The following is a 115,343-nucleotide window of genomic DNA, read 5'->3' on the forward strand; positions in this document are numbered from 1 at the left end:
TCATCGAGAAGATCCGCACCTTCATCGACGGCTGGAACGACCGCTGCCACCCCTTCACGTGGACCAAGACCGCCGAAGAGATCCTGCCCCACGCCACGCGTCAACGAACTTCAGACGCGCGACACTAGGACGACCTCTAGGCTCGCCCGATGTCCCTCGTCGCCCGGTGGCGGCTCGCCGACGCGCGCCACCCGGCCGCGGTCGAGCAGGCCCGGCGCCGGATCGCCGAGGTCGATGACAGCGTCCGGGCCTGGGTCACGCTCGTCGAGGCGGAGGGCTCCGGCGAGGGGCCCCTGGCCGGTGTGCCGGTCGGGATCAAGGACATCGTCGACGTCGCGGGAGTCCCCACCCGGTGCGGCTCGCGGGCCCTGGCCGACGCCCCGCCGGCGGCAGGAGACGCCGCCGTCGTCCGCCTGCTGCGGGCGGCGGGCGCCGTCGTCGTCGGCAAGACCGTGACCACCGAGTTCGCCTACTTCGACCCCGGCCCCACCCGCAACCCGCACGACCCCGCGCGCACGCCGGGCGGCTCGTCGAGCGGGTCGGCGGCGGCGGTCGCCGCCGGCATGGTGCCGCTGGCCGTGGGCACGCAGACCGCGGGTTCGGTGGTGCGGCCGGCGTCGTACTGCGGGGTCGCGGCGCTCGCCGTGGCGCGCGGGGACCTGCCGACGGCCGGGGTCAACCCGCTCGCGCCGGGTCTCGACACGCTGGGCCTGTTCGCCGCGTCCGTGGCCGACGTCGCCGGCGCCCGGGCCGCGCTCGACGGCCGTGACGCGGCCCCGGAGCCCCCCGCGCCGCCCCGCCTGCTGACCTGGGACGGGACCGAGGTCGCCGACGTCTCCCCGCCGATGCGCGCCGCCCACGACGCCGCGGTGGCCGGGACCCGGGCCGCCGGCGCCGACGTCGGGCCCCTCGGGCTGGACCTGCGCGCGGCCGCCGCGGACCACCGCACGATCATGGCCGCCGAGGCCGCGGTCACCGTGCCGGACCTGCCCGGGCACGGCGCGAACCTCACCGCGCTGGTGGCGGAGGGTCGCGCGGTCCCGGCGGACGCGCTCGCCGCGGCGCGCGAGCGCTCGGCGGCGACGCGGTCCGCGGTGCTGGCGGCGCTGGAGCGGGCCGACGCGGTGCTGGCCCCCGGCGCGCCCGGCGTGGCCCCGGAGGGCCTCGACAGCACCGGCGACCCCGTGCTCAGCCGCCCGTTCCACGTCCTCGGCCTGCCCGCGCTGGCCGTCCCCGGGGCCCGGGACGCGGCCGGGCTGCCGCTGGGCCTGCAGCTCGTCGGCCACCCCGACCGCGAGGAGGCCCTGCTCGCCGCCGGCTGCTGGCTCGAGCGCCTCCTCCGTGCGTGATCTCCTGCGCCATAGCGCAGAAGATCACGCACATAGGGGTCTCACGACCCGTGTACCGGCTTGCGCGGCACGGGAAGCTGGAGCCGTGGCGGACGGGGAGGGGCAGGGGGCGGCCGCAGGGCGAACCGGGCCCTCGACCGGGACGTCGACCGCGCGCTCGACCGCGCCCTCGACCGCGCCCTCGACCGGGCCCTCGACCGGGCCCTCGACCGGGCCCTCGACCAGGCCCCGCACCGCGCTGGACACCGAGTTCCAGGCCGAGTTCGAGGACGATCTCGAGCACCACCACCTGTGGCACCGCGAGGGCGAGCGCCACCACTTCGGCGGCGACTCCCCGCTGCTCCCGCCCCGCCTGGCGCCCTGGGTGCGCTACGTGCCCCGTGCCCACCCCGCGGGCGTCGTGCTCGGCACCGCGTTCGGGCTCATCTCGCTGACCCCCTCGCTCATCCCGCGCGACTACCTCTTCCAGGGCCTCGCGACGGGCGTCTCGGGTGCGCTGGGCTACGCCCTCGGTGTCGGGATCGCGTGGCTGCTCGGACGCACCGCCCGCTGGACCACCCTCACCGACCGCATCCGCGCCGTGCAGCCCGTCTGGCTCACGCCGGGCGCGTGGCTCGTGCTCGTCCTCACCGCGACGGCCGCGCTGCTCGGCATCCTGCTCGCCGGCGCGCAGTGGCAGCGCCAGGTCGCGGGCCTCATGGGCCTCGCCCAACCCACCACCGACGGCTGGCTGCGCGCCGGGCCCGTGGCGCTGGTGGTGGCCGGGGTGCTCATCGGCTTCGGCCGCGGCGTGCGGTGGCTCGGGGCGAAGGTCGGCGAGCTGTTGCGCCTCCGCGCCCACGTCCCGCGCCGGATCGCCGCGGTCGCCGGGACGGTGCTCGCGCTCGTCCTGGTCGTGGTGGTGGTCGACACGGTCGTGCTCCGGGGCGGGCTGCGCGTCGCCGACTCCGTCTTCCGCGCCACCAACGACCAGCCCTACCCCGGCCTCACCGCCCCGACCTCGCCCCTGCGTTCGGGTTCGCCCGCCAGCCTCGTGCGCTGGGAGAAGATCGGGCGGGAGGGTCAGGCGTTCGTCACGGGCGGGCGCCCGCTCGGCACGCTGGCGGCGGCGTCGGGCCGCCCGCCGACGGCGCCGATCCGCGCCTACGTGGGCCTGCTCGCCGCGCCCGGGCCCGCCGAGCGCGCGGCCCTGGCCGTCGCCGAGCTCGAGCGCACCGGCGCCTTCGACCGCGCCGTCCTCGCGGTCGTCACCACCACCGGCACCGGGTGGATCGACGCCCCGACGGCCGACTCGTTGGAGATGGTGTGGGGCGGGGACACGGCGATCGTCGCCACCCAGTACTCCTACCTGCCGAGCTGGCTGTCGTTCGTCGTCGACCGCACGCGCGCCCAGGCCGAGGGCCGTGCGTTGTTCGACGCGGTGCACGCCCGGGTCGAGGCGATGCCCCCGGACCGCCGCCCGCGGCTGTTCGCGTTCGGCGAGAGCCTCGGCTCCCAGGGCTCGGAGGCCGCGTTCTCGGGCCTCGAGGACGCGCGGGACCGCACGGACGGCGTCCTGTGGGTGGGCCCGCCGAACTCGAACCGGCTGCACACCGCGCTCACGGAACGCCGCGACCCCGGCTCGCGGGCCATCCGCCCGGTGGTCGACGGGGGCCGCGAGGTCCGCTTCGGATCGACCGCCCAGGACCTCGCCCGGCCCCCCGGACCGTGGTCTCCGCCACGTGTCGTCTACCTGCAGCACGCCTCGGACCCGGTGGTCTGGTGGTCCCCGTCGCTGCTGTGGCACCGCCCCGACTGGCTCGCCGAACCGTCCGGTCCCGACGTCTCGCCGACCATGGACTGGTACCCGGTCGTGACGTTCTGGCAGGTCACCATCGACCTGACCAACTCGCTGTCGGTGCCCGACGGGCACGGGCACGTCTACCGGAGCGCAGTGCTGGACGGTTGGCTCGCACTGGGTACACCACCGGGGTGGACCGATGCGGACACCACACGGGCGGCAGGCATGCTGGGAGTGTGACCGCTCCCCACACGGTGACGACCTCGCGCCCCGGGGGCGAGGACACCGCCGAGGCGAGGCCGACGCACTGGCAGCGCCTCGCGCCGCCCCTGGTCGTCGCGGTGGTGCTCCTGGTGTGGAGCAACCTGGTGCTCCCGGCGCTGCCCGCCGACGCCGTGCTCAAGGCGCTGTTCAACGTCGGCGGCGTCGCCGCGATGATCACCGTCGCCCGCCTGCTCGGCGTCACCTGGGCCGACCTGGGCATCGGGCGCGGGACGTGGGCCGCCGGCCTGCGCTGGGGTGGCGCGGCGATCGGCGTCGCGGTGCTCGGCTACGGCGCCGTCCTGGCCGTCGCCCCCGAGCTGCTCGAGAACCCCCAGCTCGCGGGCGCGTCCCCGGGCTCACTGCTGCTGCGCGGGCTCGTGCTCATCCCCCTGGGTACCGTGCTCGCCGAGGAGCTCGCGTTCCGCGGCGTCCTGCACGGTCACTCGGCGCGGGCGCTGCCGGTCCGGGCGGCGCTGGGCGTCAGCGCCGTCGCGTTCGGGCTCTGGCACCTCTCGGTCGCCCTCGGCCCGTCGGCGGTGCCGCTGCCCCCGGCGCTGCACTGGACCTCGGTGCTCCTCGTCCTGGCCGTCACCGTCGTCGGCGGCCTGGCGCTGGGCTGGCTGCGCCACCGCACGGGCTCCGTGCTCGCCCCGATCGGCCTGCACCTCGGCACCAACGCCGTCGGCCTCGTGGCCGCGGGAGTCGCCCTCGCCCACTGATCCCCGCAGGGGACAATGCGGCGGTGACCGTGGTCGACAACGCCGTCTACGTCGGCGGGGAGCGCGACAGCGAGCCCGATTCGCTCGACTCCACCCTCGAGCTGCTGCGCGAGCGCGACGGCGAGGGCGGCTTCGCCTGGATCGGCCTGCTGCGCCCCGACCAGACCGAGATCGACCTGCTGGCCCGCGAGCTCTCGCTGCCCGCGCTCGCCGTGGAGGACGCGGTGCACGCCCACCAGCGGCCCAAGCTCGAGCGGTACGACGACGTCGAGTTCGTGGTGCTGCGGCCCGCCTGGTACGTCGACGAGGACGAGGACGTGCAGGTCGGCGAGATCCACCTGTTCCTCGGCCACGACTTCGTCGTCACGGTGCGGCACGCCGAGACCCCGGAGCTGGCCTCGGTCCGCGCGCGGCTCGAGGACGATCCCGCCCTGCTCGCGCTCGGCCCGCGTGCCGTGCTCTACGCCGTGCTCGACCGCGTCGTCGACGACTACCGCCCCGTCGTGCGGGGCCTGCGCCACGACATCGACCAGATCGAGACTCAGGTCTTCGGCGGCGACCCGAGCGTCTCGCGACGCATCTACCAGCTCTCGCGCGAGGTCATCGAGCTGCAGCGGTCGGTGGACCCGCTGCGCGAGGTCCTCGAGGGCCTGCTCGCCGAGACCGCCGACGACCTCGACCGCGTCGGGCTGCACCGCGGGCTGCGTGACGTCGCCGACCACCAGGCGCAGACCTCGGAGTCCGCCGACAACTTCCGCCAGCTGCTGGGCAACATCCTGCAGGTCAACGCGGCGCTGGTGGGGCAGCGGCAGAACGAGGAGATGCGCCGGCTCACGGAGACGAGCCTGGCCCAGGGCGAGGAGGTCAAGAAGATCTCGTCGTGGGCGGCGATCCTGTTCACCCCGTCGCTGATCGGGGCGATCTACGGCATGAACTTCGAGTACATGCCCGAGCTCGCGTGGACGCTCGGCTACCCCTTCGCGCTGGGCCTGATGGTGCTGGTCTCGCTGACGCTCTTCCTGGTGTTCCGCCGCCGCGGGTGGCTGTGAGCGGGCGGGCCCGCGCGTTCGGGGCCGCGGCCGACGACTACGACCGGCTGCGGCCCGCACCCGCCCCGGAGGCGCTGGGGTGGCTCCTGCCGTCGCCGGACGTCACGATGCTCGACCTGGGCGCGGGGACGGGGCTGCTGTCCCGCGCGTTGGCCGCCGAGGGCGTCACCGACGTCGTCGCCGTCGAGCCCGACGACCTGATGCGCGCGGTGCTCGCGGCCCGCGGGCCCGGCGTGCGGGCGCTCGCGGGGACCGCGGAGGAGATCCCGCTGCCGGACCGGTCGGTCGACGCCGTGCTCGTGGCCTCGGCGTGGCACTGGTTCGACCACGAGCGGGCCACGGCGGAGGTCGCGCGGGTGCTGCGTCCCGGCGGGGTCCTGGGCCTCCTGTGGAGCGCCGCCGACCCCGGTGTCGGGTGGATCGCGGAGCTCGGCCGCGTCGGGCGGGTCGAGGCCCCGCGGTCGGCGCCGACGATGACCGGGGAGTTCACGGTGGAGCTGCCCGCGGGTGCGCCGTTCGGCCCGGGGGAGTCGCGGACCTTCCGGCGCTCGACGTGGATGGCGGCCGAGGACGTCGTGGCCATGGTCGGCACCTACTCGAGCGTGCTGACCCTGCCCGCCGACGCGCAGGCGGAGGTGCGGCGACGGGCGCGCGAGCACGTCGAGCAGCAGGTCGGCACCGACCCGGTGCTCGTGCCGTTCGTGACCGCGGCGTGGCGCACGGTCCGCGAGTGACCGATCGCCCCTCGACTTCCGGGGTGAGGCGAGGTTAGCCTCGCCTCACTGAGCGAGGAGGTCGGCGATGACGCTGCGACTGCCCACGGGCGAGGTGACGGTGCTGCTCGGCGAGCAGATCGTGCGCCGGCGGCTCATGGACATGCTCGACGACACGTCGGGGACGTCGGAGGGCACGCCTGTGGCCGTCCGCCGGGTGCGTGCGGACGCGGCGGACGGCGTCGCCGCGCGGCGCCGCCGCCTCGAGGACGCCGGCCGTGACGATCGCGCCGCGATCGTGCTCGTGGACCGGGTCACCGACGGGCTGGACGCCCACGGACGGCGAGCCGTCCTGGGCGCGCTCGCGACGGTGGCCGCGCGGGGTGCCGCGGTGCTGGTGGACGACGACGACTGCGTCGCCGCCCTCGCCCTGGCCGACGGCACGCTGCGCGCCGACCCGGTGCGCGGGATCGTGCTCGAGCCCGCCACCGCGGTCCCGCTGCTCGAGGAGCTCTACCGCGCCTCGTAGGTGAGGCAGTCGGCGACGTCCTTGCCCGGCCCGACCTCCACCGAGGGGGCGGTGCACTCGAGCTTGTCGTTGTACTTGCACTCCGAGCGGTGGCAGGCGCCGACGACGCCGCCCGCGTCCACGCCGCCGCGGAACGAGATCTCCACGAAGGTGCCGCACTTGGCGTTGTCGCCGGCGACCGTGATCGCGCCGGCGTGGCAGGACGAGCTCTCGTTGTAGGCGCACGAGGTCACCGAACAGCTCCGGACCGAGGGCAGGCTCTGCATCGAGGTCATGGCGGAGATGGTGGCGGCGCCGCATGGGCTGCTGCCAGCCAGCGAAGGCTCTCCTGACCAGGCTGTCCGGGGGCCCGGCGGTGGGCGACCTGGGTCGATCCGGGGCGGTACCGCGCCAAACGGACCCTGCTGTGGCGCGGATCACAACCCGCCTCCCCCGTTCGGGCCTCGCGGGCTCAGGGTGGCCTGCCCTCACTCGCCGCCCTCTTCCCACGAGGCGCCGGGCACGCCACGGTGGACTGGATCACACCACCACCGTCGAGGGAGCGCCCCCGGTGACCGAGACCGTCCCCCAGCCCACCACCCACGTCGGACGGAGCCTGCCGCGCCGCGAGGACGCGGCACTGATCACCGGACGCGGCACCTGGACCGACGACATCGCCCCGCTGGGCACCGTGCACCTCGCCCTGGTGCGCAGTCCCGTCGCCCACGCGCGGGTCACCGGCGTCGACACGTCGGCCGCCCGCGAGCACGACGGCGTGGTCGCGGTGCTCACCGGCGCCGACCTCGCGGGCGAGTTCGTCGCCGGTATCCCCACCGGCTGGCCCGTCACCGAGGACATCCTCGTCCCCGATCACCAGCCCCTGGCCCGCGACGAGGTCAACCACGTCGGCGACGCCGTGGCGGTCGTGGTGGCCACCGGCGCGGCGGCGGCCCGCGACGCCGCTGAGCTGGTCGTGGTCGACTACGACGAGCTGCCCGCGGTGGTGGACGTCGAGGCCGCCCTGGAGCCGGGCGCGCCGCTGGTGCACGAGCAGTTCGGCACCAACCACTGCTACACCTGGCCCCTGGCGGTGGGCGACGTGGACGCGGCGCTCGCCGAGGCCGACGTCGTGGTCGAGGGCCGCTACGTCCAGCAGCGGGTGCTGGCCTCGCCGATGGAGCCGCGCGCCGTGGTCGTCACGCCGGACGCGGTCGGTGGCGGGTTCACGATCCACACCTCGACCCAGGTGCCGCACTTCGTCCGCGACATCCTCGCCGCGATCTGCGGCATCTCCGACACCAAGCTGCGCGTCGTCGCCCCCGACGTCGGCGGCGGCTTCGGCGCGAAGCTCAACGTGTACGCCGAGGAGGCCCTGGCGCTGGTCCTCGCGCGGCGGCTGCGCCGGCCGGTGAAGTGGACCGAGACCCGCTCGGAGCACCACCTCGCGACGACGCACGGGCGCGGGCAGGTCCAGCACATGACGGTCGGCGCCACGCGTGACGGGCGGATCGTCGGCATGAAGGTGCGGCTCGTCGCCGACATGGGTGCCTACCTGCAGCTGCTCACGCCGGGCATCGCGGTGTTCGGCGCGTTCACCTACTGCGGGCTCTACGACTTCGGCGCCTACGACTTCGAGTGCCGGGGCGTCTTCACCAACCTCACGCCCACCGACGCCTACCGCGGCGCCGGGCGCTCGGAGGCGGCGTACGCCCACGAGCGGGTGCTCGACGACCTGGCCCGCGCGCTGCAGATGGACCCCGCCGAGCTGCGGCTGCGCAACCTGCACCCGCCGTTCTCCGAGCCGCGCACGGTCCCGTCGGGCGTCCAGTACGACTCCGGCGACTACGAGCGCGCGATGCGCCGGGCCCTCGAGCTCGTCGGCTACGACGACCTGCGCGCCGAGCAGACGCGGCGCCGCGCCGCCGGTGACCCCGTCGAGCTCGGCATCGGGATCGGCAACTTCACCGAGTCCGGCGGGCTCTCGCCGTCCAAGGTGGCCGCCGGCGTGCGGCTGCAGAGCGGCGGCTGGGAGGCGGCGACGGTGCGGATGACGACGGCGGGGCGGGCCGAGGTCGTCACCGGGACCAGCCCCCACGGCCAGGGCCACGAGACGGCGTGGGCGCAGATCGCCGCGGACAGCCTGGGCATCGACCCGGCCGACGTCGAGGTGTTCCACTCCGACACGATGATCGCCCCGTTCGGCCGCGACACCTACGGCTCGCGCAGCCTGGCCGTCGGTGGGACCGCGGTGTACGGGGCCGCCGAGAAGGTGGTGGCCAAGGCCCGGCTGATCGCCGCCCACCTCCTCGAGGCCGCCGAGTCCGACCTGCAGTTCGTCGACGGCGTGTTCTCGGTGGCGGGCACGTCGGGGCCGTCGGTGACCATCCAGGAGGTCGCGGGCGCCGCGTCGCTCGCCGCGAACCTCCCCGACGGCATGGAGCCGAACCTCACCGCCGACCACCACTTCGACCCGCCGAACTTCACCTGGCCGTTCGGCACGCACATCGCCGTGGTCGAGGTCGACACCGAGACCGGGCGGACCACGATCCGGCGGTTCGTCGCCGTCGACGACTGCGGGCGCATCGTCAACCCGCAGATCGTCGACGGGCAGCTGCACGGCGGGATCGCCCAGGGCATCGCGCAGGCGCTCTACGAGCACGCGACGTTCGACGAGGCGGGCCAGCCGACGGCGGCGACGCTGGCGGACTACGCGGTGCCCGCCGCGAGCGACCTGCCCGCCTTCGACCTCGACCAGACCGTCACCCCGTCGCCCACCAACCCGCTGGGCGCCAAGGGGATCGGCGAGTCGGGGGCGATCGGCAGCTCGCCGGCGGTGGTGAACGCGGCGATCGACGCGCTCGCCGCGCGCGGGGTCACCGCGCTGGACATGCCCCTGACCCCGCAGCGGGTGTGGCGCGCGCTGCAGGGAGAGGCGCCGGTCCCGACCATCGTCAGCTGAGCGCAAGGTGACGGCGATAACACCGATGCTCGCGGTGAGCGACGGACGGGACGAGGACGCGCCCGCGTCCCGCTCCCCGATGAGAGGACCATCCGTTGACGATGATCCGCCGCACCACCGCGGTCGCCGTGCTCGCCGTGGGCGCCATGGCCCCGCTGTCCGGGTCCGCGTTCGCCGCTGACCAGTACAACTGCTCCGACTTCGACACCCAGGAGGCCGCTCAGGAGGTCTACGAGCAGGACACGACCGACCCGAACGGTCTCGACCGCGACGACGACGGCGTCGCCTGCGAGAACAACCCGCGTTCGGGAGGTGGGGACTCCGACGAGTCCGACGACTCCGGTCAGGTCTCGCACGTGCCGAACGGCGGCGCCGACACCGGCGGCGGCTCGACCGCGGCCGGGGGCGGCGACGCGGCGCTGCTCGCCGGCGGCGGCGCGGTGCTCGCCGCCCTGGGTCTCGGCGGCTGGTCGGTCGCGCGCGGCCGGGCGCGCCAGGAGGTCTGAGGCCGCCGTGCCGCCGGTGCCGCCCCCTCCGCCCCCGCGCCCCGCGCGCGCCGGGGGCGGGCGGCACCGTGCCGCGGGCGGGGCCGGGCGACCGCCCCGGGCCGCTGCGCCGCGGGCCACGACCCCTGCGCCGGCCGCGAACCCCGCGACACCCACGACGGCCCCGAGCGGACGGGTCGCCCCCCGCCCGTCCGGGGTCGCGGCGCTGTGGCTGGGCGCCCTCGGGCTGACGCTCGTCGCGCACGGTGTGGGCACCCCCCCGTCCCCGCCGACGCCGGCCGTGGCCGCCGGTGTCACCGCGGCCGACGCCACCGGCTCGGCCGGCGCCGGCTCGGTGCCCGGCGCCGGATCGGTGCGACCCCTGCCGGCCTCGCCACCCGTGCGGCTGGACGTCCCCGCGGCGGGGGTGCACAGCGACCTGATGAACCTGGGGCTGCGGGCGGACGGAACCGTGGAGGTCCCGCCGCACGGGGATCGCGAGGCGTCCCGGGCCGGCTGGTACCGGCACTCGCCGACCCCGGGCGAGCGGGGGCCGGCCGTGCTTCTCGGTCACGTCGACTCGGCGGAGGACGGGCCCGCCGTGTTCTTCGAGCTCGGCGGCCTGCGCCCGGGCGACACCGCCACCGTGTGGCGCGCGGACGGGCGCGGTGCGGTCTTCCGGGTGACGGGCGTGGCGGTGCACCCGAAGGACCGCTTCCCGACCGAGGACGTCTACGGCGACACGCCGGGCGCCGAACTGCGTCTCATCACGTGCGGCGGCGTGTTCGACCCGGAGTCGGGCAGCTACACCGACAACGTCGTCGTGGACGCCGTCCTGATCGCGGTCGACGAGCCCTCTGGACCCGCCGTCGCGGACGCGCCAAGGTGATCCCCATGACGGCGACCGAGGAGTCCGAGGACACCGAGACCCGGTACGACTTCGGCGGCGACGAGTTCGTCTACGTCGAGCTGTCGGCGGCGATGAGCCTGCCGGTGCACTTCCGGTCGCTGGCGATCACGCGCCGGCTCGGCGAGGAGGCCATCGCGGGCGTCGAGGAGATCTGCCCGTCGAACGCGTCCTACATGGTGCGGGTGGACCCGGACCGGCTGCACCCGCGTGACCTCGTCCGGGAGCTGCAGCGCATCGAGTCCGAGGTCGGCGACCTCTCCGACGACCTCACCGTCGCCACGCGCATCGTCGACGTCCCGATCATGCTCAACGACCCGTGGACCCACGAGGTCCTGATGAAGTTCCGCGACCGCCACCAGGACCCCACCGGCACCGACCTCGACTACGGGGCCCGGATCAACGGCTACGACTCGACCGAGGCGTTCATCGACGCGCTCGCCGCGTCGCCGTACCTGGTGACGATGATGGGGTTCGTCCCCGGCCTGCCCTGGTGCTTCCAGCTGGTGCCGCGCGAGCGGCAGGTCGAGGTGCCCAAGTACGTCCGCCCGCGCACCGAGACCCCGGAGAGGGCCTTCGGGTTCGGCGGCGCGTTCGCCGTGATCTACCCGGTGAAGGGGGCGGGCGGCTACCAGCTCTTCGGCTCGGCGCCCGCGCCGATCTTCGACGGGGAGCAGCGCCTGCCCGACTTCGCCGAGAACGACTCGGTGGTGTTCTTCAAGCACGGCGACGTGATCAACTATCGGCGCGTCGACCGGGACGAGTACGACGACGTCCGCGCCCAGGTGGACGCGGGCACGTGGCGGTACTCGTACCGCGAGCTGGAGTTCTCGCCGAGCCGTTTCCTCGCCGACCCGGACGGCACCAACGCGTCGATGAAGGAGGTGCTGTACGGATGAGCGTGATCGTCAAGGATCCCGGACTCGAGACCACCGTCCAGGACACCGGGCGGCTCGGCTACTACAGCATCGGCTTCCCGCCCTCGGGCGCGCTGGACTCGTTCGCCTACCACGTCGGCAACGCCCTGGTCGGCAACGAGCCCGGCGCCGCGGCCCTGGAGGCGGTCTACCTCGGCCCGACGCTGGAGTTCACCCAGGACACCGTGATCGCGGTGACGGGCGCGGAGATCCCCGCGTTCATCGACGGCGAGGAGATCCCGATCTGGGAGTCCGTGGCGGTGTCCTCGGGCTCCGTGCTGTCGTTCGGGCAGCTCCGCGCCGGCGCCCGGCCGTACGTCGCGGTGGCCGGCGGGATCGACGTGCCGCTCTACTACGGCAGCCGCTCGACCTACACGCTGGTGGGCATCGGCGGGTTCGAGGGGCGCGCGCTGCGGGCCGGCGACGAGCTGGCGATCGGCTCCGAGGCCCGCGACCCGAGGGCGGGCCGGCGCGTCGACCCCGGCGACGTCCCCGAACACCCGGCCACCGCCGAGGTGCATCTCCTCGTGGGTCTGCACAGCTACCGGCTCACGCCGGAGAGCCTGGAGCGGTTCACCGGCACCGACTGGAAGGTCACCCCGGACGCCAACCGCGTCGGTTACCGCTTCCGCGGTGCCGAGCTGGAGTTCGTGCCGCGCGAGCAGCCCTTCGGCGCCGGCAGCGACCCCGCCAACGTCACCGACTGCGGCTACCCGGTCGGGTCGGTGCAGGTCCCGGGCGGGGTCGAGCCGATCGTGCTGCTGCAGGACGCCGTGACCGGGGGCGGCTACGCCACGCTCGGCACCGTCGTCAGTGTCGACCGCGCCAAGCTCGCCCAGACCAAGACGGGCGACAAGGTCCGGTTCGTGCCCGTCGACCTCGACGGCGCCCTCGCCGTGCGGCAGGAACGTCTCGCCGCGCTCGACCGCATCCGTTCCGCGCTCGCCTGACCCGGAGGTTCACCGTCGTGGGCAGCCACACCATCACGTCCCGGACGCCCGGCGTCTTCTACCACCGGCCCTCGCCCGACGCGGAGCCCTACGTGACGCAGGGGGCCTCGGTGTCCGAGGGCGACACGGTGGGCCTGGTCGAGGTCATGAAGACGTTCCACGAGGTCAAGGCGGACGCGGCCGGCACCGTCTCCAAGATCCTCGTCGAGAACGAGGACGAGGTGACGATCGGCCAGGACCTGGTCGAGCTGGAGACGTGACGCTCAACGGTGTCCTCGTCGCCAACCGCGGCGAGATCGCGCTGCGGGTCGTGCGGGCCTGCCGGGAGCTGGGCATCCGGGCGGTCGCCGTGTACTCCGACGCCGACGCGTCCGCCGCGCACGTGCGGATGGCCGACGACGCCGTGCACCTCGGCAGGTCGGCGGCGTCGAAGAGCTACCTCGACGAGGACAAGGTCGTCGAGGCCGCGCGGTCGGCGGGTGTCGACGCGATCCACCCGGGCTACGGCTTCCTCTCCGAGCGCCCGTCGTTCGCGAAGGCCGTGGAGTCCGCGGGGCTGACCTTCGTCGGCCCGCCCTCGTCGGTGATCGCGACGATGGGGGACAAGGCGGCGGCACGGGCGCTGGCCCGGCGGGCGGGCGTGCCGGTGGTGCCGGGCAGCGACGAGGTCGGGTCGGTCGACGAGGCGCTGGCCGCGGCCGAGGAGGTCGGCTACCCGGTCCTCATCAAGGCCTCCGCGGGCGGCGGGGGGCGGGGCATCCGACCGGCCGGGTCGGCGGACGAGCTGCGCACCGTCGTCGCCGAGGCGCAGCGGGAGGCGGCGTCGGCGTTCGGGTCGTCCGCGGTGTACCTCGAACGGGCGCTGCAGGGGCCCCGGCACGTCGAGGTGCAGGTACTCGCCGACACCCACGGGTCGGTGGTGCACTGCTTCGAGCGCGAGTGCTCGCTGCAGCGGCGGCGGCAGAAGATCCTGGAGGAGGCGCCGGCGCCGGGGCTCGACGACCGCCTGCGCGAGTCGCTGTGCTCGGCCGCCGTGGACCTGGCGCGGGAGGTCTCCTACGTCGGCGCGGGCACCGTGGAGTTCCTCGTCGAGGGTGAGGAGTTCTATTTCATCGAGATGAACACCCGCATCCAGGTCGAGCACCCGATCACCGAGTGGATCACCGGGCTCGACCTCGTCGCCGAGCAGCTGCGCATCGCCGGCGGGGCGCCGCTGTCGGTGGCCCAGGACGACGTGACCCGGCGCGGGGCGTCGATCGAGTTCCGCGTCAATGCCGAGGACCCCGACCAGGACTTCCTGCCCTCGCCCGGCACCGTGGAGGCCCTCGAGCTGCCCGGCGGCCCGGGCGTCCGCGTCGACACCGCCCTGATGGCCGGCGACGTCGTGCCGCCGTTCTACGACTCGCTCGTCGCCAAGCTCGCGGTGTGGGCGCCGACCCGGGACCAGGCCCTGGCCCGGGGCCGGCGGGCGCTCGCGGAGTACCGCGTCGACGGCCTGCCGACCACCATCGGCCTGCATCGCCGCCTGCTCGACCACCCCGCGGTCGTCGACGGCACCTACGACATCACGACGCTGGAGACCTGGCTGGCGGGCGGGACCTGACGCAACGAACGCGCTGTTCGCTGCTTCCAGGCGCCCGAACTCCCCGTTCGCGCGAGTGCTCGGCGTCCGCGGAGGGTGTTCGATCGGGGCGCATGACGCGGCCGCTCGGGGTGGGGCTCCCTCCGCTGGAGACCCGGCGTGACGTCGTGGTCCACCTCGCGCAGCGGGCCGAGCAGCTGGGCTACGACACGTTCTCCGTGGCCGAGGCCTGGGGGTGGGACGCGGGGATCGTGCTGGCCGAGATCGCGGCACGGACGACGCGCATCCGGCTGGGCACCGGGGTGATCAACACCTGGGGTCGCAGCGCCGGCACCCTCGCGATGATGGCCGCGACCCTCGACGCGGCGAGCGCCGGCCGCTTCACCCTCGGCCTGGGAGCGGGCAGCCCGGCGCTGGCCGAGGGCCTGCACGACGTCTGGTTCGCCGACCCGCTGGCCCACCTCGCCGACCGCACCCGGCAGGTCCGCCGGCTCCTGCGCGGCGAGCGCCTCGAGGCGACGACGGGCCACAAGGGCCTTCGCCTCGGCATCCCGCCGTGCCCGGGTCTGCCGATCCACCTGGCCGCCCTCGGCCCGCGCTCGGTGCGGCTCGCGGGCGAGCTGGCCGACGGCTGGGACCCGTTCCTGCTCCCGGTGTCCGCGTTCGCGGACGTCCGCGACGAGCTGCGAGCCGCGGCCCGCGCGGCCGGCCGAGACACCACCCCGACCGTCTGCCCGGCGATTCCGACGGCCGTCGCGCAGGACCCGGACACCGCCCGGTCCGTGGCGTCGTGGTGGGTGGGCTTCTACCTCACCGCCATGGGCCCGCTGTACCCGCGCACGCTGCGGCGCCTCGGCCTGGGTGGCGCGGTCGACGAGGTCGTGGCCGCCAACCCCACCGCGCGCACCACCGACGTGCCGGCGAGCGCGGACGTCCTGCTGGACGAGCTGACGATCCGCGGCGACGCCGGGCACGCGCGGGCGGCGCTCGACCGCTGGTACGCCGCCGGCGCGGAGTGTCCGGCGATCGTCCTGCCGCCCGGCCGCGACGTCGAGGAGCTCGAGTTCGTCCTCGAGACGCTGGCCCCTCAGCCCCGCAACAGCTGAGCCGCGGTCACCCGCTCGACCCCGAGATCGTCGAGGCGGCGCACCAGTGCCTCGCAGATCTCGACCGCGTTGGGTCGGTCGCCGTGCAGGCAGATGGTGTCGACCTCGACGTCGAGGTGCTTGCCCGTCGTGGAGGTGACGTGCCCGTCGAGCAGGTCGACGGCCTGCTGGGCGACGGCATCGGGGTCCTTCGCCTTCGGCTCGGGCTCGACGATGATGTGCCCCTCGTCGGTGTACTCGAGGTCGGCGAAGCCCTCGCGCGCCACCGTCGCGCCCAGCGAGCGGGCGAGGTCGGCGGTCGGCCCCGCGAGCCAGAAGATCATCAGGTCGGGGTCGAGGCGCAGGACGGCCTCGGTGATCGCCGTCGTGATGTCCGGGTCGGTCAGCGCCATGCCGTAGAGCGCGCCGTGCGGCTTGACGTGCACGACCTCCGCGCCCTCCGCGCGCGCCGTCGCCTGCAGCGCGCCGGTCTGGTACAGCACGAGCTGCGCGGCCTCGTCGGGGCGCAGCGCCATCCGCCGCCGGCCGAAGCCGACGAGGTCGGGCAGCCCGGGGTGGGCGCCGATCGCGGTGTTGGTGGCGACGGCGGTGCGCACCGAGTCGCGCATGGTGACCGGGTCGCTGGCGTGGTAGCCGCACGCGACGTTCACCGAGGTCACGTGGGTCATCAGCTCGCTGTCGTGCCCGAGCTTCCAGCGCCCCAGGCTCTCGCCGGCGTCGGCGTTGAGATCGATCCGGGTCGGCACGGTGTCCTCCTCAGGCGCCCGGCGCGGCGGGCACCGGGGCGTCGACGGGCAGGGAGTCGAGGCCCGCGCGGATGGCCTCGGCGAGCAGGCCGAGCTCGTCGGTGGTCACCGTCAGCGGCGGTGACACCGCGACGCCCTTGCCGAGCCCGCGGACGAGCACGCCCGCCTTGCGCGCCCCCCGCAGCAGCGCGTTCGGCGCGTCGGGGACGCCGTCGAGCACGTCCTGCTCCAGCTCGACCGCGGCCAGCAGGCCGAAGCCGGCCCGGACCTCGTGGACGTAGGGGTGCTGCAGGAGCGGGGCGAGCGCCTCGAACAGCGGTGTCTCCAGCTCCTCGCCGCGGGGGATGAGGTTCTCCCGCTCGTACACGTCGAGGGTCGCCAGCCCGGCCGCGCAGCAGGTGGGGTGGCCGGAGTAGGTCGGGCCGTGGCGCAGGGTGCGCTCACCCGGCGTGGTCCACCACGGTGCGGCGACCTCGCCGGAGACGACGACCCCGCCGAGCGGGAGGTAGCCGCTGGTCACGCCCTTGGCAAAGGTGATCATGTCGGGCCGGACGCCGAAGCGCTCGATGCCGAACCACCTGCCCAGGCGCCCGAACCCCGCGATCACCGCGTCGATGATCAGCAGCACGCCGTGGCGCCGGCACAGCTCGGCGATGCCCTCGATGTAGCCCTCGGTGGGCAGGTGCACCCCGCCCGCGCCGGTGACGGGCTCGACGACGAACGCCGCGATCCGCTCCGGGCCGACCTCGGCGAACACCTTCTCGACGCCGTCGAGGTCGTGCAGCGGCGCCACCGTGTTCTCCCCGGCGAGCACGCCCCAGCCCTCGCGGTTGGGCGGGATGCCGGTGATCGAGGTCCCGTAGCCGTGGGTGCCGTGGTAGCCGGTCTCGCGCGAGACGACGTGGACGCGCTGGTGCTCGCCGCGCGCCTGCCAGTAGCCGCGGGCCATCTTGACCGCGGTGTCGATCGCGTCCGCGCCACCCGAGCCGAAGAAGATGCGGGCGTCGTCCACGGGGGCGAGCGCGGCGAGACGGTCGGCCAGCTCGAGCGCGGGGCGGTTGGCGATGTCGGCGAAGCACGAGTACGCCTCGAGCTTGCTCATCTGCGTCATCGCCGCCTGGACGATCTCCTGCCGCCCGTGCCCCGCGTTCGCGTACCAGAGGCTCGCGCAGCCGTCGAGGTACCGCCGCCCCTCCTCGTCGTAGACCCAGACGCCCTCGGCGCGGTCGACGACGAACTCGTTGCCGTCCACCGCCGCCATGTCGGAGAACGGATGCCACAGCCGCGTGTTCATGGTCGTGATTCTCCGGGTCTACCGCCCCGTACGGGAGGGGTCGGGCCGATCGGTGCTGCGGGTTGCTCCGGATGTTGTCACGCGCAGTTCCTCCGGATCGAGACGTCGTCGGCGCCGCAGCGCAGCGGCGAAGGGCGCTCACGGAGAGTCGCCGGGCGACGACGAGGCGTGCGAGTGGACACGCGGTCCGCGGCGCCGTCAGGGCAAGATCGCTCCCACGGCTCCTCCCGCCCGACCCAGTCGGGTCGCCGGAGCACCGGGAGCGATCAATCCGCGGGTCGGGCCTGGACGACCGGCCCGCACGTGGATGTCGTCGACGGCGGCGCGCGGAGGGCGGGCCACCACGCGACGGCGACGTCCGCGCAGGTCGGCGGCACCGCGAGCACGCCCCGACGAGGGGTTCGAGCGCGGTGTGGCTCACCGTGAGCAGGTCGTCGAGGTCCACGCTCGTCCTCGTGCGCCCGCCGGCGAGCTCCTCCGCGACGATCACGCCGTGTCCCCCCGCCCCCCGACGGGGAACCCGGCGCGCATGACACGGGCCGACGCGCTGACCACGGGCACCGAGACCGCCGACGCGGTGGTCGTCGGCGCGGGGCACAACGGGCTGGTCGCGGCCAACCTGCTCGCCGATCAGGGCTGGTCGGTGCGGGTGCTCGAGGCGTCGGACGGGCCCGGCGGCGCGACGCGCACCGAGGAGATCACCGCCCCCGGGTACCTCAGCGACCTCGGCAGCGCGTTCCACCCCATGGGCATCGCCTCGCCCGTCCTCCAGGGGCTGGACCTGGGGAGCTACGGGCTCGAGTGGAGCCACCCCCACGAGCCGCTCGCCCACGTCACCTCCGACGACCGGGGCGTGCTGCTCTCCCGCGACGTCGACGTCACCGCGGCGTCGGTCGAGCGCTTCGGCGCGGGCGACGGGGACGTCTGGCGCCGGCTCGCCGACGAGTGGCAGCGGCTGGCCGACCCGCTGATGCACGCGTTCCTCGGCCCGTTCCCGCCGGTCAAGGAGGCCGCGCGCACGTTGCGGACCCTGGGCGGGCCCGACGCGCTGCGCCTCGCGCGCCGGATGCTCCTGCCCGCGGTGCGCTTCGGCACCGAGGAGTTCCGCGGCGAGGGCGCGCGCCTCCTGATCGCCGGCAACGCCCTGCACACCGACCTCAACGTCACGCAGACCGCGAGCACGGCGTTCGGCTGGCTGCTCTCGATGCTGGCCCAGGACGTCGGCTTCCCCGTGCCGGCCGGCGGGTCCGGGATGATCGCCGAGTCGCTCGCGGCCCGGCTGCGGGCCCGCGGCGGGACCGTGGAGTGCGACCGGCCCGTGACCCGCGTCCTCGTCGAGAGCGGGCGGGCGACAGGCGTCATCGACGCCGCCGGGGGCGTGGTCCGCGCGCGCCGCGCGGTGCTGGCCGACGTCCCCGCGCCCCTGCTGCTGCGCGACCTCGTCGGCATCGAGCACCTCCCCGCCCGCCTGGTCGACGACCTCGCGCGCTTCCAGTGGGACGACGCCATCCTCAAGGTCGACTGGGCGCTGTCGGGGCCGATCCCGTGGACCGCGCCCGAGCCGCGCGCGGCGGGGACGGTGCACCTGGGCGGCGACATCGCCGACCTCGTCGACTTCGGTGCCGATCTCGACGCCGGCCGCATGCCGCGCAACCCGTTCATGCTGCTCGGGCAGATGACGCTGGCCGACCCGCGCCGCTCACCGCCGGGCACCGAGTCGGTGTGGGCCTACACCCACCTGCCGCACGACCGCGAGCACACCGACGCCGAGCTCGACGAGCAGGTGCGGCGGATGACCGCGCTGATCGAGCGCCACGCCCCCGGCTTCGAGGGGCGGGTCGTCGCGCGCCGGGTCTCCCGCCCGCGCGACCTCCAGGCCCACGACCCCTCGCTCGTGCGGGGCGCGCTCATGGCGGGGACCGCGCAGCTCCACCAGATGCTCGTCTTCCGGCCGACGCCGGGCCTCGGGCGTCCGGACACCCCCGTCGACGGTCTGTTCTTCTCCGGCGCCACCGCTCACCCGGCCGGTGCGGTGCACGGCGCACCCGGGGCCAACGCGGCGCGGGCGGCGCTGGCGCGGGCCGGGCGTCTGGGGCGGGTGTACGCCGCCGGCATCCGCGCCGGGCACCGCCTCGTCTACGGCGCGGCCGACGAGCGGGGCAGGGTCCTCGCCGGCAGGTAGTCACCGATCAGCTCGCGGTGCCACCAGGCGCCGGTCTCACGGCGCTCGGCGCGCGTCGTGAAGCGGTAGCGGTAGAGCCGCGCCCGCACCCACGCCGGACGGTCGCCGTCGAACGGGTCGTGGCGCAGCAGGCGCAGGGTGGGGCGGTCGGCCTCGAGCAGCCGGTCGAGCAGGGTCGGCAACCAGGTCCGGGCCATCCGCGGCGCCAGCGGCGCGAACCACATCAGCCAGTCGAGGCGCCGGTGGTACGGCGCGGTCTGGGGTGGGCGGCGGTAGGGGTCGCCGGGCTTGGAGCGGAACTCGTACTCGCGCCACACGGCCGTGTCGGGGGAGTCGCCGCCGTCCGGGTCGTCGGTGCCCTCGAGGACCACCTCGTCGCGTTCCCGCGTCACCGAGCCGAACGCGCCGTAGCTGTTGCCCAGGTGCACCGGCGTGATGCCCGCGTTCATCTTCTGGCCCGGGCTGAGCATGTTCGCCACCGGCCAGAACGACAGCGCGACCATCAGGACGGTCACCGCCAGCACGACCGCGGCGAACCACGGTGGCAACGGCGCAGGCTCGGGCAGCGGGAGCGGCAGGAGCCACCGCAGGTGGGGATCGTCGATCGCCGCGAAGGCGAGGGTGATCGTCAGGAGGTTCAGCCACGCGAAGTTGCCACTGCCGACGAGCCACCCCTGCGTGACGATCACGACGACCGCGGCGCCGGTCGCGACCGGCTGGGGCGCGAAGAGCAGGAACGGCACGACGAGCTGGGTGACGTGGTTCGCGAGGACCTCGACGCGATGGAGCGGGCGGGGCAGGTGGTGGAACCACCAGCTCGTCGGGCTCGGCAGCGGCTGGGTCTCATGGTGGTACTCGAGGCAGGTCAGGTCGCGCCAGCAGCGGTCGCCGCGCAGCTTGATCAGGCCCGCCCCGAACTCGACGCGGAAGAGCAGCCAGACGAGCAGCCAGAGGATCGGCGCGGGCGGGGTGACGTCGGCCGGCCCCAGGAAGGTGACGAGGAAGCCGGCCTCGAGCAGGAGCGACTCCCAGCCGAAGCCGTACCAGACCTGGCCGACGTTGACGATCGACAGGTAGAGGACCCAGAGCAGGGCCCAGAGCGCGATGCCGGCGCCCAGCGGGAGGACGTCGGTGGCGCCGGCGAGGGCGGCGACGGCGAGGACCAGGCCCGTGGCCGCCACGACCCGGAAGACCGTGTCGGAGTAGCGAAGGTGGAACAGGCTCGGGTGGCGGCGGAACGTCGTGCGGGCGAGGAAGCGGGGGATCGGGGTGAGGCCCCGCTCGCCGAGCAGGGGGCGGAACTGCGCCAGCGCGACCGTGAACGCGATGACGTAGACCAGCGCGACGAGGTGCTGCACGACCCAGCGCGCCAGCGCGTAGTCGGGCGCCGCGAGCAGATCGAGCACGGACCTCACCTCCTCGACGGTGAAGGGAGTGTTACCCGCTCGACCGCCCGGCCGATGCTCCTCGCCCGGCCGCGGCCGGCATGGCCGTCGGCCGGTCCTGCGGGGCGACGTGGTGCTGGGCCGAACGGGGAACGCTCATCACTCGATCGAGGACACCACGGCCGGGCGGGGCACGCCTTCCGTAGCCGGACTTCGGACATTTTTCCTCGGACGAGTGAACGCGCGGGGGCTGCGCCGCGTCCCACGGACGGTGCCCGACCACACGCCGGCGCCGTCCATCCGCAAGTCCGGACCCCCGGGCCCGGACCACCAGGTGGTTTCCGCAGCCGCCCCCCGTATCGAGGAGGCGCATGACCGGCATCGATGCCGTCACGTTCTCGCGAGCGCGTCACCGACGTGCCCCGTCGCCCATCCCCCGGCCGCGTCCCGCCGAGACGACCGTCACCGAGCCCGTGCCCCTGACGCGATCCCGTCGCATGGAGCACGTCTTCGAACGCTCCGCCGACGCCGTACCGCAGGCCGTGGCCCTCGATCACGACGGTGTCGGGACGACCTACGGGCAGCTGGAGGCTCGGGCCAACCAGCTCGCCCACCGCCTGCGCCGCGAGGATGTCGCGACCGGCTCCCGCGTCGCCATCCTGCTCGAGCGCTCGCCGCTGACCTATGTCGCGCTGCTGGGCGTGCTGAAGGCGGGGGCGGCGTTCGTCCCGATCGACCCCGAGGCGCCCGCCGACCGCATCGCCTACATCGCCGACGACGCCGCCGTCGACCTCGTCGTCACGAGCAGCGACCTCGCCGCGTCCCTGACCGCCACGACCTGCCCGGTCCTCGAGCTCGACACCCGGCGGGCGGAGATCGACGCCGCTCCGACGACGCGCCCGGTCGCCGCGTACGGCGCCCACTCCGACCCGCCCGCGTACGTGATCTACACCTCGGGGTCGAGCGGGCGCCCGAAGGGCGTGGAGGTCGCCCAGTCGAGCATCGTCAACTTCCTCGACGTTGTCCCCGACGTCTACGACGTCCGCCCGGACGACCGGGTGTACCAGGGCATGACGATCTCGTTCGACTTCTCGATCGAGGAGATCTGGCCGACGTTCGCCCGCGGGGCGACGCTCGTGATCGGCCCGAACGACTCGCGACGCCTCGGCGGCGAGCTCGCCGACTTCCTCGAGCAGGCCCGGGTCAGCGTCCTCTACTGCGTGCCGACCCTGCTCGCCACGCTGCCGCGCGACCTGCCGGGCCTGCGCAGCGTCCTGGTGGGCGGCGAGGCCTGCCCCGCGGAGCTCGTCGAGCGCTGGAGCCGCCCCGGGCGGCGGATGCTCAACACGTACGGTCCGACCGAGGCCACCGTCACCGCCACCTGGTGCGAGCTGCTCCCGGGCCGGCCGGTGACCATCGGTCGGGCGCTGCCGACGTACACGATCGTCCTGCTCGACGAGCACCGCGCGCCGGTGCCCCACGGGGCCGTGGGTGAGATCTGCATCGGTGGCCCCGGCGTCGCGCGGGGTTACGTGGGGCTGCCGGAGAAGACCGCCGATCGCTTCGTGGTCCACCCGCTCGCCCCCGACGGCGGGCGGCTCTACCGCACCGGTGACCTCGGGCGCCTCACCGACGAGGGCGAGATCGAGTACCGGGGCCGGGCCGACGCCGAGGTCAAGGTCCGCGGCCACCGCGTCGACCTCGGCGAGATCGAGAGCGTGCTGCTCACCGACCCCGCCGTGGGCGCGGCCGTGGTGACCCTCGTCGAGGCGACGGGCTCACTCGCGGCCTTCGTCGTCCCGCCCCACGGCGCGGGCCCGCCGGACGACGCCGAGCTGGCCGCGCGGCTGCACGGCGTGCTGCACGAGCGCCTGCCGGAGTACATGGTCCCCTCGACGCTCGACGTCCTCGTCGAGCTCCCGACCATGCCCAGCGGCAAGGTCGACCGCACGAGGCTGCCCGAGCCCTCGGGACGCCGGCTCGTCGCGGCCGCCGGCCCGGTGGTGGAGGCCGAGGGCGGGCTCGAGGAGCGCCTGCGCACGGTGTGGGCCGAGGTGTTCGGCCTGCGCGTCGCGGAGGTCTCGGTGACCGCCGACTTCTTCACCGACCTGGGTGGGCACTCCCTGCTCGCCGCGACGGCCGTGACCCGCATGCGGGAACGCGACGCGGGCGGCGGGGCGGGTGGGAGTGTGGCGGTGCGCGACCTCTACGCGCACCCCAGCGTCCGCGCCCTCGCCGCCCACCTGGCGCGGGAGGCCGAGGCGCCGCGCGTGGAGGCCCCGCCCCGCCCGCAGCCCGCGCGGCACACCGACCGGCAGGTGGCGCGGGCGGGCCTCGCGCAGGCGGCGCTCGTCTACGGCTTCCTGCTCGCCGTGACCCTGCCGGTGTCGTTCGTCTACACCCGCAACGACGGCTCCGTGTCGATCGGGGTGCTGCTCCAGCTCATGGGCGCCGTGGTCGCCACCTACCTCGGCACCCGGTGGGTCCTGCCGCTGCTCGTCCGCCCGCTCACGGCGGGCATCCGTCCCGGGCGCTACCGGCTCTGGGGCGTCACGTACGTGCGGCTGTGGTTCGCCGACCTGCTCCTGGGCGCGAGCCCGCTGCCGGTGCTGTCCGGGTCGATGGCGGCCGGCCCCTACCTGCGGCTGCTCGGCGCGGACGTCGGCGACCGCACGACGATCGCGACGAGCACGATCTCGATGCCCCGCCTCGTGCGCCTCGGCGACGACGGCGCCGTCGGCTACGGGGTGCACGTCCGCCCGTGGGAGGTGCGCGACGGGACGGTGACCGTCGGCACGGTCACCGTCGGGAGGGACGCCTACGTCGGCGCCAACGCCGTGCTCGGGCCGGGGAGCTCCGTCGGCGACGAGGCGGCGCTGGGCGAGCAGTCGGTGCTCGACGAAGGCGAGGTGGTCCCCGACGGCCACGGCCGCGCCGGCTCCCCGCCCCGGGCGGTCACCGCGCTCGCCCCGGCGGTCGAGGAGATGCTCGCCGCCCCGCCGGCGCCGGGCTGGCGCTGGTACCACGTGCTCGCGACCGCCGCCGGCGTCGTCGGCCTGGAGGCCGCGGCCGTGGCGATGGTCCTGCCCGCGGTCGGCGTGGTCTGGGCGGCCCTGCTGACCTGGGGCGTCCTCGCCGGCCTGGCCGCGACCCTGCTCGCCGGCCCGGTGTTCGTCGTGACGGTCTGCGTGGTCGTCGCGACCGGCAAGCGGCTCGTGCTCCCGCGGCTCCCGCCGGGAATCCACCCCGTGCGGTCCGGTCTCGGCATCCGGAAATGGATCGCCGACACGCTGTTCGAGTTCAGCCTGGCGTTCACGAACGCGCTCTACGCGACGCTGTACACCGTGCCGTGGCTGCGCCTGCTCGGCGCCCGCGTCGGACGGGGCTCGGAGGTGTCCACCGCCGCGCACCTCGATCCCGACCTGCTGGTCCTCGGCCGCGAGAGCTTCGTCGCCGACATGGCGACCGTCGGCAGCGCGTCCTTCGCCCACGGCCGGATCGCCCTCGCCGCGACCGAGATCGGCGCCCGGTCATTCGTCGGCAACGCCGCCTTCGTTCCGGCGGGCACCCGCACCGGCGAGGGCTCGCTGCTCGGTGTGCAGACCGTGCCGCCGCCCGGGGGCGTCCCGCAGGACAGCTCCTGGCTGGGGTCCCCGGCGATCCACCTTCCCCGGCGCCAGGACAGCGGCGACTTCGACGAGGCCTCGACGTTCCGCCCCGAGCGCCGCGTCGTGCGCCAGCGCCTCGCGATCGAGTTCGCCCGCGCGACCCTGCCCGCCTCGGTGATCGCCGTGAGCGTCTACCTCTACCTCCTGGCGCTCTCCGCACTGGCGCAGGGCCGCACGCTGCCCGAGGTGGCGTTCGGCGCACCGCTGCTCGCCCTGGCCGCGGCGCTGCTCGTCGTGCTCTACGTCGCCGCCGTCAAACGGCACGTCGTCGGCGTGTACCGGCCGCGGGTCGAGCCGCTGTGGAGCCCGTACGTGCGCCGCACCGAGTTCGTCACCGGTCTCTACGAGGCGGCCGCGGTCCCGGTGCTGCTCGGCCTGCTCGTCGGCACCCCGGCCCTGCCCCCGATGTTGCGCCTGATGGGCGCGCGGATCGGCCGGCGCGCGTGGATCGGCACGACGTACCTCACCGAGTTCGACCTCGTCGAGGTCGGCGACGACGCCTGCGTCGGCACGGCCGTGTCGTTGCAGACCCACCTGTTCGAGGACCGGGTGATGAAGATGTCGTCGCTGCGCGTCGGCGACGGCGCGAGCGTCGGCACGCGCTCGGTCGTGCTCTACGACGCCGTGGTCGGCGAGGGCGTCGCCCTCGCCCCGCTCTCCCTGCTCATGAAGGGCGAGGAGCTGCCCGCCGGCAGCGACTGGCGCGGCATCCCCGCCCAGGGCGCCACCCCCGCCCTCGCCACCCGCTGATCTCCACCAGCCCCCGCTCCCCGAGGGAGACCTGTGCTCACCACGCACCTGCTGGTGTCGGACGCCCGGCACTTCCGCATCGACTACGTGATCAACCCCTACATGGACACCGCCGACCAGCCCGACCCGTCGGCCGCCGCCGCGGAGCACGAGGCGCTCGTCGACGCCCACGTGCGCGCCGCGCGGACCGTCGAGCGCATGCCCACCGTCGCCGAGCACCCCGACATGGTCTACACCGCCAACGGCGCGGTCGTCGTCGACGGCGTCGCCGTGCTCGGCGACCCGCCCCCGCCCCGCCGCGGCGAGATCCCCCACCACCGGCGGGCCCTCGGCGCGTTGGGGTTGCAGGTGCTCGACGCCCCGTTCCCGTTCAGCGGGCAGGGCGACGCCCTGGCCTGCGGCGACCTGCTGCTCGCCGGGCACGGGCGCCGCACCGACCCGCGCATGCTCCCCTTCCTCGCCGAGCACCTGGAGCGGGAGGTGGTGCCGCTGCGCACCGCCGGTCCCGAGTGGTACGACCTGGACCTTGCGGTGGGCGTCCTCGACGCGGCGACGGTGGCATGGTTCCCCGACGCGCTCGACGGGCCCAGCCGTCGCCGTCTGGACTGCATGGCCGGCCTCGCAGGCGTCGACCTCGTCGAGGTGTCCCGCGCCGAGGCCGAGGCGTTCGCGCTCAACCTCGTCAGCGACGGCCGGACGGTCACGATGACCACCGGCGCGCCCCGGCTGGCCGACCGGCTGCGGGACCGCGGCTACACGGTGGACGAGGTCGCCACCGACCAGCTGCGCAAGGGTGGCGGTGGCGTCCGGTGCACCGCGCTGACCCTGGACGGCGTGCCGGGGGAGACGACCGACCCGGCGGCCGACGTCGACGCGGTCGCCCGGCCCGACCTCGACGCGGTCCTGGCGGCGGGCTCGCGGTGACCGGATCCGTCCCCCGGCGCTCCTCGAACGGACACGGCCCCGACGGTCCGACCGTCGTCCTGCCGCGTCCGTCGCCCCGACCCCAGCCCCCTCCCGCACCCCGCCCGCGCTCGGCGCCCCCGCCGAGTCGGCCCGCACCCCGACGCCACTCCGGCCCGGAACGGCGCAGCCTCGTGCGGCTCGACACGGTCGCCGACTCCCGCCGGCCGGACCCGGCGCCGCCCGCTCCCGCGACCGAGCCGGCCGACAGGGCAGCGAGCGCGCCGGGCGGCGAGGCGGCTCGGCCCCGCTCCCGCAGCGCCGGGCTGGACGCCGCGCGCGGGGTGGCGCTGGCCGGAATGGTCGCGGTCCACTCGCTGGTCGTGGTCGACGCGGTCGGGAACCCGACCGTCGTGGGCCAGATCGCCCAGGGTCGCTCGGCGGCCCTGTTCGCGGTGCTGGCCGGCGTCGGGATCGCGTTCATGACCGGCCGCCGACCGGTCCGGGGCGTCGCGGCCGGCGCCTCCGCCGCGACCACGCTGCTCACCCGGGCGCTCCTGCTCGGTGCGCTCGGACTGGCCCTCGGCGGCCTCGAGGCCGAGGTCGCGGCCGTGATCCTTCCGTACTACGCGGCGCTGTTCGTGCTCGCGGTGCCCCTGGTGTTCCTCGGGCGCTGGACACTGCTCGCGCTCGGGGTGGTCGGCGCGGGAGCGATCCCCGTCGCCAGCCACGTCCTGCGCGGGCTGGTGCCGCCGCCGGCGCTCCAGAACGTGACCCTCGGCTCGTTCGTCGCCGATCCCCCTGCCGTGCTCCTCGAGCTCGCCGTCACCGGGTACTACCCCGCCGTGTCGTGGTTGCCCTACCTGTGCGTCGGGATGGCGGTCGGGCGGATGCGCCTGTCGTCGGCGCGGGTCGCCGGCGGCCTGATCGTCGGCGGGACGGCCGCGGCGGCCGCGGCCTGGGTGGGCTCCTGGCTCGCGCTCCAGCGCTTCGGCGGGCTCGCCGCACTGCAGGCGGACGCGGCGTCCCGGGGCCTGTCGCCGGCGGCGCTGGACGCCGCCCTGACCGTCGGGCCCGACGGCACCACCCCGGCCACGTCGTGGTGGTGGCTGGCCAGCGTCGCCCCGCACTCCTCGACCCCGCCGGACCTCGTCCACACCGCCGGTGTGGCCCTGGCGCTGCTCGGGTCGATGCTGCTGCTCGACCACCTCACCCGACCGGTCCCGCGGGCGGCCGTCGCGCTGCTCCGGGGCCCGCTCGCGGCCGTCGGCGGCCTGGCGCTGACCCTCTACACCGCGCACATCCTGTTCGTCGGGTCCCCCTGGGACGGGTTCACGCCGGTGACCGGCTACGTCGTCCAGGCCGTCGTCGGCGTGCTGTTCGCCCTCGGCTGGCGGGCCACGGCCGGGCGTGGGCCGATCGAGTCGGTCGTCACCGTGTTCTCCCGGGGCGCCGCCCGCGCCGTCGGCCGACGCGTGACCGGACGGGGCCCGGCGTGACCGGTGTGCCGCGCCGCCGAGCGGGGCGGCGCGTCGCCGCCCTGGTCGGGGCCCTGCTCCTGCTGGCCCTCGCCGCCTGCGGGTCGGAGGGCCCGCCGCCGCGCCCCGACGAGGGCGCGTGGGATCGGCGGCCGGTCGTGGACCTCGCGTTCGACGTCCCGTCCGACCTCGAGACCGTGACCGGGCGGGAGACCGTCGCGTTCACCCCCGACCTGGCGGTGTGCGAGCTGGTGTTCCGGGCCTGGCCCAACTCGCCCTCCCCGGCGCGGCAGGGCAACTCGCTCACCGTCACGGGAGCGAGCGTGGACGGCCGGCCGGTGGCTCCCGTGGTCCGCCGGGCCGGGGCGGCCGAGAACGCTCCGGGCACGCTCGTCGAGCTCCCGCTCCCCGCGTGCGTCCCGGCCGGCACGACGGTGCGCGCCGAGCTCGCGTTCACGCTGCGCCTCGGCGAGGACGCCGACGAGCGCCTGGGGACCTCGCCCTCCACCCGCACCGCGTGGTGGGGCAGCGGCTACCCGCTGCTCGCATGGGTCCGGGGCGAGGGCTGGGCGCGGGAGGACGCGGTCGACATCGCCGGTGAGACCGCGACCAGCGAGGACTTCCGACTGGCGTCGCTGCGGGTCACGACCCCCAACGGTGTCGAGGTCGCCGGCACCGGGCAGCCGGCCGGCGCCGAGCCCGGGCCGCGCCCCGGCACGACCACCCACCGCTTCACCGCGGAGGCCGTGCGCGACGTCGCCGTCGCTGTCGGGCGCTACCAGGTGCTCGAGCGTGACCTCGGCGGGACGCGGCTGCACCTCTTCACCCCGGTCGACGGCACTCGGGTGCCGCCCGAGCAGTGGGCGGACATCGTCGCGACCGCGACCGAGCGCCTCGTGGAACGGTTCGGGCCGTTCCCCTACCCCGACCTGTGGGTGGCCGTCGCGCCCGCCCAGTCGTCGGGCATCGAGTTCCCCACCGCGCTGCAGTTCGGCGACACCGGCGAGGACGCCCTGCCCGCCCTGGCCACCCACGAGCTGGCCCACCAGTGGTTCTACGGGCTGGTCGGCAACAACCAGGCCCGCGACCCGTGGATCGACGAGGCGTTCGCGACCTACGCCGAGGAGCTGATCGCCGGGGACGGCGACGGCCCGCAGGACGTCCCCGACCGCCTCGACGGGGACCTCGGGGAGAGCATGGCGTTCTGGGGTGAGCGCAGCTTCGGCGCCTACTACCGCGGCGTCTACCAGCAGGGGGCGGCGGCGCTGCTCGCGGCGCGCGAGGACGCCGGGCCGGAGCGGTTCGACGCCGCCGTGCGCGACTACCTCGCGGCGAACGCCCACCAGGTCGTGTCGCCCGCCGAGGTGGCGGCGGCCTTCCGCGACCTGCCCGAGGTGACCGACCGGCTCCGTGACGCGGGGGCGCTCCCGGCCCGCTGAGCCGGTTGGCCGGATCAGGCCAGCGCTGCGGCGACGATGGCGTCGGCGTCGAGGTGGTGGTGCGCCCAGGCGTCGGCGAGGTCGGAGGAGCGGCCGAAGTCGGTGACGCCGAGATGGGAGGCGCGCACCGAGTGGACGCCGGCGAGGAAGGCCAGCGTGTGGGGGTGGCCGTCGAGGACCGTCACCAGGCGCGCCGCCCGGTCGGCGGGGAAGGCCGCGTCGAGGATCCAGGTCGGGTGCTCGGCGTCGGCGCCCGTCGCGCCGGAGCGGGCGCGCAGCGCGCGGAAGAGGCGGTCGGGGCTCGTGACCACGACGACGTCGGCGTCCACGCCCAGCTCGCCGAGTCGCTCGGCCGCGGCCAGGGCCTGGCCGACCAGCGGGCCCATGACCGCGATCGTCACCGCGGGTGTGCGGGGCGCGCGGCGCAGCAGGTAGGCGCCGGCGGTGACCTCGCGGCGGCGCCGGGCCCGGGCGGCGGGGTCGGTGGGCACGGCGGCGAGGCTCTGGTCGACGGGCACGGTCGACAGGCGCAGGTAGGTCGACGAGCCGCCGGGACGCCCGAGCCGGGAGAGCCCGTCGAGCAGGCACCAGCCCACCTCGACGCCGAACGCCGGCTCGAAGGCGACGCAGCCGGGCTGCTCGAGGCCGATCGAGGGCGTGGTGATCGACTGGTGCGCGCCGCCCTCCGGCGCCAGCGACACCCCCGAGGGCGTCCCGACGAGGATCGACTGCCCGCCCGCGTACATCCCGAACGCCCACGGCTCCAGCGCCCGGGCGACGAACGGGTCGTAGAGCACCCCGATCGGCAGCAGCGGCTCGCCCCACCGCGACCACGTCGCGCCCAGCTCGCCGATCAGGCCGACGAGGTTGGTCTCGGCGATGCCCAGCTCGATGTGCTGGCCGCTGGGCAGCTCGTGCCAGTGCAGGATCGTCTCGGCGTCGTCGGCGAACCAGTCGCGGCGCTCGTGGGGCGACCACGAGCCGACCTTGTTCAGCCAGCCGCCCAGGTTGGTCGACGAGGTGACGTCCGGGCTCACCGTGACGACGCGGCGGGCGGCCTCGGGCGCCGAGCGGGTCAGGTCGAGCAGCGCTCGGCCCAACGCCTGCTGCGTGTGGCCGGTGCCGGTGGGGGTGCGCTCGAGGTCGTCGGGGACGGCCGGCGGCGACGCGGGCGGCGCCGGCGAGCGGCGCAGGCGGGCGGCGGTGGAGCGGCACAGCTCGGCGGCCGTCGAGTCGGCGGGCAGCGGGGCCCAGGGGTCGTCGAGGTCGGCGCCCAGGCCCGTGGCCAGGGCGCGCATCTGCGTCTCGGTGAGCAGCGACGAGTGGTTCTGCGGGTGGCCCTGCGTCGCGAGCCCGTAGCCCTTGACGGTGTAGGCGAAGATCACCGTCGGCCGGCTGTCGTCGATGGCGTCGTAGGCGTCGGCCAGCGCGCCCAGGTCGTGCCCACCGAGGTTGCGGATCGCCGCGTGCACCGCGCCGTCGTCGACCTCGCGCAGGAGCGCGGCGATCGCGTCGGCGTCGGGCCCGTCGCCCGGCAGGCGCTCGCGCAGCTGCAGCGGGGTGCAGCGCAGCAGCCGCTGGTACTCGGGGTTGGTCATCTCGTCGATGCGCCGGCGCAGGGCGTCGCCGCCGGGCTTGGCGTACAGCTCGGCGAGCAGCCGCCCGTACTTGACGGTGATCACCTGCCAGCCCGCGGCGGTGAACAGCCCGTGCAGACGGGTGGCGGAGATGTCGGGGACGACGCGGTCGAGGCTCTGGCGGTTGAAGTCGACGATCCAGCAGACCTCGCCGAGCTCGCGCACGATCGGGTCGAGCACGGCTTCCCAGACCGCGCCCTCGTCGAGCTCGGCGTCGCCGACCAGCGAGAACTGGCGGCCGGACCCCGCACGCTCGCCGAGCCCGTCGGCGTAGCGCCGCGCGATCGTGCCCCAGATCGGCGCCGTGGCGCCGATGCCGACCGAGCCGGTGGAGTAGTCGACGGGGTCGGGGTCCTTCGACCGCGACGGGTAGGACTGCAGACCGCCCGCCGCGCGCAGCGTCGTCAGGTACGACGCGTCGAGCTCGCCGAGCAGGTGGTTGATCGCGTGCAGCACGGGCGAGGCGTGCGGCTTGACCGAGACCCGGTCCTCCGGGCGCAGCGTGTGGAACCACAGCGCGGTCATGATCGAGACGATCGACGCCGACGACGCCTGGTGCCCGCCGACCTTGAGGCCGCTGGGGTTGGGCCGGACGCGGTTGGCGTGGTCGACGATCGCCGTCGCCAGCCAGAGCACCCGGTCCTCCACCGCCCGGAGGGCCTCGAGCTCGGCCGCGCGGTCGGGCAGCGAGGGGGCGGGACGCGTGGATGTCATCGGTGGCCTCCGGGTTCACATCGACGCGCAGAGCGTTCGTCACCGGGACGAACTGCGCAAGTGACCGACACGGGAATGAGCACTATGGTCGGCACGGCCGTGTCGACCCCGGGGAGGAGTGAGCAGGATGGCGCCTCCGGACCCGGTCGAGCCCGTCGACGCGGTCGACGCCCGGCTGCTCGAGGCGCTGGGCGCGGAGCCGCGAGCCACCGTCGTCGCGCTCGCCGAACGCCTCGGGCTCGCACGCAACACCGTGCAGGCGCGCCTGGCCCGGCTGGAGAGCCGCGGGGTGCTCGGCGACTTCGCCCGGCGCATCGACCCCGCCGCGCTCGGCCACCCGCTGCGCGCCTACGTCACCACGCGCGTCGACCAGCGGCGCCTCGACGAGGTGTCCGCGGCGCTCGCGCGCATCCCCGAGGTGGTCGAGGTCGTCGGGCTGGCGGGCGACGACGACCTGCTCGTGCAGGTGGTCGCCCGCGACGCCGACGCCCTCTACACCGTCGCGGGCAGCGTCCTCGCCGTCCCGGGCGTCGAGCGCACCTCCACCGCGCTGGTCATGCGCCAGCTCGTGCCCTTCCGCCTCGCGCCGCTGCTGGCCCTTTGCGCTGCGCGCTCGTGAGTGCTTGCCCGTGCCCTGGCACGGACAAGCGCTCACAGGTGCGCTCGGCTGGACACCGGACCCTCTTGGGGTGTGAGCGCTTGTCCGTGTCCTGGTACGGGCAAGCACTCACGAGGCGCTAGCCAAACGCGCCCGCCCGCGGCAGCAGGGCCGGGACCCGGTAGCCCAGTGCGTCGGAGAGGAACCCGGCGATGGGCAGCAGCGCGTCGAGGTCGAGGCCGGTGGGGTGGCCCATGCGGTGCAACAGGTAGACGAGGTCCTCGGTGGCGATGTTGCCCGTGGCCGCCGGGGCGAAGGGACACCCCCCGATGCCGCCGTTGGACGAGTCGAGCCAGTCCACGCCCCACTCGAGGGCGGCGACGGCGTTGGCGAAGCCGGTGTTGCGGGTGTTGTGGAAGTGCGCGCGCATCCGCGCCTCCGGGGCCACCGCGCGCACCCCGTCGAGCAGCGTGCGGACCTGGGTCGGCACCCCCACCCCGATCGTGTCGGCGATCGCGATCTCCTTCGCACCCGCCGCGGCGCCCCGACGGGCCACCTCGACCACGCGCTCGGGGTCGACCTCGCCGTCGAACGGGCAGCCGAACGAGGTCGCGATCGTCAGCGACGCGAACAGGTCCCGCCCGGCGGCCTCGGCGAGCACCTCCTCGGCCACCTCGGTCAGCGCCGCCGTGGTCGAGTTCTGATTGGCCTTGGCGAAGCCGTCCGAGGCCGGCACGACGACGTTGACCTCGTCGACCCCGGCCGCGACCGCCCGGTCGAAGCCCCGGCGGTTGAGCACCAGCCCGATGTAGGAGACGCCGGGTGCGCGGGTCAGCCCCTCCATCACCGCCTCGGCGTCGGCCATCGCCGGCACCAGCTTCGGGTGCACGAACGACACCGCCTCGATCCGGCGCACTCCGGCGGCGACCGCGCGCTCGATCAGCTCGATCTTCGCGCCGGTCTCCAGCAGCTCCCGCTCGTTCTGCAGCCCGTCGCGCGGGCTGACCTCCACGATCCCGACCACACGGTCGATCCTGCCCCGCCACGGACGGCCAGGCCACCACGCCGGGCCACCACCGGCCACACCGCCGGCCACACCGCCTCGGCCCCGGGCGACCCGCCGTCGGCGGGCACACACGGTCCGGCAGCATGGTCGTCGCCGGTTCGGCCGGTGCCCGGTCACCGATGTCACCCCTGGAGGAGCCGTCGGGGACCGCCCGGCGCGTCCACAGCTCCGTCCGGGTGACGGCGGGGCCACACCACGCGTCGAGCGACGGGAGAATGGTCACCCGGAGGTGACGTTCCGGGCAGGAGGACAGTGGAGGGATGGGCGCGATCGTGACCACCGCGGCGACGGGCACGACACGCGTCACCCCGCGCACCCGGCGCCTGCTGCGCGTCGTGACCGGGGTGGTGGTCGCCGCCGCCGTCACCACGGGCGTGGTCGTCGTGTTCCCGACGCTCGAGGGTGCGCGGGCCGCGCTGTTCGACGCCGACCCCGGGTGGGTCCTGGTGGCCGTGGCGTGCGAGGCGGGCGCGCTGCTGGCGTTCTCCGCGCTGCAGCACCGCCTGCTCGTCGCCGCCGCCGTCCGCGTCACGTTGCGGGCGGTCACGCTCGCGACGCTCGCCGCGAACGCGCTGCACCTCACCGTCCCCGGAGGCCCCGCGCTCGCGACGGCCTACGCGTTCCGGCGCCGCCGCGTCTGGGGGGCCAGCACGCCGACGGCCACGTGGACGATGGTCGCCGGCGGGGTCGCCGTGAGCCTCGCGCTCGCCGCCATCACGCTCGGGTCGGCGCTCACCATCAGCGGCCGGCCCACCTCGCTGCCCTGGCTGATCGTGCAGATCCTCGGCGTCGCGGCTCTCGGCGCAGGCGTCGTGTTCGTGGCCCGACGTCCCCAGGTGCTCGTCGGTGCCGGCTCCTGGGGGCTGCGGCTCGTCAACCGCGTGCGCTCGCGGCCCCGCGAGTCCGGTGTCGCCGAGCTCACGGAACAGATCGCCGGCCTGCAGCTCATCGAGCTCCGCGCCGGCGGCCGCGTGTTCGTCGGGACGGCCGCGCTGGGGAAGTGGGTCCTCGACATCGCGACCCTCGCGGCCTGCTGCGCGGCCGTGGGCGCCGAGGGCATGACGCTCGCCCTGGTCGTCGTCGCCTTCGCCGCGGCCACCGCCGCCTCCAGCGCCTCGTTCCTGCCCGGCGGTCTCGGGCTGGTGGACGGCGCGCTGCTCGCCGCCCTCGTCGCGGGCGGGGTGCCCTCGCACCCGGCCCTCGCCGCCGTCGTGCTCTACCGGCTCATCAGCTTCATCGGTGTCGCCGCGGCGGGCTGGGTCGCGTGGTTCGTCGTGCACGCGCGGGAGACGCCCTCGGCCACCGACGCCGAGGACGACGACGCCGCTCCCGAGGCGGAGGACGGCGAGCTGTCCACGCGCGGGCACCGCGGCGAGCGGTAGGCGCGGCCCGGGTGGGGCCCGCCCCACCGCCGGGGCGGGGGTGCTCCCCCGGGACCACTGTGGGTGTCCCCGATCACGTGAGTACTCGGTGGGTCCGCGATGCCCGCGGTCGAGTACCCGTGTGCTCATGACCGGCGTCCCGCCGGCCCCCAGGCTCGGTGCCACCACCGACGAGCACCTCGGTCGGACCCCCGGTCCGCACCCGAGCCGAAGGGACACCGAGATGAGCACCCCGACCCAGGACCCGGCCGCGACGGCCGCGGGCAGCACCGGGACCGAGGCCCCCACCACGCGGGAGGAGACCGTCCCCGGGACCACGACGGAGGGCGAGGGCACCGCGACCACCCCGGAGGGCGAGGCCCTCACGACGCCGGAGGGCGAGGTCGTCCCCGAGCCCGAGCCCGAGGAGCAGTGGGAGCTGGCGCAGAACTACCACTGCCCGGCCCACCAGCAGGCCTGCACCGTCGACTGTCAGTTCCTCATCGACTTCCGCCACCAGCACGGTCTCGGCGACCACTGGTCGCCCCAGTACTGCTGGCACCCCACCGAGAACCCGCACTGCTACGAGCCGGTCCACAACGAGTGGGGCTACAGCCCGTCCCACAACCCGCACTGCTACCACCCGGACGAGAACCCCTACGGCTACCACCCGGAGGACCAGCCCTACTGCTTCCACCCGACCGCCCAGCCCCACTGCTGGAACCCGGTCTACCAGCCCTACTGCTGGCACCCGGTCTACTGCCCCAACGGCTGGAACGACGTCCACAACCCCGGCGGCTACCACCCCATCTGGTGCCCCGACGGCACGCCGGATCCGAACGGGTGCTGGTGGCCCGAGGAGCTGGGGGAGCGCCCCGAGGGCTGGCCCGAGCACACGCCCGAGCCCTACACGCCCCCGGAGCCGGGCACGGGGGAGACCACGGAGCCGGGCACGGGGGAGACCACGGAGCCGGGCACGGGGGAGACGACGGAGCCGGGCACGGGGGAGACCACGGAGCCGGGCACGGGCGAGACGACCGAGCCGGGCACGGGCGAGACGACGGAGCCGGGCACGGGCGAGAACCCCGAGGAGCCGACCGGCGAGAACCCTGAGGAGCCGGCGGGCGAGAGCGGCGAGACCGAGCCCGCGGAGCCCGTCTCCTTCACCGGCGGCCGGGCGCCCGAGGCCGAGGAGGACGGCGCCGACGCCCAGGACGACGCCCAGGACGACGTGCCGGTGGCCCAGGACGAGAACGACTACCCCGACACGTCCTCGTCCGGGCCCGAGTACGAGCCCGCGTCGACGGCCCCGGCCTCCGACGACTACTCCGCCGGCGACGACGGCGGCGCCAGCAGCCACGAGTCCGCCGGGGAGGACAGCGGGCTGGTGGGCGCGGGCTGACCCCCGCTGCTCACGCGCGGTGGCCCCGACCGGGACCGACCCGGCCGGGGCCACCCGTCTGCTCTCGTCACCGCTGCTGCGAGGAGGACCGGTGACCCGCACCGGCGCCGAGGGCACGCCGCCCCACCCCATCGACGGCCGTCGATCTTCCGGCCCGATCCGGACGAGGCCGCGCCGTCCGAGGCCACCCCGCCGCGTGACGAGCGCCCCCGACCGTCCGCGCCCGCCGTGCCGGCACCGGAGCGGCCGCGGGCGGGCCGGGACCGCCGCTCCATCTTCCGGCCGGAGACCGACGATCACGAGGGGCCGCCGCGATGAGCGCCGGGTCCGCCGCGGGGGCGATGGACGAACGGGCCCGCGCCGCCGCCGCCGAGCGCGAGAGGGTCGCCCAACGCGCCGCCCGACGTGCCAGCCGGAAGGCCGCGGGGACGGGGACCCCCGCCACCCCGCAGACGCCCGCGACCACGAGGACCCGCCCCCGAACACCCCCGCGGCTCGGACGGCGACACCGAAGTCGACCGCGCCGGCGACCAAGGCGCCGAGCGCCGCGGTCAAGCACGCCGCGGACACCGTCGACATGACGATCAAGGCGGCGACGGCCTACGAGCGCGAGGACCTCGTCGCGCGGCTGCGGACGGCCCGGAAGCTGCTCACCGACGCCGCGGTCCGCATCCCGGTGGTGGGCGAGTTCAAGCAGGGCAAGAGCTCGCTGGTCAACGCCCTCGTCGAGGCCGACGTCTGTCCCGTCGACGACGACATCGCCACGGCCGTGCCCACCGAGGTCCGGCACGCGCCGGGCCTGACGGCCAGCGCGCACTTCGAGGCCCTGCCCGGGTCGAAGGGCGCCGGCTGGACCGAGACGATCACGCCGGACGAGGTGGCGGCCTACGCGTCGGAGTCCGGCAACCCCGGCAACACGCGTCGCCTGGTGTCGGTGTCGATCGGGATCGACCGGGCGCTGCTGGCGGGTGGGCTCGTGCTGGTGGACACCCCGGGCGTCGGCGGCCTGGGCGGAGCGCACCAGAGCGCGGTGGCCGACCTGCCCCGTGCGCACGCGTGCCTGTTCGTCAGCGACGCCTCGCGCGAGCTCACCGACGCCGAGGTCCGCTTCCTGCACGCGGTTGTCGAGCTCTGCCCGACGGTGGTCATGGTCCTGACCAAGACCGACCTGACGCCGCGCTGGCCCCGCATCCTCGAGCGCAACCAGGCGCACCTGCACCGGGCCGGGGTCCGCATCGAGATCCACGGCTTCTCCGCCGAGCTGTGCCGGATCGCCTCGGACGAGGGCGACGAGGAGCTCCGGGCCGAGTCCGGCGCGCCGGAGCTGCTCGCCCGCCTCGACCGGGTGCGCGAGGAAGCCGCGCACCTCGCGGTGCGGTCGGTGATGATCCAGGTGGGCTCGGTGCTCGGGCAGCTGGAGTCGGCGGCCCGGGCCCGCCGCGACGCCCTCGTCCACCCGGCCCGCCAGGAGGCGCTGGTGGCCGAGCTGGCCGCCGCCAAGGAGCGCGCCGAGGCGCTGCGGGACCGGGGCGCGAAGTGGCAGGCGGTCCTGAACGACGGCTTCGCGGACATCTCCTCGGACACGGAGTTCGACCTCCGCGCGCGGGCGCGGGCCGTGCAGAAGGAGGCCGACGAGGCCATCGAGGCCGGGGACCCGGCGAATAACTGGGAGGAGTTCTCGGACTGGCTGCGCCGACGACTCGCCGCGGAGGCCATGGAGAACTACGCCCTGTTCGTCCGCCGGACCAAGGACGTGGCGATCGCCGTCGAGCAGCACCTCGACCTGGCCGAGGCCCGCATCACCGCACGCTCGGTGAGCGCCCCCGCCGACGTCATGGCCCGCCTGGCCCTCGACGTCGCGTTCGCCCCGTCAGGGCTGCGCCAGGCCGTCAAGCTGCCCCTCCTGCAGAAGGTGTTCGGCGGGGTCGTGATGCTGACGATGATCTCCAACATGGCCGGGCTGGGGCTCCCGATGGCGGCCGGCCTGGTGCTCGGCGGCGTCCTCGGCGTCGCCGGGATCCGGGAGGAGCGCAAGAAGGCGCTCGAGAAGCGCCGCACCGACGCCAAGGCCGGCGTGCGCAAGTACGTCGACGAGTTCATCAACCAGGTCGGCAAGGACTCCCGCGACGCCATCCGCCACGTCCAGCGCGAACTGCGGGGCGCCTGGACCGAGCGGGTCTCCGAGCTGCAGCGCGCGGCGACGGCCGCGATGACCGCCGCGCAGGCCGCGGTGGCCGCCGGCAAGACCGACACCGGCGCCCGGGAACGCATCGAGAAGGATCTCGAGTCCCTGCGCCTGGTCCGGGCGCGGGTGGACGACCTGAGCGAGCACCTGCGCCGCACCGCGCCCCCGCCCGTTGCGGCGAGGGCATCGTGAACCGGCGGTCGGGACCGCCCCGGTCGCCGGGGGAGCCACCGTCCGGACCCCCGCCCCACCAGCCGCCCCACCAGCCGGCCCGGGGGCCCGGGCCTGCGCCGCGGACCCCACCGCCGACCGGGTGGCCCACCCCGGCCGCGCCGCCCCCGCCCGGTCCGCCGCCGGGCCGCCCCACGCCCGCCTGCGGGGTGCGCACCGGCCCGCCCACCGGGCCGCCGCGCCACGCCCCACCGGGTCGGGCGGGCCGGCCCTGGGCCCCGCCGGCCCCTCCGCCGCCGGACTCGCCCCTGCGGCACCGGGTGCGTGCCCTCCTGACCCGCGTCGTGCCCCTCTACCGCGGGGGTCCCGCGGCGCCGATCCTCGACCGGGCGACCCGCCGGCTCGACGAGCCGCTGCGGGTGGCCATCGCCGGCCGGCTCAAGGCCGGCAAGTCCACCCTGCTCAACGCCCTCGTCGGGCAGGAGCTGGCCGCGACCGACGCGGGCGAGTGCACGCGGATCGTCACCTGGTTCCGCGACGGTCACACCTACCGCGTGCAGGCGCTCCTGCGTGACGGCTCCGCGCGGCAGCTGCCGCCCGGTCCGACGGGAGGGCTGCTCGACCTCGACCTGGGGCGGCTCGGGGCCGACGACGTCGACCGCCTCCTCGTCGACTGGCCGTCGCGCGCGCTGCAGACGATGACCCTGATCGACACGCCCGGTCTCGACTCGCTGAGCGCCGAGCTCTCGCGCCGGACCGAGGCCGCCCTCGTCCCCGGGGCCGCCGGCTCCTCCGAGGCCGACGCGGTCCTCTACCTCATGCGCCACGTGCACGCCTCGGACATGCGCTTCCTCGAGGCGTTCCGCGACGACCCCGCCAAGCGCTGGCCGATCACCGCGGTCGGGGTGCTGGCGCGGGCCGACGAGGTGGGCCACGCCCGTCCCGACGCGTTGGAGAGCGCCGGCGCCATCGCCGCCCGCTACCGCGCCGACGAGCGCGTGCGCGGCCTGTGCCAGACGGTGATGCCGGTGGCCGGGCTGCTCGCGGCGAGCGCGGCCACCCTGCGGGAGGACGAGTTCCGCGCTCTCGGCCGCCTCGCCGCGGGACCCGTGGGGGAGGTCGACCGGCTCCTGCTCACGGCGTCGCGGTTCGCGAACGCCGAGATCGACGTCGACGTCGAGGCCCGCCGGCGCGCGGCCCTGCTCGACCGCTACGGCCTGTTCGGGGTGCGGCTCTCGGTGCGCCTCCTGCGCGAGGGCACGGTCACGACGGCCGGCGAGCTCTCCCGGGAGCTCGTGCGCCACAGCGGGCTGGGACCCCTGCGCGACGTGCTGGCCACGCGCTTCGCCGGCCGGGCGGACGTGCTGCGCGCCCAGTCGGCGCTCACCGCGCTGGAGGGCGTCATCCGGCGCTGGCCGTTGCCGGGCGCCCACGGTCTGCGCCACGACATCGAACAGATCACCGCCGGCGCGCACGAGTTCGTGGAGGTCCGCCTGCTCGACCGGCTCCAGACGGGGGCGCTCGCCCTGTCCGGGGACGAGCGCGTCGAGGCCGAGCAGCTGCTCGGCGGGGACGGGCTGGCGCCCTCGGCCCGGCTGGGCCTGCCCGAGGACGCCCGCGGCGAGGAGGTGGCGCGGGCCGCCTCCGCGGTGCTCGGGCGCTGGCAGCGCCGCGCCGAGCACCCCGGGTCGCCGCGCGAGGTCCGGGACGCCGCGCGGGCGGTGGTGCGGACCTGCGAGGGGCTGCTGGACGCCGGCCGCGGGCCGGGACGGGCCGGGTGAGCAACGCCGAGGGGTTCTCGAGCGATGGGTGAGTACCCGGCTGCTCATGACGGTCGCGTCCCGCGCGCGCGACAGTGGGACGGGACGGACGAGGAGGAACGGTGGCGTACGGGCTCGGTGTGGACCTCGGCACGACGTTCACGGCGGCGGCCGTCGTGCGGGACGGGCATGTCGAGATGGCGCCGCTGGGCGACCGCTCGACGGCGACGCCGTCGGTCGTCCTGGTGCGTCCCGGCGGCGGGGTGCTCACCGGCGACGCCGCGGTCCGCCGCGCCGCCGGCGAGCCCGACCGGGTGGCGCGCGAGGTCAAGCGCCGGCTCGGCGACCCGACACCCCTCCTGCTGGGCGGGACGCCGTACTCGGCGGCCGACCTCCTCGCGATGCAGCTGCGCGAGGTGGTCGCGCAGATCGCCGAGCGGGAGGGCGGGGCGCCCACCGCGGTCCGCCTGACCCACCCGGCGAACTGGGGGCCCTACAAGCGCGAGCTGTTCGACCAGGTGCCGCGCCTGGCCGGGCTGCACGACGTCACCATGATCACCGAGCCGGAGGCCGCCGCCGCGCACTACGCCGCGAGCGAGCGCATCGGTGAGGGCCGCACGGTCGCCGTCTACGACCTCGGCGGCGGCACGTTCGACGCCACCGTCCTGCGCACCACAGGGGGCGGCTTCGAGATCCTCGGGGTGCCGGAGGGCGTCGAGGGTCTCGGCGGCGTCGACTTCGACGAGGCCGTGTTCGCCCACGTCGACCGGGTCCTCGACGGGGCGGTGTCCGCGCTCGACCCATCCGACGCCGCCGCCACCAGCGCGGTCGTCCGGCTGCGCCAGGACTGTGTGCTCGCCAAGGAGGCCCTGTCGGCCGACACCGACGCCACGATCCCGGTCCTGCTGCCCTCGCAGCAGACCGAGGTGCGGCTCACGCGCGGCGAGTTCGAGGAGATGATCCGCCCGTCGATCAGCGCGACGATCTCGGCGCTGGGGCGCGCGCTGGAGTCGGCGGACGTCGCCCCGGACCAGCTCGACACGGTCCTGCTGGTCGGCGGGTCCTCGCGGATCCCGCTCGTCTCCCGGATGGTGTCCGCCCAGCTCGGACGCCCGACCGCGGTCGACGCGCACCCCAAGCACGCGATCGTCCTCGGCGCAGCGATGCTGGTCGAGCCGCCGGCCCGGGTGGGCGGCGCGGCGAGCGCCGCGCACACGGCGGTCTTCCCGAGCTCCGGGGCGCCCTACCGCCGGCCGGTGCCTCCGGTCGCGACGCGCACCCCGTCGGGCGGCGTCCCGCTGGTCCGGCCGGCAGCGGCGTCCGCATCCGGACCGCCGACGGGACCGCGGACCGGCCCGGACACCGGCCCGCGCTCCGGGACGATCCCGACCGTCGCGTCGTCCCGGCCGACGACCGGCGGTACCGGCACCACGCGGTGGGTCAATCCGGGCCGCACGCCTGCGGGCGGGTTCCCGGCAGCCGGCGGAGCCACGACCTGGGCCGACCCGGCTCGGGCCGGGAGCGGCTCGACCAGCGGCTCGACGACGGGAGCGACCGCGTGGGTCAACCCTGGGCGGGGCACCCACAGCCCGGCCACGGGCGGGCAGGCGACGGCGAACCACGGCGCCGCGGGCGCGGAGGCGGCGCCGGTCGGCGGGTCGCGGCGGCGCACACCGCTGGTGGTCGCCGGCGTGGTGCTCGCGGCGCTGCTGGCCGGCGGCGGGGCGCTCGCCTACACCGCGCTCGCGTCCGACGCGCCTGCGGTGCCGGCGCCGTCGGCCGTCGTGGCGCCGACGCCGCTGCCCACGACCACCCCCGCGCCGGTCACGGCCGACCCCGGCATCGGGTCGGCGGGCGGCGACGGGGGTGCCGGCGGGAGCTCGGCCACGGGCGGGTCCGGCGGGTCCGGCGGCTCGAGTGGGTCGGGCGGCGCGGGCGGCTCCGGTGGTGGCACCGGCGGCGGCACCACCAGAGGCGGTGGTGGTGGCGGCGGTGGTGGTCAGGGCGGCACGACCTGGCGGCCCACCACCACCGCGCACCACGGGGGCGGCGACACCGACGGCGGCGGGTCCACCGGGGACGGCGGCACCGACGGCGGCGGGGACACCTCGGGGACCACCGGGTCGGGGTGGTGAGCCCGGGCCGTCCCCGGCGTCAGCGGGCCCGCAGGCCGAGTGCCTCGGCCAGCTCCCCGCGCCCCGACACACTGAGCTTGGCGTACACCGAGCGCAGGACGTTGTTGACGGTGCGCACCGAGATCACCAGTTGCGCGGCGATGGTGCGGCTGGTCAGGCCGCCGGCCGCGAGCGCGGCGATCTCGGCCTCGCGCGGGGTGAGCTCGCCGGTGCGCCCCAACAGCCCGGCAGCCGGCGTCTCGGCGCCCTCGCACGCCTGGGCGGCCGTGCGGCTGCGCGATGCGGACCATCCGGCGGCCCCGGTGTGACCGGCGGCCCGGTGGGCGGAGCACGCCTGAGCCCAGGCCTCGGAGGCGAGCAGCAGGTGGCCGAGGTCGGCGAATCCCCGGGCCACCTCGTCCAGATCGGCGCCGTGCCCGTCGGCCAGCGCCCGGGCCTGCGCGGCACAGAGCGCGGTGAGCGCCCCGTCGCCACGGGTCGCGAGGGCGTCCAGCGCGTCGACGACCGGGCGCCCGACGCCGAGACGGACCGCGGCGTGCAGCGCCTGCACCCGCTGGGCGTGCGTGGCGGCGGCGCGCTCGTCGAGGGCGAGCTCGGTGGCCCGGGTCGTGCGCCCCTCCACCCCGGCGAGCCACACCTGGGCACCCTGGAGCCACCCGGTCAGCGGGCCGCCGGCGGGCCCCTGCGCCTCGGCCAGGACGTCCTGCGCCTCGGTGGTGCGCCCGAGCCCGGCCAGCGCGACGGCGAGCTCGCTGACCAGCGGCACCGTGAACGGGAACCGGCGCGCGGCGACCCCGGAGGCGGCCTCGTGCAGCAGCCGGACGGCCGTCTCCAGCCGTCCGCGGCGCGCGGCGACGATGCCCAGCCACGTCAGGTAGAGCGCGACCTCCTCCCCGACCCCGCCCGGCCCGGCCTCGGCGTGCCACCGGCGGGCGAGCTCCTCGGCCTCGTCGAGACGGCCGGCGTCGAGCAGCGCGCACCACTGCGCGATCCGCAGCTCGACGGCCACCCAGCCGCCGGGCTCGATGGCGAGGCCCCGCCGCGCGAGGGCCCTCGCCTGCGCGTGGTCGCCGAGTGCGAGCCGCGCCAGGGCTCCGACGGCGAGGGCGGTGACCGTGTCGGGGGCGTCGTCCGGCCCGCCGAGCTGCGGCGCGACCTCGGCGAGCGCCGCATCGGGCCGGTGGTCGAGCAGGCACACGAAGCCGCGCAGGGCGGTGGCTGCGGGTCCGTCTCCCGCGCCGTGCGACGCGGCCGCCGCCAGCGCCGAGCACGCCGCCGCGCGCGCACCGGTCTCGTCCGCGCAGCCCCCAGTAGAGGTTGCGGCAACGGACGGTGGCCACCAGCAACGGGTCGGGGGCCGCCTCGACGGGGTCGCTGGCCTCGGCGAGCTTGGCGGCGCTGGCGAAGGCCGTCTCGGCGGGGTCGTAGAGGCCCAGGTCGACGCGCAACAGCCCGAGCCGCCACAGCACGTCGAAGCCGGCGCCGTGGTCGGCCGCGGCGCGCAGCAGCCGCTCGGCGGTGCGCGGCTCGCGGGCGGAGACGCCGGCGGCGGCGTCGAGCAGCTCGGTGGGGTCGACGGGCAGGCCCTCGGCGACCTTCCACGCCAGCAGGCGGTGGCGGTCCTCCGCCCGCCGGGAGCCCGAGGTCTCCAGCGCGGTCCGCAGCCGCCGGTACGCCTCGCGCTCCTGCAGCGGCGTGGCGCGGCTGCGCAGGAGCTCGGTGTAGAGCGGGTGCGCCAACGACACGTCGAGGCGCCGACCGTCGCGCGTCGAGGTGATGAGGCCCTCGGACTCCAGGGCGGACAGGGGGCTGTCGGGGAAGGCGGCGGCGAGGACCTCGGAGCCCAGGGGCTGACCGAAGGCGAGCGTGCGCACCAGGTCCTGCTCCGCCGGTGACAGGATCCCGAGCCGGTCGGCGAGCAGCTCGACGAGGCGACGCGGCGGGTGGCGGGGCGCGTCCCAGCGCCACACCGACCCCGACGGGCGCAGCGCCCCTTCCTCCTGCGCGCCCTCGACGAGCTCGCAGAGGAAGCGGGGGTTGCCCAGCGACAGCTCCCAGAGGCGGTCCAGCGTCACGCCGTCGACGTGGGCCCCGAGGGTCGCGGTGACGAGCTGGTCGGACTGGGGGCGGTCGAGCTCGGCGAGCTCGAGGCGCGTGGCGTAGCCGTCGCGGTAGAGCGCGTGCAACGGCTCCGGCGCGACCGAGCCGGTGGGCAGTGCCAGCAGCAGGAACGCCTGCCCGGCGCGGGCCACCTGGGCGAGGAGCACCGCCGAGGTGGCGTCGAGCAGGTGCACGTCGTCGACGACGACGAGGCGTCGGGGGCTGTCCCCGCTCAGTCGGCGACGCGCCTCGCGCAGGAGGGCGGCGGTGTCGGTGATCGTGGGCTCGACGTCGCCCAGCAGATCGCCGAGCGCGCCGAGGGGGACGTCGCTGGTCACGCGGCTCGTCATGACGTGGGTCGGACGCCAGCGTCCGGGGTCGGACCCGTGGGTGATCGCCGTGACAGCCGTGCGGAGGAGCCGGGTCCGGCCGATCCCGCGCGGCCCGCCGACGACGACCGCGGCCAGACGCTCGTTGCGGGCCGCGGCGACGACGGCCGCGACCGTGTCGGACCGCCCGACCAACGGCCGGCTCTCGAGCATCAGCCGCCCCCCTCCACGCACGGCGCCTCTGTGACGGCTCCGTTCGTCGATCAGGGACGGAGTCTTACGAAGGGTGAGTAGGAGGGGAAGGGTGCACGCCCCACTGACGTCGTAGTGCCGGGGTTTTGAGGTAACTCGCGGTCACACCAAACGGGTCGACTCCGATACTCGCGTCCGATTCGTCCGTGATCTGCCGCCGGGTTCGGCAGACGCGTCGGTGCTGGTGGGTCAGCGCATGACCCGTGTCCGCACCATGCCGGCGGCGCGCCGCCCCGCAGGGGAGGAGCGAGTAGTGCGGCGGGCGGCACGACCCCCGTGAGTAGAGGCCTACTCATGACTCCACTCCCGATGATCACCACGCTGGGTCACATCACCGCAGACCTCGGCCGGGCGGCGCTCCACGCGGGACGTGTCGACGCCGAGCCGTCATCGCGAGGCCTGCGGCCCCCACGACGAGAGGACGGGAGATGTCGGAGACGATCGAGCCGGCCACCGGTGCCGCGCAGTTCAACCAGCAGGGGCTCGCCGAGGGCGGCGGTGGTCCCGGCGGCGGCGGGACGCTGTTCCAGAACCAGCAGGGCGCCGTGACCGCACCCCCGTACATCTGCCCCGCCCACGGTGAGCGGGCAGCCTGCCCCGGGGAGTGCGACTACCTGCAGGACTACACCGCCTCCTACGGCGACCCGGCCGCTCAGTTCAACCAGCAGGGCCTGGCGGGCGGCGGCGGTGACGGCGGGGACGGCGGCACCTTGTTCCAGAACCAGCAGGGCGCCGGTGGCGGCGGGGCGCAGTTCAACCAGCAGGGCCTGGCCGAGGGCGGCGGCGGCACCGGCGGCGGTGGCACCGCGTTCCAGAACCAGCAGGGCGCCGGTGGCGGCGATGGCGGTGCGCAGTTCAACCAGCAGGGTCTCGCCGAGGGCGGGGGCTCTGGTGGTGGCGGCGGGAACCTGTTCCAGAACCAGCAGGGCGCCGGCGGCGGCGGGGGTGCGCAGTTCAACCAGCAGGGCCTGGCCGGCGGTGGGACCGGTGGCGGCGGGAACCTGTTCCAGAACCAGCAGGGTGCCGGCGGCGGCGGGGCGCAGTTCAACCAGCAGGGCCTGGCCGAGGGCGGCGGGGGCACCGGCGGCGGTGGCACCGCGTTCCAGAACCAGCAGGGTGCCGGCGGCGGGGGAGCCCAGTTCAACCAGCAGGGCCTGGCCGAAGGTGGCGGGGGCACCGGTGGTGGCGGCGGGAACCTGTTCCAGAACCAGCAGGGTGCCGGCGGCGGCGGGGCGCAGTTCAACCAGCAGGGCCTGGCCGAAGGTGGCGGGGGCACCGGTGGTGGCGGCGGGAACCTGTTCCAGAACCAGCAGGGTGCCGGCGGCGGCGGGGCGCAGTTCAACCAGCAGGGCCTGGCCGAGGGCGGCGGGGGCACCGGTGGCGGCGGCGGGAACCTGTTCCAGAACCAGCAGGGTGCCGGCGGCGGCGGGGCGCAGTTCAACCAGCAGGGCCTGGCCGAGGGCGGCGGGGGCACCGGTGGTGGCGGCGGGAACCTGTTCCAGAACCAGCAGGGTGCCGGCGGCGGGGGTGCCCAGTTCAACCAGCAGGGCCTGGCCGAAGGCGGCGGGGGCACCGGTGGTGGCGGCGGGAACCTGTTCCAGAACCAGCAGGGTGCCGGCGGCGGGGGTGCGCAGTTCAACCAGCAGGGTCTGGCCGAGGGCGGCGGTTCTGGTGGTGGCGGCGGGAACCTGTTCCAGAACCAGCAGGGTGCTGGTGGCGGCGGGGGAGCCCAGTTCAACCAGCAGGGTCTCGCCGAGGGCGGCGGGGGCACCGGCGGCGGTGGCACCGCGTTCCAGAACCAGCAGGGTGCCGGCGGCGGGGGAGCCCAGTTCAACCAGCAGGGTCTCGCCGAGGGCGGCGGCTCTGGTGGTGGCGGCGGGAACCTGTTCCAGAACCAGCAGGGTGCCGGTGGCGGCGGGGGTGCGCAGTTCAACCAGCAGGGCCTGGCCGAGGGCGGCGGCTCTGGTGGTGGCGGCGGGAACCTGTTCCAGAACCAGCAGGGTGCCGGCGGCGGTGACGGTGGCGCGCAGTTCAACCAGCAGGGCCTGGCCGAGGGCGGCGGCGGCTGGGGTGGCGACGGCGGGACGCTGTTCCAGAACCAGCAGGGTGCCGGCGGCAGCGGAGGTGCGCAGTTCAACCAGCAGGGTCTCGCCGGCGGCGGTGGAGGCACCGGCGGAGGCGGTGGCACCGCGTTCCAGAACCAGCAGGGTGCCGGCGGTGGCGGCGCGGCCCAGTTCAACCAGCAGGGTCTTGCGGCGGGCGCCAGTGGCGCCGCGCCCGGCGTAGCACCGGGCGTCGTGCCCGGTGACGGTGGCACCGGCGGTGGCGGGACGCTGTTCCAGAACCAGCAGGGTGCCGGTGGCGGCGATGGCGGTGCGCAGTTCAATCAGCAGGGTCTCGCCGAGGGTGGCGGGGGCACTGGTGGTGGTGGCGGGACGCTGTTCCAGAACCAGCAGGGTGCCGGCGGCGACGGCGGTGCGCAGTTCAACCAGCAGGGTCTCGCCGAGGGCGGCGGGGGCACCGGTGGCGACGGCGGGACGCTGTTCCAGAACCAGCAGGGTGCCGGCGGCAGCGGAGGTGCGCAGTTCAACCAGCAGGGTCTCGCCGAAGGCGGGTCCGGTGGGGGCTCCGGCGACGGCGGGGGCACCGCGTTCCAGAACCAGCAGGGCGCTGGTGACGGCGGGGCGCAGTTCAACCAGCAGGGCCTGGCCGAGGGCAGCGACGAGTTCTACGGCACCGCGCCGAGCTCCTCGGAGTCGTCGAGCTCGTCGGAGTCGTCCGGGTCGGGCGAGGAGGAGTCCTCCTCGTCGCTGTTCCAGAGCGAGTCCGGCGACGACGGCGGTTCCGGCTGGTCCGGCGAGTCGGAGTCGTCGAGCAGCAGCTCGACGGGCTCGGACTACGAGTCCGCGAGCGCGGCGAGCGACTCGGGCGGCGGGTCCGACTCCGGCGGGTCCGACTCCGGCGGAGACAGCTCCGCCGAGTTCGCCGGCGGCTGACCGGTACCGCCCCGCACCGTCCACCGAGGAGAACCATGTCCGGGAAGCAGGCGCCGAGCGCCGCGGCACGCCACGCGGTCGAGACGCTCGACCTGGCCGTCAAGGGCGCCAAGGCCTACGAGCGCGACGACCTCGTGCAGAGGCTGTCCAGCGCTCGGCGCCTGCTGACCGACTCCACGGTGACGGTGCACGTGGTCGGCGAGTTCAAGCAGGGCAAGAGCTCGCTGGTCAACGGGTTGCTGACGGCCCCGGTCTGCCCGGTCGACGACGACGTCGCCACCTGCGTGCCCACGGAGGTGCGCTACTCACCGCACGTCACGGCGAGCGCGACCTTCGAGTCGATGCCGGGATCGGGCGGATCGGGCTGGACCGAGACGATCCCGCCCGGCGAGATCGCCACCTACGCGTCCGAGGCCGGCAACCCGGACAACAAGCGCCGCCTCACCGCGGTCACCGTCGGCCTGGACCGCCCGCTGCTGTCCAGCGGGCTGGTCCTGGTCGACACGCCCGGCGTGGGCGGCATCGGCTCGGTACACCACGCGACCACCGTCGGCAGCCTCCCGCAGTCGCACGCGGTCCTGTTCGTCACCGATGCCTCCCAGGAGCTGACCGCCGCCGAGCTGCGCTTCCTGCGGACCGTGCAGGAGCTCTGCCCGACCGTCGTCCTCGTCCTGACGAAGATCGATCTCTACCCGCACTGGATGCGCATCGCGGAGCTCGACCACGCCCACCTCCAGCGGGCCGGTGTGGACATCGAGATGATCGCGGTCTCCTCCGAGCTGCGGTCCCTGGCCGCCACGGCGGGCGACCAGGCCCTCAACGCGGAATCCGGGTACCCCGCGCTCGTCGGACGGCTGGGCCGGGTGGTGGCCGAGGCCGAGCGGCTGGCCCTCGACGCGGTGGTGGTCCACGTCGTCTCCGCGATCGACCAGATGGAGGCGACGGCCACCGCGCGGCGTGACGCCCTGGTCGACCCGGCCAACGCCGCCGCCCTCCTCGCGCGGCTGAGCGCGACCAAGGAGCGTGCCGACGCGCTGCGCGAGCGGTCCTCGAAGTGGCAGGTCCTGTTGCAGGACGGCTTCGCCGACATCGCCTCGGACGTCGAGTTCGACCTTCGCCAGCGCTCGCGCGCGGTGCTGCACGAGGCGGAGGCCGCCATCGACGACGGCGACCCGGCGAAGAACTGGGAGCAGTTCGAGGAGTGGCTGCGCGAGCGGCTGGCGGGCGAGGCGATGGAGAACTACGCGCTGTTCGTCCGGCGCGCCAAGGAGGTCGCCGCCACGGTCGGTGAGCACTTCGAGCTCGCCGAGTCCGAGATCGTCACCGCGCGGACGGTCGCCGCCCCCGTGGACCTCGTGGGCGGGCTCTCTCTCGACGCCGGCTTCACCAACAAGAAGGCCAAGGGCGCCCTCGGAGCCGCGTTCAACAAGACCTACGGCGGCGTCCTCATGTTCACGATGCTGCCCGCGATCGTGGGCCTGGCCGTACCGTTGCCCGTCGGCCTGCTCGGCGGCGCGCTGCTCGGCGGACACGGGTACCGCGAGGAGCGCAAGCGCCAGCTCGAGCGCCGGCGCCAGGAGGCCAAGACCGCGGTGCGGCGGGTCATCGACGACTTCAACCTCCAGGTCGGCAAGGACTCCCGCGACGCGATCCGCCACGTGCAGCGTGAACTGCGCACGTCGTGGGGCGAGCGGGTCGCCGAGCTCCAGCGCTCCGCCGCCGCCGCGCTGTCCGCGGCCCAGGCGGAGGCCAAGGGCGGGGAGTCCGACGCGGGGACGCGCGAACGCATCGAGTCGGACCTCGCCACGCTCCAGCGGCTGCGGGCGCGCATCGAGGACCTGCGGGGCCACCTCGCCCGCATCCGCACGGCGGAGGCTCCGGCGGCGGCGCCGGCGGCCGAGGCGGGGGTGCCGGCATGACCGGCCCGGTCGCGTCCGCACCGCCGCTGCTCGCCCGGGTGCGGATGCTGCTCGGGCGCGCGCTGCAGGTCTACGGCGGCGGCCCGCCGGCGCACGCGCTGCGCGACGCCGCGGTCCGGCTCGACGAGCCGTTGCGGGTCGCGATCGCCGGACGCCTCAAGGCCGGCAAGTCGACGCTGCTCAACGCCCTGGTGGGCCAGGAGCTCGCGGCCACCGACGCGGGCGAGTGCACGCGGATCGTCACCTGGTTCCGCGACGGCCACACCTACCGCGTGATGGCCCACCCCCGGCACGGTCCGCCACGGCAGCTCCCACCCGGCCCGTCGGGCAGCCTGCTCGACGTCGACCTCGGCGGCTGGCGGGCCGAGGACGTCGACCGTCTCGTCGTCGACTGGCCCTCGGCGGCCCTGCGAACCCTGACCCTCGTCGACACGCCGGGCATGGACTCCCTCAGCACCGAGATCTCCGGACGGTCGGAGACCGCGCTGGGCACCGACGAGGGCGCCGGGTCGCAGGTGGACGCCGTCGTCTACCTGATGCGCCACGTGCACACGTCGGACATCCGCTTCCTCGAGGCCTTCCGCGACGACCCCGCCGAGCGGCGCCCCATCAACACGATCGGCGTCCTCGGACGGGCCGACGAGGTCGGCCACGGACGGCCCGAGGCGCTCGAGAGCGCGGCGCGGGTGGCGCGCCGCTACAGCGAGGACCCCCGGGTGCGCGGCCTGTGCCAGACGGTGCTCCCCGTCGCCGGCCTGCTCGCCGTCACCGCGGCCACGCTGCGCGAGGACGAGTTCCGGGCGCTCGGCGCGGTCGCGGCGGCCCCGGAGGTCGACCGCGAACGGCTGCTGCTCACCGCCGGGCGCTTCGTCGGGGCCGACGACGCCTTCGGGCTGTCGCACGAGCAGCGGGCGGCGCTGCTCGACCGGTTCGGCCTGTTCGGGGTCCGCCTCGGCACCCGCCTGGTGGTCAGCGGCGTCGCGACCACCGCCGGCGCGCTTTCCCGCGAGCTGCTCGACCGTTCCGGGCTCGTGCCCCTGCGTGAGGCCCTGGCGACGCGGTTCGCGGCGCGGGCCGAGGTGCTCAAGGCACGGTCGGCGCTGCTGACCGCCGAGGCCGTGCTGCGGCGCCACCCGGTGGACCCCGCCAGCGGCCTCGACCGCGAGCTCGAGCAGATCTCCGCGTCCGCCCACGAGTTCGCCGAGGTCCGGCTGCTCGACCGGCTGCGCGCCGGGGAACTGATGCTGACCGACCAGGAGCGCCGCGACGCCGAATGCCTCCTGGGGGCCGAGGGGGTCGACCCCGCGTCGCGGCTCGCGCTGCCCGCCGAGGCCCCGTCCGCCGATCACGTCCGGGCGGCACAGGCGGCCCTGACGCGGTGGCAGCGCCGTGCCGAGCACCCGACCTCGGTGCGCGAGGTGCGCGACGCCGCTCGTGTGCTCGTGCGGACCTGCGAGGGCCTCCTGCTCGGGGCGACGGGATGGTCGCCCCCGCGGCCGGCGCCCGCCGGCCCCGTCGCGCCGGTGCACCCGGCGCGGCCGGGCGCAGGGGTCCGGCGGTGAGCCGGCCCGGCGGCGCGCCGCCCGGGATGCCCCCGCACCTCTGGGAGCTGGCCAAGCGCGACGTCCGCACCGCGATCCCCGAACGGCTCCGCCGGGCCCGGACCTCGGGTGCCGAGGCTCCGGCCCGCGTGCGGCAGCTCGCCCGGCGCGCGGCCGGCGTCGCCGCGTCGGCCGGCGCCGTGGCCGCCGCGGTGGTCATCGGCCAGGGCTTCGCGGGTGCCGGGGACGTCACGCTGGCGGGCGGCACGACCCCGCTCGGACCGGCGGGCCCGGGGGGCGCCGAGGGGTTCGACGGGCTGGGTGGCGGCTCCGGCGGAGGATTCGGCGGAGGGTTCGGCGGAGGGTCCGGCGGCGGCTCCGCGGGCGGCTCCGCAGGCGCGGGTGGCACCGCGGGGACGGGCGGGGCCGGCGCGGGCGGGTCGTCGGCGACCGGCGGGCCTGACGGCCCCGGGGGCCCCGACGTCGTCGGCGGCGCCGCCAGCTCGACCGGCGGGTCGCTGGCCGACGGGCCGGTCGAGTCGGGTCTGGGCACCAGCTTCCGGGTGCAGGAGAGCGCCGAGCCGGGCAGCGAGGACTGGCTCGAGGTCGAGATCTTCCAGGACGTGTCGGTCACCGAGACCGCCGACGGGATGTTCCTGGTCCAGGCCGTCCAGGTCATCGTGATCCGGGACGACGACGGCAACGAGTACGTGTTCCGGGAGATCCATCAGGTCACGGTCCCCGACCCGCCGGGACAGGAGACCGACCTGTTCATCACCCAGTCCGGCTACGTGCACGTCATCGAGAACCCCGACGGGTCGTTCACCCCCGTCACGACGGACTACGAGCTCGACGTCGCGTTCGGCTCCGACGGCGACGGGTTCGACGAGGTCACCATCGACCAGGACGCCGTGGTCCGCCTGACCGACCGGGAGCAGGTGCCCGACGACGACGTCGGGGTCGTGCTGAGCTCGCGTGCGGTGTCGACCAGCGACGACACCGGCGACGAGGCCACGAGCACGATCTTCCAGGACCAGGTGCTGCTCGACGGGGAGGCCCCGCCCGGCGAGGTGACGACGGTGGTCGTCCACGACGACGACCCCTTCGGCCCGCCGGCGCTCACCGAGGTCGACGGCCGCTCCCAGGGCACGGGCACCTCCGGTACCGGCGGGTCACCCGCGACGACGGGCACGCCGGCCGGTGCCGCGACGCTCCCGGCCCCCGGTGGCGCCGCCGGGGCGGGCACGACCACCGCAGCGCCGCTGGCGAGCTCGATCGCGGCGCCCGCGGCCGCGGCGGTGACCGCGCCGGTGTGGTCGTCGGGTACGCGGGAGGGCGGCCCGCGGGACCTCGACGATCTCGCGTGGGGAGGTGGCGGCGAGGGCACGGCCCCTGGCGGCTCCGTCCCCGCCGACACGTCCGACCCGTCCGACCCGTCCGACACGTCCGACCCGTCCGACTCGTCCGGCGCGTCGGGTCTGGCGGGCACGCCCGACACGACCGACCCGGCCGGCACCCCCGGCACCCCCGCCGTGACCGAGGACCCCGCGGAGACCGTCGACCCCGGCCTGACGTTCGAGGGGGCCGCACCCGCCGACCGTTCGGGGGGACGGGGGGACGGCGCCGACGTCACGGGCCGCGAACCGGGCGGAGCCGCCACGGACGCGACGGGGACGACCGACGACCTGCGGGAGGACCCGGGCGCCGACACCGAGGCGGGGGACACCGTCGGATCGAGCGACACCGTCGCGTCGGCGGAGCCGGCGGGGTCGACGGAGCCGGCGGGGGCGAGCGAGGACACGGGCCTCGTGGAGGACACCGACACCGGCGGGGTCGACGACACGTCGGCGTTGCTGGGCTGACCGGCGCGGGACGGAGAGGAGAACGCGGTGGGTTACGGACTCGGTGTCGATCTCGGCACCACCTTCACCGCGGCGGCGGTCGAGCACGACGGCCACGTCGAGATGGCCCCGCTCGGCGACCGCGCGGCCGCGGTCCCCTCGGTGGTGCTCGTCCGCGAGGACGGCACCACCCTGACCGGCGACGCCGCCGACCGGCGATCCGCCACCGATCCCGACCGCGTCGCCCGCGAGGTCAAACGCCGTCTCGGCGACCCGACGCCCCTCGTCCTCGGCGGCTCCCCCTACTCGCCGGCGGACCTCATGGCGCGCCAGCTCGCCGACGTCGTCCGTCTCGTGGCGGAGCGGCAGGGTGGGCGGCCCGACCGCGTGACGCTGACTCACCCCGCCAACTGGGGTCCGTACAAGCGCGAGCTGTTCGGCCAGATCCCCCGTCTGGCCGGCCTGGACCACGTCCGGATGATCACCGAGCCGGAGGCGGCCGCCGCCCACTACGCCTCCGGAGAGCGTCTCGAGGAGGGCGCGCTGGTCGCCGTCTACGACCTCGGCGGCGGCACCTTCGACGCGACCGTGCTGCGGACCGTCCGCGGCGGCTTCCGGATCCTGGGTACGCCCGAGGGCGTCGAGAACCTCGGCGGGGTCGACTTCGACGAGGCGGTGGTCGCGCACGTCGACCGTTCCCTGGACGGGGCGGTGAGCGCGCTCGACCCGGCCGATCCCCGGGCGACCGCGTCGATGGTCCGGCTGCGTCAGGACTGCGTGCTCGCCAAGGAGACCCTCTCGGCCGACACCGAGACGACGATCCCGGTGATGCTGCCCGAGCTGCAGACCGAGGTGCGGCTCACCCGCGCCGAGTTCGAGGGCATGGTGCAGCCGTCGATCACCGCGACCATCGCGTCGCTGCGCCGCGCGCTGGACTCCGCCGAGGTGACCCCCGACCAGCTCGACGCCGTGCTGCTCGTCGGAGGGTCCTCGCGGATCCCGATGGTGGCGCGTATGGTGTCCGCGGAGCTCGGGCGCCCGACGGCCGTGGACGCCCACCCGAAGCACGCGATCGTGCTCGGCGCGGCCCTGCTCTCGCGGCCCCCCGCCGAGCGCCCACCGGCCGGCGCACCCGCCCCGGCCGTGCCGCGCCCCCGGGGACCCGTGTCCGCGCCCCCCGCGCGGCCGGAGGGGAGGCCGGCGCGCGCGGCCGGCGTGGGTGGGGCCGCCGCCGCCGGCGCCGCGGTGGGCGGGGCCGCCGCGGGGCCCGCGAGCACCCGCGCGCTGCCCCACGCCCCGGGGGGCCGGGCGCCGTCGTCGGGTCCGTTCCCCCGCGTGGCCGGGCCGCCCTCGGGGCCGATCGGACGGCCGGGCCCGCCCGGCGGCCCCCGGTCCACGCCGGCCGCGGGCATGCCCGCCCCGGGGTTGACGAGCCCGGGCGACACCGGGGCACCGCCACGACACCCGCGGCGGATGCCGATCGTGGCCGCGGCGATCGTGGCTCTGGTCGTGCTCGGCGGCGGGGGCGCGTGGGCCTACACCGCGCTGTCCGGCAGCAGCCCGACCCCGCCGCCGGCATCCGTCGCCCCGGCCACGCCCGTCGCCCCGAGCACGGAGCCCGGGGACGTGGTGTCGGCCGAGCCGGCGGAGAGCAGCGCGGCCCGGCCCCCCGCGACGGAGGCGCCGACGCGTCAGCGCACCACCGCGCCCCCGACCACGCGGGCGACGACCACGACGACCCGCCCCGATGCCGGGCAGGGCAACGAGGAGCGGACCGCCGACACGGGTGCCACCGACGGCGGCGACTCGGGTGGTGGCACCGGCGCCGGCGGGAACGCCGACGGCGGCGGCAGCGGGGGCTCGGGCTGAGCGCCGGCCGCGCTCAGCGGGTGGTCGGCAGGCCGACCACGTCCGGGAGCTCCGCGCGCCCGGTGATCCCGAGCTTCTGGTAGACCGACGCCAGCACGTTGTCCACGGTGCGCACCGACACCACGAGCTGGGAGGCGATGGCCCGGCTCGTGAGGCCGCCGGCGGCGAGGGAGGCGATCTCGGTCTCCCGCGGCGTCAGCTCGTCGGCGCCGTCGAGCAGCGCGAGCGCCGGGGTGACTGCGGCCGCCGGGGCCCAGCCGCGGGCCCGCACGGCGGAGGCGCGGGCGGACGAGGGACGGCCCGCGGCGCGGTGCGCCGCGCACGCCTGCGCCGCGGCCTCCGCGGCGAGCAGCAGCATCCCGCGGTCGGCGAACGCCTGGGCCGCCGTGTCGAGCGCCCGGGGGTCGGCGTCGGCCACCGCCCGCGCGTGCGCGGCGTAGAGGTCGTGCAGGCGCCCCGTGCCCCGGGCGGCCAGGCGGTCGAGCTCCGCGACGACGGCCGGGGGCGCCTCCCCGATCCGCACCACGGCGTGCAGCGACTGCAGCACCGCGAGGCGCCCCGCACGGGCCGGCGTGTCGAGGGCCATCCGCACGGCCTCGCCGCGGCGTCCTCCCAGCCCGGCGAGCCACACGCGCGCGGTCCAGGTCCAGGCGCTGAACAGGACCTCGTCACCGAGCGGTTCGGCCTCGGCGAGCGCCGCCCGGGCCCGATCGAGGCCCCCGAGCGAAGCCAGGGCCACCGCGATCTCGCTGACGAGCGGCAGAGTGAACGGGAAGCGGGAGGCTCGCACGGCGGCCGCCGCCTCCTGCAGCCACCGGACGGCCTCGGGGAGCCGGCCGCGCCGGGCCGCGACGATCCCCAGCCACGTCGCCGCCAGCGAGGCCGGCTCGGGGGCCGACTCGAGCAGCGCCTCCTCGCGCAGCCGCTGGGCCACCGCCTCGGCGGCCGGGAGGTCGGCGTCGAGGAGGTGGGCGTACCAGCGGGCGGTGCGCGCCTCGTAGCCCGTCCAGCTCCGGGGGCGCCCGGGCGGTGCCGCGGCCTCGGCCCGCTCGGCCAGGGCCAGCGCCCGCGCGTGGTCCCCGGCGAGCGCCGCCGCGAGCGCGGCCACGGCGAGACCGTGGTCCGCGGCGTCGGGGTCGAGGAGGTCCGGGTCGGGGTGGGCCCCGCTCTCGAGCGCCGGATCCGGTCCGACCGGGCAGCCGGTCATCAGTCTCCGGTAGGCCCGCAGCACGGCGACGCCGGGCTCGACCGTGCCCGTGCCGTCGCCGCCGGTCGGCGGGTCGATCTCGTCGACGACGCGGAGGGCGGTGCGCAGGTCGTGGAGGCCCCAGCACAGGTTCGGCACCCGCAGGAGCGCGAGGGCACGGTGCGCGCGGGCGTCGTGTCCGGTGGCGTCGCGGTCCGCCATCGCGGCGGCGAGGACGCGCTCGGCGTCGTCGGCGAGCGCCAGCGCGACCAGGACGCGCCCCAGGCGCAGCGTCGTCGCCGTGCTCGCGGACCGGCCGATGGCCGCCCGGGCGAGCTGGGTGGCGAGCCGGCGGTCGGACGCCAGGACGGCTTCGGCGGTGGAGACCAGGTCGTCGGCGCCGGCGGCGATGCCCTGCTCCTCGCGCCACCACAGGAGGCGGGCGCGGTCGAGGCCGCGGCGCGCCCCGGTGCGCTCGAGCGCCTCGGTCAGCCGTCGGAAGGCCTGGCGCGTCTGCCACGGGCTGGCCTGGCGCCGCAGCACCTCGGCGTGCAGGGGGTGGGTCAACGAGACGTCCACCCGCCGGCCGCGCTGCACCGAGGAGAGCAGGCCGTCGTGCTCGAGCCGGGTCAGGGTCTCCGGCGCGACCGTGCCCGCGAGCAGCTCGCTGCCGAGGGGCTCGCCGAAGGCGATGAGCGTCAGCAGCTCGAGGTCCTCGGGCGAGCGCCGGCCCATCTGGCGTTCCACCAGCTCGACCAGCCGGGGGGTCGGTTCCACCGGTCCGTCCCAGCGCCAGACCTGCCCCACGCGGCGCAGGGTGCCGGCGGCGCGCGCGGCGTCGACGAGCTCGCGCAGGAACAGCGGGTTGCCGCGCGAGAGGTCCCAGAGGCGGCGCAGGGTCGCCTCGTCCACGTGGTCGCCCAGCGCCGAGCGCAGGAGGGTGTCATGGTCGGCCCGCTCGAGGTCACCGATGTCCAGCCGGTCGGCCAGGCCCTCCTTCCACAGCGCGAACACCGCGTCGCGCACCGGGGTCCCGGAGGGGACGGTCACGATGACGAAGGCCTCGTCGGCGGCGGCGAGCTGCTGCACGAGCGCGGCGCTCGTGCCGTCGAGCCAGTGCGCGTCGTCGACCGCCAGCAGCAGCCGGGCACCACCCGCGTCGGCGACCAGCCGGCGTCGCGCGGCGAACAGGGGGTTCTCCCCGAGGTCCGCGCCCTGCCCCGAGAGCAGGTGGCTGACCGCCCCGAGCGGGAACGGCGCGGTCGCGCTCGTGGCGATCAGCCACCGCGGGGCCCACGTCGGGCCCTCCGCGTCGCCGGCCACGGCGGCGAGCGCCGCGCGCGCCAGCCGCGTCCGTCCGCACCCCGGCGGCCCGACGATCACGACGCCGGCGCGACGTCCCGTCCGGGCCAGCCGCGTGACCGTGGACAGCACCTCGCCCCGACCCACGAGGGGCCAGCTGTCGGGCATGGGACGGGCCACCTCCCCGGAGGCACGGGCGGCGCCGTGTGCATGGCGTGTCCGAAAGATGCTGTCGTGGCCTCGTCCAGTGGACAAGCCTGCGGGAGTGTCGGCTACTCCTCGTTGAGCACCGGCTCCTCGCGGTGAGCAGGTCGTTGCGTCGGCTTCCGCCGTCCGGACCAGTCGCGGCTCGGCGAGGACCCGCGGCGCGGTGTCGGCGCGGGCGGGGCGGCGCTGCGTGGCCCCTCGTCGCCGGGAGACACTGCCGTCACCACCACCCGTCCGAGAGGACATCGCCGTTGAGGATCGCCCTCGTCGCCACGTGTCTGGGCGACGCGATGTTCCCGCAGGCCCTGAAGGCCACCGTCGAGATCCTGGAGCGCCTCGGGCACGAGGTCGTCTTCCCCTCCGACCAGACCTGCTGCGGGCAGATGCACGTCAACACCGGCTACCTCGACATGGCGCTGCCGCTGGTGCGCCACCACGTCGAGGTGTTCGCCGACGCCGCCGAGGTCGCGGTGGCGCCGTCGGGCTCCTGCGTCGGCTGCGTGCGCCACCAGCACGCGATGGTCGCCCGCCGCGGGGGCGACGAGGACCTGGCGCGGGCGGCCGAGGACCTCGCGGGGCGCACCTACGAGCTCTCCGAGTTGCTGGTCGACGTCCTCGGCGTCACCGACGTCGGCGCGTACTACCCGCACCGCGTCACCTACCACCCGACGTGCCACTCGCTGCGGATGCTGCGCGTCGGGGACAAGCCGCTGCGGCTGCTGCGGGCGGTCCGCGGGCTGCACCTCGTCGAGCTGCCCGACGCCGAGGTGTGCTGCGGGTTCGGCGGCACGTTCGCGGTCAAGAACGCGGAGGTCTCGACGGCGATGCTCGCCGACAAGATGGCGAACGTGCTGACCTCGGGCGCCGAGGTGTGCACCGCCGGCGACTCCTCGTGCCTGATGCACATCGGCGGCGGGCTGTCGCGCCTGCGCTCGGGCGTGCGGACGGTGCACCTGGCGGAGATCCTGGCCAGCACCGAGGACGGGACGCCGGCCCGGGACATCGTGTTCGACACCACCGAGGTGGGGGAGGGCAAGGGGGTGCACCCGTGAGCTCGACCGATCTGGGGATGCCCACCACCGCGCCCGACGGCGTCGGCTTCCTGCGCGGCAGCGAGCCCTTCCCCGCCGCGGCGCACCGCGCGCTCGCCGACACCCAGCTGCGCCGCAACCTCGGCCACGCGACGCGCACCATCCGCGCGAAGCGGGCGGGCGTCGTGGCCGAGGTGCCCGACTGGGAGGAGCTGCGCCGCGCCGGGGAGGCGATCAAGGCCGACACCATGGCGCGGCTGCCCGAGCTGCTGGAGCAGCTCGAGGCCTCGGTGACCGCCCGCGGCGGCGTCGTGCACTGGGCCCGCGACGCGACCGAGGCGAACGCGATCGTGGCCGGCCTGGTGCGCGACACCGGTGCCGACGAGGTCGTCAAGGTCAAGTCGATCGCGACGCAGGAGATCGGGCTCAACGAGGCGCTCGCGGAGCAGGGCATCACCGCGACCGAGACCGATCTCGCCGAGCTCATCGTCCAGCTCTCCGACGACCGGCCGTCGCACTTCCTCGTCCCGGCCATCCATCGCAACCGCTCCGAGATCCGCGACATCTTCCTGCGCGCGATGCCGGGGGTGGACCCGGACCTCACCGACGACCCGCGCCGGCTCGCGATGGCCGCCCGGGCCCACCTGCGCCGCAAGTTCCTGTCGGCGCGGGTCGCGATCTCCGGCGCGAACTTCGCGGCCGCCGACACCGGGACGATCTCGGTGGTCGAGTCCGAGGGCAACGGGCGGATGTGCCTGACCCTGCCGGACACGCTGATCACGGTGATGGGCGTCGAGAAGGTCGTGCCGCGGTGGTCGGACATGGAGGTGTTCCTCCAGCTGCTGCCGCGCAGCTCCACCGGGGAGCGCATGAACCCCTACACCTCGACGTGGAGCGGGGTGACGCCCGGCGACGGGCCGCAGACGTTCCACCTGGTGCTGCTCGACAACGGCCGGTCGAACGTCCTCGCCTCGGAGGACGGGCGGTCCGCGCTGCACTGCATCCGCTGCTCGGCGTGCCTCAACGTCTGCCCGGTCTACGAGCGGACCGGCGGGCACGCGTACGGCTCGGTCTACCCCGGACCCATCGGGGCGGTGCTCTCGCCGCAGCTCACGGGCATCTCGGGGCCCGACGACCCCAACGCCTCGCTGCCGTACGCGTCGTCGCTGTGCGGGGCGTGCTTCGACGCGTGCCCGGTCCGCATCGACATCCCGAACCTGCTGGTGCAGCAGCGCGCGGCCTCGATCGCCGCGCACCGGACGCCGACCGCGCAGGACCTCGCGATGCGGACGGTGGCCGCGGCGATGGTGTCGCCGGGCCGGTTCCGGGCCGCCGAGCGGGTGCTGGGCCTCGGGCGCTTCGCCGGGCGCTCCGGGCGCATCCGCTTCCTGCCCTACCCGGGCTCGCAGTGGACCTCGGCGCGCGACGCGCCCGCCCCGCCGGCGGAGACGTTCCGGCAGTGGTGGAAGCGGACGCGCTCGTGAGCGCCCGCGAGGAGGTCCTGGCGCGGCTGCGGGCGGCGCGTGACGCGGGGGCGCCGCGGGGCGGGGTGCCGCCGACGCCGCGGGAGTACCGGCGCGTCGGGGCGCTGGCGGCGGGCAGTGCCGAGGTCGTCGACCGGCTCGAGGAGACCGTCACCGAGTACCGGGCGGTGGTGTTCCGGGCCGCGGGCCCGGGCGACGTGCCGGCGGTCCTGGCGTCGGTGCTGGAGGGCGTCGGGTCGGTCGTCGTGCCGCCCGGGCTCCCCACGACGTGGACCGACGGGCTGGCCGTGACGGTGCGCCGCGACGACCCGCCGCTGTCGGTGCCCGAGCTCGACGGCCTCGACGCGGTGCTCACCGGAGCGTCGGTGGCGATCGCCGACACCGGCACGCTCGTGCTGGCCGCGGGCGAGCCCGACCAGGGCCGCCGCGCGATCACCCTCGTCCCCGATCACCACGTGTGCGTGGTGGACGCGGCGGCAGTGGTGTCGTCGGTGCCCGAGGCGCTGGCGCGCCTCGATCCCACCCGCCCGCTGACCTTCGTCTCCGGCCCCTCGGCGACCAGCGACATCGAGCTGGACCGCGTCGAGGGCGTCCACGGCCCCCGCCGCCTCGACGTGGTGCTCGTCGGCCCCCCACGTGCGTGATCTTCTGAGCTATAGCTCAGAAGATCACGCACGTGGGTCAGCGGCCCCGGACCGGCCGCCCCCACGTCGTGCCCTCGCGGATCGTGCGCTTGAGCAGTTTCCCGCCGGGGTTGCGGGGCAGGGGGTCGCCGGTCACGACCACGTACTGCGGCACCTTGAAGTCGGCGAGACGCTGCTCCAGGTGGGACAGCACGGCGTCCACGTCGATCCCCGAGCCGACGAGGACCGCGCCGACCTTCTCGCCCATGACGTCGTCGGGCACGGCGACGACGGCCGCGTCGGTGACGCCGGGAGCGCCGGCGAGGGCGTTCTCGACCTCGACCGAGTAGACGTTCTCGCCGCCGCGGTTGATCACGTCCTTGGCCCGGTCGACGATCCGGACGATGCCGTCGTCGACGCGCGCGAGATCGCCGCTGTGCAACCAGCCGTCGACGAAGGTCGCCGCCGTCGCCTCCGGGGCGCGCCAGTAGCCGTCGACGACGTTGGGGCCCCGGATGAGCAGCTCCCCCACCCCGGCCTCGTCGGGGTCGGCGAGGGCCAGGTCGACGACCGGAGCCGCGAAGCCCACCGCGTCCGCGTGCTCCGCGGCCCACTCGTGCGGCAGGAAGGTGGCGATGGAGGAGGTCTCGGTGAGCCCGAAGCCGTTCCCCAACCGGGCCCGCGGCAGCTGCTCCCGCAGCCGCCGGACCAGGGCCGGAGCGATCGGGGCACCGCCGTAGCTGACCCGCCGGACGTGCGAGAGGTCGACGTCGAGGTCGTCCCGCGCCAGCGTCAGGCCGTAGACGGCCGGGACGCTGACAAGGGTGTCGATGCGCTCCTCCACGATCGTCCGGACGAACGCGGCGCCGTCGAACGTCGGCAGCACGACGGTCGTGCCGCCCAGGCCGAGCTGCACGAGCAGCTGGGAGTTGCACCCGGTGACGTGGAACAGCGGTACCGAGACGAGGTTGCGCAGGGACGGCCCCTCGGTCCGGTCGATCCCGGTCACGCGGATCGCGGTCTCGACGTTGGACAGGAAGTTGCGGTGCGTGGTCCGCGCGCCCTTGGGTCGTCCGGTCGTGCCGCTCGTGTAGAAGATCGCCGCGAGGTCGCCGGGCACCAGGTCGTCGAGGGCCTCGGGGTTCCCCGACGGCAGCGGCGACCCGGGACGCAGCGCGGCCCTCGCCCCGCTGTCGGTGAGGACGTGCTCGACCTCGGGCGGGGCGAAGCGGGTGTTCACGGGGACGGCGACGGCCCCGGCCATGAGCGTGCCGAGGAAACCGACGACCCAGTCCAGCCCGGCCGGCAGCAGCGACGCCACGCGGTCGCCGCGGCCGACGCCGTCGAGGACCAGCCCGCCGGCCACCCGCGCCGCGCGCTCCCACAGCTCGGCGTAGGAGACCCGCTCGCCGCCGACCTCGACCAGGGCCTCGATTTCGGGATGGCGCTCGACCGAGGCCCGCACCATGGCCACCACGGACGGCGGGAGGTGGTCGTACCGGGCGATGCCGTCGGGGCCGCGGGTGACGCCGGAGGCGTCGAACGGGTCGTCGCCGCGCGGGAGCGGTTCGGGCACGGATCTCACCCCACCGTGAAGTAGCGCCGCGGGTTGTCGACGAGCATCGTCGTGATCTGCTCGTCGGTGACGCCCCGGTCGCGCAGGGCGGGCAGCACGTCGTGGTGGATGTGCTCGAAGTGCCAGTTGGGCAGCATCTGCTCCTTCGTCGCCTGGCTCTCGCCGGAGAAGAAGTCGATGTAGCACGACGCGTCGTGGGACAGCACGATCTTCTCGGCGTACCCCTCGGCGCAGAGGGCGGCGATGGTGGCCACCCGCTGGTCGGTGGGGTTGAAGACGTCGATCCCGAAGCGGTCGGCGCCGATCGTGGCGCCTCGGTCGGCGATCTCGCGCAGGTAGTCGAGGTCGTTGCTGTCGCCCGCGTGCCCGATCACGACCTTCGTGAGGTCGACGCCCGCCTTCTCGTAGAGGTCGAGCGCCAGGCGACCGGTCTGGTGCGCGGCGTTGGTGTGCACGGTGATCGGCACGCCCGTCTCGACGTGCGCGGCCGCGATCGCGTGCTGGATGCGGGTCTGGTCGGGCGTCAGGCCGCGCTCCTCGACGACGCCCTTGAGGAACGCCGCCTTGATCCCCGTGCCCCCGATGCCCTCGCGGATGTCGCGCAGGAACATCGCGGTCATGGGCTCCTCGCCGCCGAGCACGGTGCCCGGACCGCGGTAGTGCAGGAAGTGCGGGATCTCGTCGAACGTGTAGAGCCCGGTGGCGACGACGATGTGGAGGTCGACCTCCGCGTTGATCCTCGCGACGCGCGGGACGTAGCGGCCGAGCCCGACGACGGTGGGGTCGACGATCGTCGTCACGCCGAGGTCGCGGAGCCGCCGCAGCTTCTCGATCGCGTCGGCGACCCGGACCTCCTCGTCCCAGTACTCGTCGCCGTAGTTCTGCATGATGTCCGGGCTCAGCACGAACACGTGCTCGTGCATGAGCGTCGTGCCGAGATCGTCGACGTCCACCGGACCACGCACCGTCTCCACCGTGGGCATCGCCCCGCACCTCCGCCGCGCCGCTCGGCCTGTGACCGGCACCACCCTACGGAGCCCCGCGCGGACCGCATGTCCGTCTCGTCCCGGCGAGGCAGCTCGGTGGCACAGTGCGGGTCGTGCAGGTCCCGCCCCGCCTCGCCGCCGCGGTCGCCCTCGCCGACCCGGCGCCGGACGCGCGGGTGCTCGAGGTGGGCTGCGGGCGCGGGGTGGCGGCGGCGCTGCTGGTCGAGCGCCTGTCCGCCGGCCACTACACGGGGATCGACCGCTCGGCCACGGCCACCGCCGCGACCGCTGCGCGGATCACCGACGCCGTCGCCGCCGGGCGGGCGACGGTGCGGACGGAAGAGCTGGCCGACCACGTCCCGACACCGACCGACGTCGCGCTCGCGGTGAACGTCAACGCGTTCTGGACGGGGCCGGCGCGCCGCGAGCTGGCGGTGCTGGCGTCGGCGTTGGGCGCCGAGGGCGTGCTGCACCTCGTCTACGGCGACGACGGGGGCAAGGCGCCGCGCACGGACGTCGTCGACCGGTTGCGGGGACACCTCGACGCGGCCGGCTTCGTGGCCGACGTCGCGACGCCCGAGCTCCGCGGCGTGCACCTGCTGCACGTCCGCGCGGTGGGTCAGGCCCTGCGGTAGGCCAGCAACCGCACGCCGAGGGCGGATTCGGCGCGCTGGATCTCGGCGAGCTGCTCGTCGGTCAGGTCCGCGTACGGGCTGGTGGCCTCGTAGGCGACGACCGGGGTCCCGAGGCGCTCCTCGAGGCGGCGGACGTCGTCGAGGGCTGCCTCGTCGAGGGCGGCGGGACGCAGGTCGGGACCGGTGGAGGGGGCGGACACTGAGACCTCCCGAGGGCTACGGGTGAGGGCACGGCGGTGTGACCGGCGGCACGCCGGACGCCGGCGAGTATCCCGCCGAACAGGGGACGAATCACCCCGATCCGGCGGAAGTCGCCGAGCGCACGGCGCGTTGACGTGGGTGCGATGACGACAGCCCTGTCGGCGCCCACCGCCGCTCCTGCCCCGGCCCGCACCCGTCTCTGGATCCCGCAGCGCGTCCTGGTCACCCGGTCCGCGCAGGAGCACCCGCACACCGCCGAGATCCTCCGCCGGTGCGAGGCCGCCGGCGTCGACGACGTCGAGCTGCTGCGCAACGACCGGATCACCGGCGTCCGCGGCGAGAGCGAGCGCGAGACCTACGCCCGCGCCAAGTCCGCGCTGGCCGTGGTCACCAGTCCCGCCTCGTCCCGCTTGCTCGACCCGATCCCGCCGAGCGCGGACTGGCGCGTCGACCTGGCCCGCGGCTGCCCCGCGCACTGCCAGTACTGCTACCTCGCCGGCTCGCTGTCCGGCCCGCCGATGACGCGCGTCTACGGCGACCTCGAGGAGATCCTCGCCGGCCTCGACGCCTACGTCGGCCACGGCACGATCACCTCCACGAACGCCGACCGCGCCGGCGAGGGCACGACGTTCGAGGCGTCCTGCTACACCGACCCGCTCGGTATCGAGCACGTCACCGGCAGCCTGTCCGCGGCCATCCGTCACGTCGGCACGCACGACTTCGGCGGGCCGGTGCAGCTCCGGGCGACGACCAAGTTCGCCGCCGTCGACGGGCTGCTCGACCTCCCGCACGGCGGGCGTACGCGACTGCGGTTCTCGGTGGGCCCGGAGTCGGTGGTCGGGCGCTTCGAGGGCGGCACCGACCCGGTCGCGACCCGGATCGAGGCGCTGGCGACGGTCGCCCGCGCCGGCTACCCGGTGGGGCTGACGATCGCGCCGATCATGCCCGTCGGTGACTGGCGGACGGCGTACGGCGACCTGCTCGGCCGGGTCGCCGCCGCGCTCGAGGGCATCGACGGTCTCGACCTCACCGCCGAGTGCATCACCCACCGCTTCACGCCGGGCAGCAAGGAGACCCTCGAGAGCTGGTACCCGCGGACCCGGCTCGAGATGGACCCCGAGCAGCGGCGCACCAAGCGCGGCAGGTTCGGCGCGGTCAAGCACGTCTATCCCGACGACGTCATGGCCGACCTGCGCGAGCACGTGACGAGCGAGCTCGCCGAGCGACTGCCTGGCGCGCGCGTCCTCTACTGGACGTAGGGCCGTTGACGCCCGGTGCGGACCGGCGCACAGTTCGGGGCCCGTAGCCCCGGACCACAGCGGGAGCACCCATGCTCACCACGGACCTCTGCAGGACCCTGGGAGTCGACCTCCCGATCTGGAACGCGGGCATGGGAGGAGGGCTCGCGGGCCCGGCCCTGGCCGCGGCGGTGTCGAACGCGGGCGGACTCGGCGTCCTCGGCATGGGCGGGCTGCCGGAGCCGGTGGTGCGGGACCAGGTCCGCGAGACGCGCGAGCTGAGCGACCGGCCGTTCGGGGTCAACCTCATCCTGCCGCTGTTGGAGGACGACACGCCGGTCGCGTGCTGTCTGGAGGAGCGCGTGCCCGTGCTCGTCCTGTTCTGGGGTGATCCGGCTCCGTACGTCGATCGTGCCCATGCCGTCGGGACGCGCATCGTGGCGCAGGTCGGGTCGGCCGAGGAGGCGAGGACCGCCGCGGACGCCGGGGTGGACGCGGTCATGATCCAGGGGGTCGAGGCCGGCGGACACGTCCGGGGCGTCGAGTCGCTCTCGGTGGTCCTGCCGGCGACGGTCGACGCCGTCGCACCGCTGCCCGTCGTGGCCGCGGGCGGGATCGCCGACGGCCGGGGTCTGGCTGCTGCCCTGGCGCTCGGGGCGCAGGCGGTCTCGCTCGGAACGCGGTTCCTGTGCAGCGACGAGTCGCGCGCGGCGTACAAGGATCGCGTCGTCGCGGCCACCGCCGCCGACACCCACTACACGAAGCTCTTCGACGTCGGGTGGCCGGACGCGGCGCACCGGGTGCTGCGGAACCGGATCGTCGAGGAGTGGCTGGCGGCGGGGTCGCCGGTGAGTGGCCGGCGGGTCGGCGAGGGTGAGGTCACCGGCAAGATGCCGGTCGGCGGACAGACCGTCGAGCTGCCGCGGTACGGCATCTTCATGCCGATGGAGGGTTTCGAGGGTGACCTGGACTCCTCGGTGCTCTACGCCGGGGAGTCCTGCTCGCTGATCTCCGACGTGCGGCCCGCCGGCGACATCGTCGCGACCATCGCCGCCGGCGCCGAGGCGCTCCACCCCGCCGGCTGAGAGCGTTCACAGTTGATCAGTCGGGGGTGTCGGGGGGTCGGTCTAGCGTCGGGTTCGTGAGCATCGAGCAGGAGTCCCGGCCGGGCCTGGCGGCCGAGCTGGGGGCTGCTGCGCCGGATGCGGGGTTGGTCGGGCTGCTCGAGGGGATCGATCCCGCGACGTTGGGCGGCGAGGCTCTGGGGGCTCATGTCCAGGCCCGGTGGCGGGTGCACAACCGGGCGGAGGCCCAGCTGCTCGAGGGGTTGCACCATCTGGGTCGTGCCGAGGACGGTCGGCCGGGTCGCCGCCCGGAGCTCGACGAGTTCTCCGGGGACGAGCTGCGGGGGTTGTTGGGTTGGTCGCGCACGATGGCCACGCGCCGGCTGGACCTGGCCGATGATCTGTTCGTGCGGTTGCCCGAGGTCGGTGACGCGCTGCACGAGGGTGTGATCGATGAGCCCAAGGCGCGCACGATCTGTGAGTGGACCGGGGATCTCGCTGAGGATCACGCTCACCGCGTGTGCGGGGTGGTGCTGGGCGAGGCGCCGGGGTTGCCGGTGGGGGCGTTGCAGGAGCGGATCGAGCAGATCGCCGTCTCGCTGGATCCGGATTGGGCCGAGCGTCGTCGCCGGCGTGCGGAGAGCCGGGCGCGGGTGATCTTGTCGGCGAATCCGTCGGGGACTGCGACGTTGTCGTTCGTTGATGCGCCGGTGCCGGAGGGGATCGCTTCGCAGGCGCGTATCGATGGGTTGGCGGCGGCAATCCGGCGTCTCGGGGTTCTCACGCCCGTCGCGCAGTTGCGCCTGCAGGTGGGGATGCGGTTGCTCGATGGCTCGACAGCGGGGATGGACGATCGCTCGGTCGCGTTGCTGCTCGCCTCGGAGTACCACGCCGCGAACACGCCCGAGGCGACCGGCGGGGGCGGCGGGGGCGGCGGGGGTGGCGGTGACCGGCGCGTCGGGCCGGACGACGCCCCGGCCGGCACCGGGCCGGGCGACACCGGGCCGGGCGACACCGGGTCGGACGACACCGGGTCGGACGACTCTGCCGACGACGGCTCGGCCGGCGACGGCTCGGCCGACGACGGCTCGGCCGACGACGGCTCGGCCGACGACGGCTCGGACAGTGGCCCCAACGATGACGGCCCGGACAGTGGCCCCAACGATGACGGCCCGGACGACGGCCCGAGGGACGGGCCCGACGGCGACGGCCCCGACGGCGACGGCCCCGACGGCGACGGCCCCGACGGCGACGGCCCCGACGGCGACGGCCCCGACGGCGGTGGCCCCGACGGCGACGGCCCCGACGGCGACGGCCCCGACGGCGACGGCCCCGACGGCGGTGGCCCCGACGGCGACGGCCCCGACGGCGGTGGCCCCGACGGCGACGGCCCCGACGGCGACGGCCCCGACGGCGACGGCCCCGACGGCGACGGCCCCGACGGCCCGGGCGAGGGCCCGCGGTCTCCGAGCGGCGAGGGCGCGTCGGGCGAGGTCGACGAGCAGGGCGTGCTCGATCTGGTGATCCCGACCGACGGGCCCGGGCCCCCGCCGCTGGAGGTGCCCGAGCCGCGGGCGGGGCGGGTGCGCCAGGGCATCGTCGAGGTGCGCCTGCGGCTCACCACCGCTCTCGGGCTCGACGACCACCCCGGCACCGTCCCCGGCTTCGGGGTCGTGCTGGCCCACGACGCCCGGGGGATGATCCTGGAGCGGCCCGACGCCGAGTGGCGCGTGGTCCTCACCGACGACGACGGGCGCCTCCAGCACGTGCTGTTGGCCCGCCGCCGACCACCCCCGCCCCGCGGCCGGCAGCGCACGCCGGGACGCCGGGCCCCCCGATCCGCCGCGATCGTCGAGCTCCAGGTCCCGACCACGGTGCTGGCCGCCCTGCGCCCGGACGAGCACGGCGCGTGGGCGCCCCTGCTCGTCGAGCTCCAGCACCGGCTCACCGAGCTCGGCGGGGTGGCCGCGCGCTCCCGCCCGCCCGACGCGGACACCGGCCCGGACCAGTGGGCGCGGCGGCGCCCCGGCGCCGAGGTCGAGCGCTGGGTCCAGGTCCGCGACCGGCACTGCCTCGCCCCGTCCTGCCGCCGCCCCGCCCACCGCGCCGAGCTCGACCACACCCGCGACCACGCCCTGCGCGGCCCCACCGCGTCCTGGAACCTCGGCGCCCTCTGCACCCATGATCACCGCGCGGAACACGTCGCCGGCTGGCAGCTCACACAGCCGGCACCCGGGCGCTTCGTCATCCGCACCCGCGCGGGCATCACCCACACCACCGAGCCCCGCCGGGTCATCGAACCGCTACCCGCACCCCGACCGGCCGCCCGACCACGGCCCCTGCCCGACGACGGCTGGAACGACGACCCCTGGCCAGACGACGACGACCCCGACCCCGATCCACCCGCTGAACCCGTCCGCCGAATCACAGACAACCGGAACGCGGACCGGCGAACCACCGGCCGCCGCCGCACACCGACACCCACACCAAGACCGACACCCACCGCCGATCTCGACGACCCTCCACCCTTCTGATCGCGGGATGGGGACCCGCCCCGAGGGACATCCCACGATCCGGAGCGGGGCGCCGCGACGCCGCTCTCAGAGCAACATCGCGAGCTTTCGCGATTGCGCCACCAGCGCGCCCGCCGAGCCCCAGACCTCGACGTCCTCCTCGTGCGGGCCATGGGCGAGGGTGGTTCGTCACCGTGCGGCAGCGCAGCGGCCCGGGTGCCGGGCGCTCGCGCAGGTGCACCCGCCGTTCAGCCGACCGTCGTCGAGCCCCAGCGCCCGGCCAGGTCGATCTCGTAGACCCCGCCGACCCGTTCCGCGATGCTGTCGAGCCCGAGCTCACCGCTCACGCCAGCGAGCAGACCAGGTGCGCTACGCGCCCCGCCGCCCACGGGGGAGGGCCCGGACCAGCGGCAGGACCCGGTGGGCGATGCGCTCGGTCAGCGCGATCTCCGTGCGGGTGCGCTCCACCCCCGGGGTACCGATGATCCCCTGGACCACCTGCTCCAGGTGCGCGTTGTTCCGCGCGACCACCCGGGCCCACAGGTCGCCGTCCCCGGTGATGCTGTGCACCTCGACGACCTCGGCGACGTTCTCGAGGCCCTCCGCCACGTCGTCGAGCCGACCCTGCGTGATGTGCAGCGTGACGAACGCCTGCACGTCGTACCCGAGCGCCTCGGGGTTCACCTGCGGCGCGAACCCGACGATCACCCCGCGCTCCTGCAGCCGCAGGAAGCGGGCCTGCGCGGTGCCGCGTGCGATGCCCAGCGCCCGCGCGTGCTCGCGCAGCCCGGCCCGCGGACGCTCGAGCAGGGCCAGCAGCAGGGCGCGGTCGAGGTCGTCGAGCTCCATGTCTCGTCCAATGGCCGAAGGAGATCAGTCAGCGGGGTGTTCCACTGGACCACTGGCCCAGTAGGCGAGCACAACCATAGACCACTGGCGAGTAACTCCCTACCTTCATCGGCACCGCGATGCACGCGCGTACCGGTCGTCCGACACCACCCCCGCGGTCGGCCGGCCCGCCGAGGAGGTCCCATGACCGTCGACGTCCGCCCGCCCGCGTTCGACCGTCCGCAGCCCGACGAGCCGCGCCGGGCCACCAGCCTGCGCGACCGCTACGCGCTCACCAGCGGTCGCGTGCACCTGACCGGCGTGCAGGCCCTCGTCCGCCTGCCCCTCGACCAGCACCGCGCCGACCTCGCCGCCGGCCTCCGCACGGGTGGGTACGTCTCCGGCTACGAGGGCTCGCCGCTCGCCGGCTACGACCTCGAGCTCGCCCGCCACCGCGACCTGCTCGCCGAGCACGACGTCGTCTTCGCGCCCGGGCTCAACGAGGAGATCGCGCTGACCGCCGTCGAGGGCACGCAGCTCGCGGCGGCCACCGGCGGGCTGACGCGCGACGGCGTCGTCGGCTACTGGTACGGCAAGGCCCCCGGCCTCGACCGCGCCACCGACGCGCTGCGCCACGCCAACCTCACCGGCACCCACCCGCGCGGCGGCGCCGTCGCCTTCGTGGGCGACGACCCGGCGGCGAAGTCGTCGAGCGTGCCGAGCGGCTCGGAGGCGGCGCTCGCCGACATGGCGGTGCCGGTGCTCTACCCCGCCGACGCGCAGGACGTCCTCGACCTCGGGCGCCACGCCGTCGCGCTGTCGCGGGTCAGCGGGCTGTGGACCGCGCTCAAGCTCGTCACCGCCGTCGCCGACGGCTCGGGCACCGTCGACGTCCACCCCGACCGGCTGATCCCCGTGGTCCCCGACACCACCATCGACGGCCGCCCCTACGTCCACACGCCCTCGGCGACGCTGCTGCAGCCCGCCCTCGGGCCGATCGAACGCGACCTCTACCGCGCCCGCCTCGAGCTCGCCCGCCGCTACGCCGCGGCCAACGGCCTCGACCGGATCGTCGGCCACGGCCCCGCGCGCCTCGGCATCATGGCCGCGGGCAAGAGCTGGCTCGACCTCCGCCAGGCCCTCGAGACCCTGGGGCTCGACGACCGGGAGCTCGCGCGCCGCGGGGTGCGCCTGCTGCGCGTCGGCATGCCCTGGCCGCTCGAGCCCGGCGTCGTCGACCGCTTCGCCGACGGGCTCGACGAGATCGTCGTCGTCGAGGAGAAGCGGGCCTTCCTCGAGACCCAGGTCAAGGAGCAGCTGTACGGGCGGCCCGGCGCTCCCGCGGTGCACGGCAAGCGGGGCCCGGACGGCGCGACGATGTTCCCCGAGGCCGGCGACCTCGACCCGGACGTCGTCGCCCGCCGGCTGGCCCCGCGGCTGCTGGCGCACGGGGAGTTCCCGTCGGTGACGGCCTGGCGCGACGAGAAGGCCCGCCGCAGCCGGATCGAGCTGTCGCTCACCCCTGTGGAGGGCGCGCACCGCACGCCGTTCTACTGCTCGGGCTGCCCGCACAACACCTCGACCACCGCGATCCCCGACGGCTCGCTCGTCGGCGCGGGCATCGGCTGCCACACGATGGTGCTGCTGATGCCCGAGGAGCAGGTCGGTGAGGTCACCGGCCTGACCCAGATGGGCGGCGAGGGCGCGCACTGGTTCGGCATGGCGCCGTTCGTCGAGGCCGATCATTTCGTCCAGAACATGGGCGACGGCACGTTCCACCACTCCGGCTCGCTGGCGATCCGGGCGGCCGTCGCGGCCGGCTCGCACATGACGTTCCGCCTGCTGCACAACGGCGCGGCGGCGATGACCGGCGGGCAGGACGCCGTGGGCGCGCTGCCGATGCCGGCGCTGACGCGCTCGCTGGCCGCCGAAGGCGTGTCCCGGATCATCATGACGACCGAGGACCGGTCGCGCTATCGACGTGTGCGGCTCGCCGCGGGCGTCGAGGTGTGGGACCGGTCGCGCTACGAGGAGGCCCAGCGGGTCCTCGCCGACACCCCGGGCGTCACCGTGCTCATCCACGACCAGGAGTGCGCGGCGCAGAAGCGTCGCAAGCGCAAGCGCGGCACGCTCGCCGACCCGAGCACCCGCGTGATGATCAACGAGCGCGTCTGCGAGGGCTGCGGCGACTGCGGGCAGACGTCGAACTGCCTGTCGGTGACGCCGGTCGAGACCGAGTTCGGGCGCAAGACCCGCATCCACCAGGCGTCGTGCAACAAGGACTACTCCTGCCTCGACGGCGACTGCCCGGCGTTCCTGACGGTCGAGCCCGCCGTCGGTGGCAGCGAGGGACGCCCCCGCTCCGCAGGGCGCAGCCAGGGCGCCCCTCGCTCCCCCGAGCCCGCCCCGCTAGGCGCCGACGACCTCCCGATGCCGCCCGCGGTGGTGGACACCGAGGAGTTCACCGTGCGCCTCGCCGGCATCGGCGGGACGGGCGTGACGACCGTGTCGCAGGTCCTGGCCACGGCCGGGCTCGTCGCCGGACGGCACGTGCGCGGGCTCGACCAGACCGGGCTGGCGCAGAAGGGCGGCGCGGTCGTCTCCGACGTCAAGGTCAGCCGGACGGCGCACGAGGCCGCGGGCCGGGCGGCCGAGGGCGAGTGCGACCTCTACCTCGGCGCCGACCTTCTCGTGGCCGCCGAGCCGGCCAACCTCGCGACCGCATCGCCGTGGCGCACGGTGGCCGCGGTGTCGTCGGCGAAGGTGCCGACCGGGGCGATGGTGGTCGACCCCTCGGTGTCCTTCCCCGACCCCGACGCGGTGCTGGCGCGGATCACCGAGCGGGTGCGCCGCGACGTCGGCGTGGTCCTCGACGCCCGCGCGCTGGCGGAGGCGTTCGTCGGCGACGACCAGTTCGCGCTGACCCTGCTCCTCGGCGCCGCGTTCCAGACGGGCGCGCTGCCGCTGCCGGCGTCCGCGATCGAGGAGGCGTTCACCCTCAACGGCGCGGCGGTGGAGAAGAACCTCCAGGCGTTCCGCCGCGGACGCCAGGCCGTCGCCGACCCGGAGGCCTTCGCGGCCGCCGTCGGCGCGGCCACCGGCACGGCGCCCGACACCGGGGTGCCGGGACTGTCGGCGCGCGGCGCGGCCGAGGCCGCGGAGATCGTCGCGTCGATCGGGGCGCCGGCGGGAAGCGAGCTCGAGCGGCTGGTCGGCGTGCGGGTGCCCGAGCTCATCGCCTACCAGGACGCCGCCTACGCGCGGCGGTACGCCTCGGTCGTGGCCGGCACCGTGGACGCCGACCCACGCCTGGCCGAGGCGATCGCCACCGGGCTGTACAAGCTCATGGCCTACAAGGACGAGTACGAGGTGGCGCGGCTGTCGCTCGACCCGGCGCTCGAGGCGTCGGTGCGCGCGCAGTTCGGCGACGGCGCCCGCTACGCGTGGAAGCTGCACCCGCCGGTGCTCCGGGCGATGGGCATGCAGCGCAAGATCACGCTGGGCCGCTGGTTCCGGCCGGGCTACCGCACCCTGCGGGCGATGCGCCGGCTGCGCGGCACCCGCCTCGATCCGTTCGGCGTCGCCGAGGTGCGGCGCGTGGAGCGGGAGCTCGTGCGCGAGTACGTCGACCTGGTGCCGACGCTGCTGGCGATGGAGGACAGTGGCGACACCGACCGCGCGGTGGAGATCGCGGCGCTGCCCGACGTGGTGCGCGGCTATGAGCAGATCAAGCTCGACAACGTCGCCCGCTACCGCGCCCGACTGGCCGAACTTTGCGCTCCGCGCTCGTGAGTGCTTGTCCGTGCCAGGGCACGGACAAGCACTCACAGGCCGTCAGGCAAAGGTGACCACGGGCTCCACGGTCACCGGGGTGGCGAGGCTGTTCGCGACGTAGCACTCGCGGTGGGCGAGGTCGACGAGGCGCTCGACGCGGGGCACGCCCGGGCCCGGCGCGACGGTGATCCGCGGGCGGAGCGCGATCGCCGCGATCCGCGCCGGACCCTCGTCGTGCGACATCACCGCCTCGGCGTCGTCCCGGTAGGCGGTCACGTCGATCCGCGCCCGCGCCGCGATCGCCAGGAAGGACAGCAGCTGGCACGACGACGCCGCGGCGAGCACGAGCTGCTCGGGGTCGAGGCGCGAGGCGTCGCCGCCCAGCGACGGGTCGTTGGACAGCTCCAGCGCGGCCGTGGCCGGCGGCGCCTCGACACGGTGGGCCCGCCCGTAGGCGTCGTAGCCGGCACCGGTCGAGCCCGACCAGGTGCACGTCGCGCGGTACCGGTGGGTGCCGTCGGGGTCCTCGGAGAACGCCACGGCGTCGCACCCTAGGGAAGTCCCCGGCGAGCAGGTGTCGCCGGAGGCCCGGATCGGGCAGACCGGAGCCCCATGAGCGCTGACGAGGACACCGCCTCCCGCGACTCCCAGGGCCGCCACGACGCGATCCGCGAGCACGAGGTGGAGCGCACGTTCGACCAGGTGGTGCAGACGGGGCGCCCGCGGCTCTATCGCACCCCAACCGAGCTGCTCGCGAGCGGGACGATCGCCGGCGTCGAGATCGCGCTCGGCGTGCTGGCCTTCCTCGCCGTGGAGCAGGCGACGGGGTCGAAGCTGCTCGCGGGCCTCGCGTTCTCGGTGGGCTTCATCGCCCTGCTGCTGGGCAACAGCGAGCTGTTCACCGAGGGCTTCCTCGTGCCGGTGGCCGTGGTCGCCGCCAAGGAGGCCACGTACGGCCGGCTGGCACGGTTCTGGGCGCTCACGCTGCTCGGCAACCTCATCGGCGGGTGGGCCACGATGTGGGCGGTGGTCACCGCGTTCCCGGCCCTGCGGTCCACCGCGGTCAAGAACGGCGCCACGTTCGCGACCTCGTCCCTGAGCCTGTCGACCTTCCTGCTCGCAGTGATCGCCGGCGTGGCCATGACCCTGCTCACCCGCATGCGCAACGGCACCGACAACGACGTCGCGAAGGTCGTGGCCTCGATCGCCGTGGCCTTCCTCGTCGCGGGCCTGTCGATGTACCACTCGGTGCTCGACACACTCTTCATCTTCGGCGGGATCCACGCCGGCGGGGCGTACGGCTACGGCAACTGGATCGTCTTCTTCGCCTGGACGGTGCTCGGCAACGCCGTCGGCGGGCTGGGGATCACCACGGCGCTGCGCCTGCTCCGCAGCAGCGAGCGCCTCCAGGAGTGGCGCTCGGCGCCCGGGCCGCACCACGACGGCCCGGGCGACGGGGCACGTCAGCCCAGCTCGTAGTCGAGGGTGATCCGCTCGTGCGCCAGCACCCCGGTGCCGCGCAGGCCCGCGAGCTCGCCCGTGCCCGAGCCGGGCACCACGAACGCCCACTGCTGCGGCTCCGCCCCGGCCCCGCCCGCCGCGCCGTGCTGCAGGACGAACGACCCGCGCCGCCCGCCCAGCTCTCCGACGATCCGTTCGGACGCCAGGTACGCGGCGCCGTCCTCGCCCTGGCAGGTGAGCAGGTCGGCGACGGACGTGGCCGCGAGGTCGCCGGTGTAGGTCTTGCGGACGACGGCGCGGCCGGTGGCCGGGCCGGCGCCGTCGGGGTCGGCCAGCGGGTCGGTGTCGGCGGCGTCCCAGCCGTCGATGCGGAACGGGCTCTCGAGGTGCGTCACGGCGTCATCCTGGCGAGCCCCGGCTGACACCTCGTGTCAGCTTTGCGCTGCGCGATTGTGCGCGCCTTCCCGTGCCCAGACCCGGGAAAGCGCTCACGAGCGCGGAGCGCAAAGTTCCTCGGCCAGGGCCCGCAGTCGGGCCCGGGCGTCGCGGTCACGGGCCTGCGGGTCGGGCTCGGCCTCGCGCACGCCGTTGTAGTAGCGCCCCGTCACCCCGGCGAGCTCGGGGTCGACGGCCAACCGCGCGGTGGCCGCCACGCCCTCGGCGAGCGTGCTGATCGGCGAGGGCACGATCTTCGTCGGCATGTACGTCGCCGGGTGCAGGGCCGTCGCGGTGATGATGCGGGGGTCGAGCTCCTCGGCGAGGTCGAACGCGTCGAGGATCTGGGCGAGCTTGCTCTGGGTGTACGCCCGCCAGCCCGAGTAGCCGCGGCGGAGCATGACGTCGTCGAAGTCGATCGCCGTCTGCCCGGCCGAGGACACCATGACGACGCGGGCCGGCCCGTCCGCGGACGAGCCGGCCTCCTGCAGCGCCGGCAGCAGCCGCCGGGTCAGCGGGTGTCCGGCGAGGTAGTTGACCGCGAACCGCAGCTCGTGGCCGTCGACGCTCTCCTGCCGCTCGGGCCCGCCGGGCACCTCGGCGCCGACCCCGGCGTTGTTGACCAGCACGTGCAGGCGCGGGTGGTCGGCGGCGACACGGTCGGCGAGGTCGCGGACCTGCGCCAGCTCGGCCAGGTCGGCGCGGTACGACCCGACGTCGCGGCCCGAGGCAGCGCGGATCTCCTCGACGGTGGCCGCGAGCCGGTCGGGGTCGCGGCCGTGGACGAGCACGTCGCAGCCGCGCCCGGCGAGGTCGTGGGCGAGGGCGCGACCGAGGCCGTCGGTCGCGCCGGTGATCAGGACGACGGGGGCCACGTCAGCAGCGCACCGGCAGCGGGCCGCGACGGCCACGGTGGTTCGGTCCCATGGCCGTCGGAGTGCCCGCTGCCGGGTCCGGCGTCACGTCGTCAGGGCCGGTCGGTGCGCTGGCTCGGGTAGCGCGTCGCCGACTGGGGGCCGTAGTACTGCGGTTCCGGGAACGGCACGGTGCGGCCCGGGACGCTGGTCTGCTTGCGGACCTGGCGCAGCGCCGAGTCGATCTGCTTGCGGTAGCGCCCGCCGGTGCGGCTGTCGACGAACGCGGCGGCCTGGTCGGCGTACTGGTTGACCTTCTCGGGGTTCTGCCGCGCGTAGCGCCGTGCGGCGGCGACGGCGGCACCGAGCGCCGCGACCCTGCGCATCAGGGGCATCGTTGTTCCTCCTCGGGGGTGGGGTCGTCATCGAGTGTGCCCGTTCCGGGGCGTGGACACGGTGCGGGCGTCCGGGGATCGGGCTCCGCGGCGCTCCGTCTCCCGGTCCAGCACCACCGTCGGCCCGCGGCCGGGCGAGTGCGGCGGCCAGGGCAGGGCGTCCGTCCACGGGTTCCCGGTGCGCACGAACTGCAGCCACGCCCCGCGCAGCACGGCGCCCAGCGGCTCGACGTCGACGTCCCAGTCCGCGCCGCCGAGCATCGGCGCGCCCTCCCACGCGTCGCGGGCGCCGAACAGGAACGGCAGCTCGATGCAGTGGCACGCGCCGAGCCGCGATGCCGGCGCCCGCCAGGCGAAGCGGTAGCTGTGGGTCCGTGCCCCGCTCCGGGCCGCGTCGTCCGCGAACCGCTCGGCCGGCGCCCCGAACACCCGTCGCGTGGCGACGTTGACGCCCGCCGACGTGACCCGCCCCAGCACCGGCAGCCGCCGCAGACCCCACAGCACGGGGCTGATCCGCGCGAACGTCTCGGCCTCGTCGGCGGTCGATCCTACGAGCACGTCGTGACCCGCCGCCGCCGCGTCGGTCCAGCTCACGCCCGGCGACAGCGGCGGGACGCCGTCGGTGGGCGCGAAGGCGGGCGAGGAGTCGAGCCCGCCCGGCCCCGCGGCCCGGATCATCGCGTGCCGCTGGGCGGCCAGCAGGGCCGCGACGTCCGCGGTGCGCGGGTCGGCGCCGTCGAGCCCCTCGGCGACGTAGCGGGCGACCCGCGCGGCCCGGTCCGGCGACGAGAGGCCGAGCCCGAGCTGGCCGCTCTGCAGGATCACCCGCCGGAACAGCGGCCGCGCCTCGGGCACGGTCATGAGGCAGGCGATCGAGTGCGCTCCGGCCGAGTGGCCCATGAGCGTGACCTGGTCCGGGTCACCACCGAATGCCGCCCCGTGCTCGTGCACCCACCGCAGCGCGGCGAGCTGGTCGAGCAGCCCCAGGTTGCCGTCGGACACCCCGGGCGCGGCGAGCCAGCCCAGGATCCCGAGCCGGTAGCCGACGCTGACCGTCACGACGTCGCCCTCCGCGACGAGGCGCGACGTGTCGTACCAGGACGTCGTCGCCGACCCGATGACGTAGGCGCCGCCGTGCAGCCAGACCAGGACCGGCCGGGGCACGCCGTCGGTCAGCGCCGCGGCCGGTGCGCGCACGTCGACGCGCAGGCAGTCCTCGTCCTGGCGGGCCGTGCCGGACCTGTCGTCCGGGGACGGCCCGGTGACCGGCGCGACCCGCGCCGGGAGCTGCGGGCTGACGGGGCCGCGCTCGACCGCGTCCCGCACACCGGTCCACGGCGCCACCGGCTGCGGCGCGGCGAAGCGCGCGGCGGTGGCGTAGCGGATGCCGAGGAACTCGGCCACCTCCCCGCCCGAGCCCCGACGCCGCCGCCCTCGCAGCGTGCCCTCACCGAGGGTGACGGTGGGGTCGGCGGTCGGACCGGCGGGGGGCGGGCTCACGCGTGGTGCTCGCGCAGGTGCTCGCCGAGCAGGTCGAGGCCGAAGTCGCGGCCGGGAGAGCGCCACACGGAGTGCGCGTGGTTGACCCCGCGCTGGGTGTTGTCCCACTCCGCGAGCAGCGCAGGACCCTGGAGCCGGTAGTAGTGCGGCTGGCCGCGTTCCAGGCCGCCGGCCCAGGCGAAGTGCACGAGGTCGACGGCGTCGCCGGCGAACCGCGCCCGCTCGCCCTCCACCAGCCCGGGCGGCATCCGCGCCACGTAGGTCTCGAGCACGGCGCGCAGCTGGTCGCGCTGCGTGGCGGAGAGGTCGGCGCCGGCGATCCCGCGCGGCACCGCGGTGATCTCGGTGGCGCGGCGGTCCTCCTCGGTGACGCCGAGCTGGGCCTCCAGGCCGTCGTGCATCGCCCACAGCCGGTCCTCGAGGACCTGGTCGTCGAAGTGCCCGCGCCACAGGTCGGGCAGCGGGATGAGGCGGTCGCCGGCGGAGACCTCGACCCGGTTGGCGCCGATGATGTCGGCGGGCGCGGTGCCGGTGAGGATCGCCTTGGCCCGCTGCTCGCGGTCGAGGGCGCGCACGAGGTCGCGCGCGGCGTCCTCGATGCCGCCGAGCGGGCGCAGCTCCTGCCCGCCGAGCAGCGGCGAGACCATGGGGTCGGCCCCGAGGAAGCACGGGCTGCCCGCCGCCACCCGCCCGTCGACGACCACGTGGTTCACCGACACGTGGTGCCCGCCGAAGCGCCAGCCCCACGGACGGTCGCCCTCCGGGTCGCCGAAGACCCTCAGGTAGTACATGCCCGGGTCGCGGCCCCGGTCGCGGCCGAAGAGGGCGGCGAAGCCCTCCGTGCGGTCGAGGACGTTCTCCAGGCCCATGATCGTCGAGGCCGTCACGTAGGCCGCCTCGGAGAGCCCGGTGGACAGCAGCCGCATCGCCGCGCGCTGCTGGTGCGGCAGCTGCTCGTGCATGGTCAGCCCGCCGTGGTCGGTGGGCGTGTAGTACCAGCGCACCCGCTCGGCCTCGGCGGCCTTCGACCCCGGCCAGTCCCAGACGCCCTGGTCGCGCTGCTCGTCGTCGAGGGTGTCGCGCCACGCCACCGCCGCCGCGGCCATGTCCGCGGCGACGGTCGACGGCGAGGGTGTGCTCACTTGATCCGCTGCAGCTGGGTGATCACGAGGCCGTCGGCACCCCCGACGAGGAACTCGTCGAGTCGGCCGGCGAACTTCACGAGGTGGTCGTTGGCCAGGTGCGCCTGCAGCTTGTCCGCACCCGTCCAGTTCTCGTAGAAGAAGAACCAGGACGGATCGTCCTTGCCCTGGTGCAGGTCGTAGTTGACGCAGCCGTCCTCGGCCAGCGTCGGTTCGACGAGCGACTCCAGCGCCTCCCGCAGCTCCTGTTCCTTGCCGGGTAGCGCCTTCATGTGGGCGATGACGGTCAGCAGGCTGCGGTCGTCGTCGGTCGGGGTGGCCACGGTGCCTCCAGCGGGGTCGACGGCACTTCTGGTCGTGCACTACCCGCCGCTCCGGACGGGCACGCCTCGGGCGCCTCGGGCGTCAGCCGCTCCGTTCGCCCGGGGTCCGGTCCTCGTCGACCGGTGAGCCGGTGCCGTCGTCCTCCTCGGAGGTCGACGACGGTCGGCTCTCGACGCCCTGCCCGTCGTCCTCGCTCCCGCCCGAGCCCGAGCCCGTGCCCGTGCCCGAGCCCGAGCCCGAGGCCGAGCCGGAGCCCGCGCCGGAGCCCGCGCCGGAGCCGGAGGCAGAACCGGAGGCCTCCGGGGACCCCACGTCGGCCTCCGGTGCGTCGCCGCCGTCGACGGTGCGCGAGCCCTCGTCGGGATCCGAGCCCGACGGGGGGCCCGGTGTCGGCCCGTTGGAGACCCCCCGCGGTGGGCCGGGTGTGGTCGGCGGCGGGTCGGCGGGCGGCGCGGGCGCGTTGGTCAGCGTCCGCGACGCCCGGATCGCCGACTTCGCCCGGAGGTTCTGGAGCCCGACGATGCCCGCCCCGAGCGCGACGGCCAACACACCGAAGATCACCACGGCGGCCACGGTGCCCACCACGCCGACCAGGATCGCCAGGACGCCGACGACGACCCAGACCATGCCGATGGTGCGCATGGTCGCGATCCTCGGCGGCGGGTCCGGGGGCTCGGTCATCCGCGCGCTCCCGCCGGGGGCCGGGTCACGTGGTGTAGCCCTCCTTCTCGGCGCGCTCGAGGGAGGCCTTGACCTCCTTCTCCGCGTCGGCCCGGCCCACCCACGAGTGGCCCTCGACCGTCTTGTCCGGTTCGAGGGCCTTGTAGACCTCGAAGAAGTGCTGGATCTCCATGCGGTGGTACTCGTCGAGGTGGTGGATGTCGCGCAGGTGCTCCAGGCGCGGATCGTCGCTCGGGACGCAGAGCACCTTGTCGTCGCCGCCGGCCTCGTCGGTCATCCGGAACATGCCGATCGCGCGGCTGCGCACCAGGCATCCCGGGAAGGTCGGCTGCTGGACGAGGACGAGCGCGTCGAGGGGATCCCCGTCCTGGCCCAGCGTGTTCTCGATGTAGCCGTAGTCGGCCGGGTACCGCGTCGCGGTGAACAGCGTCCGATCCAGGCGCAACCGCCCGGTCTCATGGTCCATCTCGTACTTGTTGCGGCTGCCCTGCGGCACCTCGACCAGCACGTCGAACTCCACCCGCGGCTCCTCCCGCTGACCGATCGTGTCGGGGCGCCAGTGTGGCGGTCCCCGCCGGCCCCGGCCAGACCGGCCCGTCCGCCCGAACCGGCTGGTCCGCTGGGGACCGGCGCCGACGGGGTACCCGTTCTGCGACGAGGTCGGGCGGAGGTGGCGCGGTGGGTCTGACCGGACGTGTGGACGCCTTCCAGCGCCGGCACCGCTGGGCGGCCGTGCCCGTCGCGGTGATCTACAAGTTCCTCGACGACCAGGGCACCTATCTCGCCGCCCTGCTCGCCTACTACGGCTTCATCTCGTTGTTCCCGCTGCTGCTGCTCGGGGTGACGGTGCTCGGCTTCCTCCTGCACGACGACCCCGTCGCCCAGCAGGCCGTCGTGTCCTCGGCGCTGCGCAACGTGCCGGTGATCGGCGACCAGATCCGGGACAACGTCCACAGCCTGGGCGGGAGCGTCACCGGCCTCGTCGTCGGTGTCGTCGTCGCGGTCTACGGCGCGCTCGGGGTCACGCACGCCGCGCAGCACGCGCTCGACGAGGTGTGGGCCGTGCCCAAGGCCGAGCGCGCCGGCATCGGTGCCGCCTACGGCAAGGGCGTGCTCATCGTGCTGCTCGTCGGCGCCGGGATCCTGCTCACCGCGGGGCTGTCGGCGATCGGGACGACGGCCGGCGCGATCACCGGGCTGGGCGCGATCACCCGTGGTGCGGTGACGGTCGCCGGCACGGTGGTCAACGTCGGCCTCTTCCTCCTGGCGTACCACCTGCTGACGGCCCGGCCGAACCGCCTGCGCGACCGGTGGGTCGCGGCCGTCGCGGCCGGGATCACCTGGCAGGTGCTGCTCTCGATCGGTACGTGGCTCGTCGGCACCCGGCTGCAGGGCGCGAGCGCGATGTACGGGCTGTTCGGCATCGTGCTCGGACTGCTCGGCTGGCTCTACCTCGCCGCGCTGGTGTTCGTGCTCTGCGCCGAGCTGGACGCCGTGCTGGCCCTGCGGCTGCACCCCCGCAGCCTGCTGAGCATGTACCCCGACGATCGCGACACCACGGCCGCCGACCACCAGGCCTACGCCGCCTACGCGGAGTCCGAACGGCAGAAGGACTTCCAGTCGGTCGACGTCACCTTCACCGAGGACGAATCACGATAGGGGACGCGTGTGACACGGGGCCAGCGGTGGTACACGCGTCCGTCGCGATCGCCCGTCGTTCGCGCTCGCTGCACCAGCGCGGCGTCCCCAACCCGCCTCGCCGTCGAGGAGTACGTGTGCCGCAACCGTCGCCCATCGGCCCCCGCTACCGGCTCGACGCCCTGCTCGGGGGCACGGCGAGCCGGGTCCACCGGGCCCACGACCTGCTCCTGCAGCGTGACGTGGCGATCAAGTCCTTCCCCGGTGCCGACGGACCGGAGCGATGGCGGCGCGACGGGCTCCTGCGGGAACGGCTCGGGACCGACCAGGCCGTCCAGGTCCTCGACGGCGCTCCTGACGGCGATGACGGGCCCTTCACCGTCCTCACGCTCGCCCGCGCCGGCAGCCTCGACCGGGCGGCGGGTCCCTGGGACCCGTGGCCCACGACGCTGCTGGTCGGCCGCCTCGCCGTCGGCCTGGGACGCCTGCACGACCTGGGGGTGGTGCACGGCGCGGTGGCCGCGGACGCCGTGCTCCTCGATCCCCAGCACGGCCCCCGCTGGGCCGGGCACGGCGGCGTCCCCGCCGCCGGCGCCACCCCCGACGACGACGTCACCGCCTTCGCGCGCGTCGCGACCGGCGTCGTCACCGGCCGTTCCGACGAGGCGATCGAACCCTCCGGTGAGGTCCTCGACGCCGTGCGCGCCCTGGTCCGCGGGCCGGTGGACGATGACGGGCTCGACCGGCTGCGTCGCGGCCTGGTCGGTGACTCGGCACGGATCGGGGTCCGCCGCCCCGTCGCGGCGCCGGCGGGCCCGGCCCGCCGCGCGCGGCGCTCGATCCTCGCTGCCTGCACCGCCGCCGCGGTGGTGGGCGGTGCGGTCGGCGTCGGGACGGGCGTGGTGAACGGCGACGGCGCGACCGCGGTGGCGTCCGACGTGGCCTCCGGCGGCGTCGACGCCGCGATCCCGTCCCGGCCGCTCCCGCCGGCGGCCGCGACGGTCGAGGCCCCGGAGCCGACCCCCTCGGGGCGCGCGGCTCCGGTGCGGACCGGCGGCGACGAGCGCGTCGAGCAGGAGACGAGGCGGTCCGCGGTGACGGCCGAACCCGTCGTCCGCACGAGCCGGTCGGAGCGCGCCGCGCCCGGCGCCGAGGGCGGGCGCCCCGACGGGGAGTACGCCCACGACCGGGGGGACCGGGACGGCCGCGGCGACCGCGACGACCGTGAGAACCGCGACGACCGTGGGGAGCGCGACGAGCGCGACGGTCGCGGCGACGACCGCGACGACGAGGACGGCGGCGACCGCGACGGGGGCGACCGCGACGGGGGCGACGACCGCGACCGCGCCGGCCGCGACGAGCAGGGATCGCGCGACGAGGGCTCCGACGAGGGCTCGGACGAGGGCTCGGACGAGGGCTCGGACGAGGGCTCGGACGAGGGCTCGGACGGCGAAGCGGACGGCGACTCCCGCGACGGGGGCGCCGAGGACGAGGGGTCGGATTCGGCCTGAGACGCGCGACGGCCCGCGTCCCCGACGGGGGCGCGGACCGTGTCGGGCGCGAGACCGCGGTGCGGCTCAGGCCTGCTTGATCGCCGAGATGTCGAACTCGAGGCCGACCTTCTCCGAGACGAGCACGCCACCGGTCTCCAGGGCGGCGTTGAAGGTGATGCCCCAGTCCTTGCGGTTGATCGTCGTCGAGCCCTCGAAGCCGGCGCGGACGTTGCCGAACGGGTCCTTGGCCAGGCCGGTGAACTCGAAGTCGACCGTCACGGGCTTCGTGACGTCGCGGATGGTGAGGTCGCCGGTGATGCGCCAGACGTCGCCGTCACGCTCCACGGCCGTCGAGCGGAACGTGATCTCGGGGTAGACGTTCACGGCGAGGAAGTCGTCGCCCTGGACGTGGCCGTCGCGCTGCTCCTGGCCGGTCGTGAGGCTGTTGGTGGCGATGACGATCTCGGCCGAGGACGTCGACGGGTCCTCGTCGATGTGGGCCGAGCCCCGGAACTCGCCGAAGGAACCGCGGACCTTGGTGACCATCGCGTGGCGCGCGGTGAAGCCGATACGGGTGTGCGCGGGGTCGAGCTGGTAGTCGCCGGCGAGATCGAGGGCTGGGGCGGTGGTCTCCGTGGTCATGGCGTCCTCCTGGGACTTGAAGCGTCAACCTTCAAGGCAGAGCCTAGCACTATCACTTGAGACGTCAACTATCGGGACGGTGACCGGCGTCGCCCCGAGGCGGGCGTTGTCGTCAGGCGAGCGTCCGGAGGCCCGCCTCGCCGACGACGACCGCTCCCGGCCAGCGCGCGGCGAGGGCGGTGGCGAAGGTGCCGGCGTCGGGACCGTGCACCTGCACGACGAGCCGGTCGGCGGCGAGGCCCGCGGCGCTGCGCGCGAAGCGGGCGAGGGTTGCGGGGTCCCACGCCGTCGGGTGGACGCCGACCGCGACGCGCACCGAGGTCGTGGCGAGCAGCACCGCGAGGGCCTGCGCCGTGCTCGGCCAGCGGGGCCCGGCCGGGACGTCGCGGGGTCCGGCGGGGACGACGACCAGCGCAGCGCCGTCGGCCTCCGCGGCACGGGCCTGGTCGAGCACCGCGTCGAGGGCGCGGGAGCCGCGTGCGGGGTCGACGAGGCCGTGGTCCACGGGGTCGAGGTGGACGATGCGAGGCGGGGCGAGCGTGGTCATCGGGGCTCCGGGGTCGCGGGCGTGCGGGGCACGTGGGCGCGCCCGGTCCTCGTGAGAGGTCTCAGGGACGCGCACCGACCCGGCGACGGAGCTCGTCGAACGCGTCGGGGCGACGGCTCGGCCAGAACCGCTCGAGCGTCTCCCCGGACATGGCGCCCGAGTCTGCCCCCGCCCCCGGGGAGGGACAAGCGTTACCTTCACCTCATGGAGTCCGCCGACCTCAAGCCCCGCAGCCGCGACGTCACCGACGGGTTGGAGCGGGCCGCCGCCCGCGGGATGCTGCGCGCGGTGGGGATGACCGACGACGACTTCGGCAAGCCGCAGATCGGCATCGCCTCGTCGTGGAACGAGATCACGCCGTGCAACCTCTCGCTGGACCGGCTCGCCGCCGCCAGCAAGGAGGGCGTGCACCACGGCGGCGGCTTCCCCATGGAGTTCGGCACGATCTCGGTCTCCGACGGCATCTCGATGGGCCACGTCGGGATGCACTACTCGCTGGTCAGCCGCGAGATCATCGCCGACTCGGTGGAGGCGGTCGTCCAGGCCGAGCGCCTGGACGGCACGGTCACGCTCGCCGGCTGCGACAAGTCGCTGCCCGGGATGCTCATGGCTGCGGCACGGCTCGACCTCGCCTCGGTGTTCCTCTACGCCGGCTCGATCATGCCGGGCACGGTGGACGGCAAGGAGGTGTCGATCATCGACGCCTTCGAGGCCGTCGGCGCGTGCGCGCGCGGCCTGATCTCCCGCGCCGAGGTCGACCGCATCGAGCGCGCCATCTGCCCGGGCGAGGGCGCGTGCGGCGGCATGTACACCGCCAACACCATGGCCTGCGCGGCCGAGGCGATGGGCATGTCGCTGCCCGGCTCGGCCTCCCCGCCGAGCGCCGACCGCCGCCGCGACGGCTTCGCCCGCGCGTCCGGCGACGCCGTGGTCGGGATGCTGCGCCGCGGTCACACCGCCCGCGACGTCATGACGCGCGAGGCGTTCGAGAACGCGATCGCGGTCGTGATGGCGTTCGGCGGGTCGACCAACGCGGTGCTGCACCTGCTCGCCATCGCGCGCGAGGCCGAGGTCGACCTCGTCCTCGACGACTTCAACCGCATCGGCGACCGCGTCCCGCACCTCGCCGACGTCAAGCCGTTCGGGCGGCACATGATGACGACGGTCGACAAGGTCGGCGGCGTCCCGGTCGTCATGCGGGCGCTGCTCGACGCCGGCCTGCTGCACGGCGACGCGCTGACCGTCACGGGCAGGACCGTCGCGGAGAACCTCGACGAGCTGGCCCCGGCGCCCCTGGACGGGGAGATCCTGCGGCCGCTGTCGGACCCGATCCACCCGACCGGCGGGCTGACGATCCTGCGCGGCTCGCTCGCCCCCGACGGCGCCGTGGTCAAGTCGGCGGGCTTCGACGCGTCGTCGTTCGAGGGCACCGCCCGTGTCTTCGAGGGCGAGCAGGGCGCGATGGACGCCGTCTCGTCGAACAGCCTGCAGCCCGGCGACGTCGTCGTCATCCGCGACGAGGGGCCGCGCGGCGGGCCGGGGATGCGGGAGATGCTCGCCGTCACCGGGGCGATCAAGGGCGCCGGGCTCGGCAAGGACGTCCTGCTGCTCACCGACGGGCGCTTCTCCGGCGGTACCACCGGCCTGTGCGTCGGGCACGTGGCGCCCGAGGCCGCGCACGGCGGCCCGATCGCGTTCGTGCGCGACGGCGACCGCGTCCGCCTGGACCTGACCACCCGGACCCTCGACCTGCTCGTCGAGCCGGACGAGCTGGCGCGACGTGCCGAGGGCTGGACCGCCCCGCCGCTCAAGCACCGCACCGGCGTGCTCGGCAAGTACGCGAGGCTCGTCGGTTCGGCGGCCGAGGGCGCGGTCGTGGGCTTTGCCTGACGGCTCGTGCGCGCTCTCCCGTGCCGGGGCACGGGGAAGCGCGCACACCCTCTCCCGGGCCCGGTTCCACGAGCTCACGGTGGGCGAGCTCTACGAGCTGCTCGCGCTGCGCGTGCGGGTGTTCGTCGTCGAGCAGGGGTGCGCGTACCAGGAGCTCGACGGCCAGGACGCGCGCGCCGAGCACGTGTGGACGCGCGGTCCGGACGGCGAGATGGCGGCGTATCTGCGGGTCCTCGACGCAGGCGGGGGCACCACGCGGCTCGGGCGCATCGTCACCGCCCCCGAGCACCGCGGCACCGGCGCCGGCGCGGCGCTGATGCGGGCGGTCCTGGCAGGGATCGACGGGCCTGTCGTGCTCGGGGCGCAGGTGCAGGCGCAGGGGTTCTACCAGCGCCTCGGCTTCGCCGTCGACGGTCCGGGCTACGACGAGGACGGCATCCCGCACGTGCCCATGCGGCGGAGGTAGCCGCGTCGGCCGAGGTGCTGCTCGGTCGCGGCGGTGCCGCCGCGACCGGTTTCCCGCGCCGGCGCCCAGCTGTCTCACAGCTCCGTCTCAGGGAGTGCGCGGACGCTGGGAGACGTGGAGATCCTGATCATCCTGCTCGTCGTCGGCGGCCTGCTCGCCCTCGTGCTCACGCGCGGGCGGGGACGGGGCACCACGGCGTCCGAGCAGCTGGGCGACGCCGAGGCCGAGGCCCGGCGCTGGTACGAGCGCCTGGGTGGCCAGGTGCTCAACCTGACCGGGACCGACGAGCCCTCGAAGCAGGCGCTCGCCGACGCCGCCGAGCGCTACACCGCGGCCGGCTCCCAGCTCGACCAGGCGTCGACGGCGCCGCAGTACCGCCTGGTCACCGACACGGCCCTCGAGGGCCTCTACTACGTCCGCGCCGCGCGCACCGCGATGGGCATGGACCCCGGCCCCGAGCTGCCCGGTTCGGCGGAGCGCGCCCGCGCCGGTGAGCTCGCCGAGACCAAGGAGGTCGACGTCGAGGGCCGGCGCGTCACCGGCGCGCCCCAGCCGTCCGCGCAGAACAGCCACTACTACCCGGGAGGGATGGTCGGCGGACGCCCCGTCCCGGCCGGGTGGTACTCCGAGCCCTGGTGGAAGCCGATGCTCCTCGGCGGTGTGGGCGCCGTCGGCGGGATGATGGTGGCCGGCGCGCTGTTCTCGGGCTTCGGTGCCGCCGCGGTCGGCGGCGACGCGATGGCCGCCGACATGGGTGGGTTCGACGGCGGCATGGACCCGGGCATGGATCCCGGCATGGACCCGGGGTTCGACGGCGGCTTCGACATGGGCGGCTTCGGCGACTGGTGACCGGCGCCGCGCCGCCGGTGGCGGGTCGAGCAGGAGGTGGTGTGCCGCAGCGCACCGATACCGGCACGCGGGTGCGGATCATGTCTGGGAGGATGGGGGAGTACGCGGCGCCGTATCGGCGCCCGTGGGTCGTCAGCACACCGCGCCCGACGCGGTGACTCCCCTCCCTCCCGTGGACGGGTGGCGCTTGCGGCCACACCGTTCCCCAGGAGAGGCCCCGACATCCCCACCCCCACCCCCACCCCCACGTCCCGTCCCGCTCCCCACACCGTCGCCACCTTCGCCGACCTCGGCCTCGATGACGCCGTCGTCGACGTCCTGGCCACGCGCGGCATCACCGAGCCGACCCCGATTCAGGCCGCCGCGGTCCCCGACGCCCTCGCCGGGCGCGACGTCCTCGGCCGCGGCCGCACCGGCAGCGGCAAGACCCTGGGCTTCGGCCTCCCGGTGCTCACCCGGCTGGCCGGCGGCCGCACGCTCGCCCAGCGCCCGCGCGGCCTCGTCCTGCTTCCCACCCGCGAGCTCGCGAGCCAGGTCCGCGACGCGCTCGCGCCCCTGACCCAGGCGCTCGGCCTGCGCCAGACCGTCGTCTACGGCGGTGTCGGCCAGGGCCGTCAGGCCGAGGAGCTGCGCCGCGGGGTCGACCTGCTCATCGCGTGCCCGGGGCGCCTCGAGGACCTCATCGGCCAGGGGCTGGTCGACCTCGACCGCGTCGAGGTGTCGGTGCTCGACGAGGCCGACCACATGGCCGACCTCGGCTTCCTGCCCGCGGTCCGCCGGCTGCTGCGCCGCACGCCCAACGACGGGCAGCGGCTGCTGTTCTCCGCGACCCTCGACGGGGAGGTCGACCGGCTGGTGCGGGAGTTCCTGCACGACGCGGTGACCCACAGCGTCGACACCGCGTCCGAGCCCGTGCCGGACATGACCCACCACGTCTTCACCGTCGAGCCCGCCGACCGCACCGCCGTGGTGCACGAGCTCGCCGGCGGCCAGGGCCGCAGCATGCTGTTCACCCGCACCAAGCACGCGGCCCGCAAGCTCTCCCGCCAGCTCACGTCCGCCGGGATCCCGGCGACGGAGCTGCACGGCAACCTCAGCCAGCCCCAGCGCGACCGCAACCTCGCCGGCTTCTCGTCCGGCGACGTGCGGGTGCTCGTGGCCACCGACATCGCCGCCCGCGGCATCCACGTCGACGACGTGGCCCTCGTCGTGCACGTCGACCCGCCCGCCGAGCACAAGGCCTACACCCACCGGTCGGGGCGCACCGCGCGCGCCGGGGCGTCGGGCGACGTCGTGACGCTCGTGCCGCCGGCGGAGCGCGCCGAGGTCGCGTCGATGACCCGCAAGGCGGGCATCAAGCCCCGGACGGCATCGGTCGGCCCGGGCGCGCGGGAGATCGCCGCGCTGGTCGGGGAGCCCGCGCCGCTCGTGGCGCCCGAGGACGGGCCGGCCGCGGCCGCCCGCAAGCCCCCGCCCCAGCCGCCGGCCGGTTCCGGGCCTTCCCGCGGAGGCTCCGGCGGGTCGTCGGGCGGCTCCGGGCGCAGTGGCGGCCGCGGGCGTCGGGGTGGCTCGGCGGGCGGCGCCGGCGGTGCCGGTGGCGGCACCCCACGGCGCGGCGGTCGGGGCGGTCGGGGCACGGCGCCGTCGGGGCCGGCAACGTCACCGACACACTCGGCGGCGGCCCACTCCGCTCGGTCCGGCGGCGGGCGGGGACGCGGCCGGGCGCGCTGAGCCACGTGACCTCCGTCTGACCCCACCCGGACACGACGACGCCCGCGGGACCGTGGTGGTCCCGCGGGCGTCGGGGTGGGGCCCTGCGTCAGGCGGCCTTGCCCTCGTCGGCCTCGCCGGTCTCGCCCTCGGCCGGCTCGGGGGCGGAGACGCCCTCGATGGCGATGCGCCGGGCGCCGGCCTCGACCGGGGAGTGGGCGCCGGCGACGCGGACCGTCAGCACCCCGGCGTCGTAGGACGCGGAGACCGCGTCGCCGTCGACGTGCTCGGGCAGCGTGAAGATCCGGCGGAACGAGCCGTAGCGGCTCTGGCGGAAGCCCTCGCCGGTCTGCTCGTCGCGGCGCTCGCCGCGAACGGTCAGGCGCCCGCCCTCGACCTCGACGGTGACGTCCTTGGCCACGTCCACACCCGGGAGCTCGAGACGGACGACGGCATCGTCACCGTCGCGCACCACGTCGGTGGTCGGGGCGTACCAGCCGCTCCCGCGGGTCGCGGCGGGGCGGCGGAACAGGGCGTCGGCCACCGCGAACGGGTCGGTGAAGCGCGGGCCCCAGGGGATCAGCGTGCTCATGGTGGTTCCTCCTCGGATGCGAAGGCGGCCCGGCCTTGCGGGCCTACGACTCATGCAACATGAGTCTGATGCACTCAATTCCCGAGGAGCGGCGGCTCGTGTCGAATGGACCGTTCGGCGCACCGATGACCGCTCGACGCAGGAGCGATGCGGGTGAGTTGTGCGGGATGGACCGGCAACGCATGGTTTGTCCAGCCCACGCACGGCTTCCGCCGGTGGGTCAGGTCCCGGTGGTGGCTCCCCCTCCACCCCCGGGGCCGGCGACGCCGTCGCCGACGCTCTTCGCGTCCGCCGGGTCGTCGGTAGCCGCCCCCCTGCTGCCGACGCCTCCCGACTGTCGCGTGCCGACGACCCGTCGCAGGGGTCGGGTTCGTGGGCGACACGTCGGCGACGGCGTCGCCACCTCTCCCGCCCGGGCCATGGACGAGGGGTCCGCCGCGGTGGTGCCGGCGTGTCGCGCGAGCGACGATGTGGCGTTCCTGGCATTGAACGCCAGGAAAGTCGCATCGCTCGCACACCCCGTGTGCGCGGGCCCGGGGCCCGGGCGCCGGCGAGCGGTGTCTACGGGGCGCGGCCGTCGCGGACGTCGGCGTAGCGGGCGCGGACGCGCTCGGCGATCGCGGGGTCGCTCACGTCCCGGCCGGTCTCGCGCTCCACGGTCCAGCCCGGCTCCTCGCCGTGCAGCGCCCAGGCGGCCTGGCGGGCCGCGCCGAGGGCGACGTACTCCTGCGGCGCCAGCACCTCGACCGGCAGGCCGAGCACGTCGGGCGCCAGGTCGGCGACGGCCCGCGAGCGCGAGCCCCCGCCGATGAGCAGCGCCCGCCGCGCCGGCACCCCCTGCGCGGTCACGGCGTCCACCCCGTCGGCGAGCCCGCAGAGCATGCCCTCGACGGTCGCGCGAGCCAGGTTCTCGCGGGTCGCCGCGGCCGTCGTCAGCCCGACGTAGCGGCCCTGCGCCTGCGGGCGGTCGGGGGTGCGTTCACCGTCGAGGTAGGGCAGCAGCACCAGGCCGTCGGCGCCGGGCTCGGCCGCGCGGGCCAGGTCGTCGAACCCGTCCGGGTCCACGCCCAACAGCCGCGCGCCCACACCCAGGACACGCGCGGCGTTGAGCGTCGCGACCAGCGGCAGGTAGCCGCCGTGCGCGTCGGCGAAGCCCGCGACCAGCCCCGAGGCGTCCGTGGTCGGTCGGTCGTGCCCGGTGAACACCGTGCCCGAGGTGCCGATCGACACGATCACCTCGCCCGCCGCGGGCCCGATCGCCAGCGCCGCGCCCGCGTTGTCGCCGGTGCCCGCGGACACGGCGAGCCCGTCGCTCGTGCGCCCCACGACCTCGGCCGGGTCGGCCACCCGCGGCACCCCGAGCGTGCGCCCGAACGCGAGCTCGAGCAGGTCGGGCCGGTACTCGCCGGTGATCGTCGACCAGTAGCCGGTGCCGGAGGCGTCACCCCGGTCGGTGGTGGCCTCGGCGGGCGAGCCGCACAGCCGCCAGGTCAGCCAGTCGTGCGGCAGCATCACCCGCCGCGCACGCTCGGCGACGTCGGGCTCCGCGCGGGAGGTCCAGCGCAGCTTCGTCGCGGTGATGCTCGCGACGGGCACGGTGCCCACGGCCTGCGCCCAGGCCTCGGGTCCGCCGAGCTCCTCGACGAGCGCCTGCGCGTCCGGCGCCGAGCGCGTGTCGTTCCACAGCAGCGCGTCGCGCACGGGCTCGCCGGCGTCGTCGAGCAGCACCATCCCGTGCTGCTGACCGGCCACGCCGATCGCCGCGACGTCGTCCGTGCCGACCTCGCCGAGTGCCCCGGCCAGCGCGTCCCACCAGACCCGCGGGTCGACCTCGGTGCCGTCGGGATGGGAGCGGCGGGACTCGCGCACCACCCGACCGTCGGTCGGGTCGACGACGAGCACCTTGGTGGCCTGGGTCGACGAGTCGACCCCGGCCACGAACCCCGCTGAACGCGCCATGGCGGCAGTATCCCCGCGACCCCCGTCCCGGCACGGGATCACCGGGCGGCCCTTCGTGCATTGTCCTTTTTAAGTATCAGCCGATACGGTAGAACGACCAACCGGAGGAGGGCCGCATGGACACGACAGCCGACGAGATCCTGGTCGTGGCGCGCAGGATGGAGGCGCCGGCGGAGCGGGTGTTCGACGTCCTCGCCGATCCCGCGACCCACGCCGCGATCGACGGCACCGGGTGGGTGTGCGAGCCGCTGACGACCGAGCCGATCCGCGAGGTCGGGCAGCACTTCGGTATGGGCATGTACCACCCGAACCACCCCGACGGGCACTACCGCATCCACAACCGCGTCGAGGTGCTCGAGCGCCCGCGGGCCATCGCCTGGAAGCCCGGGTACGAGCAGCCCGACGGCGCGATGGGATACGGCGGCTGGACCTGGCGCTACGACCTCGAGCCCGAGGGTGACGAAGCGTGCCGCGTGACGCTGACCTACGACTGGTCGCGCGTGCCGGCCCCGGTGCGCGAGTACATCAGCTTCCCGCCGTTCGGCACCGACCACGTCGAGCGCTCGCTGGACAACCTCGCCGGGCTGGCCGCCTCGTGGTCCGGGCGAGCCGACCACGACGATCCCGTCCACCGCGACGCGCCGCCCGGACGGGTCGGTCCCGGCGCATAGGGGCGAATGTCCTCCCGGTCGGCTCCCGCACGCCGGGCCCTACCGGGTCTCGCCAAGGGCCCTGGTGGTCCTGCACGCCGGCTGTGGCGCGGCGCAGGGTGCGGCGCGAGGTGGACGGCATGGCTCGCCGTCGTGAGGAGGACGGTCATGGACCTCGTGGATCGTTGTCTGATCACTCTGTGCGCGCGTCGGATGCGCCGCACGATCATGGGCCGGCCCCGCTGTCGGAGCGGCCGGACCGGGGGCGGATCGCGTCCGCGGAGGCGACGGAGATCGTTGCGCGCGTTCGACGGCACTACACGGCGGAGGTCGCCCAGCTCGGCGAGCAGGCGACGTGGGGGAGCCGGCTGCTGACCAGGACGGCCTGTCTCACCCTCGCGGTGAAGCGCAGCCTCGAGGAGCAGGGCGTCGACCCGGCCGAGGCGCTCCGGATCGCTGCCGACGTCAACTGGAGGTGCTACCGATCGGTGGCGAACCTGTCGGCTTCGGTGGTCCGGTGGGTCGTACGTGACCCGGCCACCCGGCTCCGGATCAACGTGCGCCTGGAGCAGGGTTTCCCGTACAACGACCCGGGCTTCGAGCACGTCCGCGTCGGTCCCTATGCCTACGACGTCCGCCGCTGCCCGATGGCGGACTTCCTGGTCGCCCGCGGCGAGCGCGAGCTGTGCCTACGCGCGTTCTGCGGGATGGATTTCCCTCGCGTCGAGGAACTCTGGGGCGCCCGTCTCACCCGCACCACGACCCTGGCGGCGGGCGACGACGCCTGTCGCTTCCGCTACGAGCCGGTGACCGCCGCGTCCCGATCAGCCGGAACCGGGGCGCCCGTGCGAGCGTGATCCTGTCGGGGTGCCGGGTTCGAGACGCCCCGGCCCCTCAGCAGCCGCAGGACTCCCGCACGACCAGGCGCGGGGCGAGGCGGCGGGTCGTCGGCGGCGCGTCGGGGTCGCCGATGCGGGCGAGCAGCATCTGCACCGCGGTCGCCGCGATCTCGCCGAACGGCTGGGCGACGACCGTGAGGCGCGGGGAGAACAGGTCGGCCCAGGCGAAGTCGTCGAACGCGGCCACCGCCACGTCGCGCGGCACCACCAGCCCCGCGTCGCGCAGCGCCTGCATGACGCCGATGGTCATGCTGTTGTTGCCGGCCACGATGGCGGTCGGCGGGTCGTCGAGGGCGAGCAGGCGGTGCACGGCGCGGCGCGCGGGCTCCGTCGCCGACTCCCCGCTGACCTCCAGCTCCGGGTCGGCGGGCAGGCCCCGGCGGCGCAGGGCGTCGCGGTGGCCGTCGCGGCGCTCGGAGGTGGTCGACAGCCCGTCGAGGCCCGCGACCAGCCCGATGCGCGTGTGCCCGTGGTCGGCGAGGTGGCCGGTGAGCGCGGCGGTGGCCTCGCAGTTCTCGCTGCCGACCTGGTCGTGGTCGGCGTCGATGAGGCGGTCGAGCAGCACCGTGGGGACCTGGTGGCGCGCGAGGTAGGCCAGGGCCGCCTCGGGGCGGGCCGACGGCGCGAGCACGACGCCGTCGACGCGGTGGTGGTGCAGGCGGGTGACGACGGTCAGCTCGTACTCGGGGTCCTCGCGCGGGTCGACCAGCAGCAGCGTGTAGCCCGCCTCGGCGGCCGCGGACTCGGCGGCGTGGAGCAGCTCACCGAAGTAGGGGTTGGAGATCGCCGAGAGCACCAGACCCATCGTCGTGGTCCGGGCGGTGGCCAGGGAGCGGGCGACGGTGTTGGGCGTGTAGTGGGTCGCGGCGACCGCCGACAGCACGAGCTCCCGGGTGCGGGCGCGCACCGGGCGGGTGCCGTTGAGGACGTGGGAGACGGTCGCGGTGGAGACACCGGCCATCCGCGCGACATCGGCCATCGTGACCATGCCCGGCTCCCGTCCTCGGCCCCGCGAGGAATTTCTACCCTGTCCGGCCCCTCCTGCACCCGCCCCGCGCAACTGATGCGGTTAAGCGCTTGCGCCTCACGGAGCGCAGTTCTACGGTCACTCGCACCGCCAGTGGCCCAGGTCACGCTCGACGGCGGCGCCGGGATGGCCACGGGGGGCGGGAGGCGCGGATGCGCGGGGCGGCGCAGCGACGGTGGCGGGGTCGGGGACGCGGTCGGGCACCGTCGGTCCTGGCCGCGATCCTGGCGAGCCTGGCGCTCGTCGCCGGCTGCTCGGGCGCGGGAGCGCTCGGGACGGCCGAGGGCGTCGAGACCGTCACGGTCGCGATCGTGTCCAACCCGCAGATGGAGGACGCGATCTCCCTCTCGCCGCAGTTCGAGGCCGAGAACCCGGGGATCCGGCTGCGCTTCGTCTCGCTGTCGGAGAACGAGGCCCGAGCGAAGATCACGGCCTCGGTCGCCACCGGCGGGGGCGAGTTCGACATCGTCATGATCTCGAACTACGAGACGCCGATGTGGGCGCAGAACGGCTGGATCACCGACCTCGAGCCCTACATGGCGCGCACCCCCGGCTACGACCGGGCCGACTTCATCCCGACCGTGCGCGACTCCCTGTCCTACGAGGGGCGGATGTACTCGGTGCCGTTCTACGGCGAGTCGTCCTTCCTCATGTACCGCAAGGACCTCTTCGAGCAGGCCGGCATCCAGATGCCCGCCCAGCCGACGTGGCCGCAGATCGCCGAGTTCGCGGCGCGGCTCGACCAGGGCGAGGGCCAGCGCCGCGGCATCTGCCTGCGCGGCAAGCCCGGCTGGGGCGAGCTCATGGCCCCGCTCGACACGGTGATCAACACCTTCGGCGGGCGCTGGTACGACCCGCAGTGGCAGGCCCAGCTCACCTCGCCCGAGGTGCGCCGGGCGGTGCAGTTCTACGTCGACCTCGTGCGCACCCACGGCCAGCCCGGCGCCTCGCAGTCCGGCTTCTCCGAGTGCGCCACGCAGTTCGGCCAGGGCCAGGTCGCCATGTGGTACGACGCGACGTCGGCCGCGGGCACGGTGGAGGACCCGGAGGAGTCGACGGTCGCCGGGCGCATCGGCTACGCGCCGGCCCCGGTCGTCGCGACGCCGTCGTCGGGCTGGCTCTACTCCTGGGCGCTCGGCATCCCGCAGACCTCCCCGCGCAAGGACGCGGCGTGGCGGTTCATGGCGTGGATGACCGACCGGCAGTACATCCAGCGTGTCGGCCAGGAGATCGGGTGGACCTCGGTCCCGCCGGGCTCACGCCAGTCGACCTACGCGAACCCGGAGTACCAGCGGGTGTCGAACGCCTACGCGCCGCTGATCCTGCAGGGCCTGCAGCGTGCGAACCCGCAGCAGCCGACGGTGCAGCCGGTGCCGTACGAGGGCGTGCAGTTCGTCCGCATCCCCGAGTTCCAGGACCTGGGCACCCGCGTCAGCCAGCAGATCAGCGCGGCGATCGCCGGGCAGATCAGCGTCGACGAGGCCCTGGAGCAGTCGCAGAACTACGCGCAGACGGTGGGGGAGAGCTACCAGCGATGACGACCACGTTGGAACGTCCCGCCCCGGACAAGCAGGCCGGCGGCGCGCCGATGATCGACCGCGCCGAGGGCTGGCGCCGCCGGGCCCCGCTGCTCCCGGCGCTCATCTTCACGATCATCGTCACGCAGATCCCGTTCCTCCTGACGATCTTCTACTCGCTCCAGTCCTGGAACCTCGTCCGGCCGGGCTCGCAGAGCTTCGTCTGGTTCCAGAACTACGCCGACGTCTTCACCGACAGCCAGTTCCGCCAGGTCGCGCTCAACACCGTGGTGATGACGCTGGGCTCGGTGCTCATCGCCGTGGCGTTGGGGCTGGTCCTGGCGCTGCTGCTCAACCGCCAGTTCTTCGGTCGCGGCGTGGTGCGCACGCTGCTGATCACGCCGTTCCTCATCACGCCGGTGGCGGCGGCGCTGCTGTGGCGCACGGTGCTGCTCGACCCGACGCTCGGCCTGGTCAACTTCGTGCTCTCGCCGTTCGGGGCGTCGGGCACCGAGTGGATCAGCGAGTTCCCGCTGGCGTCGGTGATGGCCGCCCTGGTGTGGCAGTGGACGCCGTTCATGATGCTGCTGCTGCTCGCGGGCCTGCAGAGCCAGCCGACCGACCAGCTGGAGGCGGCGCGGGTCGACGGCGCGAACTCGTGGTCGATCTTCCGGGAGCTGACGCTGCCGCACCTGCGGCGGTTCATCGAGCTGGGCGTCGTGCTCGGGACGATCTACCTGGTCAACACCTTCGACACCGTCTACATGATGACCCAGGGCGGGCCGGGTGTCGCCAGCGCCAACCTGCCCTTCTACATCTACCAGCGCGCGTTCCTGGGCTTCGACATCGGTCAGTCGGCGGCGATGGGTGTCGTGGTCGTGATCCTGACGCTGATCGCGGCGACGTTCGCGCTGCGGCTGTTGTTCCGGACGTTCTCGGGTGAGGAGGAGGCGGCCTGATGGCGGTCACGACGAGCACCCCGCCCGACGAGCGGACCCCGGACACCGCCGAGGGCGCGCCCGAGCCCCGGCGGCGGCGCGGCAACGCGGTGGACGTCTGGCTGGGCGTCATCGCCTGGGTGGTCGGCATCGCGTTCTTCTTCCCGGTGTTCTGGATGGTTCTGACCTCCTTCAAGACGGAGGCGGACGCCTACACCCCGACACCGAAGATCATCTTCGAGCCGACGCTGGAGCAGTACGAGGGCGTCTTCTCGTCCGGCATCGGGCCGTACCTCGCGAACTCGGTCGGCGCCACCGTGATCTCCACGCTGCTCGTGCTGCTGCTCGCGATCCCCGCGGCGTTCGCGCTGTCGCTGCGTCCAGTGCAGAAGACGTCCGACGTGCTGTTCTTCTTCATCTCGACCAAGATGCTGCCGGTCGTCGCCGCGATCGTGCCGATCTACGTCGTGGTCAACGAGATCGGGGCGCTGGACAACATCTGGACGCTCATCGTCCTCTACACCGGCATGAACCTGCCGATCGCGGTGTGGATGATGCGCTCGTTCTTCCTCGAGGTCCCCGGCGAGCTGCTCGAGCAGGCGAGCATCGACGGCGCCCCGCTCTGGCGCACGCTGCGCGAGATCGTGCTGCCGATCATCTCGCCGGGCATCTTCGCCACCGCGCTGATCTGCGTGATCTTCGCCTGGAACGAGTTCTTCTTCGCGGTCAACCTCACCGCGGCCAACGCCGGCACGGTGCCGGTGTTCCTGGTCGGGTTCATCACCTCGGAGGGCCTCTACTGGGCCCAGCTCTCCGCGGCGGCGACCCTGGCCGCGCTACCCGTCGTCATCGCGGGCTGGGTGGCGCAGAACAAGCTGGTGCAGGGCCTGTCGTTCGGCGCCGTGAAGTAAGGGGACAGTCCAATGGCCGAAGTGGTGTTCGACCAGGCCTCGCGCATCTACACCCCGGGCGCGAAGCCGGCGGTCGACAGCCTCGACCTCACCGTCGCCGACGGCGAGCTCGTCGTCCTCGTCGGGCCGTCGGGGTCGGGCAAGTCGACGGCGCTGCGGATGCTCGCGGGCCTCGAGCCGATCGACGCCGGCTCGGTGCGCATCGACGGGCGCGACGTCGTCGACGTGCCGTCGAAGGACCGCGACATCGCGATGGTGTTCCAGAACTACGCGCTCTACCCGTCGAAGACGGTCGCGGAGAACATGGCCTTCCCGCTGAAGATGCGCGGGATGGACAAGGAGGAGCGGGGCCGGCGCGTGCGCCAGGCCGCGGAGATGCTCGGGCTCACCGACTTCCTCGACCGCAAGCCCAAGGCGATGTCCGGCGGCCAGCGCCAGCGTGTCGCGATGGGCAGGGCGATCGTGCGGGAGCCGCAGGTGTTCCTCATGGACGAGCCGCTGTCGAACCTCGACGCGAAGATGCGCGTGCAGACCCGCGCGCAGATCGCCGAGCTGCAGAACCGCCTGGCGGTGTCGACGGTGTACGTCACCCACGACCAGGTCGAGGCCATGACGATGGGCGACCGGGTCGCGGTGCTCGCCGACGGCAAGCTGCAGCAGTACGCGACGCCCCCCGAGCTCTACGACCGGCCGACCAACGCGTTCGTCGCCGGGTTCATCGGCTCGCCGGCCATGAACCTGCTCGACCTGCCCCGCTCGTCCACCGGCGTGACCCTCGGCGGCGTCGAGGTCCCGCTGCCGCGCGAGATCTCCGACGCGGCCGGGTCGCGCGACCGGATCACGGTCGGCATCCGCCCCGAGGACTGGGTGCTGGAGAGCACGGACGCCGACGCCGGCTCGGTGATCAAGGCGGTCGTCGACGTCGTCGAGGAGCTGGGCAGCGAGTCCTACCTCTACGCCCACCTCGCCGAGGACACCTCGACCTCGATCGTCGTCCGCGGGCCCGGGCGCGTGAAGGTCCGCTTCGGCGACCCCATCGCCGTGCGCCCGAACCCCGAGGCCCTGCACGTCTTCGACGTCGAGACGGGGCAGCGTCTGCCGTAGCGGCAGGCGTGGCGCCCGCGTCAGCGGTGGGCCATCGCAGACATCCAGTGTCCGTAGCGCCACACGCTCGCCCGGAAATGGCTCGCGCGCCCTGCGCCGAGCGGCCTAGCGTCCGCTCCGTGACCCAGCAGCTCTACGGCTGACCAGAGCCCGCCCCCGCACCGCCGGCACGCCCGCCCGGCGGTGCCCGCGCCCGCCCTCGTCCCGTCCTGCTCCCGGAGTCCGTCATGGCCCACGTCCTCATGGTCGGCGTCGCCGCCCACGGTCACACCCACCCGCACCTGCCCGTGATCGCCGAGCTCGTCTCGCGGGGGCACCGCGTCACCTACGCGATCCCCGCGCCGTTCGCCGAGATGGTCGCGGCGACCGGCGCGACGCCGCTGGTCCACACCTCGGTCCTGCCCGACCAGTCCCGCGGCGAGCAGTGGCCCGCCGACCCCGTCGCCGGCACCGCGCTCTTCCTCGACGAGGCCGTGCTGGCGCTCCCGCAGATCGCCGCGGGACTCGGCCCCGACGGTGCTGACGTCCCCGACCTCGCCCTCTACGACATCGGCGGCTACCCCGCCCCTGTCCTGGCGCGGCGCTTCGGTGTCCCGGCGGTCCAGCTCTCGCCGGCGATGGTCGCCTGGGACGGGTTCGAGTCCGACCTGGCCGACGACCTCGCGTTCCGCCAGGAGCCGGGGTACCGGCGCTACCTCGCGCGCTTCGCGGCGTGGCTCGCCGAGCACGGGATCGACGACGACCCCGAGGAGTTCGTGGGGCGGCCGACGCGGTCGATCGTCGAGATCCCGCGCGCGCTGCAGCCGTGCGCCGACCGCGTCGACCCGGAGATCTACACGTTCGTCGGCCCCGACCTCGCGCGCCGGGCGCAGGACGAGCAGTGGCCCGCGCCCACACGTCCGCTGGTGCTCGTGTCGTTCGGGTCGGCGTACCACGACGAGCCCGACCTGTTCCGGGCCTGCGCGGCCGCGTTCGCGCCGCTGGGCTGGGACGTCGTCCTGGCGGTCGGGCCGCACGTCGACCTCGACGCGCTGGGCGAGCTGCCGCCGAACGTCGCCGCGCACCGGTGGGTGCCGCAGCTCGGGGTGCTGGGGCGCGCGAGCGCGTTCGTGACCCACGCGGGGATGGGCGGCTGCGCCGAGGGGCTGTGGTCCGGGGTGCCGATGATCGCGATCCCGCGGGCGGTCGACCAGTTCGGCAACGCCGCGATGCTCGAGTCGCTCGGCGTCGCCCGGACGGTCCCGGCCGAGGACGCCACGCCCGAGGTCCTGCGGGCGGCCCTCGTGGCGTTGACGTCCTCGCCCGAGGTGGCGGAGCGGGTCGCGGCGCAGCGCGAGGAGCTCCGCCGCGCCGGCGGTGCCGCGGCGGCCGCCGACGTCGTCGAGGCGGTGCTCGGAGGGTGAGCCGTCAGACCTGCACGACGGCGATGTGGTTGCCGTCGGGGTCGCGCATCATGAACAGCGTCGGCGCGCCGGGCGCCTCCATGACGTCGTCGAGATCCACCCCGCCGGCCGCGCGCAGGCGCTCGTGCTCCGCACGCACGTCCGGGGTCTCGACGCCGATGCCGCCCCCGCCGGGTTCGCCGCCCATCGGGGGGTTGAGGGCCAGGCGCGCCGTCGAGCCCGGCGGGGCGACCTCGACCCAGCGGTTCTCGCCGTTCTCCCCGAACCGGGTGTCGCCGCGCAGCTCCCATCCGAGTTTCTCGGTGTAGAAGGCGATGGCGGCGTCCTGGTCGGCCACGGTGAACATGGCGACGCCGAGGTTCGAGACGGTCGTGGTGGGCGTGGACGCGGTCATCGGCACTCCTTCGCCGGCGGTGGACGGAGAACCGGATACGGTACTCGGAGCGGCCGGTCCTGGAAACGGACCACGCTGGGTGTCCGGGCGTCTCCGCCCCGTCACCCGCGGGCCGACCTTCGAGGTGGCCCTCAGGCCACGCCCTCCGGCGAGGCGCCGCTGACCTGGACACCGTCGGCGGTGATGCGCTCGATCTCGGCGAGGTCGTCGGCCGAGAGCGGCACGTCCACCGCCGCGAGCGACCGCTCGATGTTCCGGTCCGAGCGTGCGCCGACGATCGCGACGTCGATGCCGTCCTGCGCCAGCACCCACGCGATCGCGAGCTGCGAGACCTCGCAGCCCTTGTCGGCGGCGAACGACTTCAGCCGCTCCACGACCTCGAGGTTCCTCCGGAACTTCTCGCCCTGGAACGCCGAGGCCTGCGAGCGCCAGTCGGAGTCCTCGAACGTGGTGTCCTCGGTCATGGTCCCGGTCAGCAGGCCCGAGCCGAGCGGGCTGTAGACCAGCGTCCCGATGTCGTGCTCGCGCACGTAGGGCAGGACCCCGTCCTCGATGTGCCGACGGAAGAGGTGGTACGGCGGCTGCAAGGTCTCGACGGGACGTCGGCGGTCGAACGCGGCCATCTGGTCCTGGTCGAAGTTGGAGACGCCGACGTGGCGGATCTTGCCCTCGTCGACCATCTCCTGCAGGTAGCCGGCGGTGTCCTCGAACGGCGTGTCCGTGTCCGGCCAGTGGATCTGGTAGAGGTCGATGTGGTCGATCTTCATCGCCTTCAGCGACGACTCGACGCCCTTGCGCAGCCACTCGCGGCTCGAGTCGCGCGGACGTTCGCCGCCCGGATTGATGCCGCCCTTGGTGGCGATGACGACGGAGTCGCGGTCGCGGTCGAGCTCGCCGCGCAGCGCGTTCGCGAGGACCTCCTCGGCCTGGCCGAACCCGTAGGCCTGGGCGGTGTCGAAGAAGTTGACGCCCAGGTCCAACGCGTGCCGGATCGCCCGCTGCGCCTGGTCGGCGTCGTACGAGCCCCACTCGCCCGAGACCTGCCACGTGCCGAACGCGATCCGCGACACCTGCAGTTCGGTCCTGCCCAGCCTGGTGCTCTCCATACCGCTCGCGTACCCGCGCCCCGGAACGGTCGAACGCGACAGGACCTACCCCGAGATGTAGGCCTCGAGCTGGCTGCGGTGCTCCTCGAGCTGGTCGATGCGGCTCTTCACGACGTCGCCGATGCTGACGATCCCCGTCAGCCTCTCCTCGTCGTCGACCACCGGGACGTGCCGGATACGGCGCTCGGTCATCGTCCGGCTCAGTTCCTGGACGTCGTCGCTCGCCCGGCAGGTGGCGACGACCGTCGTCATAATCTCCCGGACCGGCGCGGTGAGCAGCGCCGCGCCGCGGTGGTGCAGGTGCCGCACGACGTCGCGCTCGGAGACGATGCCCGCCAGCCGGTCGCCCTCGCACACGACGGCGGCGCCGACGTTGCGGGCGGCGAGCACCGAGAGCAGCGAGGTGACGGGAGCATCGGGTTCGACCGTGAGCACGTCGGTCCCCTTGCGGGCGAGCAGGTCCGCGATCCTCATGGCCGTCCCCTTCGTCGGGTGCGCGACAGCCCGAGGATGGCAGGAACCGTCCGTGTTCGACCAGCCCCGAATCGTCGTCAACGTCGTCCGTCGGTCCTGCTCACCAGCACCGCGACGCCGAGCAACGGGCCCGCCAGGGCGGCGACGAGCACCGGCAGCGCCACCCACACCGAGCCCACGCCGACCACGACGAGCACCGCGATCCCCACCGCCTCCGACCCGAACCCGGCCACCGACGTCACCGTCGCCCGGGCCTCGCCGGTGACGGCCTCCTGCACGCGGGTCTCGACGACCACGAGCAGCATCCCCAGCACGCCGTAGCCCACGGCGATCGCGACGAACCCGGGGGCCACGGGCAGCAGCGCGCCGGCGGCGACGGCGAGCGCGGCGCCGGCGAGCAGCACCGCGAGCACCCGGGGCCCGAGCCGCGCGCAGCGACCCGCCAGCGCCGCACAGCCCGCCTCGGCCACGCCGACGACGGCGAGCAGGACCGCGACCAGCGCCGGGGACGCGCCGCCGTCGGCGGCCACGAGCGGCAGATACTCGTCGAAGGCGAGCAGCCCGGTGAGCAGGGCGGTGACCACCACCGCGCGCCGCAGCAGCGCGGTCCGGGAGACGTCGGCGACCCCGTCGCGCAGCGTCGCCCACCAGTCGGCGACCGCCGCCGTGACCCGCCCGGTGGTCCGCGGCGGCCGCTCGCGCGGCGCCTCGGGCAGGGTCAGCGCGAGGGCGCCGCCGGCGAGGGTGGCGGCGCTGCCGACGAGACCCGGCAGCCCGTACCCGCCGCGCTGCACCAACGGCGCGGCGAGCAGCGTGGCGACGAGGATCGCGAGGAGGTATCCGGAGCGGGCGCGGCCCATCAGGGTCGCGTAGCGGTCGGTGGCGTCCCAGCGCTCCAGGGCGTCGTAGACCAGGGCCTCGAGGGTGCCCGAGCCCAGCGCGGTGGCCACGCCCCAGAGCACGAAGCCGACCGCGAAGGCGGCCGTCGAGGGCACGAGGACCCAGAGGGCGAACGCGGCGGCGGTGAGCGCTCCCGACGCGGCGAGCATCCGGCGGCGGGAGGTGACGTCGGCCCAGGCGCCGGAGGGCACCTCGAGGACGAGCGTCGTCAGCGACCAGAGCCCGAACAGCGCGGAGATCGCCGCGTCGGACAGGCCGTGGTCGGCGAAGAGCAGCGCGTACAGCGGGTAGAGCGGCACGAACTGGCCGAGCGCCTCGACGGCGACGACCCGGGCCGTGAACCCGCGCGGCACCCGCGCCGTGCGCGGGCGGGGCGATCAATGTCGGCGGAAGAGGTTCTGCACGTCCCCGACTCTACGTGCGTGATCTTCTGAGGTATAGCTCAGAAGATTGCGCACGTAGGAGAGTGGCGGGCATGAGCGAGCAGCCGCCGACCCCGACCGGCGACAACCCCTACCTGCAACGCGCGTACGGACTCGCTGGGCCCGAGGACGCCCGCGCGCTCTACGACGAGTGGGCCCGGCGCTACGACGCCGACCTCGCCGACGCCAGCCAGGACTACGTCGCGCCGCGGCTGGCCGCCGACACCGTCGTGCGCGTCGCGGGCACCGACGGCACCGTGCTCGACGCCGGCTGCGGGACCGGGCTGGTCGGCGCCGAGTTGGCGCGGCGGGGCGTGGCGGTGATCGACGGCGTCGACGTCTCGCCCGGGATGCTCGAGCAGGCCCGCGCCACCGGGGCCTACCGCTCGCTCGAGCCGGCCGACCTGACCCGCCCGCTGGACACGCCCACCGACGCCTACGACGTCGTCGTCTGCGTCGGCACGCTCACCCACGGGCACGTCGGCCCGGAGGTGCTGCCGGAGTTCGTGCGCATCACCCGCCCCGGCGGGCACGTGGTCGCCACCGTGCTGGGCGACGCCTGGGACACCGGCGGGTACCGCGCCGCCGTGGACGACCTCGTGTCGGCCGGACGGGCGGAACTCGTGTCGGCCGATGCGACGCCCTACCGGGCGGGGGCGGGCGTCGAGGCGCGGATGCTGGTGCTGACCGCCCGCTGAAGGATAGAACGGTGCCCATGAGCACCGGGTCAGACAACGAGGCCACGGCCGACGAGCCCGAGATCCTCTGGCGGCCCGACGAGGCGACGGTCCGGCAGGCGCGGATCACCGCGTTCGCCGAGCGCGTCGCCCGGGAGCACGGCGTCACCGTCGAGAGCTACGACGACCTCTGGCGCTGGTCGACCAGCGACCTGCCGGCGTTCTGGGGCACGCTCGCCGACCACCTCGGCGTGCGCTTCCACGACGCGCCGCGCACCGTGCTGGGCGACGAGGGCATGCCCGGGGCGCAGTGGTTCCCGGGCGCCACGCTGAACTACGCCGAGCACGCCCTGTGGCCCACCGAGGGCGGGGCGGACGGCGACATCGCGATCGTCGCGGTGCGCGAGGACGGGCGGCGGGTCGCGCGCACCTACGGCGAGCTGCGGGCCGACGTCGCCCGCGCCCGCGCCGGGCTCGTCGCGCTCGGGGTCGGCCGCGGCGACCGCGTCGTCGCGCTGGCCCCGAACACCGTCGAGACGCTCGTCGCCTTCCTCGCCGCGGCGTCGCTGGGCGCGACGTGGTCGTCGTGCTCGCCGGACTTCGGCACCCGCGCCGTCGTCGACCGCTTCGCGCAGATCGAGCCGTCGGTGCTCGTCGCCGTCGACGGCTACCTCTACAACGGCAAGGGCTACGACATCCGCGCCACGGTCGGCGAGCTGCGCGGGCAGCTGCTCACCCTCTCCGCGGTCGTCGGCGTCGACTACCTGGCCGAGGGCGCGTGGTCCGGGCACGACGACGTCCTGGGCTGGGCGTCGTTCACCGACCACGCCGACGCCGAGCTCGCCGTCGACCCCGTGCCGTTCGACCACCCGCTGTGGATCCTCTACTCCTCGGGCACCACCGGGCTGCCCAAGGGCATCGTGCACTCGCACGGCGGGATCGTCGTCGAGCACCTCAAGTCGCTCGCCCTCCAGCACGACCTCGGTCCCGGCGACCGGTTCTTCTGGTTCACCACCACCGGCTGGATGATGTGGAACCTGCTGATCAGCGGGCTTCTGGTCGGCGCCACAATCGTCGCCTACGACGGCAGCCCCGGTCACCCCGACCTCGACGTGCTCTGGCGCATGGCCGCCGACGAGGGCGTGACGCTGTTCGGGACGTCGGCGTCGTTCGTGCAGTCGTGCCTCAAGGCCGGGCTGCGCCCGTGCGACGCGTTCGACCTGTCGGCGATCCGCTCGGTCGGCTCCACAGGCTCGCCGCTGTCGTCGGAGGGCTTCGACTGGCTCCGCGACGCGATCGGCGGTCAAGGGGAGCACGCCGACAGGATCCAGATCGCGTCCGTTTCCGGTGGCACCGACGTCTGCGCGGCGTTCGTCGGCGTGGCGCCGACCGTGCCCGTGTGGCGCGGCGAGATCTCGTGCCGGGCGCTCGGCGCGGCGGTCGAGGCGTTCGACCCGCAGGGCAACCCGATCGTCGACGAGGTCGGCGAGCTCGTCATCACCCGCCCCATGCCCTCGATGCCGGTGATGCTGTGGAACGACCCGGACGGCAGCCGGATGCACGAGTCGTACTTCGAGGACTTCCCCGGCATCTGGCGTCACGGCGACTGGCTGCTGGTCACCCCGCGCGGCTCGTGCGTCATCCGCGGGCGCAGCGACTCGACGCTCAACCGCGGCGGCGTGCGCATGGGTACCGCGGAGTTCTACGAGGTCGTGGAGTCGTTCGACGAGGTGCTCGACTCGCTGGTCATCGACACCTCCGGGCTCGAGGGCGCCCGCGACGGCGGCGAGCTCCTGTGTTTCGTCGTGCTCGCCGAGGGCGTCGCGTTCGACGACGTCGAGGGGCGGCTCAAGAAGGCGCTGCGCTCGCAGCTCTCGCCGCGGCACGTGCCCGACCGCTTCCTGGTCGTCGACGACATCCCGCGCACGCTCAACGGCAAGAAGTCCGAGGTGCCGGTGAAGCGCATCCTGGCCGGCACGCCGGCGGAGAAGGCGGTCAGCAAGGATGCGCTGCGCAACCCCGAGGCCCTCGAGACGGTCGTCGCGCGGGCCCGTGACTAGGGCGGTGCCCCGCAGCGAGCGCCCTGTCGGCGTGCTCCTCTGACTCGGTGCTAGGCGTCCGAGGCCGTTCGCGTCTCGGCGGGGACGACCTCGGACAGCGTGACCGTGGCGCCGAGCACGGCGCCACGGTCGTCGCGGCGCGACGAGACCAGGACGTCGAAGCAGCGGGGCCGCTCCGGTGCGGGGCACGGCACCTCGATGCGGGCCGGGGCGGGGAGGTCACCGCGCAGCGCGGCCCGGATCGCGGCGGCGACGGCGGCGCTCTGCGGGTCGGACGCGGCGTCGCACAGCCCCAGGTACGACCGGCCGACGCCGGCGCGGGTGGGGTCGCCGCCGTTGGCCAGGCAGAACTCGTGCCAGGCCGGGTTGACCCACACGATGGTCCCCGCGGTGTCGAGCAGGGCGGTCTCCACAGGGTGGTCCGGCACGACGCGGCGGGTTCCGTTGCCCCGCGGCCCGCCGGGCGTCGCGACGACGGCGTCGTCGCCCTCCGGCCGCGCGAAGAGGACGTCGCGCGCGGCCCGGACGGCGGCATCGAGCTCGTCCGCCTCCGCCCGCAGGGCGGCGCGGGTCTCCGGGTCGGAGAGGCCGGCGCGGGCCAGCAGGCGGAGCACCACGCGCTGGACCCGGTCGAGGGAGTGGGTGGTGAGCCGCAGGGCCACCCGCTCGGTCACCGCGATCCGGGCGGAGCTCAGGGCGGCGCGGGCCGTGTCGGCCGGGATGACCGCGAGGTCGTGGTTGGTGATCATCGGTCCGCGGCCTTCGAGAGGTCGGCGTCGCCGTGGTGGTGTGCGGGTCCGGGGCGTGGGGGCGTCATCGGCACCTCTGGTGGGCCGTCGTGTCCGTGGTGGTGGCGTTTTCTCCGATGGTCTGGGCCGTCCGGAGGAGTGGTGGTTCCCCGACGGCGCGATCACATCTCCGGGAGAGTGCGGCGACTATTCACGGAAATGTTTGCGGGCGCAAACCCAATGCACGCCGCGGCCGACCGGATCGATCACGGTGTTCGCCCGGCGGCGCTCGCGGCTCGTCCATCGGCCAGTCTCACGCTCAACGACACCTCGTGGAGCGAGGCGTCACGGCGATGTCGAGCCAAAGGACGCCAGTCGGGGAATCGTTTTCGCACGACCGGTCGACGCATTCTTCAGTGAATGTGAGTTCACGCGGACGTCGCCATCTCGACGAGGTCATCGGCGTCGGCGAGGGGCGCATCCGTCTTCTCCCGCACCTCGTCGGGCTCCACGCCGGGCGCCAGCTCGCGCAGGACGAAGCCGCCGGGCGTCACGTCGACGACGGCGAGGTCGGTGATCACGCGGGAGACGACGCCGCGGCCGGTCAGGGGCAGCGAGCACGTCTCGACGAGCTTGGCCGCGCCCTTCTTCGTCACGTGCTCCATGACCACCAGCACGCGGCGGGCGCCGTGCACGAGGTCCATCGCGCCGCCCATGCCCTTGACCATCGCGCCGGGCACCGCCCAGTTGGCGATGTCGCCGTTGACGGCCACCTGCATCGCGCCGAGGACGGCGATGTCGACCTTGCCGCCGCGGATCATCCCGAACGACAGCGCGGAATCGAAGAACGAGGCGCCCTCGCGCACGGTCACGGTCTCCTTGCCGGCGTTGATGAGGTCGGGGTCGACCTCGTCCTCGGTCGGGTAGGGACCGACACCGAGCAGCCCGTTCTCCGAGTGCAGCAGCACGTCGACGCCCTCGGGCAGGTGGTTGGGGATCAGCGTCGGCAGGCCGATGCCGAGGTTGACGTAGGAGCCGTGCGTCAGCTCCCGCGCGGCGCAGGCGGCCATCTGCTCGCGGGTCAGGGCCATCTCAGGACTCTCCCCCCGAAGAAGGACGCAGTGTGCGCTTCTCGATGTGCTTGGTGGTGACCTGCTCGCCGGTCAGCTCCACCACGCGGTGGACGAAGATGCCGGGCACGTGGACCTCGTCGGGGTCGATCTCGCCGGGCTCGACGAGCTGTTCGACCTCGGCGATCGTGGTGCGCCCGGCCATCGCGGCGAGCGGGTTGAAGTTGCGCGCGGAGCGGTGGAACACGAGGTTGCCGTGGCGGTCGCCCCTGGCCGCGCGCACGAGGCCGAAGTCGCAGACCAGCGAGCGCTCGAGGACGAACGGCACCCGCTGGCTCGTCCCGTCTTCCTGGCGTACCTCGAACTCGCGGACCTCCTTGGGCGGCGAGGTCACCGCCACCGACCCGTCGGGGTGGTAGCGCCAGGGCATCTCGCCGTCGGCGACCCACGTCCCGACCCCGGCCGGGGTGTAGAAGGCGGGGATGCCCGAGCCGGCCGCGCGCATCCGTTCGGCCAGCGTGCCCTGCGGGGTCAGCTCGACCTCGAGCTCGCCGGCCAGGTACTGGCGCCCGAACTCCTTGTTCTCGCCGATGTAGGACGCGACGACGCGGGCGATGCGGTGCTGCTCGAGCAGGATGCCCAGGCCCCAGCCGTCGGTGCCGCAGTTGTTCGACGCGACGTGCAGGTCGGTCGCCGAGCCGCGCGAGATGGCGTTGATGAGCACGATCGGCACGCCGGACAGCCCGAACCCGCCGACCGCCAGCGAGGCGCCGTCGCCGATGTCGGCGACGGCCTCGTCGGCCGAGGCGACGGTCTTGTCGATGGTCACGAAACCCCCTTCGCGTGCTCGCGCAGCAGCGGCGTGACGACGTCGGGTCGCTGGTAGGACGCGAGGTGCGCGGCGTCGGTGATGCACTCGAGCCGGGCGCCCGGGATGCCATCGGCGAGGACCTGCTGGTGTTCCGGAGGCGTCGCCGGGTCCTCGACGCCGGCGACCACGAGCGTCGGCACGCGGATACCGCCGAGCTCATCGACGACGTCCCAGTCCGCGATCGCCTCCGCACAGCCGGCGTAGCCCTCGGCGGGCGTCGAGGCGATGAGGTCGCGCATGCGGGCGACGGTGTCGGGCTCGGCCTTGGCGTAGTCCTCGGTGAACCAGCGCGCGACGACGGCGTCGGCGACGGCCGCCACCCCGTCCGCGCGGACCGTCTCGGCCCGCTGCCGGAAGGTCTCGGCGTTGGGGAAGCGCGCCGCGGTGCACAGCATCGCCAGCGTGCTCGCGCGCTCCGGAGCGTGCAGGCCGATCCACTGCACGATCGCGCCGCCCAACGACACGCCGGCGAACGAGGCGCGATCGACGCCGACCTCGTCGAGGGTCTCGAGGACGTCGCGGGCGAGGTCCTCGATGCGGTAGGGCCCGTCGGGCACCGGCGAGCCGCCGTGGCCGCGCGTGTCGATGGTGATCACGCGGAACTCGTCGGCGAGCTCGCGGCGCTGTGGCGCCCACATGTCCACCGTGCTGCCCAGCGAGCACAGCAGGACCAGGGCGGGCGCGTCGTCGGGACCCTCGATGACGTGGTGGAGCTTCACGGCCCCACCGTGCCCCGTCACCGCACCCGGTGAACCGTCGCTTCCGCCCATCAGGAGTCCAGCTTCGAGGGATGGCGGGTCAGGGCCGTCACCTCGACGTCCATGTAGGGGAAGAGCGGGAGGCTGGTGAGCAGCTCGTGGAGCTCGTCGGCGGAGTCGACGTCGAAGCGGCTGACATTGGCGTAGCGCCCGACCACCCGCCACAGCTCGGGCCACTTGCCGGCGCGCTGGATCTCGTGCGCGCGGGCCTTCTCCCGCGCGCGGAGGTCGTCGGCGGTGGCCTGCGGCATGTCGTGGGGGAGGCGGACGTCCATGCGGACGAGAAACTGCACCTGGTGCTCCGAGTGGTCGAGTCGAGGCGGATCGAGCGTGTGGTGTTACGGACGCTCAACGTCAGCGGTGGCCCACCGCTGACAGGAGCACTGGCCCGTCCGGTCTAGCGGTCGGCGCGGTAGTGCGCCAGCTTGTCGGGGTCGATCGCGACCCCGAGGCCCGGGCCCTGGCGGGCGGCGGCGCGGCCCTCGGCGATCACCGGCGGTTCGGTCAGGACGTCGTCGGTCATCACCAGGAAGTTGGTGACCTCCACGGGGTGGCGGGCCAGGCTCCGCAGCCCGCAGGCGAGGGCGGTCGAGGCGACGGTGCCGAGCATCCCGTCGATCTGGTTGCCGACGACCGTGGCCACGCCGAGCCCCTCGCACAGCCCGACGATCTTGGCGGACTCGGTGAAGCCCGTGCGCGCGACCTTGACGCTGATGGCCTCGGCGTCGCCGTCGAGCAGCGAGCGGGCGACCCCGCCGAGGGTGATCGTCGACTCGTCGCCGACCACCGGGATCGGGCTCGCGCGCACGATCCGGCGGCGGCCGAGGACGTCGTCGGCGGGGTTGGGCTCCTCGAGCATCGTGACGTGGAAGTCGGCGAGCCGGCGGGCGGCGACGATCGCGGTGTCGGCGTCCCAGCCGCGGTTGGCGTCGGCGTACAGCTCGACGGCGTCGCCGAGCTCCTGGCGCAGTGCCCGCACCACGGCCATGTCCTGGGCGAGGTCCCGCCCGACCTTGACCTTGAACGCCTCCACCCCGTACTCGTCGCGCATCTCGACGGCGTCGGCGACCATGGCCGCCGGCGTCCCCAGCCCGATCATGTGCGCGACGGCCACCTCGTCGGCGGCGTGCCCGAGCAGCACGTGCACGGGTTGGCCGCAGGCCTGGCCGATGAGGTCCCACAGCGCGACGTCGATCGCGCCGCGCGCGGTGTTGTTGGCGACGGTCCGTCCCATCTCGGCGCGGAGGCGCTCGCGGGCGAAGGGGTCGGCGCCGACGAGCAGGGGCGCGAACAGCTCGTGCACGGCGGCGACGATGGAGTACGCGGTCTCGCCGTAGGTGTAGGGCCGCGGCGGGGCCTCGCCGTGCCCCACCAGCCCGTCGTCGGTGGTGATCCGCACGAGGACGTGGTCGGCGGCGTGGGCGGTGCCGCTGGCGAAGGCGAACGGCCGCCGGAACGGGATGGCGAGGGGGATCGCCTCGACGCTCGTGATCTTCATGGTCGGGTGGCTCCGGGCTGGTCGGGGCGGCACAGGACGGCGAGCGCCCGGGCCAGGGCGGGGGACGGGTCGTCGCGGCGCCAGGCCAGGGCGACGTCGGTGGTGACGGGGTCGTGGCCGGGAGATGGGGGCTCGTCGATCTCGAGGTAGCGCACCCCGGCGACGCCCACCGCGAGCACCGAGGACGGCAGCAGCGCCACGCCCGCGCCCGCGGAGACGAGCGCCAGGACGATCGAGGTCTGGTCGGCGGAGTGCGTGCGGCGGGGTGTGAACCCCGCCGCCCGGCACGCCCGCGCCGCCGCCTCGCCGACCACCGACCCGGGCGGGGCGTAGACGACGAAGTCCTCGTCGGCGAGGTCGCCCAGCCGGGTGGGCGCCGGGTCCTCGCAGCGAGGGCGTCCCTCGCTGCGCGGCACGCAGCCGGGGCGTCCCTCGCTCTCCACGGCGAGCCGGTGTCCCGCGGGCACGGCCAGGACGAGGTGCTCGCGGGCCAGGACGTGACGCGCGATCGCGGGGTCGGACACCGGCGCGCGCAGGACGGCGAGGTCGATGCGATGGTCGGCGAGCGCCGCCTCGAGGGCCGGGGTGAGCATCTCGGTGACGAAGGCCAGCTCGAGGCCGGGCGCCTCGTCGGCCAGCCGGCGCACGAGGTCCGGGACGTACCGGTACGTCGCGAGCCCCGTCGCGCCCACCCGCAGGCGCCCCAGCGCGCCCGCCGCGACACGGCCCACCTGGTCGCGGGCCGCGTCGAGCGAGGCGAGGATGCGCACGGCCTCGGGCAGCAGCGCCTCCCCGGCGGCCGTGAGGTCGACCCGCCGGGTGGTGCGCTCGAACAGCGGGGCGCCGAGCTGCGACTCGAGCTGCCGGATCGCCTGGGACAGCGGCGACTGGGCGATGTGCAGCCGCTCGGCGGCCCGCCCGAAGTGCCGCGTCTCGGCGACCGCGACGAAGTAGCGCAGCTGGCGCGTCTCCACGCCTACGACTCCGGCTCCAGCACGAAGTCCCGGTCGGAGCGGATCTCGGCGCCGTTGCCGGTGGGCTGCGGGTCGAGGGTGAGCTCGGGCTTGTCGGCCGAGGCGACGTCGTTGCCCAGGTAGGGGTCGCCGGTGAAGAACAGCTGGCTGGTCAGCGTCCGGTGGCCCGGGGCGGCGACGAGCAGGTGGATGTGGGCGGGGCGCCACGGGCTCCACCCGGCGGCCTGGGTCATCTGTCCGGTCGGCCCGTCGAGCGGGATCGTGTACGGCGCGGGCTTGCGGGTGTGGAGCTCGTAGCGGCCCTGGTCGTCGCACCGCACGACGCCGCGCAGGTTGCCGGCCGGGGGCCTCGAGGCGAAGCCGGAGTACCAGCCCTCGTCGTCGGTGTGCCAGATGTCGACGGTCGCGCCGGCCAGCGGGGTGCCGTCGGTGGAGGTCACCTGGCCGACCAGGATCATCGGCGTGCCCGGCTCGTCCTCGCGCATGGGCAGCGTGGCGGGCGAGTCGAGCTGCGCCTGGTCGGGCAGCCAGAACGGGCCGAGGATCGTGCCGACCGAGCCCTGCTGGCTGCGCGCGGCGACCTTCTCGACCTCGTGCTCGAGGTAGACGTCGAGGAACAGGGGCCACTCGCCGGTGTCGCTGACGGCGATCAGCCACTGCTTGAACGCGTCGAACTCGGCGTAGGTGACCTCGTGGTCGCGGATCGCGGCGCGGATGCCCTCGAGCGCGGCCCCGACGACGGTCGCGACGCGCTGCGGGTCGGCGCCGCCGGCGGCGGGCCCGCGGAGGTTGGACAGACCGGCGCGTGCGGACTCGGTGGCGTGGGCGCCGGCGGTGACGGCAGCCGAGGGGGAGGTGGGGGGGACGGACTGGTGCTCGGTGGTGGTCACGGGGCGCTCCGCAGGGGTGGTGGTGGCTCGGCGATGACCCGCCTGCCACCCGAGCGTGACACGGACCATCCCGGACGAGAAAGCGCCGAATCGAGAACGATCGAGATGTGGGGCATCTGAGTTGGCGGGCGGGGGAGAGCGCCGACACGGCGGCGTGCCGCGCACCGACGGGGGCAATACGGTCGGCGGTACGCAGGGCGCTCACCGAGGCGTGGGCGGCGGGGACGTTCCCGGGAGGCAGCGACATGAGCGAGGGCACGGATCCCTCGACGATGCGGCAGGTCCTGGGGCACTTCCCCAGCGGCGTCACCATCGTCACCGGCACGACGCCGGACGGGCCGGCGGGCTTCACGTGCCAGTCGTTCTCCTCGCTCTCCCTCGACCCCCCGCTGGTGCTCGTGCTGCCCGGGCGCTCCTCGTCGAGCTGGCCGCGGATCGAGGCGACCGGCCGCTTCGTCGTCAACGTCCTCTCCGCCGAGCAGGAGGAGCTCTCGACGACGTTCGCGCGCTCGGGCGGCGACAAGTTCGCCGGCGTCGCCTGGCACCCCTCCGGGCTGGGCTCGCCGATCCTCGACGGGGCCACCGCCTGGATCGACTGCACCCTGTACGCCGTGCACGACGGCGGCGACCACCTCATCGTCGTCGGGGCCGTGCACGACCTCGGCGCGCCCGGCGACCCGCCACTGGTGTTCCACCGCGGCGGCTACGCCCGCACGAGCCCCGTCGGGGCCGGGGAGTGAGCGAGCCACGGAGTGGCGCCCCGGCCGGATGCGGCCCGCTCGCCGACGTCCGGGTGCTCGAGCTCGGGACGATCGTCGCCGGACCGTTCGCGGGGCGGCTGCTCGCCGATTACGGCGCGGACGTCGTGAAGATCGAGCCGCCGGGCGGCCAGGACCCCATGCGCGACTGGGGCCAGGAGTCCTACCGGGGCCACCGGCTGTGGTGGACCGTCCACGCCCGCAACAAGCGCTGCGTCACGCTCGACCTGCGCTCGGAGCGCGGCCAGGAGATCTTCCTGCGTCTGGTCGAGGGTGCCGACGTCGTCGTCGAGAACTTCCGGCCCGGGACCCTGGAGCGCTGGAACCTGGGCTGGGACCGGCTGTCGGCGGTGAACCCGGGGCTCGTCCTGGGGCGCGTGTCGGGCTACGGGCAGACCGGCCCGTACGCGGAGAAGGCCGGCTACGCCTCGGTCGCCGAGGCGCTCTCCGGGCTGCGCTACATCAACGGCTACCCGGGGCAGGCGCCGCCGCGGATGGCGATCTCGCTGGGCGACTCGCTGGCCGGGATGGTCGCGGTGCAGGGCATCCTCGCCGCGCTGCACCGGCGGACGGTCACCGGTGAGGGCCAGGTCGTCGACGTCGCGCTCACCGAGGCGTGCCTGTCGGTGCTGGAGTCGGTGATCCCGGAGTACGACAAGCTCGGCCGTGTGCGCCAGCCGGGCGGCACGCGGCTCGAGGGGATCGCGCCGTCCAACGTCTACCGCACCGCCGACGCGCTGTGGCTGGTCGTCGCGGCCAACCAGGACACCGTGTTCCGCCGGCTCTGCGCGGCCATGGGCCGCCCCGAGCTCGCCGACGACCCCCGCTACGCCGACCACCGCGCCCGCGGCGTGCACCAGGACGAGCTGGACGCGCTCGTCGGCGCGTGGGTCGGCTCGCTGCCGGCCGACGAGGTGCGGCGCGTGCTGGACGAGGCCGGCGTGATCTGCGGGCCGATCAACACGGCCGCCGAGATCGTCGCCGACCCGCAGTTCCGCGCGCGGGGGATGCTCGTGGCGCACCACGACGAGCGGTTCGACGAGGACGTGCTGGGGCCGGGCGTCGTCCCGACGTTCTCG

The 115,343-nt window shown here is 75.0% G+C and carries 96 protein-coding genes and 1 pseudogene (1 of these 97 running past the window's edge); 59 read left to right on the forward strand and 38 right to left on the reverse strand.

Features of this window, described 5'->3' with window-relative positions; genetic code table 11:
* The 7 genes and pseudogenes from C8D89_RS19015 to C8D89_RS19040 form a co-directional block, all read left to right on the forward strand.
* Positions 1-128: pseudogene (locus C8D89_RS19015) on the forward strand (IS630 family transposase); the annotation flags it as partial.
* 21 nt (positions 129-149) lie between these two features.
* Positions 150-1,349 (forward strand): amidase, encoded by a 1,200-nt coding sequence (locus C8D89_RS19020; RefSeq protein ID WP_116709707.1) that lies wholly within the window; start codon positions 150-152, stop codon positions 1,347-1,349.
* 85 nt (positions 1,350-1,434) lie between these two features.
* Positions 1,435-3,369 (forward strand): alpha/beta hydrolase, encoded by a 1,935-nt coding sequence (locus C8D89_RS19025; RefSeq protein WP_116709708.1) that lies wholly within the window; start codon positions 1,435-1,437, stop codon positions 3,367-3,369.
* On the forward strand, positions 3,366-4,112 hold the full coding sequence (locus C8D89_RS29820; RefSeq protein WP_207787309.1) for a CPBP family intramembrane glutamic endopeptidase: 747 nt from the start codon (positions 3,366-3,368) through the stop codon (positions 4,110-4,112). Before C8D89_RS19025 ends, C8D89_RS29820 begins: the two co-directional genes overlap by 4 nt.
* A gap of 23 nt (positions 4,113-4,135) precedes the next feature.
* The gene (locus C8D89_RS29825) at positions 4,136-5,161 is read left to right on the forward strand and encodes a magnesium and cobalt transport protein CorA (RefSeq protein WP_207787310.1); all 1,026 of its coding nucleotides are present in this window, start codon (positions 4,136-4,138) and stop codon (positions 5,159-5,161) included.
* Positions 5,152-5,895 (forward strand): class I SAM-dependent methyltransferase, encoded by a 744-nt coding sequence (locus tag C8D89_RS19035; RefSeq protein WP_207787311.1) that lies wholly within the window; start codon positions 5,152-5,154, stop codon positions 5,893-5,895. Before C8D89_RS29825 ends, C8D89_RS19035 begins: the two co-directional genes overlap by 10 nt.
* 67 nt (positions 5,896-5,962) lie before the next feature.
* Positions 5,963-6,403, forward strand: coding sequence for a hypothetical protein (locus C8D89_RS19040; protein ID WP_116709711.1), 441 nt, complete (start codon positions 5,963-5,965; stop codon positions 6,401-6,403).
* Here the strand turns inward: C8D89_RS19040 and C8D89_RS19045 are convergent.
* Complete coding sequence (locus C8D89_RS19045; protein WP_116709712.1) at positions 6,388-6,678, reverse strand: DUF1540 domain-containing protein; 291 nt, start codon at positions 6,676-6,678, stop codon at positions 6,388-6,390. The two genes, C8D89_RS19040 and C8D89_RS19045, sit on opposite strands and share 16 nt — an antisense overlap.
* Positions 6,679-6,953: 275 nt before the next feature.
* On the opposite strand from C8D89_RS19045, the gene C8D89_RS19050 reads away from it, so the two are divergent.
* The 8 genes from C8D89_RS19050 (at position 6,954) to C8D89_RS19085 (ending at position 15,288) form a co-directional block, all read left to right on the forward strand.
* Positions 6,954-9,341, forward strand: coding sequence for a xanthine dehydrogenase family protein molybdopterin-binding subunit (locus C8D89_RS19050; RefSeq protein WP_243418243.1), 2,388 nt, complete (start codon positions 6,954-6,956; stop codon positions 9,339-9,341).
* 101 nt (positions 9,342-9,442) lie between these two features.
* Positions 9,443-9,847 (forward strand): excalibur calcium-binding domain-containing protein, encoded by a 405-nt coding sequence (locus tag C8D89_RS19055; protein ID WP_116709714.1) that lies wholly within the window; start codon positions 9,443-9,445, stop codon positions 9,845-9,847.
* 247 nt (positions 9,848-10,094) lie between these two features.
* Positions 10,095-10,715 carry a class F sortase gene (locus C8D89_RS19060; RefSeq protein ID WP_165825801.1) on the forward strand — a complete coding sequence of 207 codons (621 nt, stop codon included), beginning with the start codon at positions 10,095-10,097 and terminating at the stop codon, positions 10,713-10,715.
* Between the two features lie 5 nt (positions 10,716-10,720).
* The gene (locus tag C8D89_RS19065) at positions 10,721-11,632 is read left to right on the forward strand and encodes a 5-oxoprolinase subunit B family protein (RefSeq protein ID WP_116709837.1); all 912 of its coding nucleotides are present in this window, start codon (positions 10,721-10,723) and stop codon (positions 11,630-11,632) included.
* Positions 11,629-12,600, forward strand: a complete 972-nt coding sequence (locus C8D89_RS19070; protein ID WP_116709716.1) for a 5-oxoprolinase subunit C family protein — start codon at positions 11,629-11,631, stop codon at positions 12,598-12,600. The genes C8D89_RS19065 and C8D89_RS19070 overlap by 4 nt, the downstream gene beginning before the upstream one ends.
* Before the next feature lie 17 nt (positions 12,601-12,617).
* Positions 12,618-12,860 carry an acetyl-CoA carboxylase gene (locus C8D89_RS19075; protein ID WP_116709717.1) on the forward strand — a complete coding sequence of 81 codons (243 nt, stop codon included), beginning with the start codon at positions 12,618-12,620 and terminating at the stop codon, positions 12,858-12,860.
* Positions 12,857-14,203 (forward strand): acetyl-CoA carboxylase biotin carboxylase subunit, encoded by a 1,347-nt coding sequence (locus C8D89_RS19080; protein WP_116709718.1) that lies wholly within the window; start codon positions 12,857-12,859, stop codon positions 14,201-14,203. Before C8D89_RS19075 ends, C8D89_RS19080 begins: the two co-directional genes overlap by 4 nt.
* 92 nt (positions 14,204-14,295) lie before the next feature.
* Positions 14,296-15,288 (forward strand): LLM class flavin-dependent oxidoreductase, encoded by a 993-nt coding sequence (locus C8D89_RS19085; RefSeq protein WP_116709719.1) that lies wholly within the window; start codon positions 14,296-14,298, stop codon positions 15,286-15,288.
* Here the strand turns inward: C8D89_RS19085 and C8D89_RS19090 are convergent.
* Both C8D89_RS19090 and C8D89_RS19095 read right to left on the reverse strand, forming a co-directional pair.
* Positions 15,270-16,034 (reverse strand): LamB/YcsF family protein, encoded by a 765-nt coding sequence (locus C8D89_RS19090; RefSeq protein WP_116709720.1) that lies wholly within the window; start codon positions 16,032-16,034, stop codon positions 15,270-15,272. The two genes, C8D89_RS19085 and C8D89_RS19090, sit on opposite strands and share 19 nt — an antisense overlap.
* 10 nt (positions 16,035-16,044) lie before the next feature.
* Positions 16,045-17,328 carry an aminotransferase family protein gene (locus tag C8D89_RS19095; RefSeq protein WP_116709721.1) on the reverse strand — a complete coding sequence of 428 codons (1,284 nt, stop codon included), beginning with the start codon at positions 17,326-17,328 and terminating at the stop codon, positions 16,045-16,047.
* A 529-nt stretch (positions 17,329-17,857) separates the two neighbouring features.
* Between C8D89_RS19095 and C8D89_RS19100 the strand changes: the two genes are divergently transcribed.
* Entirely contained in the window at positions 17,858-19,510 is a 1,653-nt protein-coding gene (locus C8D89_RS19100; RefSeq protein WP_116709838.1) for a phytoene desaturase family protein, read from the forward strand.
* On the opposite strand, the gene C8D89_RS19105 is transcribed toward C8D89_RS19100, so the two are convergent.
* Complete coding sequence (locus tag C8D89_RS19105; protein ID WP_116709722.1) at positions 19,465-20,916, reverse strand: lipase maturation factor family protein; 1,452 nt, start codon at positions 20,914-20,916, stop codon at positions 19,465-19,467. The two genes, C8D89_RS19100 and C8D89_RS19105, sit on opposite strands and share 46 nt — an antisense overlap.
* A 476-nt stretch (positions 20,917-21,392) precedes the next feature.
* Between C8D89_RS19105 and C8D89_RS19110 the strand changes: the two genes are divergently transcribed.
* The 4 genes from C8D89_RS19110 to C8D89_RS19125 all read left to right on the forward strand — a co-directional run bounded on the left by C8D89_RS19110 (position 21,393) and on the right by C8D89_RS19125 (position 29,133).
* Positions 21,393-25,313, forward strand: a complete 3,921-nt coding sequence (locus tag C8D89_RS19110; RefSeq protein ID WP_116709839.1) for a Pls/PosA family non-ribosomal peptide synthetase — start codon at positions 21,393-21,395, stop codon at positions 25,311-25,313.
* A 33-nt stretch (positions 25,314-25,346) separates the two neighbouring features.
* Positions 25,347-26,237 (forward strand): dimethylarginine dimethylaminohydrolase family protein, encoded by an 891-nt coding sequence (locus tag C8D89_RS19115; protein WP_243418244.1) that lies wholly within the window; start codon positions 25,347-25,349, stop codon positions 26,235-26,237.
* A 173-nt stretch (positions 26,238-26,410) separates the two neighbouring features.
* On the forward strand, positions 26,411-27,715 hold the full coding sequence (locus tag C8D89_RS19120; RefSeq protein WP_116709723.1) for a heparan-alpha-glucosaminide N-acetyltransferase domain-containing protein: 1,305 nt from the start codon (positions 26,411-26,413) through the stop codon (positions 27,713-27,715).
* Positions 27,712-29,133: a M1 family metallopeptidase gene (locus C8D89_RS19125; RefSeq protein WP_165825802.1), complete on the forward strand. Its 1,422-nt coding sequence runs from the start codon at positions 27,712-27,714 to the stop codon at positions 29,131-29,133. The genes C8D89_RS19120 and C8D89_RS19125 overlap by 4 nt, the downstream gene beginning before the upstream one ends.
* Positions 29,134-29,147: 14 nt before the next feature.
* Here the strand turns inward: C8D89_RS19125 and C8D89_RS19130 are convergent, their stop codons facing one another.
* Positions 29,148-31,484, reverse strand: coding sequence for a transketolase-like TK C-terminal-containing protein (locus C8D89_RS19130; RefSeq protein ID WP_116709725.1), 2,337 nt, complete (start codon positions 31,482-31,484; stop codon positions 29,148-29,150).
* A gap of 127 nt (positions 31,485-31,611) precedes the next feature.
* On the opposite strand from C8D89_RS19130, the gene C8D89_RS19135 reads away from it, so the two are divergent.
* Positions 31,612-32,103, forward strand: coding sequence for an Lrp/AsnC family transcriptional regulator (locus C8D89_RS19135; protein ID WP_116709726.1), 492 nt, complete (start codon positions 31,612-31,614; stop codon positions 32,101-32,103).
* Positions 32,104-32,221: 118 nt separating this feature from the next.
* Here the strand turns inward: C8D89_RS19135 and C8D89_RS19140 are convergent, their stop codons facing one another.
* Entirely contained in the window at positions 32,222-33,106 is an 885-nt protein-coding gene (locus C8D89_RS19140) for a hydroxymethylglutaryl-CoA lyase (RefSeq protein ID WP_116709727.1), read from the reverse strand.
* 302 nt (positions 33,107-33,408) lie between these two features.
* On the opposite strand from C8D89_RS19140, the gene C8D89_RS19145 reads away from it, so the two are divergent.
* The 5 genes from C8D89_RS19145 to C8D89_RS30805 all read left to right on the forward strand — a co-directional run bounded on the left by C8D89_RS19145 (position 33,409) and on the right by C8D89_RS30805 (position 42,162).
* Complete coding sequence (locus tag C8D89_RS19145) at positions 33,409-34,530, forward strand: lysylphosphatidylglycerol synthase transmembrane domain-containing protein (RefSeq protein ID WP_116709728.1); 1,122 nt, start codon at positions 33,409-33,411, stop codon at positions 34,528-34,530.
* Positions 34,531-34,753: 223 nt separating this feature from the next.
* On the forward strand, positions 34,754-35,911 hold the full coding sequence (locus C8D89_RS29830) for a hypothetical protein (protein ID WP_207787312.1): 1,158 nt from the start codon (positions 34,754-34,756) through the stop codon (positions 35,909-35,911).
* Between the two features lie 577 nt (positions 35,912-36,488).
* Complete coding sequence (locus C8D89_RS19155) at positions 36,489-38,288, forward strand: dynamin family protein (protein ID WP_116709729.1); 1,800 nt, start codon at positions 36,489-36,491, stop codon at positions 38,286-38,288.
* Positions 38,289-38,587: 299 nt separating this feature from the next.
* Positions 38,588-40,048 carry a dynamin family protein gene (locus C8D89_RS19160; protein ID WP_243418245.1) on the forward strand — a complete coding sequence of 487 codons (1,461 nt, stop codon included), beginning with the start codon at positions 38,588-38,590 and terminating at the stop codon, positions 40,046-40,048.
* 101 nt (positions 40,049-40,149) lie between these two features.
* Positions 40,150-42,162, forward strand: coding sequence for an Hsp70 family protein (locus C8D89_RS30805; protein ID WP_279323395.1), 2,013 nt, complete (start codon positions 40,150-40,152; stop codon positions 42,160-42,162).
* A 19-nt stretch (positions 42,163-42,181) separates the two neighbouring features.
* Here the strand turns inward: C8D89_RS30805 and C8D89_RS19170 are convergent, their stop codons facing one another.
* Positions 42,182-43,360, reverse strand: a complete 1,179-nt coding sequence (locus tag C8D89_RS19170) for a helix-turn-helix domain-containing protein (protein ID WP_116709730.1) — start codon at positions 43,358-43,360, stop codon at positions 42,182-42,184.
* 16 nt (positions 43,361-43,376) lie between these two features.
* Between C8D89_RS19170 and C8D89_RS19175 the strand changes: the two genes are divergently transcribed.
* The 7 genes from C8D89_RS19175 (at position 43,377) to C8D89_RS19205 (ending at position 55,009) form a co-directional block, all read left to right on the forward strand.
* On the forward strand, positions 43,377-44,057 hold the full coding sequence (locus C8D89_RS19175) for a hypothetical protein (RefSeq protein ID WP_116709731.1): 681 nt from the start codon (positions 43,377-43,379) through the stop codon (positions 44,055-44,057).
* 393 nt (positions 44,058-44,450) lie between these two features.
* Positions 44,451-44,885 (forward strand): hypothetical protein, encoded by a 435-nt coding sequence (locus tag C8D89_RS28785; protein ID WP_133251974.1) that lies wholly within the window; start codon positions 44,451-44,453, stop codon positions 44,883-44,885.
* A 386-nt stretch (positions 44,886-45,271) separates the two neighbouring features.
* Entirely contained in the window at positions 45,272-47,839 is a 2,568-nt protein-coding gene (locus C8D89_RS30810) for a hypothetical protein (RefSeq protein ID WP_116709733.1), read from the forward strand.
* 35 nt (positions 47,840-47,874) lie between these two features.
* Positions 47,875-49,758, forward strand: coding sequence for a dynamin family protein (locus tag C8D89_RS19190; protein ID WP_116709734.1), 1,884 nt, complete (start codon positions 47,875-47,877; stop codon positions 49,756-49,758).
* Positions 49,755-51,320 (forward strand): dynamin family protein, encoded by a 1,566-nt coding sequence (locus C8D89_RS19195; protein ID WP_116709735.1) that lies wholly within the window; start codon positions 49,755-49,757, stop codon positions 51,318-51,320. Before C8D89_RS19190 ends, C8D89_RS19195 begins: the two co-directional genes overlap by 4 nt.
* Entirely contained in the window at positions 51,317-53,161 is a 1,845-nt protein-coding gene (locus C8D89_RS29835) for a hypothetical protein (protein WP_207787313.1), read from the forward strand. The genes C8D89_RS19195 and C8D89_RS29835 overlap by 4 nt, the downstream gene beginning before the upstream one ends.
* Before the next feature lie 27 nt (positions 53,162-53,188).
* A complete protein-coding gene (locus C8D89_RS19205; RefSeq protein ID WP_207787314.1) occupies positions 53,189-55,009 on the forward strand; it encodes an Hsp70 family protein in 1,821 nt (606 codons plus the stop codon).
* Positions 55,010-55,022: 13 nt separating this feature from the next.
* Here C8D89_RS19205 and C8D89_RS19215 read toward each other — a convergent pair whose 3' ends face one another.
* Positions 55,023-57,665 carry a helix-turn-helix transcriptional regulator gene (locus C8D89_RS19215; protein ID WP_116709737.1) on the reverse strand — a complete coding sequence of 881 codons (2,643 nt, stop codon included), beginning with the start codon at positions 57,663-57,665 and terminating at the stop codon, positions 55,023-55,025.
* Between the two features lie 290 nt (positions 57,666-57,955).
* Between C8D89_RS19215 and C8D89_RS19220 the strand changes: the two genes are divergently transcribed.
* From C8D89_RS19220 to C8D89_RS19230, 3 genes are read left to right on the forward strand one after another with little or no spacing between them, the layout of a single operon-like run.
* On the forward strand, positions 57,956-58,756 hold the full coding sequence (locus tag C8D89_RS19220) for a (Fe-S)-binding protein (RefSeq protein WP_116709738.1): 801 nt from the start codon (positions 57,956-57,958) through the stop codon (positions 58,754-58,756).
* Between the two features lie 17 nt (positions 58,757-58,773).
* Positions 58,774-60,219 (forward strand): LutB/LldF family L-lactate oxidation iron-sulfur protein, encoded by a 1,446-nt coding sequence (locus C8D89_RS19225; protein ID WP_116709842.1) that lies wholly within the window; start codon positions 58,774-58,776, stop codon positions 60,217-60,219.
* Complete coding sequence (locus tag C8D89_RS19230) at positions 60,216-60,863, forward strand: LutC/YkgG family protein (RefSeq protein WP_116709843.1); 648 nt, start codon at positions 60,216-60,218, stop codon at positions 60,861-60,863. The genes C8D89_RS19225 and C8D89_RS19230 overlap by 4 nt, the downstream gene beginning before the upstream one ends.
* A gap of 37 nt (positions 60,864-60,900) precedes the next feature.
* Here the strand turns inward: C8D89_RS19230 and C8D89_RS19235 are convergent, their stop codons facing one another.
* A complete protein-coding gene (locus tag C8D89_RS19235) occupies positions 60,901-62,418 on the reverse strand; it encodes a class I adenylate-forming enzyme family protein (RefSeq protein WP_207787315.1) in 1,518 nt (505 codons plus the stop codon).
* 5 nt (positions 62,419-62,423) lie between these two features.
* Positions 62,424-63,401, reverse strand: a complete 978-nt coding sequence (locus tag C8D89_RS19240) for a phosphotriesterase family protein (RefSeq protein WP_116709739.1) — start codon at positions 63,399-63,401, stop codon at positions 62,424-62,426.
* A 116-nt stretch (positions 63,402-63,517) separates the two neighbouring features.
* Here C8D89_RS19240 and C8D89_RS19245 point away from each other — a divergent pair, with 116 nt between their 5' ends.
* Positions 63,518-64,039 (forward strand): methyltransferase, encoded by a 522-nt coding sequence (locus C8D89_RS19245; RefSeq protein WP_165825803.1) that lies wholly within the window; start codon positions 63,518-63,520, stop codon positions 64,037-64,039.
* On the opposite strand, the gene C8D89_RS19250 is transcribed toward C8D89_RS19245, so the two are convergent.
* Positions 64,024-64,239 carry a hypothetical protein gene (locus C8D89_RS19250; protein WP_116709741.1) on the reverse strand — a complete coding sequence of 72 codons (216 nt, stop codon included), beginning with the start codon at positions 64,237-64,239 and terminating at the stop codon, positions 64,024-64,026. The two genes, C8D89_RS19245 and C8D89_RS19250, sit on opposite strands and share 16 nt — an antisense overlap.
* A gap of 144 nt (positions 64,240-64,383) precedes the next feature.
* On the opposite strand from C8D89_RS19250, the gene C8D89_RS19255 reads away from it, so the two are divergent.
* The 3 genes from C8D89_RS19255 (at position 64,384) to C8D89_RS19265 (ending at position 69,076) form a co-directional block, all read left to right on the forward strand.
* Positions 64,384-65,499 carry an SPL family radical SAM protein gene (locus C8D89_RS19255; RefSeq protein WP_116709742.1) on the forward strand — a complete coding sequence of 372 codons (1,116 nt, stop codon included), beginning with the start codon at positions 64,384-64,386 and terminating at the stop codon, positions 65,497-65,499.
* Between the two features lie 71 nt (positions 65,500-65,570).
* Positions 65,571-66,563: an NAD(P)H-dependent flavin oxidoreductase gene (locus C8D89_RS19260; RefSeq protein ID WP_116709743.1), complete on the forward strand. Its 993-nt coding sequence runs from the start codon at positions 65,571-65,573 to the stop codon at positions 66,561-66,563.
* 56 nt (positions 66,564-66,619) lie between these two features.
* Positions 66,620-69,076, forward strand: a complete 2,457-nt coding sequence (locus C8D89_RS19265) for an HNH endonuclease signature motif containing protein (protein WP_116709744.1) — start codon at positions 66,620-66,622, stop codon at positions 69,074-69,076.
* 348 nt (positions 69,077-69,424) lie between these two features.
* On the opposite strand, the gene C8D89_RS19270 is transcribed toward C8D89_RS19265, so the two are convergent.
* Positions 69,425-69,904: an Lrp/AsnC family transcriptional regulator gene (locus C8D89_RS19270; RefSeq protein WP_116709745.1), complete on the reverse strand. Its 480-nt coding sequence runs from the start codon at positions 69,902-69,904 to the stop codon at positions 69,425-69,427.
* 183 nt (positions 69,905-70,087) lie between these two features.
* Between C8D89_RS19270 and C8D89_RS19275 the strand changes: the two genes are divergently transcribed.
* Positions 70,088-73,675, forward strand: coding sequence for an indolepyruvate ferredoxin oxidoreductase family protein (locus tag C8D89_RS19275; RefSeq protein WP_116709746.1), 3,588 nt, complete (start codon positions 70,088-70,090; stop codon positions 73,673-73,675).
* Between the two features lie 42 nt (positions 73,676-73,717).
* Here C8D89_RS19275 and C8D89_RS19280 read toward each other — a convergent pair whose 3' ends face one another.
* The gene (locus tag C8D89_RS19280; protein ID WP_116709747.1) at positions 73,718-74,197 is read right to left on the reverse strand and encodes an OsmC family protein; all 480 of its coding nucleotides are present in this window, start codon (positions 74,195-74,197) and stop codon (positions 73,718-73,720) included.
* 72 nt (positions 74,198-74,269) lie between these two features.
* Between C8D89_RS19280 and C8D89_RS19285 the strand changes: the two genes are divergently transcribed.
* Positions 74,270-75,136 (forward strand): formate/nitrite transporter family protein, encoded by an 867-nt coding sequence (locus tag C8D89_RS19285; RefSeq protein ID WP_116709748.1) that lies wholly within the window; start codon positions 74,270-74,272, stop codon positions 75,134-75,136.
* Here C8D89_RS19285 and C8D89_RS19290 read toward each other — a convergent pair.
* From C8D89_RS19290 to C8D89_RS19325, 8 genes are all read right to left on the reverse strand, one after another.
* Complete coding sequence (locus C8D89_RS19290) at positions 75,121-75,513, reverse strand: DUF3224 domain-containing protein (protein WP_165825804.1); 393 nt, start codon at positions 75,511-75,513, stop codon at positions 75,121-75,123. The two genes, C8D89_RS19285 and C8D89_RS19290, sit on opposite strands and share 16 nt — an antisense overlap.
* A gap of 93 nt (positions 75,514-75,606) precedes the next feature.
* Entirely contained in the window at positions 75,607-76,428 is an 822-nt protein-coding gene (locus tag C8D89_RS19295) for an SDR family NAD(P)-dependent oxidoreductase (protein ID WP_116709750.1), read from the reverse strand.
* Positions 76,429-76,520: 92 nt separating this feature from the next.
* A complete protein-coding gene (locus C8D89_RS19300) occupies positions 76,521-76,802 on the reverse strand; it encodes an antitoxin (RefSeq protein WP_116709751.1) in 282 nt (93 codons plus the stop codon).
* Positions 76,803-76,829: 27 nt separating this feature from the next.
* A complete protein-coding gene (locus C8D89_RS19305) occupies positions 76,830-78,302 on the reverse strand; it encodes a carboxylesterase/lipase family protein (RefSeq protein ID WP_116709752.1) in 1,473 nt (490 codons plus the stop codon).
* Positions 78,299-79,444 carry a DUF3500 domain-containing protein gene (locus C8D89_RS19310; protein ID WP_243418246.1) on the reverse strand — a complete coding sequence of 382 codons (1,146 nt, stop codon included), beginning with the start codon at positions 79,442-79,444 and terminating at the stop codon, positions 78,299-78,301. Before C8D89_RS19310 ends, C8D89_RS19305 begins: the two co-directional genes overlap by 4 nt.
* Positions 79,441-79,767: a putative quinol monooxygenase gene (locus tag C8D89_RS19315; RefSeq protein WP_116709753.1), complete on the reverse strand. Its 327-nt coding sequence runs from the start codon at positions 79,765-79,767 to the stop codon at positions 79,441-79,443. Before C8D89_RS19315 ends, C8D89_RS19310 begins: the two co-directional genes overlap by 4 nt.
* A gap of 82 nt (positions 79,768-79,849) precedes the next feature.
* Positions 79,850-80,449: a hypothetical protein gene (locus tag C8D89_RS29395; RefSeq protein ID WP_165825805.1), complete on the reverse strand. Its 600-nt coding sequence runs from the start codon at positions 80,447-80,449 to the stop codon at positions 79,850-79,852.
* Positions 80,450-80,474: 25 nt separating this feature from the next.
* A complete protein-coding gene (locus C8D89_RS19325; RefSeq protein WP_116709755.1) occupies positions 80,475-80,969 on the reverse strand; it encodes an inorganic diphosphatase in 495 nt (164 codons plus the stop codon).
* A gap of 158 nt (positions 80,970-81,127) precedes the next feature.
* On the opposite strand from C8D89_RS19325, the gene C8D89_RS19330 reads away from it, so the two are divergent.
* Both C8D89_RS19330 and C8D89_RS19335 read left to right on the forward strand, forming a co-directional pair.
* Positions 81,128-82,108, forward strand: coding sequence for a YihY/virulence factor BrkB family protein (locus C8D89_RS19330; RefSeq protein WP_165825806.1), 981 nt, complete (start codon positions 81,128-81,130; stop codon positions 82,106-82,108).
* A 116-nt stretch (positions 82,109-82,224) separates the two neighbouring features.
* The gene (locus tag C8D89_RS19335) at positions 82,225-83,598 is read left to right on the forward strand and encodes a hypothetical protein (protein ID WP_116709757.1); all 1,374 of its coding nucleotides are present in this window, start codon (positions 82,225-82,227) and stop codon (positions 83,596-83,598) included.
* 66 nt (positions 83,599-83,664) lie between these two features.
* On the opposite strand, the gene C8D89_RS19340 is transcribed toward C8D89_RS19335, so the two are convergent.
* A complete protein-coding gene (locus tag C8D89_RS19340) occupies positions 83,665-84,222 on the reverse strand; it encodes a YceI family protein (RefSeq protein WP_116709758.1) in 558 nt (185 codons plus the stop codon).
* A gap of 112 nt (positions 84,223-84,334) precedes the next feature.
* Entirely contained in the window at positions 84,335-84,769 is a 435-nt protein-coding gene (locus tag C8D89_RS19345) for a hypothetical protein (RefSeq protein WP_116709759.1), read from the reverse strand.
* Positions 84,770-84,973: 204 nt separating this feature from the next.
* Here C8D89_RS19345 and ilvD point away from each other — a divergent pair, with 204 nt between their 5' ends.
* The 4 genes from ilvD (at position 84,974) to C8D89_RS19365 (ending at position 89,705) form a co-directional block, all read left to right on the forward strand.
* On the forward strand, positions 84,974-86,659 hold the full coding sequence (gene ilvD, locus C8D89_RS19350; protein ID WP_116709760.1) for a dihydroxy-acid dehydratase: 1,686 nt from the start codon (positions 84,974-84,976) through the stop codon (positions 86,657-86,659).
* A 79-nt stretch (positions 86,660-86,738) separates the two neighbouring features.
* Positions 86,739-87,125 carry a GNAT family N-acetyltransferase gene (locus C8D89_RS19355; protein ID WP_116709761.1) on the forward strand — a complete coding sequence of 129 codons (387 nt, stop codon included), beginning with the start codon at positions 86,739-86,741 and terminating at the stop codon, positions 87,123-87,125.
* Positions 87,126-87,230: 105 nt separating this feature from the next.
* Entirely contained in the window at positions 87,231-87,974 is a 744-nt protein-coding gene (locus C8D89_RS19360; protein ID WP_116709846.1) for a hypothetical protein, read from the forward strand.
* 180 nt (positions 87,975-88,154) lie between these two features.
* A complete protein-coding gene (locus tag C8D89_RS19365) occupies positions 88,155-89,705 on the forward strand; it encodes a DEAD/DEAH box helicase (protein WP_243418247.1) in 1,551 nt (516 codons plus the stop codon).
* Positions 89,706-89,793: 88 nt separating this feature from the next.
* On the opposite strand, the gene C8D89_RS19370 is transcribed toward C8D89_RS19365, so the two are convergent.
* Both C8D89_RS19370 and xylB read right to left on the reverse strand, forming a co-directional pair.
* On the reverse strand, positions 89,794-90,276 hold the full coding sequence (locus C8D89_RS19370; RefSeq protein WP_116709762.1) for an Hsp20/alpha crystallin family protein: 483 nt from the start codon (positions 90,274-90,276) through the stop codon (positions 89,794-89,796).
* A 561-nt stretch (positions 90,277-90,837) separates the two neighbouring features.
* Positions 90,838-92,235, reverse strand: a complete 1,398-nt coding sequence (gene xylB / locus C8D89_RS19375) for a xylulokinase (RefSeq protein ID WP_116709763.1) — start codon at positions 92,233-92,235, stop codon at positions 90,838-90,840.
* Between the two features lie 116 nt (positions 92,236-92,351).
* Here xylB and C8D89_RS19380 point away from each other — a divergent pair, with 116 nt between their 5' ends.
* Positions 92,352-92,906, forward strand: a complete 555-nt coding sequence (locus C8D89_RS19380; protein WP_207787316.1) for an SRPBCC family protein — start codon at positions 92,352-92,354, stop codon at positions 92,904-92,906.
* 179 nt (positions 92,907-93,085) lie between these two features.
* Positions 93,086-93,742, forward strand: a complete 657-nt coding sequence (locus tag C8D89_RS19385) for an L-2-amino-thiazoline-4-carboxylic acid hydrolase (RefSeq protein ID WP_116709764.1) — start codon at positions 93,086-93,088, stop codon at positions 93,740-93,742.
* Between the two features lie 37 nt (positions 93,743-93,779).
* Here C8D89_RS19385 and C8D89_RS19390 read toward each other — a convergent pair whose 3' ends face one another.
* Complete coding sequence (locus C8D89_RS19390) at positions 93,780-94,772, reverse strand: LacI family DNA-binding transcriptional regulator (protein WP_116709765.1); 993 nt, start codon at positions 94,770-94,772, stop codon at positions 93,780-93,782.
* Between the two features lie 191 nt (positions 94,773-94,963).
* Here C8D89_RS19390 and C8D89_RS19395 point away from each other — a divergent pair, with 191 nt between their 5' ends.
* The 5 genes from C8D89_RS19395 to C8D89_RS19415 all read left to right on the forward strand — a co-directional run bounded on the left by C8D89_RS19395 (position 94,964) and on the right by C8D89_RS19415 (position 100,684).
* Positions 94,964-96,349: an ABC transporter substrate-binding protein gene (locus C8D89_RS19395; RefSeq protein ID WP_116709766.1), complete on the forward strand. Its 1,386-nt coding sequence runs from the start codon at positions 94,964-94,966 to the stop codon at positions 96,347-96,349.
* Positions 96,346-97,287 carry a carbohydrate ABC transporter permease gene (locus tag C8D89_RS19400; RefSeq protein ID WP_116709767.1) on the forward strand — a complete coding sequence of 314 codons (942 nt, stop codon included), beginning with the start codon at positions 96,346-96,348 and terminating at the stop codon, positions 97,285-97,287. Before C8D89_RS19395 ends, C8D89_RS19400 begins: the two co-directional genes overlap by 4 nt.
* Entirely contained in the window at positions 97,287-98,177 is an 891-nt protein-coding gene (locus C8D89_RS19405; protein ID WP_116709768.1) for a carbohydrate ABC transporter permease, read from the forward strand. Before C8D89_RS19400 ends, C8D89_RS19405 begins: the two co-directional genes overlap by 1 nt.
* Positions 98,178-98,189: 12 nt before the next feature.
* Entirely contained in the window at positions 98,190-99,281 is a 1,092-nt protein-coding gene (locus C8D89_RS19410; RefSeq protein ID WP_116709769.1) for an ABC transporter ATP-binding protein, read from the forward strand.
* Between the two features lie 227 nt (positions 99,282-99,508).
* Positions 99,509-100,684, forward strand: coding sequence for a macrolide family glycosyltransferase (locus C8D89_RS19415; RefSeq protein WP_116709770.1), 1,176 nt, complete (start codon positions 99,509-99,511; stop codon positions 100,682-100,684).
* Between the two features lie 4 nt (positions 100,685-100,688).
* Here C8D89_RS19415 and C8D89_RS19420 read toward each other — a convergent pair whose 3' ends face one another.
* The 4 genes from C8D89_RS19420 to C8D89_RS19435 all read right to left on the reverse strand — a co-directional run bounded on the left by C8D89_RS19420 (position 100,689) and on the right by C8D89_RS19435 (position 103,911).
* On the reverse strand, positions 100,689-101,078 hold the full coding sequence (locus tag C8D89_RS19420; RefSeq protein ID WP_116709771.1) for a VOC family protein: 390 nt from the start codon (positions 101,076-101,078) through the stop codon (positions 100,689-100,691).
* Between the two features lie 131 nt (positions 101,079-101,209).
* Positions 101,210-102,184 (reverse strand): aldo/keto reductase, encoded by a 975-nt coding sequence (locus tag C8D89_RS19425; protein WP_116709772.1) that lies wholly within the window; start codon positions 102,182-102,184, stop codon positions 101,210-101,212.
* A 45-nt stretch (positions 102,185-102,229) separates the two neighbouring features.
* Complete coding sequence (locus C8D89_RS19430; RefSeq protein WP_116709773.1) at positions 102,230-102,658, reverse strand: CBS domain-containing protein; 429 nt, start codon at positions 102,656-102,658, stop codon at positions 102,230-102,232.
* Between the two features lie 77 nt (positions 102,659-102,735).
* Positions 102,736-103,911: an MFS transporter gene (locus C8D89_RS19435; protein ID WP_116709774.1), complete on the reverse strand. Its 1,176-nt coding sequence runs from the start codon at positions 103,909-103,911 to the stop codon at positions 102,736-102,738.
* Between the two features lie 122 nt (positions 103,912-104,033).
* Here C8D89_RS19435 and C8D89_RS19440 point away from each other — a divergent pair, with 122 nt between their 5' ends.
* Positions 104,034-104,678 (forward strand): class I SAM-dependent DNA methyltransferase, encoded by a 645-nt coding sequence (locus C8D89_RS19440; RefSeq protein WP_116709849.1) that lies wholly within the window; start codon positions 104,034-104,036, stop codon positions 104,676-104,678.
* Positions 104,679-104,695: 17 nt separating this feature from the next.
* On the forward strand, positions 104,696-106,717 hold the full coding sequence (locus C8D89_RS19445; RefSeq protein WP_116709775.1) for an acetoacetate--CoA ligase: 2,022 nt from the start codon (positions 104,696-104,698) through the stop codon (positions 106,715-106,717).
* A 50-nt stretch (positions 106,718-106,767) separates the two neighbouring features.
* On the opposite strand, the gene C8D89_RS19450 is transcribed toward C8D89_RS19445, so the two are convergent.
* The 8 genes from C8D89_RS19450 to C8D89_RS19485 form a co-directional block, all read right to left on the reverse strand.
* Positions 106,768-107,466 (reverse strand): PAS domain-containing protein, encoded by a 699-nt coding sequence (locus tag C8D89_RS19450; protein WP_116709776.1) that lies wholly within the window; start codon positions 107,464-107,466, stop codon positions 106,768-106,770.
* Positions 107,467-107,873: 407 nt separating this feature from the next.
* Positions 107,874-108,536, reverse strand: coding sequence for a 3-oxoacid CoA-transferase subunit B (locus C8D89_RS19455; protein WP_116709777.1), 663 nt, complete (start codon positions 108,534-108,536; stop codon positions 107,874-107,876).
* Position 108,537: 1 nt separating this feature from the next.
* Positions 108,538-109,338 (reverse strand): CoA transferase subunit A, encoded by an 801-nt coding sequence (locus C8D89_RS19460; RefSeq protein WP_116709850.1) that lies wholly within the window; start codon positions 109,336-109,338, stop codon positions 108,538-108,540.
* Between the two features lie 2 nt (positions 109,339-109,340).
* Entirely contained in the window at positions 109,341-110,105 is a 765-nt protein-coding gene (gene pcaD, locus C8D89_RS19465; RefSeq protein WP_116709778.1) for a 3-oxoadipate enol-lactonase, read from the reverse strand.
* Positions 110,106-110,155: 50 nt separating this feature from the next.
* Positions 110,156-110,437, reverse strand: a complete 282-nt coding sequence (catC, locus tag C8D89_RS19470; protein ID WP_116709779.1) for a muconolactone Delta-isomerase — start codon at positions 110,435-110,437, stop codon at positions 110,156-110,158.
* A gap of 104 nt (positions 110,438-110,541) precedes the next feature.
* Positions 110,542-111,642: a mandelate racemase/muconate lactonizing enzyme family protein gene (locus tag C8D89_RS19475; protein ID WP_116709780.1), complete on the reverse strand. Its 1,101-nt coding sequence runs from the start codon at positions 111,640-111,642 to the stop codon at positions 110,542-110,544.
* Complete coding sequence (locus C8D89_RS19480; protein WP_116709781.1) at positions 111,639-112,616, reverse strand: LysR family transcriptional regulator; 978 nt, start codon at positions 112,614-112,616, stop codon at positions 111,639-111,641. Before C8D89_RS19480 ends, C8D89_RS19475 begins: the two co-directional genes overlap by 4 nt.
* Positions 112,617-112,618: 2 nt before the next feature.
* A complete protein-coding gene (locus C8D89_RS19485; protein ID WP_116709782.1) occupies positions 112,619-113,506 on the reverse strand; it encodes a dioxygenase family protein in 888 nt (295 codons plus the stop codon).
* A 245-nt stretch (positions 113,507-113,751) separates the two neighbouring features.
* Here C8D89_RS19485 and C8D89_RS19490 point away from each other — a divergent pair, with 245 nt between their 5' ends.
* Both C8D89_RS19490 and C8D89_RS19495 read left to right on the forward strand, forming a co-directional pair.
* Positions 113,752-114,246, forward strand: a complete 495-nt coding sequence (locus C8D89_RS19490; RefSeq protein ID WP_116709783.1) for a flavin reductase family protein — start codon at positions 113,752-113,754, stop codon at positions 114,244-114,246.
* Positions 114,243-115,343, forward strand: the 5' portion of a protein-coding gene (locus C8D89_RS19495; RefSeq protein WP_116709784.1) for a CaiB/BaiF CoA transferase family protein. It continues 126 nt past the right edge of the window; the window shows 1,101 of its 1,227 coding nt (coding positions 1-1,101); its start codon is at positions 114,243-114,245; its stop codon lies beyond the right edge, outside the window. Before C8D89_RS19490 ends, C8D89_RS19495 begins: the two co-directional genes overlap by 4 nt.

This window comes from Actinomycetospora cinnamomea, assembly GCF_003096675.1.
Lineage (GTDB): Bacteria > Actinomycetota > Actinomycetes > Mycobacteriales > Pseudonocardiaceae > Actinomycetospora > Actinomycetospora cinnamomea.

What these genes read in the sequence shown, in the direction of transcription:
- C8D89_RS19055 (WP_116709714.1), top strand. Translation starts at nt 9,443, where the DNA reads ATGATCCGCCGCACCACCGCGGTCGCCGTGCTCGCCGTGGGCGCCATG.
- C8D89_RS19040 (WP_116709711.1), top strand. Translation starts at nt 5,963, where the DNA reads ATGACGCTGCGACTGCCCACGGGCGAGGTGACGGTGCTGCTCGGCGAG.
- C8D89_RS19195 (WP_116709735.1), top strand. Translation starts at nt 49,755, where the DNA reads ATGACCGGCCCGGTCGCGTCCGCACCGCCGCTGCTCGCCCGGGTGCGG.
- C8D89_RS19110 (WP_116709839.1), top strand. Translation starts at nt 21,393, where the DNA reads ATGGAGCACGTCTTCGAACGCTCCGCCGACGCCGTACCGCAGGCCGTG.
- C8D89_RS19415 (WP_116709770.1), top strand. Translation starts at nt 99,509, where the DNA reads ATGGCCCACGTCCTCATGGTCGGCGTCGCCGCCCACGGTCACACCCAC.
- C8D89_RS19490 (WP_116709783.1), top strand. Translation starts at nt 113,752, where the DNA reads ATGAGCGAGGGCACGGATCCCTCGACGATGCGGCAGGTCCTGGGGCAC.
- C8D89_RS19410 (WP_116709769.1), top strand. Translation starts at nt 98,190, where the DNA reads ATGGCCGAAGTGGTGTTCGACCAGGCCTCGCGCATCTACACCCCGGGC.
- C8D89_RS19420 (WP_116709771.1), bottom strand. Translation starts at nt 101,078, where the DNA reads ATGACCGCGTCCACGCCCACCACGACCGTCTCGAACCTCGGCGTCGCC.
- C8D89_RS19450 (WP_116709776.1), bottom strand. Translation starts at nt 107,466, where the DNA reads ATGATCACCAACCACGACCTCGCGGTCATCCCGGCCGACACGGCCCGC.
- C8D89_RS19390 (WP_116709765.1), bottom strand. Translation starts at nt 94,772, where the DNA reads ATGGTCACGATGGCCGATGTCGCGCGGATGGCCGGTGTCTCCACCGCG.
- C8D89_RS19275 (WP_116709746.1), top strand. Translation starts at nt 70,088, where the DNA reads ATGACCGTCGACGTCCGCCCGCCCGCGTTCGACCGTCCGCAGCCCGAC.
- ilvD (WP_116709760.1), top strand. Translation starts at nt 84,974, where the DNA reads ATGGAGTCCGCCGACCTCAAGCCCCGCAGCCGCGACGTCACCGACGGG.
- C8D89_RS19340 (WP_116709758.1), bottom strand. Translation starts at nt 84,222, where the DNA reads ATGACCACGGAGACCACCGCCCCAGCCCTCGATCTCGCCGGCGACTAC.
- C8D89_RS19430 (WP_116709773.1), bottom strand. Translation starts at nt 102,658, where the DNA reads ATGAGGATCGCGGACCTGCTCGCCCGCAAGGGGACCGACGTGCTCACG.
- C8D89_RS29395 (WP_165825805.1), bottom strand. Translation starts at nt 80,449, where the DNA reads ATGACCGAGCCCCCGGACCCGCCGCCGAGGATCGCGACCATGCGCACC.
- C8D89_RS19070 (WP_116709716.1), top strand. Translation starts at nt 11,629, where the DNA reads ATGAGCGTGATCGTCAAGGATCCCGGACTCGAGACCACCGTCCAGGAC.
- C8D89_RS19405 (WP_116709768.1), top strand. Translation starts at nt 97,287, where the DNA reads ATGGCGGTCACGACGAGCACCCCGCCCGACGAGCGGACCCCGGACACC.
- C8D89_RS19155 (WP_116709729.1), top strand. Translation starts at nt 36,489, where the DNA reads ATGACGATCAAGGCGGCGACGGCCTACGAGCGCGAGGACCTCGTCGCG.
- C8D89_RS19145 (WP_116709728.1), top strand. Translation starts at nt 33,409, where the DNA reads ATGGGCGCGATCGTGACCACCGCGGCGACGGGCACGACACGCGTCACC.
- C8D89_RS19135 (WP_116709726.1), top strand. Translation starts at nt 31,612, where the DNA reads ATGGCGCCTCCGGACCCGGTCGAGCCCGTCGACGCGGTCGACGCCCGG.
- C8D89_RS19445 (WP_116709775.1), top strand. Translation starts at nt 104,696, where the DNA reads ATGAGCACCGGGTCAGACAACGAGGCCACGGCCGACGAGCCCGAGATC.
- C8D89_RS19215 (WP_116709737.1), bottom strand. Translation starts at nt 57,665, where the DNA reads ATGCCCGACAGCTGGCCCCTCGTGGGTCGGGGCGAGGTGCTGTCCACG.
- C8D89_RS19455 (WP_116709777.1), bottom strand. Translation starts at nt 108,536, where the DNA reads ATGGCCCTGACCCGCGAGCAGATGGCCGCCTGCGCCGCGCGGGAGCTG.
- C8D89_RS19400 (WP_116709767.1), top strand. Translation starts at nt 96,346, where the DNA reads ATGACGACCACGTTGGAACGTCCCGCCCCGGACAAGCAGGCCGGCGGC.
- C8D89_RS19285 (WP_116709748.1), top strand. Translation starts at nt 74,270, where the DNA reads ATGAGCGCTGACGAGGACACCGCCTCCCGCGACTCCCAGGGCCGCCAC.
- C8D89_RS19085 (WP_116709719.1), top strand. Translation starts at nt 14,296, where the DNA reads ATGACGCGGCCGCTCGGGGTGGGGCTCCCTCCGCTGGAGACCCGGCGT.
- C8D89_RS19395 (WP_116709766.1), top strand. Translation starts at nt 94,964, where the DNA reads ATGCGCGGGGCGGCGCAGCGACGGTGGCGGGGTCGGGGACGCGGTCGG.
- C8D89_RS19100 (WP_116709838.1), top strand. Translation starts at nt 17,858, where the DNA reads ATGACACGGGCCGACGCGCTGACCACGGGCACCGAGACCGCCGACGCG.
- C8D89_RS19270 (WP_116709745.1), bottom strand. Translation starts at nt 69,904, where the DNA reads ATGGAGCTCGACGACCTCGACCGCGCCCTGCTGCTGGCCCTGCTCGAG.
- C8D89_RS19240 (WP_116709739.1), bottom strand. Translation starts at nt 63,401, where the DNA reads ATGCCCACGGTGGAGACGGTGCGTGGTCCGGTGGACGTCGACGATCTC.
- C8D89_RS19225 (WP_116709842.1), top strand. Translation starts at nt 58,774, where the DNA reads ATGCCCACCACCGCGCCCGACGGCGTCGGCTTCCTGCGCGGCAGCGAG.
- C8D89_RS19475 (WP_116709780.1), bottom strand. Translation starts at nt 111,642, where the DNA reads ATGAAGATCACGAGCGTCGAGGCGATCCCCCTCGCCATCCCGTTCCGG.
- C8D89_RS19045 (WP_116709712.1), bottom strand. Translation starts at nt 6,678, where the DNA reads ATGACCTCGATGCAGAGCCTGCCCTCGGTCCGGAGCTGTTCGGTGACC.
- C8D89_RS19370 (WP_116709762.1), bottom strand. Translation starts at nt 90,276, where the DNA reads ATGAGCACGCTGATCCCCTGGGGCCCGCGCTTCACCGACCCGTTCGCG.
- C8D89_RS19425 (WP_116709772.1), bottom strand. Translation starts at nt 102,184, where the DNA reads ATGGAGAGCACCAGGCTGGGCAGGACCGAACTGCAGGTGTCGCGGATC.
- C8D89_RS19380 (WP_207787316.1), top strand. Translation starts at nt 92,352, where the DNA reads ATGGACACGACAGCCGACGAGATCCTGGTCGTGGCGCGCAGGATGGAG.
- C8D89_RS19190 (WP_116709734.1), top strand. Translation starts at nt 47,875, where the DNA reads ATGTCCGGGAAGCAGGCGCCGAGCGCCGCGGCACGCCACGCGGTCGAG.
- C8D89_RS19255 (WP_116709742.1), top strand. Translation starts at nt 64,384, where the DNA reads ATGACGACAGCCCTGTCGGCGCCCACCGCCGCTCCTGCCCCGGCCCGC.
- C8D89_RS19440 (WP_116709849.1), top strand. Translation starts at nt 104,034, where the DNA reads ATGAGCGAGCAGCCGCCGACCCCGACCGGCGACAACCCCTACCTGCAA.
- C8D89_RS19300 (WP_116709751.1), bottom strand. Translation starts at nt 76,802, where the DNA reads ATGCCCCTGATGCGCAGGGTCGCGGCGCTCGGTGCCGCCGTCGCCGCC.
- C8D89_RS19345 (WP_116709759.1), bottom strand. Translation starts at nt 84,769, where the DNA reads ATGACCACGCTCGCCCCGCCTCGCATCGTCCACCTCGACCCCGTGGAC.
- xylB (WP_116709763.1), bottom strand. Translation starts at nt 92,235, where the DNA reads ATGGCGCGTTCAGCGGGGTTCGTGGCCGGGGTCGACTCGTCGACCCAG.
- C8D89_RS19130 (WP_116709725.1), bottom strand. Translation starts at nt 31,484, where the DNA reads ATGACATCCACGCGTCCCGCCCCCTCGCTGCCCGACCGCGCGGCCGAG.
- C8D89_RS19095 (WP_116709721.1), bottom strand. Translation starts at nt 17,328, where the DNA reads ATGAACACGCGGCTGTGGCATCCGTTCTCCGACATGGCGGCGGTGGAC.
- C8D89_RS30810 (WP_116709733.1), top strand. Translation starts at nt 45,272, where the DNA reads ATGTCGGAGACGATCGAGCCGGCCACCGGTGCCGCGCAGTTCAACCAG.
- C8D89_RS19020 (WP_116709707.1), top strand. Translation starts at nt 150, where the DNA reads ATGTCCCTCGTCGCCCGGTGGCGGCTCGCCGACGCGCGCCACCCGGCC.
- C8D89_RS19065 (WP_116709837.1), top strand. Translation starts at nt 10,721, where the DNA reads ATGACGGCGACCGAGGAGTCCGAGGACACCGAGACCCGGTACGACTTC.
- C8D89_RS19260 (WP_116709743.1), top strand. Translation starts at nt 65,571, where the DNA reads ATGCTCACCACGGACCTCTGCAGGACCCTGGGAGTCGACCTCCCGATC.
- C8D89_RS29830 (WP_207787312.1), top strand. Translation starts at nt 34,754, where the DNA reads ATGAGCACCCCGACCCAGGACCCGGCCGCGACGGCCGCGGGCAGCACC.